At 38.3% G+C, this 115,343-nt stretch carries 111 protein-coding genes, 7 tRNA genes, 2 pseudogenes and 1 riboswitch (2 of these 121 cut by a window edge); of the genes and pseudogenes, 60 read left to right on the top strand and 60 right to left on the bottom strand.

What is annotated here, in order from left to right; genetic code table 11:
* The 5 genes from dauA to dusC all read left to right on the top strand — a co-directional run.
* Window positions 1-1,678, top strand: partial view of a C4-dicarboxylic acid transporter DauA gene (gene dauA / locus KKW16_RS06210; RefSeq protein ID WP_140524073.1) — the 3' portion only. 65 nt of this gene lie to the left of the window's left edge; 1,678 of the gene's 1,743 nt are visible here — the last part of the coding sequence; the start codon falls outside the window, past its left edge; its stop codon occupies window positions 1,676-1,678.
* Window positions 1,679-1,748: 70 nt separating this feature from the next.
* A complete protein-coding gene (rph, locus tag KKW16_RS06205; protein WP_048953425.1) occupies window positions 1,749-2,465 on the top strand; it encodes a ribonuclease PH in 717 nt (238 codons plus the stop codon).
* Window positions 2,466-2,489: 24 nt separating this feature from the next.
* Entirely contained in the window at window positions 2,490-3,131 is a 642-nt protein-coding gene (pyrE, locus tag KKW16_RS06200) for an orotate phosphoribosyltransferase (RefSeq protein ID WP_048953426.1), read from the top strand.
* Window positions 3,132-3,209: 78 nt separating this feature from the next.
* Window positions 3,210-4,076: a co-chaperone DjlA gene (djlA, locus tag KKW16_RS06195; protein ID WP_111696037.1), complete on the top strand. Its 867-nt coding sequence runs from the start codon at window positions 3,210-3,212 to the stop codon at window positions 4,074-4,076.
* Window positions 4,076-5,008: a tRNA dihydrouridine(16) synthase DusC gene (gene dusC / locus KKW16_RS06190; protein WP_048953431.1), complete on the top strand. Its 933-nt coding sequence runs from the start codon at window positions 4,076-4,078 to the stop codon at window positions 5,006-5,008. The genes djlA and dusC overlap by 1 nt, the downstream gene beginning before the upstream one ends.
* 39 nt (window positions 5,009-5,047) lie before the next feature.
* On the opposite strand, the gene rpoH is transcribed toward dusC, so the two are convergent.
* From rpoH to ureA, 8 genes are all read right to left on the bottom strand, one after another.
* Complete coding sequence (gene rpoH, locus KKW16_RS06185; protein WP_005626842.1) at window positions 5,048-5,893, bottom strand: RNA polymerase sigma factor RpoH; 846 nt, start codon at window positions 5,891-5,893, stop codon at window positions 5,048-5,050.
* Window positions 5,894-6,030: 137 nt separating this feature from the next.
* Window positions 6,031-6,342, bottom strand: coding sequence for a DUF2322 family protein (locus KKW16_RS06180; RefSeq protein ID WP_048953432.1), 312 nt, complete (start codon window positions 6,340-6,342; stop codon window positions 6,031-6,033).
* A gap of 30 nt (window positions 6,343-6,372) precedes the next feature.
* Window positions 6,373-7,080, bottom strand: a complete 708-nt coding sequence (locus tag KKW16_RS06175) for an urease accessory protein UreF (protein WP_048953434.1) — start codon at window positions 7,078-7,080, stop codon at window positions 6,373-6,375.
* Window positions 7,065-7,622, bottom strand: coding sequence for an urease accessory protein UreE (ureE, locus tag KKW16_RS06170; RefSeq protein ID WP_048953435.1), 558 nt, complete (start codon window positions 7,620-7,622; stop codon window positions 7,065-7,067). Before ureE ends, KKW16_RS06175 begins: the two co-directional genes overlap by 16 nt.
* Before the next feature lie 356 nt (window positions 7,623-7,978).
* The gene (locus KKW16_RS06165) at window positions 7,979-8,599 is read right to left on the bottom strand and encodes a glutathione S-transferase (RefSeq protein ID WP_048953437.1); all 621 of its coding nucleotides are present in this window, start codon (window positions 8,597-8,599) and stop codon (window positions 7,979-7,981) included.
* Between the two features lie 37 nt (window positions 8,600-8,636).
* Window positions 8,637-10,355: an urease subunit alpha gene (gene ureC / locus KKW16_RS06160; protein ID WP_048953439.1), complete on the bottom strand. Its 1,719-nt coding sequence runs from the start codon at window positions 10,353-10,355 to the stop codon at window positions 8,637-8,639.
* Between the two features lie 11 nt (window positions 10,356-10,366).
* Entirely contained in the window at window positions 10,367-10,672 is a 306-nt protein-coding gene (ureB, locus tag KKW16_RS06155) for an urease subunit beta (RefSeq protein WP_048953441.1), read from the bottom strand.
* A gap of 21 nt (window positions 10,673-10,693) precedes the next feature.
* A complete protein-coding gene (gene ureA / locus KKW16_RS06150) occupies window positions 10,694-10,996 on the bottom strand; it encodes an urease subunit gamma (RefSeq protein ID WP_005688619.1) in 303 nt (100 codons plus the stop codon).
* Window positions 10,997-11,164: 168 nt separating this feature from the next.
* Between ureA and KKW16_RS06145 the strand changes: the two genes are divergently transcribed.
* The 9 genes from KKW16_RS06145 (at window position 11,165) to argH (ending at window position 21,107) form a co-directional block, all read left to right on the top strand.
* On the top strand, window positions 11,165-11,455 hold the full coding sequence (locus KKW16_RS06145) for a co-chaperone GroES (protein WP_005629492.1): 291 nt from the start codon (window positions 11,165-11,167) through the stop codon (window positions 11,453-11,455).
* 19 nt (window positions 11,456-11,474) lie between these two features.
* Window positions 11,475-13,118: a chaperonin GroEL gene (gene groL, locus KKW16_RS06140; protein ID WP_005635749.1), complete on the top strand. Its 1,644-nt coding sequence runs from the start codon at window positions 11,475-11,477 to the stop codon at window positions 13,116-13,118.
* A gap of 108 nt (window positions 13,119-13,226) precedes the next feature.
* Complete coding sequence (locus KKW16_RS06135) at window positions 13,227-13,775, top strand: YecA/YgfB family protein (protein ID WP_048953442.1); 549 nt, start codon at window positions 13,227-13,229, stop codon at window positions 13,773-13,775.
* 11 nt (window positions 13,776-13,786) lie between these two features.
* A complete protein-coding gene (gene pepP, locus KKW16_RS06130) occupies window positions 13,787-15,082 on the top strand; it encodes a Xaa-Pro aminopeptidase (RefSeq protein ID WP_048953444.1) in 1,296 nt (431 codons plus the stop codon).
* A gap of 99 nt (window positions 15,083-15,181) precedes the next feature.
* The gene (uspA, locus tag KKW16_RS06125) at window positions 15,182-15,607 is read left to right on the top strand and encodes a universal stress protein UspA (protein ID WP_005629483.1); all 426 of its coding nucleotides are present in this window, start codon (window positions 15,182-15,184) and stop codon (window positions 15,605-15,607) included.
* Window positions 15,608-15,794: 187 nt separating this feature from the next.
* On the top strand, window positions 15,795-18,419 hold the full coding sequence (gene alaS, locus KKW16_RS06120) for an alanine--tRNA ligase (RefSeq protein WP_048953446.1): 2,625 nt from the start codon (window positions 15,795-15,797) through the stop codon (window positions 18,417-18,419).
* Window positions 18,420-18,496: 77 nt separating this feature from the next.
* Window positions 18,497-18,688 (top strand): carbon storage regulator CsrA, encoded by a 192-nt coding sequence (csrA, locus tag KKW16_RS06115; protein WP_048953448.1) that lies wholly within the window; start codon window positions 18,497-18,499, stop codon window positions 18,686-18,688.
* 23 nt (window positions 18,689-18,711) lie between these two features.
* Complete coding sequence (gene galU / locus KKW16_RS06110) at window positions 18,712-19,599, top strand: UTP--glucose-1-phosphate uridylyltransferase GalU (RefSeq protein WP_048953452.1); 888 nt, start codon at window positions 18,712-18,714, stop codon at window positions 19,597-19,599.
* 134 nt (window positions 19,600-19,733) lie between these two features.
* Window positions 19,734-21,107 carry an argininosuccinate lyase gene (gene argH / locus KKW16_RS06105; RefSeq protein WP_140450116.1) on the top strand — a complete coding sequence of 458 codons (1,374 nt, stop codon included), beginning with the start codon at window positions 19,734-19,736 and terminating at the stop codon, window positions 21,105-21,107.
* Window positions 21,108-21,173: 66 nt separating this feature from the next.
* Here the strand turns inward: argH and rdgB are convergent, their stop codons facing one another.
* Entirely contained in the window at window positions 21,174-21,767 is a 594-nt protein-coding gene (rdgB, locus tag KKW16_RS06100) for an RdgB/HAM1 family non-canonical purine NTP pyrophosphatase (RefSeq protein WP_048953456.1), read from the bottom strand.
* Window positions 21,768-21,777: 10 nt separating this feature from the next.
* A complete protein-coding gene (locus KKW16_RS06095) occupies window positions 21,778-22,512 on the bottom strand; it encodes a 3-deoxy-D-manno-octulosonic acid kinase (RefSeq protein WP_048953458.1) in 735 nt (244 codons plus the stop codon).
* A gap of 77 nt (window positions 22,513-22,589) precedes the next feature.
* Here KKW16_RS06095 and KKW16_RS06090 point away from each other — a divergent pair, with 77 nt between their 5' ends.
* Window positions 22,590-23,630 carry a glycosyltransferase family 9 protein gene (locus tag KKW16_RS06090; protein ID WP_215768056.1) on the top strand — a complete coding sequence of 347 codons (1,041 nt, stop codon included), beginning with the start codon at window positions 22,590-22,592 and terminating at the stop codon, window positions 23,628-23,630.
* Between the two features lie 154 nt (window positions 23,631-23,784).
* On the opposite strand, the gene trhP is transcribed toward KKW16_RS06090, so the two are convergent.
* The 16 genes from trhP to nhaB all read right to left on the bottom strand — a co-directional run bounded on the left by trhP (window position 23,785) and on the right by nhaB (window position 40,294).
* Window positions 23,785-25,164, bottom strand: a complete 1,380-nt coding sequence (gene trhP, locus KKW16_RS06085; protein ID WP_140524092.1) for a prephenate-dependent tRNA uridine(34) hydroxylase TrhP — start codon at window positions 25,162-25,164, stop codon at window positions 23,785-23,787.
* Window positions 25,165-25,291: 127 nt separating this feature from the next.
* A complete protein-coding gene (gene adk / locus KKW16_RS06080) occupies window positions 25,292-25,936 on the bottom strand; it encodes an adenylate kinase (RefSeq protein ID WP_048953463.1) in 645 nt (214 codons plus the stop codon).
* 84 nt (window positions 25,937-26,020) lie between these two features.
* The gene (locus KKW16_RS06075) at window positions 26,021-27,298 is read right to left on the bottom strand and encodes an MFS transporter (protein ID WP_140524094.1); all 1,278 of its coding nucleotides are present in this window, start codon (window positions 27,296-27,298) and stop codon (window positions 26,021-26,023) included.
* Between the two features lie 142 nt (window positions 27,299-27,440).
* Window positions 27,441-28,457 carry a UDP-glucose 4-epimerase GalE gene (gene galE / locus KKW16_RS06070; RefSeq protein WP_140524097.1) on the bottom strand — a complete coding sequence of 339 codons (1,017 nt, stop codon included), beginning with the start codon at window positions 28,455-28,457 and terminating at the stop codon, window positions 27,441-27,443.
* 43 nt (window positions 28,458-28,500) lie between these two features.
* A complete protein-coding gene (rhlB, locus tag KKW16_RS06065) occupies window positions 28,501-29,748 on the bottom strand; it encodes an ATP-dependent RNA helicase RhlB (protein WP_181153975.1) in 1,248 nt (415 codons plus the stop codon).
* A gap of 116 nt (window positions 29,749-29,864) precedes the next feature.
* On the bottom strand, window positions 29,865-30,071 hold the full coding sequence (gene yacG / locus KKW16_RS06060; RefSeq protein ID WP_005645697.1) for a DNA gyrase inhibitor YacG: 207 nt from the start codon (window positions 30,069-30,071) through the stop codon (window positions 29,865-29,867).
* Complete coding sequence (gene coaE, locus KKW16_RS06055) at window positions 30,064-30,684, bottom strand: dephospho-CoA kinase (protein WP_133498036.1); 621 nt, start codon at window positions 30,682-30,684, stop codon at window positions 30,064-30,066. The genes yacG and coaE overlap by 8 nt, the downstream gene beginning before the upstream one ends.
* Before the next feature lie 108 nt (window positions 30,685-30,792).
* Window positions 30,793-31,089 carry a DUF1294 domain-containing protein gene (locus tag KKW16_RS06050; RefSeq protein ID WP_005627552.1) on the bottom strand — a complete coding sequence of 99 codons (297 nt, stop codon included), beginning with the start codon at window positions 31,087-31,089 and terminating at the stop codon, window positions 30,793-30,795.
* The gene (gene glyA, locus KKW16_RS06045) at window positions 31,086-32,351 is read right to left on the bottom strand and encodes a serine hydroxymethyltransferase (protein WP_133498035.1); all 1,266 of its coding nucleotides are present in this window, start codon (window positions 32,349-32,351) and stop codon (window positions 31,086-31,088) included. The genes KKW16_RS06050 and glyA overlap by 4 nt, the downstream gene beginning before the upstream one ends.
* Window positions 32,352-32,466: 115 nt before the next feature.
* Complete coding sequence (locus tag KKW16_RS06040) at window positions 32,467-33,036, bottom strand: hypothetical protein (protein ID WP_118855339.1); 570 nt, start codon at window positions 33,034-33,036, stop codon at window positions 32,467-32,469.
* A 96-nt stretch (window positions 33,037-33,132) separates the two neighbouring features.
* Window positions 33,133-33,678, bottom strand: a complete 546-nt coding sequence (locus tag KKW16_RS06035) for a hypothetical protein (RefSeq protein ID WP_118855340.1) — start codon at window positions 33,676-33,678, stop codon at window positions 33,133-33,135.
* 63 nt (window positions 33,679-33,741) lie between these two features.
* Window positions 33,742-34,965 (bottom strand): DUF711 family protein, encoded by a 1,224-nt coding sequence (locus KKW16_RS06030; protein ID WP_140524101.1) that lies wholly within the window; start codon window positions 34,963-34,965, stop codon window positions 33,742-33,744.
* Window positions 34,966-34,989: 24 nt separating this feature from the next.
* On the bottom strand, window positions 34,990-36,279 hold the full coding sequence (gene purD, locus KKW16_RS06025; protein WP_140524104.1) for a phosphoribosylamine--glycine ligase: 1,290 nt from the start codon (window positions 36,277-36,279) through the stop codon (window positions 34,990-34,992).
* Between the two features lie 181 nt (window positions 36,280-36,460).
* Window positions 36,461-38,059, bottom strand: coding sequence for a bifunctional phosphoribosylaminoimidazolecarboxamide formyltransferase/IMP cyclohydrolase (gene purH, locus KKW16_RS06020; protein WP_140524107.1), 1,599 nt, complete (start codon window positions 38,057-38,059; stop codon window positions 36,461-36,463).
* 147 nt (window positions 38,060-38,206) lie between these two features.
* Window positions 38,207-38,740 (bottom strand): disulfide bond formation protein DsbB, encoded by a 534-nt coding sequence (dsbB, locus tag KKW16_RS06015; protein WP_140524110.1) that lies wholly within the window; start codon window positions 38,738-38,740, stop codon window positions 38,207-38,209.
* 9 nt (window positions 38,741-38,749) lie between these two features.
* Window positions 38,750-40,294, bottom strand: coding sequence for a Na(+)/H(+) antiporter NhaB (nhaB, locus tag KKW16_RS06010; RefSeq protein WP_140524113.1), 1,545 nt, complete (start codon window positions 40,292-40,294; stop codon window positions 38,750-38,752).
* Window positions 40,295-40,417: 123 nt separating this feature from the next.
* Here nhaB and fadR point away from each other — a divergent pair, with 123 nt between their 5' ends.
* From fadR to ruvX, 4 genes are all read left to right on the top strand, one after another.
* Window positions 40,418-41,143: a fatty acid metabolism transcriptional regulator FadR gene (fadR, locus tag KKW16_RS06005; RefSeq protein WP_140524115.1), complete on the top strand. Its 726-nt coding sequence runs from the start codon at window positions 40,418-40,420 to the stop codon at window positions 41,141-41,143.
* 100 nt (window positions 41,144-41,243) lie between these two features.
* Window positions 41,244-41,981: a 16S rRNA (uracil(1498)-N(3))-methyltransferase gene (gene rsmE / locus KKW16_RS06000; protein ID WP_106013627.1), complete on the top strand. Its 738-nt coding sequence runs from the start codon at window positions 41,244-41,246 to the stop codon at window positions 41,979-41,981.
* Window positions 41,978-42,538, top strand: coding sequence for a YqgE/AlgH family protein (locus KKW16_RS05995; RefSeq protein ID WP_140524118.1), 561 nt, complete (start codon window positions 41,978-41,980; stop codon window positions 42,536-42,538). Before rsmE ends, KKW16_RS05995 begins: the two co-directional genes overlap by 4 nt.
* Window positions 42,538-42,960: a Holliday junction resolvase RuvX gene (ruvX, locus tag KKW16_RS05990; RefSeq protein WP_106013625.1), complete on the top strand. Its 423-nt coding sequence runs from the start codon at window positions 42,538-42,540 to the stop codon at window positions 42,958-42,960. Before KKW16_RS05995 ends, ruvX begins: the two co-directional genes overlap by 1 nt.
* Window positions 42,961-43,002: 42 nt before the next feature.
* Here ruvX and arcA read toward each other — a convergent pair whose 3' ends face one another.
* Window positions 43,003-43,713, bottom strand: a complete 711-nt coding sequence (gene arcA / locus KKW16_RS05985; RefSeq protein ID WP_140524121.1) for a two-component system response regulator ArcA — start codon at window positions 43,711-43,713, stop codon at window positions 43,003-43,005.
* A 193-nt stretch (window positions 43,714-43,906) separates the two neighbouring features.
* On the opposite strand from arcA, the gene KKW16_RS05980 reads away from it, so the two are divergent.
* On the top strand, window positions 43,907-45,640 hold the full coding sequence (locus tag KKW16_RS05980) for a protein-disulfide reductase DsbD (protein ID WP_048953493.1): 1,734 nt from the start codon (window positions 43,907-43,909) through the stop codon (window positions 45,638-45,640).
* A gap of 111 nt (window positions 45,641-45,751) precedes the next feature.
* Window positions 45,752-46,156, top strand: coding sequence for a DoxX family protein (locus KKW16_RS05975; RefSeq protein WP_048953494.1), 405 nt, complete (start codon window positions 45,752-45,754; stop codon window positions 46,154-46,156).
* 110 nt (window positions 46,157-46,266) lie between these two features.
* Here the strand turns inward: KKW16_RS05975 and ndk are convergent, their stop codons facing one another.
* Both ndk and pepB read right to left on the bottom strand, forming a co-directional pair.
* Window positions 46,267-46,689: a nucleoside-diphosphate kinase gene (ndk, locus tag KKW16_RS05970; protein ID WP_048953495.1), complete on the bottom strand. Its 423-nt coding sequence runs from the start codon at window positions 46,687-46,689 to the stop codon at window positions 46,267-46,269.
* A gap of 10 nt (window positions 46,690-46,699) precedes the next feature.
* Window positions 46,700-48,004 carry an aminopeptidase PepB gene (pepB, locus tag KKW16_RS05965; protein WP_048953498.1) on the bottom strand — a complete coding sequence of 435 codons (1,305 nt, stop codon included), beginning with the start codon at window positions 48,002-48,004 and terminating at the stop codon, window positions 46,700-46,702.
* A 143-nt stretch (window positions 48,005-48,147) separates the two neighbouring features.
* On the opposite strand from pepB, the gene KKW16_RS05960 reads away from it, so the two are divergent.
* Window positions 48,148-49,398, top strand: coding sequence for an O-antigen ligase family protein (locus KKW16_RS05960; protein ID WP_048953499.1), 1,251 nt, complete (start codon window positions 48,148-48,150; stop codon window positions 49,396-49,398).
* Between the two features lie 58 nt (window positions 49,399-49,456).
* Here KKW16_RS05960 and degS read toward each other — a convergent pair whose 3' ends face one another.
* The 8 genes from degS to KKW16_RS05920 all read right to left on the bottom strand — a co-directional run bounded on the left by degS (window position 49,457) and on the right by KKW16_RS05920 (window position 57,738).
* Window positions 49,457-50,479: an outer membrane-stress sensor serine endopeptidase DegS gene (gene degS, locus KKW16_RS05955; RefSeq protein WP_048953500.1), complete on the bottom strand. Its 1,023-nt coding sequence runs from the start codon at window positions 50,477-50,479 to the stop codon at window positions 49,457-49,459.
* On the bottom strand, window positions 50,480-51,598 hold the full coding sequence (ribD, locus tag KKW16_RS05950; protein WP_048953503.1) for a bifunctional diaminohydroxyphosphoribosylaminopyrimidine deaminase/5-amino-6-(5-phosphoribosylamino)uracil reductase RibD: 1,119 nt from the start codon (window positions 51,596-51,598) through the stop codon (window positions 50,480-50,482). It lies immediately after the preceding gene.
* Between the two features lie 2 nt (window positions 51,599-51,600).
* The gene (gene nrdR / locus KKW16_RS05945) at window positions 51,601-52,050 is read right to left on the bottom strand and encodes a transcriptional regulator NrdR (RefSeq protein WP_005627362.1); all 450 of its coding nucleotides are present in this window, start codon (window positions 52,048-52,050) and stop codon (window positions 51,601-51,603) included.
* Window positions 52,051-52,133: 83 nt separating this feature from the next.
* Window positions 52,134-55,484 carry an exodeoxyribonuclease V subunit gamma gene (gene recC / locus KKW16_RS05940; protein ID WP_048953505.1) on the bottom strand — a complete coding sequence of 1,117 codons (3,351 nt, stop codon included), beginning with the start codon at window positions 55,482-55,484 and terminating at the stop codon, window positions 52,134-52,136.
* A gap of 47 nt (window positions 55,485-55,531) precedes the next feature.
* Entirely contained in the window at window positions 55,532-55,819 is a 288-nt protein-coding gene (locus KKW16_RS05935) for a DUF5374 domain-containing protein (protein ID WP_048953528.1), read from the bottom strand.
* Window positions 55,812-56,495 (bottom strand): DUF2572 family protein, encoded by a 684-nt coding sequence (locus KKW16_RS05930; RefSeq protein ID WP_048953507.1) that lies wholly within the window; start codon window positions 56,493-56,495, stop codon window positions 55,812-55,814. Before KKW16_RS05930 ends, KKW16_RS05935 begins: the two co-directional genes overlap by 8 nt.
* 14 nt (window positions 56,496-56,509) lie before the next feature.
* Entirely contained in the window at window positions 56,510-57,226 is a 717-nt protein-coding gene (locus KKW16_RS05925; protein ID WP_048953530.1) for a PulJ/GspJ family protein, read from the bottom strand.
* Complete coding sequence (locus KKW16_RS05920; RefSeq protein ID WP_215768055.1) at window positions 57,220-57,738, bottom strand: type II secretion system protein; 519 nt, start codon at window positions 57,736-57,738, stop codon at window positions 57,220-57,222. Before KKW16_RS05920 ends, KKW16_RS05925 begins: the two co-directional genes overlap by 7 nt.
* A 199-nt stretch (window positions 57,739-57,937) precedes the next feature.
* Between KKW16_RS05920 and suhB the strand changes: the two genes are divergently transcribed.
* The 4 genes from suhB (at window position 57,938) to KKW16_RS05900 (ending at window position 61,624) form a co-directional block, all read left to right on the top strand.
* Window positions 57,938-58,741, top strand: coding sequence for an inositol-1-monophosphatase (gene suhB / locus KKW16_RS05915; RefSeq protein ID WP_065265564.1), 804 nt, complete (start codon window positions 57,938-57,940; stop codon window positions 58,739-58,741).
* 640 nt (window positions 58,742-59,381) lie between these two features.
* Window positions 59,382-59,594, top strand: coding sequence for a helix-turn-helix transcriptional regulator (locus KKW16_RS05910; protein ID WP_010129411.1), 213 nt, complete (start codon window positions 59,382-59,384; stop codon window positions 59,592-59,594).
* Window positions 59,587-59,865, top strand: coding sequence for a hypothetical protein (locus tag KKW16_RS05905; protein ID WP_140524352.1), 279 nt, complete (start codon window positions 59,587-59,589; stop codon window positions 59,863-59,865). The genes KKW16_RS05910 and KKW16_RS05905 overlap by 8 nt, the downstream gene beginning before the upstream one ends.
* Window positions 59,866-59,905: 40 nt before the next feature.
* The gene (locus KKW16_RS05900) at window positions 59,906-61,624 is read left to right on the top strand and encodes a hypothetical protein (RefSeq protein WP_005644504.1); all 1,719 of its coding nucleotides are present in this window, start codon (window positions 59,906-59,908) and stop codon (window positions 61,622-61,624) included.
* 42 nt (window positions 61,625-61,666) lie between these two features.
* On the opposite strand, the gene KKW16_RS05895 is transcribed toward KKW16_RS05900, so the two are convergent.
* Window positions 61,667-62,254, bottom strand: a complete 588-nt coding sequence (locus KKW16_RS05895) for a hypothetical protein (protein WP_005644465.1) — start codon at window positions 62,252-62,254, stop codon at window positions 61,667-61,669.
* Between the two features lie 229 nt (window positions 62,255-62,483).
* Here KKW16_RS05895 and KKW16_RS05890 point away from each other — a divergent pair, with 229 nt between their 5' ends.
* From KKW16_RS05890 to KKW16_RS05875, 4 genes are all read left to right on the top strand, one after another.
* Window positions 62,484-62,771, top strand: a complete 288-nt coding sequence (locus tag KKW16_RS05890) for a MerR family transcriptional regulator (protein WP_502793453.1) — start codon at window positions 62,484-62,486, stop codon at window positions 62,769-62,771.
* Between the two features lie 133 nt (window positions 62,772-62,904).
* Complete coding sequence (gene merA / locus KKW16_RS05885) at window positions 62,905-64,545, top strand: mercury(II) reductase (protein ID WP_001031935.1); 1,641 nt, start codon at window positions 62,905-62,907, stop codon at window positions 64,543-64,545.
* A gap of 225 nt (window positions 64,546-64,770) precedes the next feature.
* On the top strand, window positions 64,771-65,694 hold the full coding sequence (locus tag KKW16_RS05880; protein WP_005644441.1) for an ISL3 family transposase: 924 nt from the start codon (window positions 64,771-64,773) through the stop codon (window positions 65,692-65,694).
* Between the two features lie 31 nt (window positions 65,695-65,725).
* Complete coding sequence (locus tag KKW16_RS05875) at window positions 65,726-65,986, top strand: hypothetical protein (protein WP_005644566.1); 261 nt, start codon at window positions 65,726-65,728, stop codon at window positions 65,984-65,986.
* A 522-nt stretch (window positions 65,987-66,508) separates the two neighbouring features.
* On the opposite strand, the gene KKW16_RS05870 is transcribed toward KKW16_RS05875, so the two are convergent.
* The 3 genes from KKW16_RS05870 to gltX form a co-directional block, all read right to left on the bottom strand.
* Window positions 66,509-67,708, bottom strand: a complete 1,200-nt coding sequence (locus KKW16_RS05870; RefSeq protein ID WP_005644386.1) for a tyrosine-type recombinase/integrase — start codon at window positions 67,706-67,708, stop codon at window positions 66,509-66,511.
* Window positions 67,709-67,947: 239 nt separating this feature from the next.
* Window positions 67,948-68,023, bottom strand: a tRNA-Ala gene (locus KKW16_RS05865).
* 80 nt (window positions 68,024-68,103) lie between these two features.
* Window positions 68,104-69,546, bottom strand: a complete 1,443-nt coding sequence (gene gltX, locus KKW16_RS05860) for a glutamate--tRNA ligase (protein ID WP_048953522.1) — start codon at window positions 69,544-69,546, stop codon at window positions 68,104-68,106.
* A 170-nt stretch (window positions 69,547-69,716) separates the two neighbouring features.
* On the opposite strand from gltX, the gene KKW16_RS05855 reads away from it, so the two are divergent.
* The 5 genes from KKW16_RS05855 to lpt6 all read left to right on the top strand — a co-directional run bounded on the left by KKW16_RS05855 (window position 69,717) and on the right by lpt6 (window position 71,950).
* Window positions 69,717-69,792, top strand: a tRNA-Val gene (locus KKW16_RS05855).
* 43 nt (window positions 69,793-69,835) lie between these two features.
* Window positions 69,836-69,911: transfer RNA gene (locus KKW16_RS05850), tRNA-Val, on the top strand.
* Window positions 69,912-69,969: 58 nt separating this feature from the next.
* A tRNA-Val gene (locus KKW16_RS05845) sits at window positions 69,970-70,045 on the top strand.
* A 52-nt stretch (window positions 70,046-70,097) separates the two neighbouring features.
* Window positions 70,098-70,173: transfer RNA gene (locus KKW16_RS05840), tRNA-Val, on the top strand.
* A 121-nt stretch (window positions 70,174-70,294) separates the two neighbouring features.
* Complete coding sequence (lpt6, locus tag KKW16_RS05835; RefSeq protein ID WP_048952647.1) at window positions 70,295-71,950, top strand: phosphoethanolamine transferase Lpt6; 1,656 nt, start codon at window positions 70,295-70,297, stop codon at window positions 71,948-71,950.
* A 40-nt stretch (window positions 71,951-71,990) separates the two neighbouring features.
* On the opposite strand, the gene KKW16_RS05830 is transcribed toward lpt6, so the two are convergent.
* Both KKW16_RS05830 and KKW16_RS05825 read right to left on the bottom strand, forming a co-directional pair.
* Window positions 71,991-72,788, bottom strand: coding sequence for a virulence factor BrkB family protein (locus KKW16_RS05830; RefSeq protein ID WP_005644271.1), 798 nt, complete (start codon window positions 72,786-72,788; stop codon window positions 71,991-71,993).
* Window positions 72,785-73,264, bottom strand: coding sequence for a YchJ family protein (locus tag KKW16_RS05825; RefSeq protein ID WP_106013612.1), 480 nt, complete (start codon window positions 73,262-73,264; stop codon window positions 72,785-72,787). The genes KKW16_RS05830 and KKW16_RS05825 overlap by 4 nt, the downstream gene beginning before the upstream one ends.
* Window positions 73,265-73,393: 129 nt before the next feature.
* Between KKW16_RS05825 and KKW16_RS05820 the strand changes: the two genes are divergently transcribed.
* The 7 genes from KKW16_RS05820 to KKW16_RS05790 all read left to right on the top strand — a co-directional run bounded on the left by KKW16_RS05820 (window position 73,394) and on the right by KKW16_RS05790 (window position 79,509).
* On the top strand, window positions 73,394-74,893 hold the full coding sequence (locus tag KKW16_RS05820; RefSeq protein ID WP_048952645.1) for a helicase HerA-like C-terminal domain-containing protein: 1,500 nt from the start codon (window positions 73,394-73,396) through the stop codon (window positions 74,891-74,893).
* A gap of 274 nt (window positions 74,894-75,167) precedes the next feature.
* Window positions 75,168-75,497 carry a YbaB/EbfC family nucleoid-associated protein gene (locus tag KKW16_RS05815; protein ID WP_005629464.1) on the top strand — a complete coding sequence of 110 codons (330 nt, stop codon included), beginning with the start codon at window positions 75,168-75,170 and terminating at the stop codon, window positions 75,495-75,497.
* A 62-nt stretch (window positions 75,498-75,559) separates the two neighbouring features.
* The gene (recR, locus tag KKW16_RS05810; protein ID WP_048952644.1) at window positions 75,560-76,162 is read left to right on the top strand and encodes a recombination mediator RecR; all 603 of its coding nucleotides are present in this window, start codon (window positions 75,560-75,562) and stop codon (window positions 76,160-76,162) included.
* Between the two features lie 15 nt (window positions 76,163-76,177).
* Window positions 76,178-78,133, top strand: coding sequence for a DNA topoisomerase III (locus KKW16_RS05805; protein WP_140523963.1), 1,956 nt, complete (start codon window positions 76,178-76,180; stop codon window positions 78,131-78,133).
* A 108-nt stretch (window positions 78,134-78,241) separates the two neighbouring features.
* Window positions 78,242-78,583 carry a preprotein translocase subunit SecG gene (secG, locus tag KKW16_RS05800; protein WP_005676206.1) on the top strand — a complete coding sequence of 114 codons (342 nt, stop codon included), beginning with the start codon at window positions 78,242-78,244 and terminating at the stop codon, window positions 78,581-78,583.
* Window positions 78,584-78,607: 24 nt separating this feature from the next.
* A tRNA-Leu gene (locus KKW16_RS05795) sits at window positions 78,608-78,693 on the top strand.
* A gap of 174 nt (window positions 78,694-78,867) precedes the next feature.
* The gene (locus tag KKW16_RS05790; RefSeq protein WP_226385916.1) at window positions 78,868-79,509 is read left to right on the top strand and encodes an integrase arm-type DNA-binding domain-containing protein; all 642 of its coding nucleotides are present in this window, start codon (window positions 78,868-78,870) and stop codon (window positions 79,507-79,509) included.
* Between the two features lie 370 nt (window positions 79,510-79,879).
* Here KKW16_RS05790 and KKW16_RS05785 read toward each other — a convergent pair.
* The 8 genes from KKW16_RS05785 to glyQ form a co-directional block, all read right to left on the bottom strand.
* Window positions 79,880-79,956, bottom strand: a tRNA-Ile gene (locus tag KKW16_RS05785).
* Window positions 79,957-80,042: 86 nt separating this feature from the next.
* Entirely contained in the window at window positions 80,043-82,109 is a 2,067-nt protein-coding gene (gene glyS / locus KKW16_RS05780; RefSeq protein ID WP_215768054.1) for a glycine--tRNA ligase subunit beta, read from the bottom strand.
* An 83-nt stretch (window positions 82,110-82,192) separates the two neighbouring features.
* Window positions 82,193-82,891, bottom strand: a complete 699-nt coding sequence (locus KKW16_RS05775; RefSeq protein ID WP_215768053.1) for a hypothetical protein — start codon at window positions 82,889-82,891, stop codon at window positions 82,193-82,195.
* A gap of 104 nt (window positions 82,892-82,995) precedes the next feature.
* On the bottom strand, window positions 82,996-84,261 hold the full coding sequence (locus tag KKW16_RS05770; protein WP_215768052.1) for a histidine-type phosphatase: 1,266 nt from the start codon (window positions 84,259-84,261) through the stop codon (window positions 82,996-82,998).
* A 9-nt stretch (window positions 84,262-84,270) separates the two neighbouring features.
* Window positions 84,271-84,717 carry a hypothetical protein gene (locus tag KKW16_RS05765; RefSeq protein ID WP_111696019.1) on the bottom strand — a complete coding sequence of 149 codons (447 nt, stop codon included), beginning with the start codon at window positions 84,715-84,717 and terminating at the stop codon, window positions 84,271-84,273.
* A complete protein-coding gene (locus KKW16_RS05760; protein WP_215768051.1) occupies window positions 84,717-85,097 on the bottom strand; it encodes a hypothetical protein in 381 nt (126 codons plus the stop codon). Before KKW16_RS05760 ends, KKW16_RS05765 begins: the two co-directional genes overlap by 1 nt.
* Window position 85,098: 1 nt before the next feature.
* Window positions 85,099-85,359, bottom strand: coding sequence for a hypothetical protein (locus KKW16_RS05755; protein ID WP_215768050.1), 261 nt, complete (start codon window positions 85,357-85,359; stop codon window positions 85,099-85,101).
* 58 nt (window positions 85,360-85,417) lie between these two features.
* The gene (glyQ, locus tag KKW16_RS05750) at window positions 85,418-86,326 is read right to left on the bottom strand and encodes a glycine--tRNA ligase subunit alpha (RefSeq protein ID WP_005628151.1); all 909 of its coding nucleotides are present in this window, start codon (window positions 86,324-86,326) and stop codon (window positions 85,418-85,420) included.
* 200 nt (window positions 86,327-86,526) lie between these two features.
* Here glyQ and KKW16_RS05745 point away from each other — a divergent pair.
* From KKW16_RS05745 to KKW16_RS05730, 4 genes and pseudogenes are all read left to right on the top strand, one after another.
* Window positions 86,527-88,472 (top strand): annotated as a pseudogene (locus tag KKW16_RS05745) (TonB-dependent receptor plug domain-containing protein).
* A 73-nt stretch (window positions 88,473-88,545) separates the two neighbouring features.
* On the top strand, window positions 88,546-89,331 hold the full coding sequence (locus KKW16_RS05740) for a substrate-binding domain-containing protein (protein ID WP_140523978.1): 786 nt from the start codon (window positions 88,546-88,548) through the stop codon (window positions 89,329-89,331).
* A gap of 27 nt (window positions 89,332-89,358) precedes the next feature.
* On the top strand, window positions 89,359-90,336 hold the full coding sequence (locus KKW16_RS05735) for a FecCD family ABC transporter permease (RefSeq protein WP_215768049.1): 978 nt from the start codon (window positions 89,359-89,361) through the stop codon (window positions 90,334-90,336).
* Window positions 90,336-91,073: an ABC transporter ATP-binding protein gene (locus KKW16_RS05730; RefSeq protein WP_215768048.1), complete on the top strand. Its 738-nt coding sequence runs from the start codon at window positions 90,336-90,338 to the stop codon at window positions 91,071-91,073. The genes KKW16_RS05735 and KKW16_RS05730 overlap by 1 nt, the downstream gene beginning before the upstream one ends.
* Before the next feature lie 47 nt (window positions 91,074-91,120).
* On the opposite strand, the gene KKW16_RS05725 is transcribed toward KKW16_RS05730, so the two are convergent.
* Complete coding sequence (locus tag KKW16_RS05725) at window positions 91,121-91,588, bottom strand: hypothetical protein (RefSeq protein WP_215768047.1); 468 nt, start codon at window positions 91,586-91,588, stop codon at window positions 91,121-91,123.
* A 243-nt stretch (window positions 91,589-91,831) separates the two neighbouring features.
* On the opposite strand from KKW16_RS05725, the gene KKW16_RS05720 reads away from it, so the two are divergent.
* Window positions 91,832-92,242, top strand: coding sequence for a hypothetical protein (locus KKW16_RS05720; RefSeq protein WP_111696027.1), 411 nt, complete (start codon window positions 91,832-91,834; stop codon window positions 92,240-92,242).
* 116 nt (window positions 92,243-92,358) lie between these two features.
* On the opposite strand, the gene metH is transcribed toward KKW16_RS05720, so the two are convergent.
* On the bottom strand, window positions 92,359-96,048 hold the full coding sequence (metH, locus tag KKW16_RS05715; RefSeq protein ID WP_502793454.1) for a methionine synthase: 3,690 nt from the start codon (window positions 96,046-96,048) through the stop codon (window positions 92,359-92,361).
* 233 nt (window positions 96,049-96,281) lie between these two features.
* On the opposite strand from metH, the gene KKW16_RS05710 reads away from it, so the two are divergent.
* From KKW16_RS05710 to KKW16_RS05700, 3 genes are read left to right on the top strand one after another with little or no spacing between them, the layout of a single operon-like run.
* A complete protein-coding gene (locus KKW16_RS05710; protein WP_048952968.1) occupies window positions 96,282-97,391 on the top strand; it encodes a transglutaminase-like domain-containing protein in 1,110 nt (369 codons plus the stop codon).
* A complete protein-coding gene (locus KKW16_RS05705) occupies window positions 97,366-97,728 on the top strand; it encodes a mercuric transporter MerT family protein (RefSeq protein WP_048952967.1) in 363 nt (120 codons plus the stop codon). The genes KKW16_RS05710 and KKW16_RS05705 overlap by 26 nt, the downstream gene beginning before the upstream one ends.
* An 8-nt stretch (window positions 97,729-97,736) precedes the next feature.
* Entirely contained in the window at window positions 97,737-98,015 is a 279-nt protein-coding gene (locus KKW16_RS05700) for a heavy-metal-associated domain-containing protein (RefSeq protein ID WP_005651690.1), read from the top strand.
* A 66-nt stretch (window positions 98,016-98,081) separates the two neighbouring features.
* On the opposite strand, the gene sodC is transcribed toward KKW16_RS05700, so the two are convergent.
* The gene (gene sodC / locus KKW16_RS05695; RefSeq protein ID WP_005626862.1) at window positions 98,082-98,654 is read right to left on the bottom strand and encodes a superoxide dismutase family protein; all 573 of its coding nucleotides are present in this window, start codon (window positions 98,652-98,654) and stop codon (window positions 98,082-98,084) included.
* A gap of 87 nt (window positions 98,655-98,741) precedes the next feature.
* The gene (folB, locus tag KKW16_RS05690; protein ID WP_048952966.1) at window positions 98,742-99,098 is read right to left on the bottom strand and encodes a dihydroneopterin aldolase; all 357 of its coding nucleotides are present in this window, start codon (window positions 99,096-99,098) and stop codon (window positions 98,742-98,744) included.
* Between the two features lie 82 nt (window positions 99,099-99,180).
* On the opposite strand from folB, the gene plsY reads away from it, so the two are divergent.
* The 6 genes from plsY (at window position 99,181) to aspA (ending at window position 105,772) form a co-directional block, all read left to right on the top strand.
* Window positions 99,181-99,780, top strand: a complete 600-nt coding sequence (plsY, locus tag KKW16_RS05685; protein WP_048952965.1) for a glycerol-3-phosphate 1-O-acyltransferase PlsY — start codon at window positions 99,181-99,183, stop codon at window positions 99,778-99,780.
* Between the two features lie 52 nt (window positions 99,781-99,832).
* Window positions 99,833-101,536 carry a nitrate/nitrite two-component system sensor histidine kinase NarQ gene (gene narQ, locus KKW16_RS05680; protein WP_048952964.1) on the top strand — a complete coding sequence of 568 codons (1,704 nt, stop codon included), beginning with the start codon at window positions 99,833-99,835 and terminating at the stop codon, window positions 101,534-101,536.
* Between the two features lie 87 nt (window positions 101,537-101,623).
* Window positions 101,624-102,649, top strand: a complete 1,026-nt coding sequence (gene murB, locus KKW16_RS05675; RefSeq protein WP_048952963.1) for a UDP-N-acetylmuramate dehydrogenase — start codon at window positions 101,624-101,626, stop codon at window positions 102,647-102,649.
* Window positions 102,650-102,696: 47 nt separating this feature from the next.
* Window positions 102,697-103,332, top strand: coding sequence for an urease accessory protein UreG (ureG, locus tag KKW16_RS05670; RefSeq protein ID WP_048952962.1), 636 nt, complete (start codon window positions 102,697-102,699; stop codon window positions 103,330-103,332).
* A 53-nt stretch (window positions 103,333-103,385) separates the two neighbouring features.
* A complete protein-coding gene (locus KKW16_RS05665) occupies window positions 103,386-104,198 on the top strand; it encodes an urease accessory protein UreD (protein ID WP_215768045.1) in 813 nt (270 codons plus the stop codon).
* A gap of 155 nt (window positions 104,199-104,353) precedes the next feature.
* A complete protein-coding gene (gene aspA, locus KKW16_RS05660; protein ID WP_009500795.1) occupies window positions 104,354-105,772 on the top strand; it encodes an aspartate ammonia-lyase in 1,419 nt (472 codons plus the stop codon).
* 100 nt (window positions 105,773-105,872) lie between these two features.
* Here aspA and pssA read toward each other — a convergent pair whose 3' ends face one another.
* Window positions 105,873-107,240 carry a CDP-diacylglycerol--serine O-phosphatidyltransferase gene (gene pssA / locus KKW16_RS05655; protein WP_048952959.1) on the bottom strand — a complete coding sequence of 456 codons (1,368 nt, stop codon included), beginning with the start codon at window positions 107,238-107,240 and terminating at the stop codon, window positions 105,873-105,875.
* A gap of 146 nt (window positions 107,241-107,386) precedes the next feature.
* Here pssA and KKW16_RS05650 point away from each other — a divergent pair, with 146 nt between their 5' ends.
* Window positions 107,387-108,442, top strand: coding sequence for a tRNA/rRNA methyltransferase (locus KKW16_RS05650; RefSeq protein ID WP_048952958.1), 1,056 nt, complete (start codon window positions 107,387-107,389; stop codon window positions 108,440-108,442).
* A 31-nt stretch (window positions 108,443-108,473) separates the two neighbouring features.
* Here KKW16_RS05650 and KKW16_RS05645 read toward each other — a convergent pair whose 3' ends face one another.
* Window positions 108,474-109,172 carry a tRNA1(Val) (adenine(37)-N6)-methyltransferase gene (locus KKW16_RS05645; protein ID WP_048952957.1) on the bottom strand — a complete coding sequence of 233 codons (699 nt, stop codon included), beginning with the start codon at window positions 109,170-109,172 and terminating at the stop codon, window positions 108,474-108,476.
* Window positions 109,173-109,370: 198 nt separating this feature from the next.
* On the opposite strand from KKW16_RS05645, the gene srmB reads away from it, so the two are divergent.
* Complete coding sequence (gene srmB / locus KKW16_RS05640) at window positions 109,371-110,696, top strand: ATP-dependent RNA helicase SrmB (RefSeq protein ID WP_048952956.1); 1,326 nt, start codon at window positions 109,371-109,373, stop codon at window positions 110,694-110,696.
* A gap of 62 nt (window positions 110,697-110,758) precedes the next feature.
* On the opposite strand, the gene tehA is transcribed toward srmB, so the two are convergent.
* From tehA to ribB, 3 genes are all read right to left on the bottom strand, one after another.
* A complete protein-coding gene (gene tehA / locus KKW16_RS05635) occupies window positions 110,759-111,703 on the bottom strand; it encodes a dicarboxylate transporter/tellurite-resistance protein TehA (protein ID WP_048952955.1) in 945 nt (314 codons plus the stop codon).
* A 103-nt stretch (window positions 111,704-111,806) separates the two neighbouring features.
* Window positions 111,807-112,514 carry a glycosyltransferase family 25 protein gene (locus tag KKW16_RS05630; RefSeq protein ID WP_239660839.1) on the bottom strand — a complete coding sequence of 236 codons (708 nt, stop codon included), beginning with the start codon at window positions 112,512-112,514 and terminating at the stop codon, window positions 111,807-111,809.
* Window positions 112,515-112,679: 165 nt separating this feature from the next.
* Window positions 112,680-113,327: a 3,4-dihydroxy-2-butanone-4-phosphate synthase gene (gene ribB / locus KKW16_RS05625; protein ID WP_048952953.1), complete on the bottom strand. Its 648-nt coding sequence runs from the start codon at window positions 113,325-113,327 to the stop codon at window positions 112,680-112,682.
* Between the two features lie 88 nt (window positions 113,328-113,415).
* Window positions 113,416-113,593: riboswitch (FMN riboswitch) on the bottom strand.
* Here ribB and nadR point away from each other — a divergent pair.
* Window positions 113,570-114,811, top strand: a pseudogene (gene nadR, locus KKW16_RS05620) (multifunctional transcriptional regulator/nicotinamide-nucleotide adenylyltransferase/ribosylnicotinamide kinase NadR); the annotation flags it as partial. It overlaps the preceding riboswitch by 24 nt.
* Window positions 114,808-115,343, top strand: partial view of a metallophosphoesterase family protein gene (locus KKW16_RS05615; RefSeq protein ID WP_005636223.1) — the 5' portion only. The gene runs 145 nt beyond the window's last position; the window shows 536 of its 681 coding nt (coding positions 1-536); it begins with the start codon at window positions 114,808-114,810; its stop codon lies beyond the right edge, outside the window. The pseudogene nadR and the gene KKW16_RS05615, both read left to right, overlap by 4 nt.

Here is a 115,343-nt window from a genome sequence, read left to right as displayed (position 1 = left end):
AGATTCTTTTCGTTTAGGTTATTCGATAAAATCGCTGATTCGCGACATTATTTCAGGGTTGACCGTGGGGGTGATTGCGATTCCGCTTTCCATGGCTTTGGCTATTGCGAGTGGTGTGCCGCCACAACATGGTCTTTATACGGCAATTATTGCGGGTATCGTTATCGCGCTGACTGGTGGTTCTCGTTTTAATATATCTGGCCCTACAGCCGCTTTTGTTGTGATTCTTTACCCAGTTACTCAACAATTTGGGCTAAGTGGTCTTTTGATGGCAACGTTGCTTTCTGGGCTGATTTTGGTTTTGATGGCGTTATTTCGTCTAGGGCGTTTAATTGAATATATTCCGTTGCCCGTCACCTTAGGTTTTACTTGTGGGATTGGTATTACTATTGGTACTTTGCAGATTAAGGATTTTTTAGGGCTTTCCATAGAAAAAATGCCGGCGTATTATCTTGAAAAAATCCAAACAATTTTTACCGCACTTCCTACGATAAATTGGGCGAATGCAGCAGTTGGTGTGGTAACACTATTAGTCCTGACTCAATGGCATAAATTGCGTTTGGCAGTGCCAGGGCATTTACCTGCCGTGATTATTGGCATGATTTTAGCTCTAGCATTACAGCATTTTGGTTTTGAGGTGGCGACGATTGGATCTGCATTCCAATATACTTTGCCTGATGGTTCCATTGGCCATGGGATTCCTAATGTATTGCCAGATTTTTCTCTGCCGTGGAATATTCCTGATGCGCAAGGTCAATTAATTCATTGGGATTTTAATAGCTTACAAGCATTGTTACCTGCTGCTTTTTCAATGGCGGTATTGGGCGCAATCGAATCACTTCTTTGTGCCGTGATTTTAGATAATATGACAGATACTAAACATCACTCTAATAACGAGTTATTAGCGCAAGGCTTGGGAAATATCATTTCTCCGTTTTTTGGTGGGATTACTGCAACAGCTGCGATTGCTCGTTCTGCGGCTAATGTGAAATCAGGGGCGGTATCGCCAATATCGAGTGTCGTACACGCAATACTTGTTTTATTCGCTTTACTTTTGTTTTCGCAAGCGCTTTCTTATTTGCCTTTGTCATCGATGGCTGCTTTGTTGTTAGTGGTGGCGTGGAATATGGCAAGTGTGCACGACATTATTCACCTTGCTCGCCGTTCAGGCAAAAATGAAATGGCGGTGTTGCTCACTTGTCTTATTTTAACTGTATTATTTGATATGGTGATTGCGATTAGTGTCGGAGTGTTGCTTGCAAGCCTCTTGTTTATTCGGACGATTGCTGAGATGACAAAAGCCATTGAACACAATGCGCCTGAAGATTTAGATGATGTTTTGGTTTACCGAATTAGCGGTCCGCTTTTCTTTGCCGCGGCGGATAAATTATTTGCGGATTTGCATGATAGAACGGTTCATACTGATCATGAAATCCGACATATTGTGCTGCAATGTGATGCCGTTACAGTGCTTGATGCTGGTGGCATTCATGCGCTTACCCGATTTGTTCAACATATGTTGCAGCATCAACAACTTTACTTGTGCAATATGCAGTTTCAGCCGTTGAGAATGTTAGTTAAATCTAATTCTTCGCCAGATATTCAAAAAATTAATTTTGCGGCAGATTTAAACGAAACTTTCCATAAAATTCGTGACTTTGAAAAAACTACCCAATAATGAAAACTAAAGCGTGCTAGAATAGTGCGCTTTTTTATTACATCGTTCGAAACCATATCAAGGAATAATTATGCGTCCAAATAATCGAGAAAATAATCAACCCCGCCAAATTAAAATTACCCGTAACTACACCAAGCATGCTGAAGGTTCTGTGCTTGTTGAATTTGGTGATACCAAAGTGCTTTGTACTGCAACCGTGGAAGATGCTGTACCACGTTTCTTAAAAGGACAAGGGCAAGGCTGGGTCACGGCTGAATATGGAATGTTGCCACGCTCAACACATAGTCGTATGCAACGTGAAGCGGCCAAAGGTAAACAATGCGGACGCACAATGGAAATTCAACGCTTAATTGCCCGCTCTTTGCGCGCAATGGTGGATCTCAAAGCACTTGGTGAACGTGCGATTACTTTAGATTGCGATGTTATTCAAGCAGATGGCGGCACACGTACCGCATCCATTACTGGTGCTGCAGTTGCATTATGTGATGCGATCAATGGTTTAATTGAGAATGGCACGTTAAAAACTAACCCAATTAAAGGGCTAGTTTCGGCAATTTCTGTAGGGATTGTTGATGGTCAAGCTGTTTGTGATTTGGAATACGTGGAAGATTCTGCAGCGGAAACTGATATGAATGTTGTGATGATGGAAGATGGTCGAATGATTGAGGTGCAAGGCACCGCAGAAGGCGAGCCATTTAGCCATGAAGAATTATTAACATTATTAGATTTAGCGAAACAAGGTTGTAATCAAATTTTTGTCGCTCAACGAGAAGCGCTAGGCTTATAAACATAGTTTATAGGGATTAAAAAGATGGAACAATATAAACGCGATTTTATCGAATTTGCTTTAAGCCGAAATGTATTGAAATTCGGAGAGTTTACTTTGAAATCGGGGCGTAAAAGTCCGTATTTTTTCAATGCGGGTTTGTTCAATACGGGGGCAGATTTAGCGAGTTTAGGCGAGTTCTATGCTGCGGCAATTCAGGCAAGTGCGGTAGATTTTGATGTTGTTTTTGGCCCCGCTTACAAAGGTATTCCAATTGGCACTTCAGTTTCGGTGGCGCTATTTAATCGTTATGGTATTGATAAACCCGTGTGTTTTAATCGCAAAGAAGTGAAAGATCACGGAGAGGGCGGTAATTTAATTGGTAGCCCATTACAAGGAAAAATTTTGCTTGTGGATGACGTGATTACGGCTGGTACTGCGATCCGTGAATCTATGGAATTAATCAGTGCAAATAAGGCAGAGCTTGCGGCAGTATTAATCGCCTTAAACCGTAAAGAACGAGGAAAAGGCGAGCTTTCAGCAATTCAAGAAGTAGAACGTGATTATCAATGCCAAGTGCTGTCAATCATTGATTTAGATGATTTGATGCAATTTATCGAACAAGATCCGCGATACAGTAGCCATTTGCCAGAAATGCGTGCTTATCGTGCTGAATTTGGCGTATAAAACTTGAGAAATAAATTTTTGTCATCATTATAAATAACATTATAAAAATAACCGCACTTTGACTTAACAGGGGAAAGAATGGGATTTATTGGAAAAATTATAGGCGTATTTTTAGGTTGGAAAGTTGGTGGATTTTTTGGTGCGATTGCAGGGCTCATTTTAGGTTCCATCGCAGATAAAAAATTGTATGAGCTTGGTTCGGTAAGTTCCAGTTTCTTTAAAAAGAAAACAACGCGTCAAGACTTGTTTATGCAAACCACCTTTGCGGTGCTAGGCCATTTAAGTAAATCGAAAGGGCGTGTAACAGAAGAAGATATTCAATTAGCTAATCAATTAATGATTCAGCTTAAATTGGATGATGCGGGGCGTAAATTAGCGCAGGATGCGTTTCGTCGTGGTAAAGAATCTGATTTCCCGATTCGTCAAGTTATCCGTGAATTTCGCATTGGCTGTGGGCAACGTGCTGATTTATTGCGAATGTTCTTACAAGTGCAGGTTCAAGCGGCTTTTGCCGATTCAGAACTTCACGAAAATGAGAAAGAAGTGCTTTATGTGATCGCTGAAGAACTTGGTCTTTCTCGTATGCAATTTGAACAAATGATTGCGATGGAAATGGCTGCCAGAGCTTTTACTCAAGGCGGTTTCTATCAGCAATATCAACAAGGTGCCTATCAAGGTGGCTACCAATATCAGCAACAAAATAGTGGTGGTTACCAACATGCTTCAGGTCCAACTTTAAATGATGCCTATAAAGTATTGGGTGTGACTGAGTCCGATGAACAACAAGCGGTAAAACGCGCTTATCGCCGTTTAATGAATGAACACCATCCAGATAAACTCGTGGCGAAAGGTTTACCGCCAGAAATGATGGAAATGGCAAAAGAAAAAACTCAACAGATTCAAGCCGCTTACGATTTAATTTGTAAAGCAAAAGGCTGGAAATAGTGCGTGTTATTCTTGCGCCTATGCAAGGGGTTCTAGATCCCTTTGTACGTCAACTCCTCACCGAAGTGAATGACTACGATTTATGTATAACAGAATTTGTCCGCGTAGTTGATCAACTTCTCCCTGAAAAAGTATTTTATCGTTTATGCCCTGAATTAAAAAATAAGGGCTTTACTTCCTCTGGCACACCAGTGCGAGTGCAGTTGCTCGGGCAGCATCCAGAATGCCTTGCTGAAAATGCGATTCGTGCGATCGATCTTGGTTCTCATGGCATTGATTTAAATTGTGGTTGTCCCTCTAAAACTGTGAATGGTAGCAATGGCGGTGCGGCATTATTGAAACAGCCTGAATTGATTTATCGTGCAACTCAAGCCTTACGTCAAGCAGTGCCCAATGAGTTTCCTGTTAGTGTAAAAGTGCGGTTAGGCTGGGATGATATTTCACAAGCTTTTGAAATCGCAGATGCGGTAGAGCAAGGCGGTGCAACCGAAATTACAGTTCATGGACGCACAAAAGCCGATGGTTATCGTGCAGATCGAATTAATTGGAAAAAAATTGGTGAAGTCCGAGAGCGTTTATCCATTCCAGTTATTGCTAACGGAGAAATTTGGCATTGGCAAGATGGGCAAGATTGCCTATCTCAAACAAGTTGTCAGGATTTAATGGTGGGACGAGGCGCGTTGAATATTCCGAATTTAAGCCATGTTCTGAAATCAAATGCAGTAAAAATGCCTTGGTGTGAGATTCAAAAAATCTTGAACAAATATGCTAACGTCGAAAATGAATATGACAGTGGTTTTTACCATGTGGCACGAATTAAACAATGGTTACGTTATTTGAATAAGGAATATGATGAGGCGAACCAAGTGTTTGATAAGATTAAGACTTGCCAAACTGCTGAAGATTTGAAATTACGTTTAAATGATAAATAAAAAACCTGCTAATCAGCAGGTTTTCTTTTTTTAAATTATTTAAAAACTCACCGCACTTTTTAATTTTTTCAGTGCATTGGTTTCTAATTGACGGATACGTTCCGCTGAGACATTATATTTTGCCGCTAAGTCGTGTAATGTTGCTTTGTTATCATCTAGCCAACGAGCTTTGATAATATCCTGACTACGCGCATCTAGACTTTGTAGCGCCGCACCTAATTGCTCGGTTGCTTGGCTTTCAAAGTTTTCATTTTCAAGCTCTGCTGCGAAATTGGAACTTTTATCTTCCAAATAAAGGGCGGGAGAATAAGTCTCTGTTTCTGCATCATCAGTGGGTAAATCAAAACCTACATCCGCACCGCTCATACGCGATTCCATTTCGATCACATCTTCTTTGGAAACACCCAATTCATTTGCCACGATATCAACTTCATTTTCGTTAAACCAACCTAAACGTTGTTTAGTTTTTCGTAGGTTGAAAAATAATTTACGTTGAGCTTTCGTGGTTGCGACTTTTACGATACGCCAGTTACGAAGAACATATTCGTGGATCTCAGCTTTAATCCAATGCACAGCGAATGACACCAAACGTACACCAACTTCAGGGTTAAAACGTTTAACCGCTTTCATTAAGCCGATATTGCCTTCTTGGATTAGGTCAGCTTGTGGCAAACCATAGCCAGAATAGCCACGTGCAACATGGATCACGAAACGAAGATGCGACAAAATGAGTTTTTTCGCGGCATCTAAATCCTCGTGATAATACAAACGTTCTGCCAATTCCTTTTCTTCCTCTGCAGTCAGCATCGGATATTCATTTGCCGCACGAATATAACCTTCGATACTGCCTTGAGGAACTAACATCATTTGTGTTTCTTTATCCATCGTTTCCCTTCTTTATTTTGGCTTTTGCCAATCAATGAACCTAGTTATAGCACAATAAGCTATCTTATTGAACCAATTTGTTAATAAGACAGGTTTTATCAATCAAAAGTTCAATTATTCTAAATAATTCTGATTAATTAGCAAAGTGGAATCAGGGTTAAATTAAGATTTTCATTAATGACTTTAAATAGTAAATCAATGTTCGGATGCTTGCCTGGATTCGCTTTAGCATCTTCTACGTGTTCTGCAAACCATTCAACACCTTGTTGTGCGGAAGTGCGGTTTAATTTCCCGTTAAATTTTTCAGCCAATGCATTATAAAGGCGAAGAGAACCTAATTTACCGGGTATGGCTGGAATGTTGTGGATAATCGTTTTACCATCTGTCACATTTAAACCAGTTAAATGATCGATTGTGGGTAAGGTTTCTAAAATTTCTTTAAAGCTCATTTTGCTTTTCCTTAACTGTTTTCAATATTATTACGACATATAGAGTCGGGTATAAAGCGTTTCATGCTGGATAGCTCGAATATCATTCGCCAGCGTTGCCGCACCAAGCCACTCTTCGTCGGGTTCAAGGCTTAATTCTACCGCTTGTACGAGCGAGCCACGCAAGTCAAACAGAATATCTTGCCCATTCATTTGGCTGAGAGGAATCAATTTCACTCCATTAGTAATTGCCCCCACTGCGGCATTGTAATAAAAAGCGTAGAGCGTATCGGCTTTGCTTAACCCCATTGCTTGAGCAACCATTGCAAACACGATAGGGAAGTAGCCTTGCACGCGTTTTTCGACAATCGCTTGTTGGTAAGCGGTGAGCAGCGTATGTGTTTCGTAGCGAATAAAAATTTTCAGCAAGCGTACACCGAGTTTAAAGCTCCCTTCACGGCTTTCGCGTGCCACTTTAGTGGCGGAAAGTTGCCAATCCAGCTCACACAAGCTGTCAAAATTACCTTCGTTCATTGCATCGAATGCAAGGGAAAGATACGCACCGTCGTTGTAAATCCAGTTCTGCAACAGCTGGGTTTGCACATACTCTTCGAGAGTTGCTTTAGTCGAAACAACGCCTTGCTGGACGAAGGTTTCTAAGCCATTGGAGTGGTTAAAGCCCCCAATAGGTAAAGTGGGATCGACTAAGTGAAGCAACGCACCTAAATCTGCCAAGCTTCGGTTTAATGTTGATGCCAATTGTCGTCTCCGTGATGATGATAACCGTGATGAGCGTGCGAATGGCTATGTGAATGCACGTGTCCTTGTGCCGAATTGGCACGTAAGGCTTGGCTTAAACGGCGTTCCGCTTTTTGAGGATGAAATCCCGCCGCTTGCAGCCACTCGAACATCGGTTTATCGTAAGGCAACGTGACTTCATCACCATCTAAAAAGAGCGGTGAATGTTTGTTGCCGATTTCATAACAGGCTCGAGCCATTTCAGGCAGGGTTTTCGGCGAAAGCACAATCACTTCGCTTGGCAAGATTTCGATCACAATCGCCAACTCATCACTGATAAACACCACATCATTGTGTTTTAAACGTTGCCCTTCTTTTAGCAAACGAAAGGCAACTTCGCGCCCCGTATTTGTGGTTTTACGCAAAATATTCCGTTCGCTTTCATACCACTGCAATGCCACGCGTTCAATGGTTTGATGTGTAATTTTGCCTTCAGTTTGGAGGCTAACTAAGTCGCCTAAAATAGTATCCATAATAGGCAAAATGGGGTTGAGGATTTTCATTTTTGTATTACTTATTTTCTTCGCTAATTAAGGCTGCCAAATCTCCCCTTCCCCTCTTTGCTAAAGAGGGGGGCTTTATAAATTTGCTGTCACCTGACTAATTTATATTTGCTATATTAAAGTAGAACAATGATATAAAACCTCGCTCATTCCTTCCCCCCTTTGCTAAAGAGGGGATTTTCTTTATAAATTTGCTGTCATCTGACTAATTTATATTTGCCATATCAAAGTAGAACAATGATATAAAATCTCGCCCGTTCTTTCCCCTCTTTAGCAAAGAGGGGGTGGGGAGATTTAGCAGAAGAAAATACGGAGAAATTAGATTATTTAGACCTATTTCATGACGCAAAAAATGGTTACAAAGTAGGTATTGTCTCGCTTAAAACCTCATATTTTTCATTCATCTCTGCCGCCCAAGCGGTTAAATTTGGAAATTCTTTTGCAAGATCTAATCCAATTTTTTCTGCTCTAAACAAGAACCAATCAATGACTGCAACCGCCGTTAACGTACCAATGTTTAATTCCGTGCCAAACGGTTTTAAATCTTGCTCAAGTCTTGCAAAATTTTGAAGATTACGTTCGGTTAGTTGTTGATGGCGATCTGTCCACCATTCACTTTCAGGGCGAAGCATTTTTTCAGCCATCATTGGCACGGTGTTTTCCATAATGCCATCGGCTAAATTATGCAACGCTAACGCTGCCCAGCGTGGTTTGCCGCTTTCTGGAATGAGTTTAGGTTCTACCTTGCCTTTTTGATCAAGATATTCACAAATCAGCAAACTGCCATAAAGCCAATTACCACAATTACGTTCTAACGCTGGCACTCTGCCCAGAGGATTTGCCTGATTATGCGGAGAGCTTGCATCAAATGATGAACCAATTTTAATCAGTTCTGTTTTGTCTAAGAGTTGTTGATATTTCAATGTTACCAGCACTTTACGCACATACGGGCTGGTGGTGGAGTACCAAAGTTTCATTGTAAATTCTCCTTAAAATTTGACCGCTCTTTTCTGCTTAGAACATAAAATATCGTTGTCCCAATGGCACCGTATCCACTGGTTCGCAAGTAATGAGTTCGCCATCCACTCGCACTTCATAGCGTTCTGGATCTACCGTAATTTCAGGTGTCGCGTTATTGTGAACGAGATCTTTTTTACCCACGCTACGGCAGCCTTTCACGGCAATGGTTTCTTTGTTTAAACCAAATTTTGCACGAATATCTGCTTTTTCAGCGGCTTGTGAAACAAAGAATACCGCAGTTTGTGCTGTTGCTAAACCTTGTGCACCGTACATCGGACGATAGAATACAGGTTGCGGTGTTGGAATAGAGGCATTTGGATCGCCCATTTTGGCGTAGCTAATAAAACCTTTTTTAATTACCACTTCCGGTTTTACCCCAAAGAACATCGGTTTCCATAATACGATATCTGCAATTTTGCCCACTTCTAATGAACCAATATGATCCGCAATACCGTGTGCAATCGCTGGGTTGATAGTGTATTTTGCAATATAGCGTTTAATACGGAAGTTATCGTTTCCTTCATTGCCTAACTCACCACGTTGCATTTTCATTTTATCTGCAGTTTGCCATGTACGAATAACGACTTCGCCAATACGTCCCATTGCTTGAGAGTCAGAACTCATAATCGAGAAAACGCCTATATCATGCAAAATATCTTCTGCTGCAATAGTTTCAGGACGGATACGGCTATCGGCAAAAGCTACGTCTTCCGGCACGCGTTTATCTAAGTGATGGCAAACCATCAACATATCCAAATGTTCATCAATGGTGTTTTTTGTAAACGGACGAGTCGGGTTGGTTGAAGCGGGTAATACGTTTGGATACATCGCTGCTTTAATAATATCGGGCGCATGTCCGCCGCCCGCACCTTCCGTGTGGAAGGTGTGAATCACACGTCCATCAATCGCTTTCATGGTATCTTCTAAGAAGCCACTTTCATTTAGTGTGTCGGTGTGAATCGCTACTTGAATATCCATTTCATCTGCCACTTTTAATGCAGAATCAATTACTGCAGGCGTTGCGCCCCAGTCTTCGTGGATTTTTAAACCTAATGCACCCGCTTTAATTTGTTCGCGTAGCGGATCTAGGGTTGAACAGTTACCTTTACCAAAAAAGCCTACGTTGACAGGCAAAGCTTCTGCCGCTTGGAACATACGCTCCATATACCAAGCGCCTGGCGTACAAGTGGTCGCGTGTGTGCCATCAGCTGGGCCTGTTCCTCCACCAATTAACGTGGTAACACCGCTTTCAATCGCATGTTGTGCTTGTTGCGGACAAATAAAGTGAATGTGGGTATCAATACCGCCAGCGGTTGCAATTAAATGTGCACCGTTATGCACTTCCGTGCTAGCACCGATAATCATGTTTGGCGTGACGTTATCCATAGTGTCAGGGTTACCAGCTTGTCCAATACCGACAATACGCCCATCGCGAATACCAATATCAGCTTTGATAATGCCTAATTTAGCATCAATGATCATCACATTGGTAATCACAAAATCCAATACATTCGGATTGTCGCGAGTTGCGGTGCCGCTTTGCGCCATGCCATCGCGCACACTTTTACCGCCACCAAATTTACACTCATCGCCTTTGGTCAATAAATCTTGTTCAATAGTTGCCCATAAATTGGTATCGCCTAAACGGACTTTATCGCCAACGGTTGGGCCGTAAGTTGCTACATATTGTGCTCTTGAAATTGTTAATGCCATTTTGCCCTACCTTATAATTTGCCATCAATTTGATTATGGAAGCCGTAAATAGTTTGCGATCCTCCAAAAGCCACTAACTCGACTGATTTCACTTCACCTGGTTCAAAACGTACTGCATTGCCAGATGGAACATTTAAGCGCATTCCACGCGCTAAAGTGCGGTCAAATTTAAGGGCATTATTGGTCTCAAAAAAATGGTAATGCGAGCCAACTTGAATTGGACGGTCGCCTGAATTGGTTACTTCGATTGTGACGGTTTTTCTGCCGACATTGGCAATAATATCGCCTTCAGCTAATTGGTATTCACCTGGGAGCATTTTATTTAAATCCTTCTACTTTTATCTAATCGGATTATGCACGGTAACAAGTTTTGTACCATCTGGGAAAGTCGCTTCAATCTGGACTTCATGAACCATTTCTGCCACACCTTCCATGACATCATCAACGGTTAAAAGTGTTGAGCCATATTGCATCACTTCCGCTACACTCATTCCGTCTCTTGCTGCCTCTTGTAAATGGCTCGCAATATAAGCAATGGTTTCTGGATAATTTAATTTAACGCCTCTCGCTTTACGTTTTGCTGCCAGTTCACCGGCCAAAAAGAGCATTAGCTTTTCTTGTTCTCTTGATGTTAAGTGCATATCTTCATTCCTTCATTTATTTATCGCACAAAGAGCGGCGAATTTTACGTAAAAAATCCAAATAGGAGAAACATTTTGTCAGAATTTTTTTATGAATAGCCCTTGAAAGCGAAAAAATGTTCCTTATATAAAAACCGCACTTACAAATTCTTAAGAAGGAAATTAATCATGAATATTCGTCCTTTACACGATCGTGTAATTATTAAACGTGAAGAAGTCGAAACCCGTTCAGCTGGCGGTATCGTATTAACCGGTTCAGCAGCGACCAAATCAACCCGTGCTAAAGTATTAGCGGTGGGTAAAGGTCGTATTTTAGAAAATGGCACCGTTCAACCATTAGATGTAAAAGTTGGCGATACCGTAATTTTCAACGACGGTTACGGCGTGAAAAGCGAAAAAATCGATGGTGAAGAAGTATTAATCATTTCTGAAAACGACATCTTAGCAATTGTAGAATAATTAGATAAGGGAAAAGAAAATGGCAGCAAAAGACGTAAAATTTGGTAATGACGCACGCGTAAAAATGCTTAAAGGCGTGAATGTATTAGCCGACGCAGTAAAAGTAACCCTTGGCCCGAAAGGTCGTAATGTAATTTTAGATAAATCATTTGGCGCACCAACTATCACTAAAGACGGTGTATCTGTTGCTCGTGAAATCGAATTAGAAGATAAATTCGAAAACATGGGTGCACAAATGGTGAAAGAAGTAGCATCTAAAGCAAATGACGCTGCAGGTGATGGTACAACCACGGCAACTGTACTTGCGCAAGCTATCGTAAATGAAGGCTTGAAAGCAGTAGCGGCAGGCATGAATCCAATGGATTTAAAACGTGGTATCGATAAAGCAGTAAGTGCGGTTGTTTCTGAGCTTAAAAATTTATCTAAACCTTGTGAAACAGCGAAAGAAATTGAACAAGTAGGTACCATTTCTGCAAACTCTGACAGCATTGTGGGTCAATTAATCTCACAAGCGATGGAAAAAGTGGGTAAAGAAGGCGTGATTACCGTTGAAGATGGTACAGGTCTTGAAGATGAATTAGATGTGGTTGAAGGGATGCAATTTGACCGTGGTTACCTTTCTCCATACTTCATCAACAAACCAGAAACTGCAACGGTTGAATTAGATAATCCATATCTTCTTCTTGTTGATAAAAAAATCTCTAATATCCGTGAATTACTTCCAGTGTTAGAAGGTGTTGCGAAAGCAGGTAAACCGTTATTAATCATCGCTGAAGATGTGGAAGGTGAAGCGCTTGCAACCTTAGTGGTGAACACTATGCGCGGTATCGTGAAAGTTGCAGCCGTGAAAGCGCCTGGTTTTGGTGATCGTCGTAAAGCGATGTTACAAGATATTGCGATCTTAACTGCGGGTACTGTGATTTCTGAAGAAATCGGTATGGAGCTTGAAAAAGCGACATTAGAAGATTTAGGTCAAGCAAAACGTGTTGTTATCAATAAAGATAACACAACCATTATTGATGGTATTGGTGATGAATCTCAAATCAAAGGTCGTGTGGCTCAAATTCGCCAACAAATTGAAGAATCAACTTCTGACTACGATAAAGAAAAACTTCAAGAACGCGTGGCTAAATTAGCTGGCGGAGTGGCAGTAATCAAAGTCGGCGCAGCAACTGAAGTTGAAATGAAAGAGAAAAAAGACCGTGTGGATGATGCATTACATGCAACTCGTGCAGCGGTTGAAGAAGGTATCGTTGCAGGTGGTGGTGTTGCATTAGTTCGCGCAGCAGCGAAAGTTGCAGCAAGTCTAAAAGGTGACAACGAAGAACAAAATGTGGGTATCAAACTTGCATTACGTGCGATGGAAGCACCTTTACGTCAAATCGTTACTAACGCAGGTGAAGAAGCATCTGTTGTGGCAAGTGCGGTTAAAAATGGCGAAGGAAACTTTGGTTATAACGCAGGTACAGAACAATACGGCGATATGATCGAAATGGGTATCTTAGATCCAACTAAAGTAACTCGTTCTGCATTGCAATTTGCGGCATCTGTAGCAGGCTTAATGATTACCACTGAATGTATGGTAACTGAGCTTCCAAAAGATGAAAAAGCTGACCTAGGCGCAGGCATGGGCGGTATGGGTGGCATGGGCGGAATGATGTAATTCGCTCATCATCAGATAAAAGTGCGGTCGTTTTTCCACAAGGAAAAGCGATCGCTTTTTTATTTACAAAGGTTTACACTAATTTCAAATTTACTCAGGAAATCTATTATGCTCATTTCTCATTCTGACCTTAACCAACAACTTAAATCTGCTGGAATCGGCTTTAATGCAACAGAACTACACGGTTTTTTAAGCGGTTTACTTTGTGGCGGATTAAAAGATCAAAGTTGGCTACCGCTCTTATATCAATTCAGCAATGATAATCACGCTTACCCAACAGCATTAGTTCAACCCGTTACAGAACTTTATGAACAAATTAGTCAAACCTTATCAGATGTTGAAGGATTTACCTTTGAACTTGGTTTAACCGAAGATGAAAATGTCTTTGCGCAAGCGGATAGCTTATCTGACTGGGCAAACCAATTCTTACTTGGTCTTGGCTTAGCTCAACCTGAATTAGCAAAAGAAAAAGGCGAGATTGGCGAAGCCGTAGATGATTTACAAGATATTTGCCAACTTGGTTATGATGAAGACGATAACGAAGAAGAACTAGTGGAAGCACTAGAAGAAATCATTGAATATGTTCGCACCATTGCTATGTTATTCTATTCTCATTTCAACGAAGGAGAAATTGAGAGCAAACCTGTATTACATTAAGGAGATCTCGAATGGAATTGGCTTATATGGCTGAATTGCCTAAAGAAGAATTTGAGGAACGTCGCACACGAGTATTCACTCAAATGCAACCTAATTCAGCATTATTGCTTTTTTCTGAAATCGAAAAACGCCGTAATAATGATTGTACCTATCCTTTCCGTCAAGATAGCTATTTTTGGTATTTAACGGGCTTTAATGAACCTAATGCAGCGTTGTTATTACTGAAAACAGAACAAGCAGAAAAAGCTATTATTTTTCTTCGTCCACGCGATCCGTTACTTGAAACGTGGAATGGTCGCCGATTAGGTGTTGAGCGAGCACCACAACAACTTAATGTAAATGAAGCCTATTCTATTGAAGAATTCGTTACCGTACTCCCCAAAATACTGAAAAATTTGACCGCACTTTACTATGTGCCAGAAATTCATACTTGGGGTGATAAATTAGTGACAGAAAGTGCGGTGAATTTTAACGAGATTTTAGATTGGCGACCAATGCTCAGCGAAATGCGCCTTATAAAATCGCCTAATGAAATCCGCTTAATGCAACAAGCAGGACAAATTACGGCACTTGGGCATATTAAAGCAATGCAAACGACACGTCCAAATCGCTTTGAATATGAAATTGAAAGCGATATTTTGCATGAATTTAATCGTCATTGCGCCAGATTTCCTTCTTACAATTCCATTGTTGCTGGGGGAAACAACGCCTGTATTTTGCACTACACAGAAAATGATCGCCCATTAAATGATGGGGATTTGGTGCTTATAGACGCCGGCTGTGAGTTTGCCATGTATGCAGGCGATATTACCCGCACTTTTCCTGTAAATGGAAAATTTAGCCAGCCTCAACGTGAAATTTACGAGTTAGTTTTAAAAGCACAAAAACGTGCGATTGAATTACTTGTACCAGGCAATTCCATTAAGCAAGCCAATGATGAAGTCATTCGTATTAAAACCCAAGGATTAGTGGATTTAGGTATCTTAAACGGTGATGTCGATACACTCATTGAACAACAAGCTTATCGCCAATTTTATATGCATGGATTAGGACACTGGCTAGGTTTAGATGTACATGATGTGGGTAGCTATGGTCAGGATAAACAGCGGATACTCGAAATCGGCATGGTGATTACCGTTGAACCTGGTATTTATATTTCAAAAGATGCTGATGTGCCAGAGCAATACAAAGGCATTGGCGTGCGTATTGAGGACAATTTACTCATGACTGAATATGGTAATAAAATCCTAACCGTAGCTGCCCCTAAAGAAATTGCAGACATTGAAAATTTAATGAATTTTGAATAAAAATGTTTAAATTGTGATCTAGTACACAGTTTTTTATTGCTCAAAATGTTAGCATTAGAACCAGTTAAAAAACCGAACCAATCAGTTAAGGAGTCGATTATGTACAAACACGTTTTAGTGGCAGTAGATCTTTCTGAAGAGAGTCCTGTTTTACTTAAAAAAGCGGTTGGGGTTGCAAAACGTCACGAAGCAAAACTTTCTATCATCCACGTTGATGTGAACTTCTCGGATCTTTACACTGGATTGATTGATGTGAATATGTCTTCAATGCAAGACAGAATTTCCACGGAAACACAAAAAGCCTTGTTAGATTTAGCTGAAAGTGCGGATTATCCAATTTCAGAAAAATTGAGTGGCAGTGGTGATTTAGGACAAGTTCTAAGTGATGCCATCGAACAATATGATGTAGATTTATTAGTGACGGGACATCACCAAGACTTTTGGAGTAAGTTAATGTCTTCAACACGTCAAGTGATGAATACGATTAAAATTGATATGTTGGTTGTTCCGCTTAGAGATGAATAATTAACAAGAAATTGTTTTTTGAATAATCTGAAATAACTTAAATTTTAACCGCACTTCTCAAATAGCGTCGTGGAGTGCGGTTTTATTTTTGGGTTTTGGCAAAAAGCCTTTTTATAAATTTCAAAAATATGCAAAAATAGAGCGATTTAGTTTTTATTTTTATTATGGGTAACAAGGATTCTTTTTAATGAAAACAACAGCAGAAATAAGACAATCATTCCTTGATTTTTTCCATAGCAAAGGTCACCAAGTAGTTGAGAGTAGCTCACTTGTGCCGGAAAATGATCCGACTTTGCTTTTCACGAACGCTGGGATGAACCAATTTAAGGATGTATTCCTTGGAATGGATAAACGCCCTTATTCTAGAGCCACCACAGCGCAACGTTGCGTACGTGCTGGTGGTAAACATAACGACTTAGAAAATGTTGGTTATACCGCGCGTCATCATACTTTCTTTGAAATGCTCGGTAACTTCAGTTTTGGTGATTACTTTAAACACGATGCGATTAATTTTGCTTGGGAATATTTAACTTCCCCACAATGGCTTGGTTTACCTAAAGAAAAACTATGGGTAACCGTGTATGAAACGGATGACGAAGCCTACAACATCTGGAATAAAGAGGTCGGTGTACCTGCTGAACGCATTATTCGCATTGGTGACAATAAAGGCGCACCTTACGCATCAGACAACTTCTGGGCAATGGGCGATACAGGTCCTTGTGGTCCTTGTACTGAAATTTTCTACGATCACGGTGATCATATTTGGGGCGGACCTCCAGGCTCACCAGAAGAAGATGGCGACCGTTATATCGAAATCTGGAACGTTGTGTTCATGCAATTCAACCGTTTAGCTGATGGCACAATGGAAAAATTACCACGCCCATCAGTTGACACAGGTATGGGCTTAGAGCGTATTTCTGCTGTATTGCAACATGTGAACTCAAACTACGAGATTGATATTTTCAAAACATTAATCGCAAAGACGGCTGAAGTTGTTGGCACAACAGATTTAAGTAATAAATCATTACGTGTTATTGCTGACCATATTCGTTCTTGTGCATATTTAATCGCAGATGGCGTTATTCCATCAAACGAAGGCCGTGGTTATGTCTTGCGTCGTATTATTCGCCGCGCAGTTCGTCACGGTCACTTATTAGGTGCCAAAGAAGCCTTTTTCTATAAACTCGTACCAACTCTAATTGAAGTAATGGCTGAAGCGGGCAAAGACGTAAAAGCAAAACAAGCAAATGTTGAAAAACTATTACGTTTAGAAGAAGAACAATTTGCTCGCACTCTAGAACGTGGTTTGAGCTTATTAGATGAAGCCCTTGCTCAAGTGAAAGATGGCATTCTTTCAGGTGAAGTTGCATTCAAACTTTATGACACCTATGGTTTCCCATTGGATTTAACGGCTGATGTATGTCGTGAGCGCAATATCACTATTGATGAACAAGCCTTTGACCGTGAAATGGAAGTGCAACGTACTCGTGCTCAAGCCGCAAGTCAGTTTGGTGTGGACTACAACAGCATTATTCGTGTAGATGGTGAAACCAAGTTTGAAGGCTATACTGAAGTCGAATCTCAAGCAAAAATCACCGCACTTTTCTATGATGGTAAATCAGTGGAAAGTATCGAAGCAGGTCAAAGTGCAGTCGTTATTCTAGAAAATACACCGTTTTACGCAGAATCAGGCGGTCAGATTGGCGATAGCGGATATTTAAACGCGCAAGGCGTGACCTTTAATGTTAAAGATACCCAAAAATATGGGCAAGTATTTGGACACATTGGAGAATTAACGCAAGGAAGTTTGAAAGTTGGGCAAACAGTGAATGCTATTGTGGATGCGGAACGTCGCCACAGTACATCACTTAATCACTCAGCAACACACTTATTGCACGCGGCTTTACGTCAAGTTTTAGGTCAACATGTTGTGCAAAAAGGATCACTTGTTTCAGATAAAGCCTTGCGTTTTGACTTTGCACAGCCAGAAGCAATTACAAAAGAACAATTAACTCAAATTGAAACACTAGTAAACCAAAAAATCCGTGCTAACTTCCCTGTTCAAACGGATATTATGGACATTGATTCAGCAAAAGCTAAAGGGGCAATGGCACTCTTTGGCGAGAAATATGGTGATAACGTTCGCGTATTGACCATGGGCGACTTCTCAATTGAGCTTTGTGGTGGTATTCACGCAAAACGCACTGGGGATATCGGTCTATTTAAAATTATTACTGAAAGTGCAGTGGCTGCAGGCGTTCGTCGTATTGAAGCTGTAACTGGTGAAAATGCGATTGAATGGTTACATAATCAACAACGCATTCTGCTCCAAAGCGCAGACTTATTCAAATCAGATGTAAATACCTTAGTAGAAAAAATCCAACAACTTCAAGACAAAGCGAAGAAAGTGGAAAAAGAATTGCAAGGTCTAAAAGAAAAAGCCGCAATGCAGGCGGGTTCTGATTTTGTGAAAAGTGCGGTGAAAATCAACGGTGTTTCTGTTATCGCACAACAATTAGATGGCATAGAAACAAAGTCATTACGTGTGATGGTCGATGATTTAAAAAATCAACTCGGCTCAGGCGTAATCGCATTCGCATCGATCTTAGATGAAAAAGTCAACCTTGTCGTTGGTGTAACAAACGATTTAACTACCAAAGTAAAAGCTGGAGAGCTCGTTAATTTAATGGCTCAACAGGTCGGGGGTAAAGGCGGTGGTCGTCCGGATATGGCAATGGCAGGAGGCTCCCAACCAGAAAATGTAGCACAAGCAGTTAAAGTGGCGCAGGACTGGTTAAACAAAAATCTGTAGTACAAGCCGGTTGGTGGGATGCCAACCTTCCTTGATTGATGGGGATATCTAATAAATGCAAACTAAGGAGATAAAAGATGTTAATCTTGACTCGTAAAGTTGGCGAAAGTGTACTTATTGGAAATGATATTTCTATCACGATTTTGAGTGTACGTGGAAACCAAGTTAAACTCGGTGTAGAAGCGCCTAAAGAAGTATCCGTTCACCGAGAAGAAATTTACCAACGAATTAAACAGATGAAAGATGAACAATTAGACGGTTCATCATAATCGTAAATAATGGATTTAATATTATGAAAGCAATTATTCCTGTAGCAGGGTTAGGGACCCGCATGTTACCTGCAACAAAAGCAATTCCAAAAGAAATGCTTACATTAGTTGATAAACCATTAATTCAGTATGTTGTAAATGAATGTGTTGCAGCTGGCATAAAAGAAATTGTACTTGTCACGCATTCATCAAAAAATGCTATCGAAAACCATTTTGATACCTCTTTTGAACTAGAAACGATGCTAGAAAAACGAGTTAAACGTCAACTTCTAGAAGAAGTGCGTTCTATCTGTCCAAAAGATGTAACGATTATGCACGTTCGCCAAGGTAATGCTAAGGGCTTAGGTCATGCTGTTCTTTGTGGTCGTCCAGTAGTTGGTAATGAGCCTTTTGCTGTAGTATTACCCGATGTATTATTGGCTGATTTTAGCGCAAATCAGAAAAAAGAAAATCTTTCTGCAATGATTAAACGTTTTAAAGAAACAGGAGCTAGTCAGATAATGGTTGCACCGGTACCACAAGAAAATGTGAGTAGCTATGGTGTTGCAGACTGTGGCGGTGTAGCTCTTAATGGTGGTGAAAGTGCAAAAATTAATAACATTGTTGAAAAACCAGCCGTTGAAGAGGCACCATCGAACCTTGCTGTAGTGGGTCGTTATGTATTCTCTGCTGAAATCTGGGATTTATTGGAAAAAACTCCGGTAGGTGTTGGTGATGAAATCCAATTGACCGATGCTATTGATATGCTCATTGAAAAAGAAACTGTCGAAGCATTCCATATGACAGGTGAAACATTCGACTGTGGTGATAAAATTGGCTATATGGAAGCTTTCGTAGAATACGGTATTCGTCATGAAAAATTAGGTAAAGAATTCAAAACCTTTATCAAAAATTTAGCAAAAACGCTATAAATAGCACTAATACAGATAAAATGGACAAAATGAAAGATTTTGTCCATTTTTGTTTTATTATTAATATAGAATGTTGATTTATGCATAAATATGCACAATAATAGAATAATTAATTAAAATAAAAAGGAAAGATTATGGCACTTTGGGGGGGGCGTTTTACGCAGGCAGCGGATAAACGTTTTAAAGATTTTAATGACTCGTTACGTTTTGATTATCGTTTGGTAGAACAGGATATTCAAGGCTCGATTGGTTGGTCCAAAGCCTTGGTGAAAGTCAATGTATTAACTATCGAAGAACAGCATCAACTTGAGCAAGCACTCAATGAATTACTTATTGAAGTGCGGTCAAATCCGCAAGCAATTTTACAAGATGATGCTGAAGATATTCATAGTTGGGTTGAAAGTAAGCTAATCGATAAAGTAGGCAACCTTGGTAAAAAATTACATACTGGCCGTAGCCGCAACGATCAAGTGGCAGTAGATATAAAACTATGGTGCAAACAACGTGTGGTTGAATTACAAGAATCAGTACGTAATTTGCAACGCCACTTAGTTCAAACCGCAGAAAACACACAACAAGCAGTAATGCCTGGCTATACCCATTTACAACGAGCTCAACCAATCACTTTTGCTCATTGGTGTATGGCATATGTGGAAATGTTCGACCGCGACTATTCACGTTTAACAGATGCGTATAATCGTATGAATACCTGTCCACTTGGTAGTGGTGCGCTGGCTGGTACGGCTTATGCCGTAGATCGTGATTCACTTGCGCACGATCTTGGTTTTGTTTTCGCAACTAGAAATAGCTTAGATAGCGTCTCTGATCGCGATCATATTGTAGAGTTGCTTTCCATCGCATCCCTCAGTATGGCGCATCTTTCCCGCTTTGCTGAAGATATGATTATCTTTAATAGCGGAGAGGCAAATTTCGTCGAGCTATCTGATCGCGTGACTTCGGGATCATCATTAATGCCACAAAAGAAAAATCCTGATGCATGTGAGTTAATTCGGGGTAAAGTAGGCAGAGTGATTGGCTCATTAACAGGCATGCTAGTCACCTTAAAAGGCTTGCCACTTGCGTATAATAAAGATATGCAAGAAGACAAAGAAGGTATTTTTGATGCCTTAGATACTTGGCAAAACTGTGTGGATATGGCAACGTTCGTATTAGATGAATTGAAAGTAAATGTTGAACGTACTCGAGAAGCTGCGTTAAAAGGCTATTCAAACGCAACTGAATTAGCGGATTATTTAGTTTCTAAGGGTGTACCTTTCCGAGATTCTCATCATATTGTGGGTGAAACGGTTGTTTATGCGATTGATAAAGGGAAGGGATTAGAAGATCTCAGTATTCCTGAATTCCGCCAATTTAGTGAAGTAGTGGGAGATGATGTTTACGAGATTCTTTCGCTCCAATCTTGCTTAGACAAACGTTGTGCAAAAGGTGGGGTATCTCCATTGCGTGTTGCCGAAGCTATTGCAGAAGCGAAAATACGTTTAGCTTAATTATAACGTTAAAGTGCGGTCAGAAATTATTTTATATTTCTGACCGTTTTTGAGTGCCTATAAATATTAATTTTCTAATTTATTTTTTAAGATATTAAGTGCGCGTGCTCTATGTGAGATTCTTTTTTTCTCGATTGTATCCAGTTCACCGAACGTGCAATTTTTTTCTGGGCTGAAAAATAAACTATCGTAACCAAAACCATTTTTACCTTTTTCTTCAAACTCAATGAGACCATGGCATTCACCTTCAGCGATGATTGGTGACGGATCATTTGGGTGTTTTAGATAAACGATACAGCTCACAAATTTTGCTTGTCGATTTTCTTTTGTGACATGAGAGAGTTCGGTTAATAATTTTTTGCGATTCTTTTCATCGTTACTATCCTCTCCAGCGTATCGCGCAGAATATAACCCTGGAGCCCCATTGAGCGCATAAACAACTAAACCAGAATCATCTGCTATAGCGGGTAACCCCGATTTTTCTGACGCATAGCGTGCTTTTAATAGTGCATTTTCTACAAAGGTTAAGCCTGTTTCTTCGGGGCTATTAATGCCTAAATCGCTTTGTGCGATCACTTCAAATCCAAGATTAGCTAATACATCAGACATTTCCTTCACTTTACCTTGGTTACCTGTAGCAAGTACGATTTTTTGTTTCATGGCTTATCCTTTATTCTTGAGGTTGATTATAGGCTTCGATTAAATCTGCCCAATTTTGTTTTGTAAATTGAATCTTCATTCTTTTAATTTCTTTTGTAAAAGAGCGGTGTAATCGATTCAAGTTATCTGTTTTCCAACTATCTCCCGATCTTATAGTGCACTTATCGAAATCTAATAACCAACATTGTTTTCTATTTTTTATTTGTTGAACTAGAATGTTATGTACATTTAAATCTGTATGGCAAACCTGCTGATCATGTAATTGACGAATTAATTTTCCTATTTGAGTCCAGATTTCTTTTGGTAAAGGGGTTGCCTGTAATAGTAGGGATAAATCCTGAGCATTTTCAATTTTTTCTGTCAAAATATCCGCTTGATAGCAGATCCCAAATTTTCCCTTTTGAACTCGTGCAGCAATAGGTTTAGGAACCGGGAGCCCTGATTCATATAAGCGTTGTAGTAAATAAAATTCAGCAAAACTACGGGTCTTCTTGAGAGAGGAGAAATAATAACGATCTTTGTTGAATTTTCCCCATAATCCACCGCGATAATAATGTCTCAGTGCGCAGTTTACGCCTAGATAATCTTCTGTTTGTAGAAAATAAGTTGTGCCTCGGCCTTTTGCAGTCCCAATAATTCTTTTTTGAGTTTGCCAGAATTTAGGTTTAAAGAAGTTACTTTTATCGTTAAAAGTGCGGTCAAAACTGAAGATAAAATATTCATTACCCTGTTGGAATGAGTGCATATTAGTGGAATTGGATGATAGAAAATGTCCTTATTCTACTTTAAAATACATCCAAATTAAATGAGAAAGGATTGCAAATGTCACTTTTCACTCGTGCTCCCAAATCACTTTGTATTCTCCGCCTTTCTGCTGTAGGAGATGTTTGTCATGCCCTTGCTGTCATACAACATATTCAGGCTTATTATCCTCAAACCCAAATTACTTGGGTTGTAGGTAAAACAGAATTCGGTTTATTAGAGGGGATTCCTAATATTACTCTGATTCCTTATGATAAGAAAACCGGTTGGAAAGGTCTTTTCTCATTATGGAAAACGTTAAAGAATCAACACTTTGATGCCTTGTTAAATATGCAAACTGCATTTCGTGCTTCTATTATTTCCTTAGGAATTAAAGCTAAATATAAAATTGGGTTTGGTAAAAAACGATCACGAGAGGGACAATGGCTATTTGTTAATCGTCAAGTAAATGATCCTGATTCACCTCATGTCTTAGACGGTTTTATGGCTTTTGCAGAATATATTGGTGTGCCAAAAGCTAAATTAACCTGGAAACTTGAAATCTCTCCCCAGGAAAGTGAATATGCATATCAATTTATCGATCCTTCACGTAAAAATTTACTGATCTCTCCTTGCTCTAGTAAAGTAGAAAAAGATTGGCTCATTGAACGTTATGCTGAGGTTGCAAATCTTGCAAATAAACGTAATATTCATGTTATTTTTTGTAGTTCCCCCTCAAAGCGTGAATTAGAAATGGTTGAAAGAATCATAGCACTTTGTGACTTTAAACCAACTAATGCCTCAGGTAAAACCAGCTTGAAGCAACTTGCAGCCTTAATTTCTCAAGTAGATTTAGTTTTATCGCCCGATTCTGGCCCAGCACATATTGCAACGGCTCAAAATACGCCTGTTATTGGTTTATATGCTTATCACAACCCATTACGTACGGGCCCTTATCATAATTTGTCTAATGTCGTCTCTGTTTATGAAGAGAATGCACAAAAAGAATTTGGAAAAACATCTTCTCTATTACCTTGGGTAACAAAACTAAAAGGAAAAGATTTAATGGCACAGATCCAAGTGGACTCTGTAATTGAAGAAATGAATAAGTTAGGGCTTTAAATTCAGGGATAAAAAAAGCCCTTTCAAAAGCTGAAAGGGCAAAAATATTTGGAGTCATACTATGAGTTGTTGAATTAACAAATCAGGTATGTAACGTATTATAATAACAAAATACAAAAATACAACATTTTTTTAACAAATAATTTTTTGTCATTTAATTATGTGGATTTCTTGTATTGCTATTGACTAAATTACGCATTAATAAGGCGTAGTCTAAGTTGATATCTTGTGGTACGTTTAAGAACACAAAATGCCCATCACCTAGTGCTGCATCAACCGCTTCATTTTTACGATTTATCATTTTTTCAATTTTGAAATTGATATTACCCTGAGGGGTCATCATTTCTACATCATCACCAAGTAGGAATTTGTTCTTCACCGCCACTTCAGCCATACCTTGTTCATTACGTTTACCCGTAAATTCACCGACAAACTGTTGACGATCAGAAATAGAATAACCGTATTCGTAATTTTGGTATTCATCGTGTGTATGGCGACGTAAGAAACCTTCGGTATAACCACGATGGGCAAGGGATTCCAAGGTATCCATTAAGCTTTCATCAAATGGCTTACCTGCAGCTGCATCATCGATGGCTTTGCGGTAAACTTGAGCGGTTCTTGCGCAATAATAGAATGATTTAGTACGACCCTCGATTTTTAACGAATGCACACCAAGTGCGGTCAATTTTTCAACGTGTTGTACGGCCCGCAGATCTTTTGAGTTCATAAAGTAGGTGCCGTGCTCATCTTCAAACGCGGTCATTTGCTCATCTGGCTTTTGTGATTCGGTGTAAAGGAAGACTTTATCCGTTACCGCACCTTCACCCAAGGTTGGCGCCACATTTTTCACTTCGATTTGTTGGGCAGGATCGATTTTCGGCACGATATTGCCCACTTCATCCGTGGTGCCTTCTTCCATTTTGTATTCCCAACGGCAAGCATTCGTGCAAGTGCCTTGGTTTGGATCGCGTTTATTGATATATCCAGAAAGCAAGCAGCGGCCAGAATATGCCATGCACAACGCACCGTGTACGAAAATTTCGAGTTCGATATCTGGCACGTGTTGGCGAATTTCAGCGATCTCTTCAATGGATAATTCGCGCGATAAAATCACACGAGTTAATCCCATTTGTTTCCAGAATTTCACAGTCGCCCAGTTTACCGCATTCGCTTGTACAGAAAGGTGAATATCAATATCTGGGAAGTTTTCACGCACCAACATGATTAAGCCGGGGTCAGACATAATTAAGGCATCAGGGCCCATGTCGATCACAGGTTGTAAATCTTTGATAAAGGTTTTGAGTTTGGAGTTATGCGGTGCAATGTTTACGACCACATAGAATTTTTTGCCAAGCGCATGAGCCTCATCGATCCCGATTTTTAAATTGGCGTGATTAAATTCATTGTTACGTACACGCAAGCTATAACGAGGTTGGCCAGCATAAACGGCATCTGCACCATAGGCAAAAGCATAGCGCATATTTTTGAGGGAGCCAGCAGGGGAAAGTAATTCTGGTTTGAATGAGGATGTCATGATATGTTCTCTATCTGATTTCAAGTCAGGAATTTACACGAGGTAAATCATTAAAAGATAAAACTAGGGATTTTAGACATGTTAAGGAATATTCCGCACTTCTCGATATCAAAAAGTGCGGTTAATTTTAGCTTAGAATTTTATTTAACTCTTGGCTAACTTCTTCCACTTTTTGTGTACCATCTAAACGGAAATATTGAGTATTCCCCGCTTTCGCTTCTGCTTGGTAATAATCAATTAATGGGCTGGTTTGTTTATGATATACGGCTAAACGATCTAATACAGTTTCTGGTTTATCATCTGCACGAATAATTAAATCTTCACCCGTTACATCATCTTTACCTTCCACTTTTGGTGGATTATAAACAATGTGGTAAGAACGACCAGATGCTTGATGTACACGACGACCACTCATACGTTCAACAATCACTTCGTCTGGCACATCGAATTCTAAAACAAAGTCAATTTTAACGCCTGAATCTTTCAATGCATCCGCTTGTGGAATAGTACGAGGGAAACCATCTAACAAGAAACCATTTGCGCAGTCAGGTTGAGCAATACGATCTTTTACAAGGGCAACGGTTAATTCATCTGGTACTAATTTACCTTCATCCATTAATGCTTTAGCTTGTTTGCCAAGTTCAGTCCCTGCTTTGATTGCAGCGCGGAACATATCGCCAGTTGAAATTTGCGGGATACCAAATTTATTCATAATAAATTGTGCTTGAGTGCCTTTACCTGCGCCCGGTGCACCTAAAAGAATAATTTTCATAAAAAATCTCCATTAATAAAAAACGTGATTAAGATACTGATAAAGCATAGTGCGGTCAAATTTTTTATAATTTTTACCGTACTTTTATAGTGAATTGGCCGTATTATTTTCTTGATTCCAAGGCGCTACCCAAAATAAACAAAGCATGCCAGGAATCGCTAAAAATAAACAAAACCAAAAATACTGATAATACCCTACCGCTCCCACAACATAACCAGAAAGCATACCTAAAACTTTACTTGGCAAAGCTGAAAGGCTTGTAAAAAGTGCAAGCTGTGTTGCGGTATAAAGCGGATTACTCTCACGCGCCATAAAAGCCACAAAAGCCGCGGTGCCAAGCCCAACACCGATATATTCTGCTGCAATCACAACACCTAGTTTCCATAACTCGGCTGATGTAATAACATCAAAATGTCCGAAAGCTGCCAACCAAATAAACCCACCAATTGTCACCATCTGTACAAGCCCAAATAGCCACAATGCACGGTTAATACCCTGTTTTAGCATTATCACACCACCAGCAAGTCCAGATAAAATGCTTGACCAAAGTGCGGTACTTTTTACAACAATCGCTATATCCTCTTTGCTAAATCCCATATCATAAATAAATTTGGTTTGTAGCGTTGTGGCAAAAGAATCCCCGAACTTATACAAAAACAAAAACAGTAAAAAACCGATAGCCTGAATGATGCCCTTACGCTGAAAAAATTCTTGTAATGGAATCCAAAATGCTTGATAGAACGGCTGATTAGTTTGCTGCACGTCTATTTTGGGCTCTTTTGCTAAAAATAATGTCATGAAGATGCCCGCTAACATACAAAGTGCGGTCCATAAAAAGACTGTTTCCCAAGGATAAATCGCCGCCAAATATAGCGATAATCCACCGGGAATTAATCCCGCAATTCGATAAGCATTAATATGAATAGTGTTTCCCAAACCTAATTCATAATCACTCAAAATCTCACGACGATAAGCGTCTAACACGATATCTTGTGTGGCTGAAAAAAAGGCGATAAGCAACGCAATATTTGCAACCGTACTCAGTTGTGTGAGCGGATCAAACAGGCTAATTATGTAAAGTAAAATCAATAATGCCACTTGTGAAAGCAGCATCCAGCTACGACGACGCCCTAAAAAACTTGGGAAATAACGATCCAATAAAGGAGCCCACAAAAATTTCAATCCATAAGGCAACATCACACCAGTTACCGCACCAATAAGCTCAATTGAAAGATGTTTATCTGTTAGCCAAACAGGCAACATCTGCAATAACACAAATAATGGCAAACCAGAATTAAAACCTGTGAATACGCAAATCAACATCTTGCGTGTAAAAATTTGGGAAGAAAGGGAATTTGACATAAAGTGCGGTTAATTTTGGTTGTATTTTAGAAACTTTGCCTTTCAATTAAAGGATAAGTGCAAAAATTAGGGGGATTTTTAATCACATCCCCCAATGTTTAGCTTCTTCTTCCTAAAAAAGAAAAACAAATATTAGAGAATATTAATCTCTGTACCCTTTTGGATTATTTTTCTGCCAGTTCCATGTATCTTGCATCATTTTTTCAAGACCACGTTCAGCTACCCAACCAAGCTCTTTTGCAGCTAAACTAGGATCAGAATAGCATGTCGCAATATCACCAGGACGGCGCTCTACAAGTTTATATGCAATTGTAATATCGTTGGCTTTTTCAAAAGCTTTTACCATATCTAATACGGAATAACCATGGCCTGTACCAAGGTTATAAATATGTAAACCAGCATCATTTTCATGACGTTGAAGCGCTTTTAAATGCCCCACTGCCAAATCAACCACATGAATATAATCACGGACGCCTGTTCCATCATGAGTGTCGTAATCACTACCAAATACAGAAAGTTGTGCTAATTTACCGATGGCAACTTGACTAATATAAGGTAATAAATTATTTGGAATACCATTTGGATCTTCACCAATTAAGCCACTTTCATGCGCCCCAACTGGATTAAAATAACGCAAGATGGTCATGCTAAATTTTGGTTCCGCTTTTACTGTATCGCGTAAAATCTGCTCAACCATATATTTAGATGTACCATAAGGGTTGGTTGTACCGCCGACTTCACAATCCTCTGTAATTGGAATAATTTTTGGATCACCGTAAACCGTTGCAGATGAACTAAATACAAAGTTCCAAACACCTGCTTTTTTCATTTCTTGAATTAATACAAGGGTGCCAGAGACATTGTTCATGTAATATTCTGTCGGCTTTTGAACACTTTCCCCTACGGCTTTTAACCCTGCAAAGTGAATAACAGAGCTAATCTTATTTTCAGTAAAGATTTTTTGTAACAAAGCACGATCTAAAATATCACCTTCATAAAACTTTGCTTCTTTGCCTGTAATTTGTTTTACGCGCTCAAGGGATTTTGGCGATGAATTGCAAAGATTATCTAATACTACCACCTCTTTGCCAGCATTTAATAATTCCACAACTGTGTGAGAACCGATATAACCGGCGCCACCTGTCACTAAAATGGCCATAATGATTTCCTTATTAATTATTGAGACTAAAAAAATTATATCACTATTTTGTATGATAAGAACGATGTCTTGTATGCCTTTGCGGTGGCACCGCACGTTTTAACCGATATGGTTTCGGCAGTTCAAGCAAGGCTTCTGTTTCATATTGGCTCACTGGGATAGAATGGCCAATATATTCTTCAATTGATGGTAAATTCATCGCATATTCTTCGCAAGCAAAACTAATCGAAACGCCACTTTCCCCCGCTCGTCCAGTACGGCCGATTCGGTGAACGTAATCTTCTCTATCATCGGGTAAATCATAATTAAAAACATGCGTCACATCAGAAATATGCAAGCCACGAGCAGCCACATCTGTTGCTACTAAAATATCTAAATCACCGTCGGTAAATTGTTTTAATAAGGACAAACGTTTTTTCTGTGCTACATCGCCAGTCAGTAAACCAACACGATGTCCATCAGCCGCCAAATAACCCCAAATTTCTTCACAACGATGTTTCGTATTCGCAAATACAATACAGCGCTCAGGCCATTCATCTTCCATTAAGGTTAAGAGAAGTGCCATTTTATCCTGATTAGATGGATAAAAAAGTTCTTCTTTGATTCGGTGCCCTGTTTTTTGTTCCGGTTCAATTTCAATATATTCAGGGTCATTCATATCTTCAAATGCTAATTCACGCACTTTATAAGAAAGTGTCGCTGAAAATAACATCGTTAAACGAGATTGCGGAGCGGGGCCTTTACGCAATAAATAACGAATATCACGGATAAACCCAAGATCGAACATTCGATCCGCTTCATCTAGAACGACAACTTGAATTTCATCTAAACTAATTACGCCTTGCTTCACATAATCAATGACTCGCCCAGTCGTACCAATCAAAATATCGACGCCACGCTCAATCGCTTGTAGTTGTTTATCATAACCATCGCCTCCATAGGCAAGTGCGGTCTTTAATCCACTCGCTTTTGCAAGAAATTCTGCGTCATTACTAATCTGCACCGCTAATTCTCGTGTAGGTGCTAGAATCAAAGCTCTTGGGTGACGATATTCAAGATTAGGATCTTGGAGAGTTAAAAGATGGTGAAAAGTAGCCGTTAAAAAAGCCATTGTCTTGCCTGTACCAGTTTGAGCTTGTCCTGCGACATCTCGTCCATTTAAACTGATAGGCAAAGATAAAGCCTGAATTGGGGTACAAAAATCAAAGCCTTTTTTTGCCAAAGCATCTCGTACAATCGGATGTAGAGGAAGATCAGAGAATCGTTGTTGGCTTAAATAATCTTGTTGCATAAAAATCACATTTTAGAATAATAAAATTAGGTTTAGCATAGCATGCTTAGGGAAAATCCTCAAAAAAGGACCGCACTTATAAAAATTAACCGATAGGGTTTCCTATCGGTTAATTTCTATTTAATGCTCCATTCGTCACTCACATTTGGATCCATTGCAAAATCAGCAGTATCACTTGGAATCGCTTTTTCTTCTGCCGCCCATTCGCCAAGATCGATTAACTGGCAACGTTTACTACAAAAAGGTCGAAAAGTACTTTCATTTGTCCAAGGCACAGATTTTTGGCAAATCGGACAAGGTACTTCAATAATTTCGTCAGACATTTTTATGTTCCGCTTGTTGTAAATAAAACTGGTGTAATTCTAGCACCTTTTGCTGCAAGTGCGGTAAGTTTTGAGCCAGTTCAGCATCATTATTAATCACATCATCCGCCCATTTTAAACGCTCTTGTTGAGAAACTTGAGAATTCATAATTCGTTGAATTTGTTCAAAATTATTGTTATCTCGTTGCGATGAACGAGCAAGTTGAGTTTGTGGACTCACATCCACCACCAAAATACGATCACAAAGTGCGGTCAATTTATTTTCTATTAATAAAGGGACGACAAATAATGTGTAAGGTGCAGTTTGTTCTGCTAATTGTTGTTTCATTCGTTCACGAATAGCGGGATGTAAAAGATTATTTAACCACAATTTATCTTCATCATTGCTAAACACTCGTTCTCGTAAACCCGATCGATTAAGTTCACCTTGTTCCGTTAAAACTTGAGCACCAAAATATTCAATAATTTTAGACAATAAAGGGGAATCTTTCGCGACGACTTCTCTAGCAACCACATCCGCATCCACTAGAGGTACGCCAAGATCGGCAAATAAATTAGCAATCGTTGTTTTACCACTACCAATGCCACCCGTTAAGCCAACAATATAAGTCATATGATTTCCCATAAAAAAATTTCCAATATTATACAAAATAACGCTAGTAAAAATCAGCTATCCAAACCAATGGTTAGTGAACCATAACAAATTAATTTATCTACATTATCATGCTTTTATATATTGAAAAATAAAAGAAAAATATAACCATGGAAAAACAACAACCCAAAGAAATGCACTAATAACAACAATAAATTTAAAACTAAAATGCAGCGTTTTATGACGAAAATGTTTCATGGCTAAATGTATTCCCATAAAACCACCTAAAAGGCTTAGAAGAAAAAATGTTTTTTCAGGAATTCTCCACTCGTTACGCACGGCCCGAATTTTATCTCTCCACATAAAAAAATAAGCGGCGATATTGATCGCCGCTAACCATATAATCAACGAAAGAAAATAAATCATTTCGGATAAACTGGAAGACGTTTACAAATTGCTAAGACTTTTTCTTTAGTTTCAGCAATCACTTGTTCTTCATTTTCTTTACCTAAAGCATCTAAAACATCACACATCCAGCCAGCTAATTCACGCACATCATTTTCATTGAAACCACGGCGAGTCACAGATGGTGTACCTACACGGATACCTGAAGTAACAAATGGTTTTTGCGGATCGTTTGGTACAGCATTTTTATTCACGGTAATATTTGCTTTGCCTAAAGCTGCATCTGCTGCTTTACCAGTTAATCCTTGTTTAATGAAACTTACTAAGAACAAGTGGTTTTCAGTACCATTTGACACCACGTCATAACCACGTTGTTTAAATACTTCAACCATTGCTTTTGCATTTCTCAACACATTTGCTTGGTATTCTTTATATTGAGGCTCTAATGCTTCTTTAAAGCAAACTGCTTTTGCCGCAATAATATGAACTAATGGACCACCTTGATTTGCAGGGAATACGGATGATTGTAATTTTTTGTAGATTTCTTCATCGCCACAAGATGAAAGAATTAAACCACCACGCGGACCGCCCAATGTTTTATGGGTTGTTGTTGTCACAACATGTGCATGAGGCAGTGGATTTGGATATAAACCCGCTGCAATTAATCCTGCTACATGCGCCATATCAACAAATAGATACGCACCCACTTCATCGGCGATTTCACGCATTTTTTTCCAATCCACCACTTGAGAATAAGCAGAGAAACCCGCCACAATCATTTTTGGTTTGTGTTCTAATGCTTTTTGACGGACATCTTCATAGTCGATTAAACCATCGGCAGTAATACCATAAAGTACAGAATTATAGATTTTACCAGAGAAACTGACTTTTGCACCGTGAGTTAAGTGCCCACCGTGAGCCAAATCCATACCTAAAATAGTATCGCCTGCATTAATCAATGCACCATACACTGCAGCGTTTGCTTGTGATCCAGAGTGTGGTTGAACATTCACGTAATCTGCACCAAATAATTCTTTCGCACGGTCAATTGCTAACTGTTCCACAATGTCTGCATACTCACAACCACCGTAATAACGTTTACCTGGATAGCCTTCAGCATATTTATTAGTGAATTGTGAACCTTGAGCTTCCATCACGCGCGGACTAGCATAGTTTTCAGATGCAATTAGTTCGATATGCTCTTCTTGACGACGATTTTCATCTTGAATCGCTTGCCACAATACTGGATCGTAATCAGCGATGTTCATACTTTTTTTAAACATTGTGTATTCCTCGTTGTTTGAATTATTTGTGTATAGTTTACCTGTTTCCAAGTAAAAACTTAATCAGAAATTTCGATCATATTTTTCATTATTACAATGAAAAACATTCATTTATCTAAATCGAGCCTTTTTCTTTCACTAATTTCTCAATTAGTTTAACTTCTTTTGTTTTCTCGCCTGCACCCAGTTTACGGCATTGGCTGGTCTCTTTCGTATAAGTATTAAAATTAGTCATACTGGTTGGGCTTTTCATTTTAATCTTCATATCCAAATGATTACCGCAACTATTACAAGGTGAAACAAATTCCTTATCATACTCTTTAAATTCTGGAGATTGTTCAATAATTTTCGCGACTTGTGGTGAATGCGCGGTTTTAAATAGACGATCCGTAAAGTCATAACTTAACTTGTCATCATTCGCCTGCCATTTAGCTTTAGCTTGCAATAAATAACGCATCCAGCCTTCTTTTGTATCAATCTGAGAGATACCACGCATCAGCACAGTTTGATCTGCTCGATAAGTGACATAATCAAAATGCTCGACTGGTAAAGGGGCTTTTGCCGCAGGCTTAACATGGCAAATCCAATCGCCCAGCAACGCTTTTTCCTGTTCAGTTTGCTGGTGTGCCATTGCGCATCCCGAGAGCAATACAGCGACAAGACTACCTAATACTAATTTTCTCATAGTAATACTCCTTTTATTTAGTTGATTTCCTCACTATCAAAAATAAAGTGCGGTTAAAATCACGCTTGTTTTTTATCAAGTTTAAAATAATTGTATTTATTTCTTTACAAACCACTGATTCAATAACTGAATATCTTTGTCATTCTCGGTGACTCGTCGGCAAGTCGCAAAATCCTTATCTAAAATAAGTTGATTGCCATTCTGTTTAAGCTCAATTGACATATTCACGTGATCGCCTGATTTGCTATAAAACGTAGCTAGTTTCTCTTTTTCTTGTTTTTGTAATTTCTTATCTTGCTTAATGGCTTTAGCCACATTGTTACTGTGTGCAGGCACCATCGCGCGATTAACAAAATCAAAACTCAAGACATTATTTTGGCTCTGCCATTTCACCTTACCTTTTGTTAAATAACGAATAGTCGTCTCTTTATCCAATTCAATGTAGGAAATGCCTCGCAAGGCGCCTGTTCCATCAGATTTTAAGACGAAGTGTTCTAAACGATCGTAAGTTTGTCTATCTTTTGTCGGTATAGTACGACAAATCCACTCGCCATCTAATGTTGCACTTTGTGAGACATTTGATGCTCCCGCACAACCTGTTAATAATGCAGCAACAAGGCTACCCAATATTAATTTTCTCATGAGATACTCCTTTTATTGACAGTAGGGATAACATTGATCACAACAAAATAGGGAAATTTTCGTTTAATCAGGAATGTGTAAAAGGCAGCAGTTACATAAATCATCACTCTCAAATTCTGATATTTCACCTGCAACCTTATTCGGAATGGGAAATAAACGCACAGTTAGTGGTTTATTTAAGCGAAATGCCATCGTCCCAGTGTCGCGCATAATAGCGGCTATGCTTTCTGCCTTAACATTTCCCGCCACGGGAACCGTGTCTAAACCGATACCACATACGGCGCTATACGTCAGTAAAGCGCGAATATCAAAATATTGTTTTTGTGTCCCTTCGGCTAAACCTAAATCTTCTGTCACCGCCAACATTAACCCAGAAAAACCAACCAATGGCACATGTTGGATTGATTTAAACACTTTTGTCAGTAGCGCAGAAACCTCTACTGAACCAGCCGCACCAAAATAGGGCAATCCCATTAATTCATACACTTTTGTCATAGATGAACAATTTTTTGATGGAGCCGCCGAACTATCAATGCCTGCAAATTCAAATTCACCCGATAATTTGACCGTACTTAACATATCTAATACTTGATCTACATGATATTGCAGAGCTTGCGACATAGCCTGATAACAATCAGCATAAAATTGATTATGAGGCGATTTTGGTACAGATTTTAATACTTCAACTAATAAATCGGGTGTTTCTAAACCAATGACAAAACTATTTGGTAAATGGCTTAGATGATAACCGGCGGGGAAATAAGGAATAAATGGCTTGCAGTTAAAATTCACAGTAAAGTTAAAATTACCTTCACCACGTGGTGTGATATTTGCAATTCGTTGTACGGCATAAACAGATTGCTCAATAAGTTCATTATCTAACACGCCATTTTCATCTAATGGCACATTGACACAAGCATTACACAAGTCGTCATAAGCCGCGATTAGCTCTGGTAATAAAGCAATTTCCTCTTTATTTCTCGCCGCTCCTATTGCAAATCGAAGACGGATTCCACTTTCATTAAATTTATTCAATAATTCCGTTAAATACTGCAAATCTGCTTTTGCCGTCTGCAAATTGGTTAAATCCAAATATTCACCGAAGGGATTGGTAATCACTCGAATCGATTGCAAGGTATAACCTGCTTTCTGCACAGCGGGTAATAACAAATCCACATCACGTTTCACCGAATAAAGGGCGTCTTCCCATTGCGTTTTATCTTTATGTAACGTTAGAAAAAAACTGATTGTGCGAAGACGACATAATTCCTTATTTTTATAATCCATTCAATCCCTTAACATTAAATGTCGTTATTTTTGCTGCTCACGTTCAACAGCACGATAACCAATGTCTCGACGATAAAAACGTCCAGACCATTGAATTTGTTCAGCGAGTTTTAAGGCTTTTTGTTGTGCTTCAAATACACTTTCGCCTAATGCAGTCACACAAAGCACGCGACCGCCGTTCGTGACTAACTTGCCTTCTTGTTCCGCAACGCCCGCTAAGAAAACTTTCTCATTTTCGACCGCACTTTGTGACAAACCGGTGATTTCATCGCCCTTGCGATAATCGCCCGGATAGCCTTCTGCTGCCAATATGATACCTAAAGAAGCTTTCGGATTCCATTGGGATTTCACTTCGTCTAATTTGCCATCACAGGCTTTAAGACAAAGCTCCACCAAATCCGATTCCAAACGTAACATAATCGGTTGGGTTTCCGGATCACCAAAACGGCAGTTAAATTCGATCACTTTCGGCTGGCCATTCGGCATGATCATCAAACCGGCATACAAGAAACCGGTGTAAATATTGCCCTCTGCCGCCATGCCGTTGACCGTTGGATAGATCACTTCACGCATTACCCGCGCATGAATTTCAGGTGTCACCACAGGCGCAGGAGAATAAGCCCCCATACCGCCGGTGTTTAAGCCCGTGTCTTTCTCACCCACACGCTTGTGGTCTTGACTGGTCGCCATAGGTTCGACATTTTTGCCGTCCACCATGACGATAAAGCTCGCCTCTTCGCCATCTAAAAATTCTTCAATGACCACTCGACTACCGGCTTCACCAAAGGCATTGCCGGAAAGCATATCACGCACTGCGTCTTCGGCTTCCTGCAACGTCATAGCCACAATCACGCCTTTGCCTGCCGCCAAGCCATCTGCTTTTACGACAATTGGCGCACCTTTTTCACGCAAGTAAGCCAATGCCGGTTCGACTTCAGTGAAGTTTTGATATTCTGCTGTTGGGATTTTATGACGCGCTAAGAAATCTTTGGTAAAAGCTTTTGAACCTTCTAATTGCGCCGCCGCTTGCGTTGGTCCGAAAATTTTTAAACCCGCTGCACGAAACGCATCCACCACGCCAATCACAAGTGGCGCTTCAGGCCCCACGATCGTTAAACCTACGTGGTTATCTTGGGCAAATTTAACCAATGCAGGAATATCCGTTGCGGCGATATTCACGTTTTCGACCTTTTGTTCTAACGCTGTCCCTGAATTGCCCGGTGCAACGAAAATTTTATTCGCTAATGGAGATTGCGCCACTTTCCAAGCGAGGGCATGTTCACGACCGCCGTTTCCGATGATGAGGATGTTCATAATGCTCCTTGTATCTTTTTGAATTTAATCCCCTCTTTAGCAAAGAGGGGTAAGGGAGATTTGGCCAGAAGTTATTTCAACCTCATAGTACATTTAGCATCGTTTAAATCTCCCTCTCGCCCCCTCTTTACGAAAGAGGGAGGATAAGTAAGTCGCTCATTGAGCGAAGTTGCTGCATAAATTAATGTCTAAAATGACGCATTCCAGTTAATACCATCACCATATTATGTTCATCTGCCGCATCAATCACTTCCTGATCACGCATTGAGCCGCCCGGATGAATCACACATTGAATGCCTACTTTCGCCGCCGCATCAATGCCATCACGGAATGGGAAGAACGCATCAGATGCCATCACACAACCGGCCACTTCCAAGCCTTCATCTTGCGCTTTAATACCGGCGATTTTAGCCGAATACACGCGGCTCATTTGGCCTGCGCCAATACCGATGGTTTGGTTATCTTTGGCATAAACAATGGCATTCGATTTCACGAATTTCGCCACTTTCCAACAGAATAATAAATCTTTCAATTCTTGTTCGGTCGGTTGACGTTTGCTGACCACTTTTAAATCATCCAAGCCCACCATGCCTAAATCCGAATCTTGCACCAACAAGCCGCCATTCACGCGTTTGAAATCTAAACGTTGGGTACGTGCTTGCCATTCTCCACATTCAAGCAAACGGACATTTTTCTTACGTTTCACCACTTCAACGGCTTCTGCCGACACTTTCGGTGCGATAATCACTTCCACAAATTGACGTTCTACAATTTCATTTGCCGTTTTTTCGTCTAATTCACGGTTAAACGCAATGATGCCGCCAAAGGCTGAGGTTGGGTCTGTTTGATAGGCGCGATTGTAGGCCTCTAAAATATCTTTGCCTAAGGCCACCCCACACGGATTGGCGTGTTTCACAATCACACAGGCCGGCTCATCAAATTCTTTCACGCATTCAAGGGCTGCATCGGTGTCTGCAATATTATTGTAAGACAAGGCTTTACCTTGGAGTTGATTAGCGGTAGCCACGCTCGCTTCTTTAACATTCAAATCAACATAGAAGGCCGCATTTTGATGAGAGTTTTCGCCGTAACGCATGGTTTGTTTACGCACGAAGTTAAGGTTTAAAGTCCGTGGGAATTGACCACACTTCGCCTCCGCATCTTCTTCAGAAGCAACATGATAAGGTTTCACCAATTGACCGAAATAGTTGGCGATCATGGAATCGTATTGCGCGGTGTGTTCAAATGCTTTGATGGCAAGATCAAAACGGGTTTCAAGCGTTAAGCTGTTTTGATGTTGCTCCATTTCGGTAAGAATGGCATTAAAATCGTTATTGTTCACGACAATCGCTACATCTTTATGGTTTTTCGCAGCAGAACGCACCATGGTTGGGCCGCCGATATCGATATTTTCCACCGCATCAACCAAGGTGCAATCTGGTTTCGCCACGGTTGCGGCGAAAGGATATAAATTCACCACCACCATATCAATACCTTCAATACCATGTTGCTGCATGATGGCATCATCCGTGCCACGACGACCTAAAATCCCGCCGTGCACTTTGGGGTGTATGGTTTTCACGCGACCGTCCATCATTTCAGGGAACCCCGTATAATCAGACACTTCAGTCACTGGCAAACCATGTTGCTCCAACAATTTTGCGGTACCGCCTGTGGAAAGTAGTTTTACACCATGCTGTACTAAGCCTTGAGCAAATTCTACGATACCGGTTTTATCCGAAACACTGAGTAAAGCCTGACGAATTGGACGATCTGTCATTACATTTTCCTTCATTAAATGGTTAAAAATAAGCGGAGTGAATTATAGCGCAAACGTTTGCGTAAATATAGAAAGATTTTACTGATCATAAAATGAGAATATGTAATAAAGAAAAATGCCATTTGATTTTTTCAAATGGCATTGTTTTTAGTTAAATAGCCGTCTTTGTTTACGACTTTTTTGTATTTGAGAAATAAATAATATTGTGAGTATTGCAATGTATACAACAAAAATAAATACGAGCCACTGAACCATGGTTAAATTTAAGAATGACCATTGGCTTTCATTACAAGAGCCTGTAGGATTAAAAATAGCTGGGAACCATTGATGAAATGGTAAGGTTTCTGGAAAGTTAGGGATAAACTCGCACTGTTTCCAGGGGGCTGGATTCATTTGTAGATCCAAATGGCGCAGTGATACCAAAAGGCCTTTAATACTACTAAATAATCCGAGTATCAAGGCGATTAATCTCACAATAAATGATTTTGGCGCGAGAAGGCCAATAATGCCCGCAATAAATAATCCAATTATCGCTAAACGTTCATATACGCAAAGCACACAAGGCTGTAACCCCATTCCATATTGGAAATAAAGTGCGGTAGATTCCAAAGCTAAACTTGATAAAGCTAGCAAAAACCATACGGAGCGTTTTTCAGAAAATTGTTTTAATAATGTGAGCATTCTGTCTCCTTAAATCGGCAAAATTAAACCTAAGCTTGCCAACCAATCTGTAGTTGCAGGTAAAATAAATTCGATAGCAAATAAACCTACAAGTGACATAACAACGGTATAAGGCAAAGCCATATAAACCATTCTTCCGTAAGAAAGGCGAATTAATGGGGCGAGGGATGAGGTCAATAAGAACAAGAATGCTGCTTGTCCATTTGGTGTTGCGACTGATGGTAAGTTTGTTCCAGTATTGATTGCCACAGAAAGCAATTCAAATTGATGAGGTAAAATTACGCCATTCGCTAATGCAGATTTTGCTTCGTTAATATAAACCGTTGCGACAAATACGTTATCAGAGATAGAAGATAACAATCCATTAAAGATATAGAAGAGAGCAAGCTGAGTATTTTCTTCAGAAGCAAGTACAAAATGAATAATAGGTGCGAATAGTTTTTGATCAATAATTACAGCAACCACAGAAAAGAAGACAACAAGTAGGGCTGTAAATGGCAAAGACTCTTGGAATGCTTTACCGATAGTGTGTTCGTCAGTCACACCTGTGAATGTTGTAGCAAAAATGATGATACTTAAACCAATTAATCCTACCGCCGCAAGATGGAACGCCAATCCAAGAATTAACCAAATCGCGATTAACGTTTGAACACCTAATTTGATTTTGTCTTGTTTAGACATTTTTTCTGAATTAGTGCGGTCTAAATCTGACAAGATTTTCCATACATCTTCAGGTAATTTTTCACCATAACCGAATAATTTGAATTTTTCGACTAAGAAGCAAGTGAGTAATCCGCAAATAAATACTGGAACAGTAACTGGCGCCATGCGGAAGAAAAATTCGATAAAGTTCCATTTGGCTTGTTCTGCAATGATTAAGTTTTGTGGTTCACCCACCATTGTCATTACACCACCAAGTGCAGTTCCGACGCCAGCATGCATCATTAAACTACGTAAGAAAGCCCGAAATTTTTCTAAGGTTTTATGATGTTGCGCATCAATTTTAGCGTCATCAGAAATATCCACCGCATCCATTAAACCATTACCTGATGCGACTTTATGGTATACCCCATAAAATCCCATCGCGACACTAATAATAACTGCAACTACGGTCAATGCGTCAAGAAAAGCGGATAAAAAGGCTGCGCTAAAGCAAAATGCGAGAGAAAGTGCAATTTTAGAGCGAATTTTAACGAGTAATTTAGTAAATACATAAAGCAGTAATTGCTTCATAAAGAAAATACCCGCAACCATAAACATTAATAGTAAAATTACTTCAAAATTAGACATAATTTCAGCTTTTACATGCTCTACGTTTGTCATGCCGATAATAATAGCTTCAATAGCTAATAAACCACCGGGTTGAAGGGGGTAGCATTTCAATGCCATGCCTAACGTGAAAATAAATTCAGCGACTAATAGCCAGCCCGCTAGGAAAGGGCTGATGAAAAAGAAAATAATCGGATTAATAATGAGAAAAGCAACAATGGCAAGTTTATACCAATCCGGACTTGAACCAAGAAAGTTTTTCATAAAAGCTTGAATGTTTGTCATAGGGGACTCCACTATTTTTTATCATGCTGACATTGTAATATATCCGTCTTTAAAGGATAATAAAAACTAGCTATTTTTTCATAAAATTGCATCTTTTTTATTTTTATCTGATTTTTAAGTGTAATGCAAAACGATAATGACATTTTAAAAGCGCAAAGTCCTGCGGCTTTGGCTGAAGAGTATATTGTAAAAAGTATTTGGCAGGATATTTTTCCCGCAGGGAGTAATTTGCCTTCAGAACGAGATCTTGCTGATAAAATAGGGGTAACTCGTACAACATTACGTGAAGTGTTGCAACGTTTGGCGAGAGATGGCTGGTTAACAATTCAGCATGGTAAACCGACGAAAGTGAATAATATTTGGGATACGGCCGGACCAAATATTATCGAAACATTGATTAGTTTGGATATGCGTTCAGCACCAATGATTATTGATAATATGCTATCTTTACGTAGTAAAATGTCTGAATTTTATATTTATGAGGCTGTTAAAAATTCTCCAGAGCAATCTGCCGCACTTTTTGCATCACTAGAGCAATTAGAGAATACTGCTCAAGATTACACGGAATTTGACTATACTTTGTTTCGTCAATTTACTGTGGTAGCTAATAAGCCTTTTTATCGATTAGTATTCAATAGTTTAAAGGGTGTTTATCAACGAATTGGTTTACTCTTCTTTAAAGAGGAAAAGCACAGAGAACTTACTAAACAATTCTACTTAGAAATGCAGCAAATTTGTCAGGTAGGTAACGCTGATGCTGTGGTAGATTGTATTCGTAAACATAATGTTCGCTCTATCACTTACTGGCATGCTATTTTAGAGCGGTTACCTCAAAATCTATCTGATTAATCTATAGGGAATGAGAGGCTTAAAATAGCCCACGTGTAAATTTATTTATTTTTCATGTGAAAGATATTATTCCCGTCTTCTATTAACATTTTAGAATACTATGCGCATACCTAGAATCTATCACCCTGAATCACTAGAATATCAAACGCAATGCCAACTTTCTGAAGATGCCGCCAATCATGTTGGTCGTGTATTGAGAATGGTAGAAGGTGAGCAACTTGAACTTTTTGATGGTTCAAACCATATTTATCCAGCAATAATCACAGAATCCAATAAGAAATCGGTAAAAGTTAATATCTTAGGGAGAGAACTTTCTGATAAAGAATCCAATTTAAAAATCCATTTAGGTCAAGTTATTTCACGAGGTGAACGGATGGAATTCACCATTCAAAAATCTGTGGAATTGGGAGTAAATGTGATTACGCCACTGTGGTCTGAACGTTGTGGCGTGAAGTTAGATGGCGAACGGATGGATAAAAAAATTCAACAGTGGCAAAAAATTGTCATTGCTGCTTGTGAACAATGTGGTCGTAATGTGGTGCCAGAAATTCGTCCTCTAATGAAATTACAGGATTGGTGTGCAGAAGATGATGGGGCGATTAAATTAAATCTACATCCTAGAGCACAACATAGTATAAAAACGTTACCAATGATTCCAAAAGATGGGGTACGTTTGTTAATTGGTTCAGAAGGCGGGTTATCAGAACAAGAAATAGTGCAAACACAACAGAAAGGTTTTACTGAAATTTTATTAGGAAAGCGTGTATTACGTACCGAGACTGCTTCACTAGCAGCGATCAGTGCATTACAAATTTATTTTGGAGATTTAGGAGAATGATGGAACTGCAAGGGAAGTTTCTCATCGCAATGCCTCATTTAGATGATTATTTTAATCGAACTGTGGTGTTTATGTGTGAACATAACGAACAAGGTTCTATGGGATTAGTAATCAATCAGCCTACGGATTTAAGTATTGCAGAACTTTATTTAAAGCTTAATTTTATGATGAAAAATGACCGCGCTTTTGGTAATGAAATGGTCGTTGCTGGCGGTCCGATACATTCAGAACGTGGTTTTATTTTACATAAAAATACACTTAATCATTTTCAACATACTTACAAGGTTACTGATACGCTTTCTATGACGACATCTGCTGATGTTGTAGAAACCTTTGGGTCTACATTCGCTCCAGAAAAATATTTAGTTGCGCTAGGATGTGCGAGTTGGTCTGCAGGACAGTTAGAAAAAGAAATTATTGATAATGCCTGGTTAGTTGCACCAGCTAGTGAACAAATTTTGTTTGATACACCTTATGAAGAACGCTATATAGTGGCCAATCAATCTCTTGGTATTCATCCTCATAATTTTGTGATGACTCAAGTGGGGCATAGTTAATGGGGATCACTGTACTTGCCTTTGATTTTGGTACAAAAAGTATTGGTTGCGCGGTTGGACAAAGTATAACTGGAACGGCTCAAGCACTTCCAGCATTTAAAGCACAGGATGGGATCCCTAATTGGAGCGCTATTGAAAACTGTCTAAAGGAATGGAAGCCTGATGTACTTGTTGTTGGTTTGCCACTTAATATGGATGGTACCATTCAAGACTTAACTCTACGAGCGAAAAAATTTGCTAACCGGTTGCATGGGCGTTTTGGTATTACTGTTGAGTTACAAGATGAACGTCTGACAACAATGGAAGCGCGTAGTGAGATATTTGAACGTGGTGGTTTCAGATCACTTAAAAAGGATAAGGTCGATGGTATTTCTGCTTGCTTGATTTTAGAAAGTTGGTTTGAGGGTTATTCGGTTCGGTAAAGGCTATTATTCATCTTAAGAAATGAATAATAACCTTTGACATTATTCTATATTACCGCAAAATCGATATCCTTCTCCATGCACTGTCATGATGAGCTCATCGGTATTTGAATATTCCTCAAAATGTTTCCGAATTCGGCGAATTGTAACATCTACAGTGCGATCTTGTGGTTTAAATGCTCTACCTGTCATTTTACGCAGAAGTTCTTCTCGAGTTAGCAACTTACCTGGGTTTTCACAGAAATAAAGCATTGCGCGAAATTCACTGCGTGGCAATTTTAGTTCTTGGTTTTCTGGGGTAATGAGATTATGGCTATTTAAATCTAATACCCAACCATTGAAGCGATAAAATTCTTTTCCCGATGTATTTTCCTTTTCTTGGTGAGGCAGAGTACGGTGTAGTAAGTTACGAGCCCTAATAGTAAGTTCGCGGGGATTAAATGGTTTGGTTAAGTAATCGTCCGCACCTATTTCTAATCCTAAAATTTTATCAACTTCATTATCTCGTCCCGTTAAAAATATAAGTGGTAAATTAATATTTTCACGCAATTCACGGGCAAGTAATAAACCATTTTTTCCAGGTAAGTTAATATCCATTACCACAAGATTAATCGTGTAGTGTGCAAGAATATGATGCATTTCTGCGCCATCTTGAGCCTCAAGAACATCATACCCTTCAGCTTCAAAAATCCCTTTAAGCGTATTACGGGTCACGATTTCATCTTCAACAATGAGAATTTTTGGGGTAGCCATTTTCCATCCTTATACTTATTTTGGCGTATGCTATCGTGGTTATCATTCTAACGATGTAACATTGTTGTAACAACAGAAAAATGCTCTGATTTTTTCATTAGGTTTTGTTTTTGTGATCTACATCATAGTTTTATGCTTTCAAATTTCTTTATGTTAAAATTTTAGGCAAGTTTCTCCTTTTCTAGTTTATTTTATGAAAAAATTTATCCTTTTTTTTATATTTATTTTTACCACATTTGTAGCTAATGCAGGATTGTTTGATAAAAAACAATCATTTTTAAATGTAGATGATGCATTTGCATTTTCTGCTACATTATCTCCAGATAAAACTCAACTCCAGATTCATTGGGATATCGTGAAAGGATATTATCTTTATCAAGATAAAATCAGTGGTAGATTTGTTGATAAATCAAAATTGTTGGTAGCTCGTTTTCTACAACAATCAGAACGACATCAGGATCCTTATTTTGGTGAAGTGAGTGTCTTTACCCAACCCATAGATGGCACTTTTATCGGTGATTTTTCCCATGCTGATGATAAAGTGGAAATATCTTATCAAGGTTGTACAGAAGGTTTTTGTTATCCACCAGAAAGTAAAGTTTTACGGCTTGGTGATCTTGTTATTTCTAATGTTAAAGCTATAGAAAATAATACGGAAGAACCAGTGCTTTTATCAGAGCAAGATCGTTTGGCTGATAGCTTATTTCATAGCAAATGGGCAATTTGGGGCTTCTTTTTATTAGGCGTAGGGCTTGCTTTTACACCTTGTGTGTTGCCTATGTTGCCTTTACTTTCAGCAATTGTTATTGGTCAACAACAAAGAAGTATGTCGCGAGCATTTATTTTAACATTCCTTTATGTACAAGGGATGGCGTTGACTTATACTTTATTAGGTCTTGCTGTTGCAGCAATTGGCTTACCGTTCCAAATTGCCTTACAACATCCTTATGTCATGGTAGGGCTTTCTATTTTGTTTGTTGTACTTGCCCTTTCTATGTTTGGGATGTTTACCCTTCAATTGCCGAATAGTTTACAAAATAAACTTAATACATGGAGTCAGAAACAAACGTCAGGGGCTTTTGGTGGCGCCTTCGCTATGGGGATGATAGCCGGCCTTGTTGCTTCACCTTGTACTTCAGCCCCGCTTTCAGGTGCTCTGCTTTATGTTGCTCAAAGTGGAGATTTATTTACTGGAGCGTTCACACTTTATTTACTTGCATTAGGAATGGGTATGCCATTAATGCTCATTACATTATTCGGTAATAAAATTTTGCCAAAATCAGGTGAGTGGATGAACACAGTGAAACAAACATTCGGCTTTGTTATGTTAGCGTTACCTGTGTTTTTACTTTCTCGTATTTTGCCTGAAGCATGGGAGCCACGCTTATGGGCTGGATTAGCGACAGCATTCTTTATTTGGTTTGCGTTGCAGATGCCTAAGAGTGGTTTTGGCTATGCCATTAAAATTATTAGTTTTGCTTTGTCTATGGTTTCCGTACAACCTTTGCAAAATTGGATTTGGCAAACTCAAACTACAACACAAAGTGCGGTAGAAAATAAGCCTGTTTCTCAGGTTAAATTTAAGCAAATTAAAAATATTGAAGAATTTGACCGCACTTTAGCGGAAAATCCGCATTCGATCGCGATGTTGGATTTATACGCGGATTGGTGTGTGGCTTGTAAAGAATTTGAAAAGCTGACTTTTTCAGATCCAAAAGTGCAACAGCAATTTCAAAATATCTTATTGTTACAAGTGAATATGACAAAGAATAGCCCAGAAAATAAAGCATTAATGGAGCGCTTTAATGTGATGGGATTACCCACAATTTTATTTTTTGATGAGCAAAATAATGAGATTCAAGGAAGTAGAGTAACGGGCTTTATGGATGCCGATTCTTTTTCTAATTGGATTGGAAAGCTACTTTAGTTATTTTTTACTTTTGGTAAAAAGTATTTTTCAATTTTAATTATTGTTTAACTATTCGTTAAATATTAATATGGCGCTGTTTTAATTCATCTTTAAACAAAAGGAAAGCAAATGAACAATCTTGAAAAATATCGCCCTTATGTATTAGCGCTATTACGCATCACTGCTGCTTACATGTTTATCTTACATGGCACAGCAAAATTTTGGGAGTTTCCAATTTCTATGACGGGTGGAAATGGCCCGGTCGGTGATTCAATGATGATTGTAGGTGGCGTGATTGAAATTATCGGCTCAATCTTATTAATTTTAGGATTATTTACGCGCCCAGCTGCGTTTGTTTTATCTGGTCAAATGGCTTTTGCGTATTTCTTTATGCATGTGGCTGGAAAAGGGAATTTATTATTCCCAATTGCAAATGGCGGTGAGCTCGCGTTACTTTATTCTGTTATATTTTTGTACTTTGTTTTTTCTGGTGCGGGCGCTTTATCATTAGATAACAGACTTTATAGAAAGTAGTTTAGTTTTATAATTTTAATCCTTATTTTGCCCACATAAAGTGGGCTTTTTTTAATAAAGCACCTAGATATGTATCTAGGTGCTTTGTTGTTAGAGATAATATAAATATGTCAATAGGTATAGATTTCTGAATCAACAAAGAAATAGGCTATTTCACGTTTAGCACTTTCTAGGCTATCAGAACCGTGAACTGAATTTTCGCGTTGACTTAACGCAAAGTCTTTACGAATTGTACCTTCTTCTGCTGTTTCTGGATTCGTATTGCCAATTAAAGTGCGGTAATCTTTAATTGCATTTTCTTTTTCTAATACAGAAACTAAAATTGGTGCTGATATCATATAATTAATAAGTGGTTCAAAAAATACTTTCCCTTGATGTTCTGCATAGAAACCTTCAGCTTGCTCACGTGTTAAATGTAGCATCTTTGTGGCAATGATCTTAAAACCAGCTTGTTCAAAACGTGCCAAAATAGCACCTATAAGATGGCGATTAACTGCATCAGGTTTAATAATAGAAAGTGTTCTTTCCGTCATAAGTAAATCCTTATTCTTCTGATTTTAACAATAATAAATTTGCAAGTGTTTGTATACCAATACCTGTAGCACCCACCCCCCATAAATCGCTACCTGATTTACGATAAGTTGCTGCACAATCAATGTGTAGCCAGTTTTTCTGATAATTTTTTATAAAATAAGAGAGAAAAGCCGTTGCGGTGCTTGCACCTGCTCCAACCGGGACACTACCAATATTAGCAATGTCTGCAAATGATGAGCTGATTTGTGAACGATGGAAATCTTCAAACGGTAAACGCCAGAAGGGTTCATTTTCATCTTGAGCAGACTGGAATAGCGCTGCTACTAAGCTCTCATCCATTGAAAGTGCTGCATGATAATCATTACCTAATGCAACTTTTGCCGCTCCCGTTAATGTTGCACAGTCAACAATAAATTTGGGGTGCTGATTATCAGCTTCAATTAATCCATCTGCTAGGACAAGACGGCCTTCAGCATCTGTATTTAATACTTCAGCGGTAATGCCATTTCTATAAGTGATAATATCTCCTAATTTAAAGGCATGGCTACTCACTAGGTTTTCTGCACAACATAAGTAAAGTTTTACACGTTGATTTAACCCTCGTGTAATTGCTAATCCTAAAGCACCAGTTAATAATGCTGCTCCCCCCATGTCGGTACGCATAGTACTCATTCCATCACTTGGTTTTAGGCTGTAACCACCACTGTCAAAAGTAATCCCTTTCCCAACTAAACAGGCTAATATTGGCGCATTAGGATCATTTGTTGGGTTAAAATCAAGTTGTAACATAGCTGGGGGATTTGCTGACCCCTTACCAACCGTCCAGATACCATGATATCCTTGTTGTTCAAGTTCTTCTCCTGAAACGATCTGGAAACTTACCGCACTTTTTTTATTATAAATATCTGATTGATTTAAGATAAATTCGGCTGCATGCTCGGCCAATTTTACAGGCGTTAAGTTTTGTGCTGGTTCATTAATGATTTCACGTACAAAATCACTGCATTCAATACGTGCTAATAGTTCATCTTGTGGTTCGTCATCAAGATGAGGAAATTCAATTGAATAATCTTGTTTAGCGGTATAAAAGCCTTGGTAAAATGCCCAGCAAGATTCTAATGCCCAATTATCACCTAAAAGCTCAACTTCTTGAATGCCTATGTTACGTAACTTCCGTGCAGCGCGTTGTATTAAAGTACGGTCTGTTTTTTCATTGTTTTGTAAATGAATAGTCGCTTGTTTATCGTTAAAACTGAGAATTGTTTTTTCCCCCCAAACAGCATTAGCTTGTTGGTATGAAAGTATAATTTCCACTTTGTCCTCCAGATAAAAGAAAATGAGGGGGAACACTATACCAGTTTTATTCTTGATTTCATAAAGTAATAGTCTGATTTTAGGAGTATTTATGGATAAATTCAGGTAAAATGACTTATCTTAGTAATTAGGTTGACGTTGCGATGACTTCATTTTTTCATAAAAAATATATTACTTTTTGCATTAATGTATTTGTTGGGCTATTTTTTACAACGGTTTTGATATTCAAGAAGGGATATAGCTATGTTCCCATAACTTTAGGTGCTGTTAGTGTTATTTATGTTATTATTTATTTTATAAAATCAAAGATACATGATGAATTATCTAAAATAGATAAAATTTTCATATTTTCCTTATTATATTATTTTATTAGTTTTTTACTTTCTGTTTTTATTAATCAGGATAGTTTTAGAGAAGTTGACAACCCAAGTCGAGTTTTATTATTCATTCCTTTATTCATTTTATTTCGACATTTCCCATTAAAGATTGATACGATCTTGTATGCTATTCCGATAGGGGCAATTATAACAGGGTGCGTGGCATTATTTCAGAAATTTTATTTGGGATATGATAAGCCTTTTCCTGAAATTATGCATATTCAGGTTGGGGATATAGCTATTTCATTAGCGACATTTAGTTTAGTGATCACAATACATTTTTTCATAAAACAATATTATAAATCTGTATTAATAGGATTAGCTGGAGTTATCCTTGCGATGAGTACAAGCGCATTATCTGGTGCGCGTGGTGGCTGGGTAGGATTTCCAATTATACTGATTATTCTTTTATTACTATATCGTCAATTTCTTAGTAAGAAACTGATAATAGCTTTTTTTGCTATTATGGGTGGATCTTTTATTCTTCTTGTAATGAACCCTAAATTTAATATGACGAAGCGTTATTATGCGGCTGAGTCTGATATTAAGTTATATCTAGAAAAAAATGATAAAAGTACATCGTTGGGGGCTAGATTTGACATGTGGGAGAATGCATTTGTAGCCATTAAAGAATCGCCTATCTTTGGTCATGGGAGCAGAGGTTACGAACTATTCAGAAATAAACAGATAGAATCAGGTAGTATGGCGAAAACGACCTTGCAGTTTAATAGCTTGCATAATCAATTTTTAGAATCTTGGGTTAAACGAGGATTATTAGGTTTTATAGGATTGATAGTTATATTATTTGTGCCTTTTATTTATTTTATGAAAAATTGTCAACAACAAAATTTAGAAATAAAATGTGTCGCAATTTTAGGTGTTATGCATCTATTATCCCATTTATTCTATTTTATGAGCCAGTCATTTCTTGCGCATAATTCGGGATCGTTATTTTATTTCTTCGTTTGTATTATTTTTTATAGTTTAATTAGATCTTCTCGTTCTTCTTCCTATTAAAAAGAGAAAGAGTTAAAAATAGAAAGTCAGTTCTATGATTAAGAACGCTACTTTTTTATTAATTTACTGGAAATTCTTCAATGATAACAGGAAATTGTAAGATTTTGCCTAATCGTAGAATGGTGACGAGAACTTTTGAATTAGGTTTTGTATTTGCGATAATTTGCATCATTTCTCGGGCTGAAATGCCTTCTTGATTATTTAATTTCAAAATGACATCACCTAATTGAATGCCTGCTTTGGCTGCTGGGCTATTCGGACTTACACCAGTGATGACAATGCCTTCTTCACTACTTGAGCTGATGTCGCTTTGTACGCCAAAATAACCTCTGATAACACGTCCATCTCGTATAATTTTCTGTAAAACATCATTTGCAATATCCATTGGAATCGCAAAATTTAGTCCTTCTGCGATTTCATTGGCAGTTTTGCCAATACTAAGTGTACTGATTCCAACTAATTCCCCTGCAGAATTAATTAATGCGCCGCCTGAGTTGCCGCGGTTAATTGAAGCATCGGTTTGGATGAAGTTTTGTCTGCCAACAGAATCACCTACAGCATTTCGTCCTACAGCGCTAATAATACCTTGGGATACGCTTTGTCCTAAGTTGTAGGGATTACCGATTGCTAATACCACATCACCAACGTGAGCTTGACGATTTGAATTTTGTGGTATGGTTGAAAGATTATTTACACGAATTTTGAGAACAGCAAGATCAGTGAGATTATCTGAACCAACAAGACTGGCCTCAAAAATATTTCCATTTTGTAACGCTACTACTATTTGATCGGCATTTTGGATGACGTGTTTATTCGTCAGAATATAGCCATCTTTACTCATAATCACGCCAGAACCTAAGTTATTCACTTGTAGCTGATCATTATCATTAATGCTGGCGGAAGAAAAAGAGCGGTTATAAACATTCACTACCGCAGGTGAGGCAATACGCACCGCATTTTTGAACGATACAATATCGTCTGAAGTGAAAATATTGCTGTTATTCAGTCTTGGAACCGCAAACAAAATCACGCCCGCAGCAGCCAAGCCCCAAAGTGCGGAATGGAAAAGTTTTTTAAGCATTTAGATTCCTTTCGGTGTGTAAGTTAATTTTATATCGTCACCGATTTGTTCTAATTCATTAAGTTGCCATAATGGTGCATCGGCAAGTTTAGTTAAATTCGGTAATTGGCATAGACCACGAGCATTGTCGCCAAGTAATTTAGGCGCAACGTAAATAATCAATTCATCCACTAATTTTGCATCAATTAAACTCCCCGCTAAATTTGCTCCAGCTTCTACCCAAAGCGTATTTATTTGGCGTTTTCCCAGTTCTTGCATTAATTCTTTTAGTAAATTTTCTTTTGGAAGAATAATTTGTTCGCAGAAATCAGGAAAGCCTATTAAATCTCGTGGTTCATGAGAAACTAACCAAACGGGAGAATGCGTTAAAAAAAGTTTATGAGTCGACTGAATGCAATGTTGTGAATCTAAAATGACTCGCACAGGCTGGCGAAGATCTTCTTTTTTATATTCTGTTTTTAGATTTTCAGGAAATTCATCCCAGCGTACGTTCAGGCTTGGATCATCTGCAAGCACTGTCGCAGAGGTAGATAAAAGTGCGGATGATTTTGCTCGCATTTTTTGTACGTCCGAACGAGCATCAGGGCCCGTAATCCATTTACTTTCTCCACTTGCCATTGCTGTTCGTCCATCTAAACTCATTGCAAGTTTAAGTTGAACAAAAGGCATACCTTGACGCATTCGTTTTAAAAAGCCTTTATTTATTTTTTCCGCTTGATCGTTTAATAAATTCACCGTACTTTCGATGCTGGCATCAGACAACATTTTCAAACCTTTTCCTGCGACTTGAGGATTTGGATCTTGCATAGCAGCAATGACTTTCACTACGCCAGCCTCGATTAATCCTAATGCGCAAGGCGGTGTGCGACCATAATGAGAGCAGGGTTCTAAGGTGACGTAAGCGGTTGCACCTTTGGCATTTTCGCCAGCTTGAGCTAAGGCAATGCGTTCAGCATGAGGTTGTCCAGCCTTAAAATGAAAGCCTTCCCCCACAATTTCACCATTTTTTACCAATACGCATCCCACCGATGGATTCGGTGTGGTGGTATATTGACCTTTGGCGGCTAAATCCAAGGCACGTTGCATAAATTTGCGATCTTGTGCGGAAAATTCGATCATGGTTAATCCTTTAAGCTCTCAATTTCTTTGGTAAATTGATTAATGTTATCGAAACTCAAATAGACCGAGGCAAAACGAATATAAGCCACTTTATCGAGTTTTTTTAACTCATTCATTGCGAGTTTTCCAACCAGTTTACTTGGTACTTCACGTTCACCCGTCGCGCGTAATTGAAAAATTATATGGTTAATTGCTTGTTCAACATCATCCGCACTTACAGGGCGTTTTTCTAAGGCGTGCTGAATACCACTGCGTAATTTATCTTCATTGAACGGCTCTCGAGTACCGTCAGTTTTAATAATTTTTGGTACGATTAATTCGGCTGTTTCAAAGGTAGTAAAACGTTCATGACAATGACCGCACTCACGACGGCGGCGAACCTGATAGCCATCCGATACCAAACGGCTATCAATTACCTTGGTTTCTTCTGTAAAACAAAATGGACAGCGCATAGACAATTCTCCGTAAAAAGGGCGGTTATCTTAGCAAAAAATCGGTTCTTTGACGATTAGCTTTATGCTTTTCTTGTCTTCTTTTATACGAATAATAAGCCAAACCAATCTTTTGTTTGTTTTAATAATTTTTCAATATTTTCAGTTTGTTCAAATCTTGAGGTCTGCGCCAATATGCGTGACCAATATGGATCTGCTTGAGCGCCGTAGCTGTCTTCGCCCAGTTCCTGAAGTTTTGTAGAAATGTTGTCAAAATCTACCGCACTTTCATCGTCCACAATAAAATGATTAATATTTCTTATCGTTGGCACCAATTGAATTTCTATTTGGCTTTGTAAATAATCTTTTACGTAAATTTTTAATTGAGCGAGAGCGGCTTCACGATCAATAGGCGGTAATTCGATAACTTGATCTTGCGTAATTAATTTTGGTGGTACCGCATTTTCTTGTGTGACACATTGAATCAAATAATAAATCCAAGGACGGATGCAATAGCGATCTTTGTATTTTGCAAAATGCCACTGAATCACCTGTGAATCATCGCCAAATAAAGGCTCCATATAACCAAATAGACGAATTTCTTGATTTTTATTGTGCCAATTTACGGATAGATTGAAATCGACGGAAGCATGTTTGGCTTCGCCAATATCCGCTATTTTCTTTTTAAATTCCAAAACATTGTCTCGAATATTTTCAGCATAAACTTTTCCAAATTCGGCTCGAGGTAACACGCCTTTTACTTCTGCTTGTCTAAAATAATCAGCAAAATTTTGTTCATCAAGATAGATTAAGTCATTATTGAGCGCGTAATTATCTAATCCACTTAAGGTAAAGTTCTCACTGTCGGCAATACGAGCATCTTCATCACGGAAATAGACACCGAGTTGTTTTTCAAAGAAAAATTTCACTGGGTTTTCAACAAAGCTGACTAAACGATCCAGTTCAATTTCTTCGATTTTTTCTGGGTTTTCAGTCATAGGGACGGCAAATTCTGAATTGTTGGAACTCGCGTCAAATTGTGCTATTGGCAACCATTTTGTCGCAAAAGAGCGGGTGAATTTCTCGTTATATTTGAAATTATCCGGGCTAAATGCTGTCATTGGATGCTCAATCACCGTAAGGGTATTTTCGCTTTGCCCTTGATTAATATAATCCACGAGTTGGCTTACTAATACAGAAGGTTCTTTCGGTTGATTATCTGTGATGGAACGGCCAACATAGCTGATATAGCAATAATCACGTGCTGCCAATAAGGCTTCTAAGAACAAATAGCGATCATCATCACGGCGAACACGGTCGCCTTTTTGATGGTGATATTGCATTAAATCAAAACTGTTTGGTGTTTGTGTTCTAGGGTAATCCGCATCATTCATTCCAAGTAAACAAACTACCTTGAATGGCACTGAACGCATTGGTAATAAGGTGCAGAAGTTTACTTTTCCTGCAAGGAATTTTAGGCTATTTGGAGCATCTTCCAATTTCATTGTGATGACATCGGCAATCACATCTGCTTGTAATTCTTCAGTAAAATGGAGCGCTTTTAGATGCTCAGCTAATTCATTAATTTTCTCTTGAATATAGAAAACCGTGTCGCTTGTGTCTTCATTTTGCACGAAGAAATCTGATAAAAGTGCGGTTAAAATTTCTTGCCATTTTTCGATGGAATGTGCTTGTTGCAGCGTTTCATGCAGCGCGGAAAGTGAGGAAAAAAAGTGAGATAAATTTCCAGCAAATTCACCTTTTAAGCCATAGCTGCTGTTTAACCCCAGACTATCTTGCCAAATACCGTGTTCTTCACGCATCGCATAACCTAAAATCATTCGTTCTAATCCAGCCTGCCAAGAATTGAAATTGATACCATCTTGATTTTTTTGCAAACCGAAACGAATCCCTGAATCCGCTACCCATTCTCTCACTAATGGTAAATCAGCAAGAGAAATATTAAATCGTTCTCGCATCGCAGGAATATCCAACAACGCTAAGACATTCTCTGCACTAAAATTGCTTTCTTTTAAGCGCAATAAAGTTAAGTAACTTGAGACCAACACATCGCTTTCTGAAAGTTTATTATCTGAAAGTGAAAATGGAATTTGTTGCGCATCTCCATTTTTTTGCCCGAAAACTGCCTGAATATAAGGCGTGTATTGGTTTATATCTGCCACCATAACAACCACATCTTTTGGCGTAAGGTTAGGATCTTGATTAAATAAATCTAATAAATAATCGTGCAATACTTCCACTTCACGCATAGCACTGTGGCAAGAATGTAGGGTTAAAGTGCGGTCATTTTTTGTGATATTTAACGGTTTATTTTCTAAATGCAGAATTTGAGATTGTAATTGCCCAAGCAAACCGTTTGATTTAATTTCTTGATAGGCACTGATGGGATAAGTTGGAATATGTTCTTCATCTCGCACCAAGGTGTAAAGAAAATCTCGCCCCATTTTTCCCCAAGCAGCCAGTAACGGATTGCCTACTTGAAGGTTTTCTTTTTGATAAGTGACATCAAACTGAGCGTTTTCTAGTTGAGAAAGTTGATCCTCGGAAAAGAGCGGTTGATTTTCATTTTGTTTATTGAATTGATAACGCTTGCGAGAACGCAAATAATCGAGGCGTAAATCGCTAATATCCCCCCAATACTCTTGGCAGGGATTATTAAAAAATAAATGAATATCTACTTCAGAGGACATGGCTTGCAAAATATTGAGATAAGCAGTTGGAAGCGCAGGAATACCAAAAATAAATATGCGTGAAGGTAATTTTTTCGGCGCTTTTTTATCGGCAAGCAAGGCTAAGAACTGATTATGCAAAGCCACTCGATGTGTGGCATCACCAACATCTGATTTAACATCGACGACCAATGCACGCCATAACTCACCTTGCCATTTTATATTGCCTTGAATTTGCTCAAATAAAGTATCGTTTAGGTTAGGTTGCTGTTTTTGTATTTGAGCAGTAATTTGTGTATCTTCGCCTTTTTCCCAAGCAAAAATCCATTCTGGTCGATAAACTAAATATTGGTCAAATAAATCGGCAATTTTGCTGCTGAGTTGATAAAGTTTGTATTGTTCAGAATGAGGCGATGATGCTAAATAATTGCGTAAAGGTGAAAAACTTTTTTTCTCGAGAAAAGTCGGGATTAATCGCATTAAACGCCATGTCATTGAATCTTTATCAAAAGGGTTTTCTAATGCCGTTGCGGGTAAGTTTTGAGCATAAAGTTGCCATATAAAACTTGCTGGCATAGGAAATTTGAGATTCGCTGAAATGCCTGTTTCTTTCGCTAATTCAATTTGCAGCCATTGCGCCATACCCGGGCTTTGCACCAAGATAATATCTTGCTGAAAAGGATCTTCTGGAGGTAATGATTTGAATAAGGACGAAAGAATTTCTTTTTGTTTTTCGAGTTGATTAGAGTAGTAAACAATGAACACAATGGCGACCTTTTGAGGATTTGATTTAGAAAAAGACAAGCTCAATTTTACTTAGTTTTTATCGAAATTTCACCCATAGGATAACGCACAATGACGCGTTCGTTTTGACATTGAACGCGAAAAGTTAAGCCATTTTGTGGTATCAATTGTTCACAAGCTAACCCTAAAAATTGGCGTTGAGCTTGATTCTCTGCAATCTGTATTGCCTGAAAATCTTGATAAGTTTTCACCGCACTTTTTCTTTGGCTTGCCGTCCATTGATTGAAAGCAATAAATAAAATGCTAAATAAAGCCAAAGAAAATAACAGGGTAGTGAGCGACATGCCTTTATTCATCTGGAACATTAAAATCACTCCAACTTTTTTCTGCCAACTGCCACTGGCTATATTGTTGCACTAAGGTTGTTACGACAGATTTGCCATAGGCCAACGTCACCCCATCTAAAGTTAAATTCCCGTTGGTGATCACCGCGCCACTAATCCTTCCTTTGCCCGTTAGTTTTAAATCTCCCTCCGCAATTAATACGGCAGACACGGTGCCATTAATTTGAACCTCCGCTTGTGAATCTGAAAACCAATATAGTTTAGGTGTTTTATTCGCATTTAAAATCTTGGGCGGGGAAGAAAAGCGCGGTCGAAAATCCGTTAGTTTTTCTGTGTGAATAAAATCTTTCAATGCACCCTGATTATCGCCTCTCGTAGGCGATTTTTTAAATAGGCTTATTCTTTCACACCAAAGAAAATATTGAATGGCATCGGTGGCGCCATCAAGCGTGATGCTGATTTGCTTTACACTTTCGTTATTATTTAACGGTAAATCAAGGCAGGCAGTTTGTTTTTTCTCCTCTGTCATTTTTTGCAGTTGTAATGTTCTTTCCACATAGTGTTTTCGTTGATTTTGTTGCGCACGAAAAAAACTTAAATGGCTCTCATCCAATAATAAAAACGCAGTTAATAAACCTGAAATAAAAATCAGAATAGTCAGCGTGATAATGCCTTTTTGTATTGTCATTATTTTTGATTCCGTTATTTTTGATTCCATAGCGCAACGACAAGGGATGTTTCATAACTGATATTTGAGGTTTGTTTTAAATTTCCTTTTAGCTTGATTTCTAATCCTTTACCTTCAATTAACCAATTAAATTGTAGGGTAGTGACTTCGTATTCATTGTTGTCTAATAAATCCGTCCAGCCGCCCCCAGCGTTGCAAGCCGATTGTTGAAACGCTCGTTTACAAGTTTCTGCTGTGCAATTAGTAGGAATAACACTTTGATAAGTCAGTTTGGTTTTTATCATTTTGTTACTCACTTTATAACCGAATAATTCTTCTGTACTATTTTTGGATGCATTTTTCCCATTTTTCATACAGGTTTTAGGCGAATCTTTGCCAATACACCCATTTTTATTTAAATCATAAAAGAACAACACGCAACTATTAGGTGGGGCGTTATCTTCTTGGCTAATGAAAATAGCTGTGCCTTGTTCATCTAATTCAAATAAAGATAAATTGCTTTCTATTCCTTTTGTATTTAATGCTCTAAATCCCAATCGCCGAAGATCTTTACCGATTAGCTGTAATGTTCGTTGTAATTCTGCTTGTAGTTTTAAATGTAATAACATGTGTTGATTTTGCGTTTGTATTTGCACATAAAAATGTGAAATGCTTAGCAATAATAAAGACGATAGCGCCAGCGAAATCATCAGTGCTAATAGGGTTTGTCCTTTTAATAATCTTTTCATGATTGATTGCATGCACTAGCCGCTTGATTGGTTTTCAAACGAATACTGCCAACATTGAAAAATGAAAATAATGTACGTTCATGTTCCGCTTGCAGAATAAAGCAACGAGTAACACTGGTATTACGAGCACCATAAAACCTCGTGATTTCTTTGGGATAAATATAATGGCTTTGAATCATTGTTTTTTTAGGAAAATAAGGATAGTAAAAATGAGCATAGGCCTCTTTCGGGCAGTTTGTTGGGTTTAAACAATCACAAGTTTGATCATTTTTTACTTGTGCTGTTAAGCACCATTGTTGTGTCGCAAGGTTACGATTGATTAGTAAAAACCACACTTCTGATGAATTTTCTGCTCGAGCCTGAATTTGGCGTAGAAATAAATACAGGCGATGTTGCTCTTTGGTTAAAATCGTTTTAGGTGAATCGGTTTGCCATAATGGGACGGCAAAACTCAGCGCAATGCTGATAATGGCTAATTCAATCAATAATTCTACTAATGTCACACCTTTCTGCATAAAACGCTCCAATTTTCTACCGCACTTTAATGGTAAATAATTAATGGAAAAATCACTTCATGCTATTTTTGCGATCTGTATCGCAAACTTTTCCTGAAAACCTATAAAAACCATTGTTTTATAATTTTCAACTGGTTATTTTGGCAAATCTCGCTATAATGGCGCGGAATTTTTCTGTTCTTTAAAATCTGGTGGAAATATGAATCCAATGTTAAATATCGCAATTCGTGCGGCACGAAAAGCGGGCAATGTGATTGCTAAAAATTATGAACGCCGTGATGCTATCGAAAGCACACAAAAAGGTATTAATGATTATGTGACAAACGTTGATAAAGCGGCAGAAGCAGAAATCATTGAAATTATTCGTAAATCTTATCCTGACCACACCATCATCAGCGAAGAAACGGGTGCGCTTGAAGGCAAAGATAGTGATGTACAATGGGTGATTGATCCACTAGATGGTACCCGTAATTTTATGACGGGCCTTCCTCATTTTGCCGTGTCTATCGCAATTCGTGTAAAAAATCGCACTGAAGTTGGGGTTGTTTATGATCCAATCCGTAATGAATTATTTACCGCTGTGCGTGGTGAAGGCGCAAAATTAAATGAAGTACGTTTGCGTGTAGATAGTAAACGTGAAATTCAAGGTTCAATTTTAGCGACCGGTTTCCCATTCAAACAACCAAAATTAATGCCAACTCAATTTGCAATGATGAATGCCTTAATTGAAGATGCCGCGGATTTCCGTCGTACTGGTTCTGCAGCATTGGATTTATGCTATGTGGCGTCAAACCGTATTGATGGTTATTTTGAAATGGGCTTAAAAGCATGGGATTGTGCTGCTGGCGATTTAATCGTGCGTGAGGCGGGTGGCTTAGTTTGTGATTTTGATGCTGGTAACGGCTACTTACGTAGCGGTAATATTATTGCAGCACCAGCGAGAGTATTAAAAGAAATGTTGAATAAAATTAGACCGTGTTTAGGTGAGAGTTTTAACGGTTAATTGTTTTATAAATAGCGCCATTATTAAATGGCGCTATTTTTACCCTTTAAAGTTTGGAATGTAAAAATTCTGAGATAAAAAAAGCAAGGTGATTTACCTTGCTTTATTAATTTGGTGATAATCTCACCTGAACTAGCAATATAAGACTTTGATTTATAATAACTTTATTTGTTGGGTTTGTGTTCAGTGTTACTATTGGTGTTACTAAAAAATGAAGTGATAGATTATCTATAATAATTAAAGCACTGGTATGCTACCTTGTGAGTTAATGGTAGCACAACAATAGGAAAATATCTAAAAAAGTAAAATAGTATTATTCGACTATTTTTTAGACAGAAATTTTTAAAAATTTTCTTAATGAAAACATTAGTTATATATGAGAATGAATAAGATAAGTTTCCTATGTTGGAAAGCAGAAAATTTGTTCAAAAAATGCTTGCAAGCAATCTGGAGGAAGTATAGGATGGTCTCAAGTTGATTTTAGTTAGACCATACAACAGTAAGGATTTCTTATTAATATATGAAATAGAGGCTATACGCCTTATCAAAAGTGATATTACAGATCATTTTTTTAAACGCAATAATATAAGGGTATTACTAACTAAAGAGTAATACCCTTTTTATATATAGGGGTTTTACCATGGATAGAATAATCAGGGTAAAAGAATTTTTAACGATATTAGGAATATCTAAAAGTACATTCTACACTTGGCAGGATAAAAGTTCTGCTTATTATAAGCCTAATTTTCCCAAAAAAGTTAGCCTAGGAGCTAACTCCGTAGGCTACTTTGAATCTGATGTAAATCGGTACTTAAACAACATTAAAAACCTAAATGAGGTGATCTATGCTTAAAACAGTAGATGATAAGATTTTTTCAATTATTAATAGGAAATTGCCATTAGAGAAACGTTTTAAGAAGTTAACTAGCAATGCTAGAAATGTCTTATACACATTAATCATAAAAAGTAAAAATGAAAATAAAGAAATAACGTTAACTACTTTCAACTCGGAATCTGTTTTTAACTTAAAAAGAGATTTATTCATTAAAGCTATAAATGAATTGATAAAAGTAGATTATTTAAAAAGAATTGAAATAGATAATATCTATATGCTAAAAATTTAAATCCAAGCCACTATTTAGTGGCTTTTTTATGGAGATTATTATGAAGAAAGAAAATGTAAGTTTTCCAGATAAATGGAAGGGATGGAGATTAAAAAATAATGAGATTGATTACAATGTAGATGATAATAACTATCTACTTTCTAGGCGTAACTATTTACTAGATAAAGTAGATGATAGCAGTTACAAACTTAAGAATAGCATAGATAGCTATTCAAATAGGCAAGTCTTAGCTTGGGGTTGCGGCTCAGGGAAAACCACAAATTTAAAGGTTCTTTGTGCTAATACTGATAAGTCTACTTTGATTATTGTAAAAACAAATGAAGAAATTAAAAGGCTTGTATTTGATGTTAAAGCATTAAATCCTAAACAGTCCATTTGTGGAATTTATAAAGGAAGCGATACATTAAAAGAATTAGAATGTAATATTTATGCTTTGTCAAAATATAGAATAGTAGTAACTAATAACTGGAGGGCTTTATATGAATCAAGCAATATATTTATTAACTATGATGATCCCATAAAGAAAGAGATAACAAAGAGAGAATTAGTTATCTTTGATGAATTCCAGACCCCTTATACGGATATAGTAGTAAAACATGAGAAATTATTAGTAGAACTTTATAAGAGAGAGTTGATATACGGAAAAGAGATAAGGCTAAATAAGGAGACAATTAAGAATATAATAAATTTTGACAAAAATATATTTAATGAATTATTTAATGATTTACCTGATATAAAAAATGAAAAACTATATCATGAAAGAGTTAGCTGGCTATTCAATAAACTTATAGTATCTTTAGGAGATCTATCTAATACAGATATATCATCAGATATTATCATACACCAAGATATTAATGACTTTATAGATGAAGATACAAAATTAATTATTTTAGATGCCACAGCAGAATTTTTATTTGAAGGTAGTAATAATTGGAATATAGAAAGATATAATCAAAGTAAAGTAGTTATAAATAATAATATTTATTATGATACATTGTTATCAACACGAAGGACAAGAAAAAGTAATGAGAAACATAAAAAAGATATTGTTGAAGACATAAGAAAACTTGAGAAATATATTTCTATGAATAATGGAAATAAACATCTTGTTATTACATGGAATAATACATTTCATATAGAGAATCTACCTAACTTCATTAAAGAAAATATTAGTAAAGATTTGCGAGATAAATATGAGGTTATTCATTATAATTCAGGAAAGTGTAGAGCTACAAATGAGTATATAAAATATGATTCAATAATATTTTTTGGTGAGTGGTTTAATAATTCATTTCATGCAGAGAGACTTTCTGAAGTATTAAATACTAAAATAGAATCTAAAGATCTAGTAAAATCAGAAATAGTTCAAGCAATTTTTAGAACTCAAGCAAGAATAGGAAAGTCAGTATCTATCGCATTTTTTTACAATTATAATGAGAAATTATTGGATGGATACGATTCATTTGAAGAAAGTATTAATAGTATATTGAATATAGAAGATAATGATTTTAAAAGAATGGTTAAAATGAGAAGGATATTAAATATAATGGAAAATGAATTGAATAAGAATACACTAAAAAAAGTAAAAAACTTCATTCGTAAAATGAATATTTTAGATTTAAAAAATGAAATTATGGAAATTAAAACCAGCCTTAAAGAATTAAATGATATTGTTGATCATAAATTTAAATCTAGGAGAGATGTTATACCACTTCAAAATGCTCTCATGGAATACCTTAATATAAATTTAACTTTATAAAATAAAAGCCTAATAGGGAGTTAATCTATTAGGCTTTATTTTTTATTGAATAGTTACATAAAAATCTTTTCCATTATCACTACTTTCAATTTTATAACGTATAGGTGCTTTTATGCCACTGTTATATTGATTTCTATAAACTTCTATTGCTTGTTCATGTTCTCTAACCATTTTATCTAACTGTTCTTTAGTTTCAGATAAATATTTATCCCTTTCTTGTTGATAATAAATTTTTACTCTATTAATATCTTGAGGATAAGATTCTTCTAAAATCCTAAGATTATCTTCAATATTCTTAACCTTATCATCCCTTTCTTGATTGAATCTATTTTTATGATGATTGTAATTATTAGAAAGTTCCTTTTTGTTACGTTCTAAAGACTCAGACACTTCTTTATCGCTTGCTCCTGCTCTTTTATAGTTTTTAGCATCTAATTCGATTTGGCTAGACATTCTTTTATAATGATTTTCATTTTCTAGTAATTTTTGTTCTGAATCAGAAATAGCTTTATTTTTATCTGAAGAAAGACTGTTCTTTTTACTAGAATATTTATTTTCTAATTCAGATAACTGTTCTTTTTCTCTTTTATCCATTTTTAATGAAAATTCATTAAATGCATTTTTTAGCATTATTTCTTTTTTTGGGTCTTCGGAATATATAATGGAATTACTTTCTTAATAGTTTAAAAACAACTGGTGTTTAAATTGGATTTTCTGGTGGGATGTTAGGATAATCAATAGTATTATATAAAAGTATCAATCACATACGAGTGATACTTTGGGAAAAAAATAAAATAGTCCAATTTACTTGACCGTGTACTATGGTACATGGTTTATAATATTCAGGGGGTGAAATAAGATGATTTATCGCATTAGTGAGTTTGCAGATAAATGTGGAGTTAATAAAGAAACGATCAGATATTACGAGCGAAAAAATTTATTACAAGAACCTCACCGAACGGAAGCTGGTTATCGGATATATTCATATGATGACGTTAAGCGTGTTGGGTTTATTAAACGAATACAGGAACTTGGTTTCTCTTTAAGCGAGATTTATAAATTACTTGCTGTTGTAGATAAAGATGAAGTTCGTTGTCAAGATATGTTCGAATTTGTTTCTAAAAAACAAAAGGAAGTGCAAAAATAAATAGAGGATTTAAAACGAATTGAAACTATGTTAGACGACTTAAAACAACGATGTCCAGCTGAAAAGCAATTACATTCGTGTCCAATAATAGAAACATTAACATGAGAGATTAATTAACGAAAGGAGCTTTTTTATGAATAAATTTAAGGTAAACATTTCAGGAATGACCTGTACGGGTTGTGAAAAACACGTAGAATCAGCACTTGAAAAGATAGGTGCTAAAAATATTGAGTCTAGTTATCGTCGTGGTGAAGCAGTATTTGAACTGCCCGATGATATTGAGGTTGAAAGTGCAATAAAGGCGATTGATGAAGCAAATTACCAAGCCGGAGAAATTGAAGAAGTATCATCACTAGAAAACGTGGCGTTAATTAATGAAGACAATTATGACCTTCTTATTATTGGTTCTGGTGCTGCTGCCTTTTCTTCGGCAATTAAAGCTATAGAATACGGTGCAAAAGTTGGAATGATTGAGCGTGGAACGGTTGGGGGAACCTGTGTGAATATTGGCTGTGTTCCGTCAAAAACTCTTCTTAGGGCAGGGGAAATCAATCATTTATCAAAAGACAATCCGTTTATAGGTTTACAAACATCCGCTGGAGAAGTGGATTTAGCTAGTTTAATCACGCAAAAGGATAAATTGGTGAGCGAACTTCGGAATCAAAAATATATGGATTTAATTGATGAATATAATTTTGATTTAATTAAAGGTGAAGCAAAATTCGTTGATGCTAGTACGGTTGAGGTCAATGGGGCAAAGTTATCTGCAAAACGCTTTTTAATTGCAACAGGTGCATCGCCTTCGTTGCCCCAAATTTCAGGACTTGAAAAAATGGACTATTTAACTAGTACAACACTTCTTGAGTTAAAGAAAATACCAAAACGATTAACTGTAATTGGTTCAGGATACATTGGAATGGAGCTTGGACAACTATTTCATCATTTAGGTTCAGAAATAACGCTTATGCAAAGAAGTGAGCGACTTTTAAAGGAGTATGATCCTGAGATTTCAGAGTCAGTTGAAAAAGCGTTAATTGAACAGGGTATAAACCTTGTCAAAGGGGCAACTTTTGAGCGTGTTGAACAAAGTGGAGAGATAAAAAGGGTTTACGTAACAGTAAATGGCAGTAGAGAAGTCATTGAATCAGATCAGTTACTTGTTGCCACTGGAAGAAAACCAAATACGGATTCTTTAAATTTAAGTGCAGCAGGTGTTGAAACTGGAAAAAATAATGAAATCCTGATCAATGATTTTGGTCAAACAAGTAATGAAAAGATTTATGCAGCAGGAGATGTGACTTTAGGACCACAATTTGTATATGTAGCAGCCTATGAAGGTGGAATTATTACTGATAATGCTATTGGTGGATTAAACAAAAAAATAGATTTATCGGTAGTTCCTGCTGTTACGTTTACGAATCCGACGGTTGCAACGGTTGGTTTAACAGAAGAACAAGCAAAAGAGAAAGGGTATGATGTGAAGACATCTGTATTACCTTTAGATGCTGTTCCAAGAGCAATTGTAAACCGTGAAACAACCGGTGTATTTAAACTAGTAGCAGATGCAGAAACACTAAAAGTATTAGGGGTTCATATTGTATCTGAAAATGCAGGAGATGTCATCTATGCAGCATCATTAGCTGTTAAATTTGGCTTAACGATAGAAGATTTAACAGAAACCCTAGCACCATATTTAACAATGGCTGAAGGGCTAAAATTAGTTGCACTTACGTTCGATAAAGATATTTCGAAATTATCTTGTTGTGCAGGCTAAGGGAACTTTTTTACAACTCCCTATTCAAGTGAACCAGCTAATGCTTTAAGGGATTTTCTAAGTGCATTTGTGGTCACAAAAATAATTTAACACTGATGATTTCGACATCAAATCTATAATTGATACCTTAACACCGCAGAGTAATAAAGGATGAATAATATGTCAGACTTATTATCCCTACCAGACATTAAAACAATAGAACCGCCACAATAAAATGAAACCGATATGATGTTTAAAGTTGAAGCAGTCGGACCACCTGAACGTTGTCCTGAATGTGGTTTTGACAAGTTGTACAAACACAGTTCAAGAAATCAACTAATTATGGATTTGCCCATTCGTTTAAAGCGAGTGGGCTTACAATTGAACCGTAGACGATACAAGTGTCGTGAATGCGGATCTACCTTCTGGGAACGCCTAATATCTGTAGATGAAAAGCGTAGTATGACCAAAAGGCTTTTAAAGTCCATTCAAGAGCAATCCATGTCTAAGACCTTTGTAGAAGTCGCAGAAAGCGTTGGTGTTGACGAGAAAACCATTAGGAACGTTTTTAAGGACTATGTGGCACTCAAAGAACGTGAATACCAGTTTGAAACTCCTAAGTGGCTTGGGATAGACGAGATACATATTATCCGTAGACCTCGGCTTGTATTGACTAATATTGAACGCAGGACTATTTATGACATCAAGCCTAACCGTAACAAGGAAACAGTCATCCAACGTCTTTCAGAAATCAGTGACAGGACTTACATTGAGTACGTCACAATGGATATGTGGAAGCCCTACAAAGACGCAGTGAACACTATCCTTCCACACGCTAAAGTTGTCGTAGATAAGTTTCATGTAGTTAGAATGGCTAATCAAGCCTTAGATAACGTCAGAAAGTCTTTGAAAGCCCATATGAGCCAAAAAGAAAGACGTACCCTTATGCGTGAAAGGTTTATCCTTCTAAAGCGTAAACACGATCTAAATGAACGTGAATCATTCCTCTTAGATACTTGGTTAGGTAATCTTCCTGCTTTAAAAGAAGCCTATGAACTCAAAGAAGAGTTTTACTGGATATGGGATACTCCTGATCCAGATGAAGGTCATCTTCGTTATAGTCAATGGAGACACCGTTGTATGTCCAGCAACTCTATATGCAAAAATTGAACGTGGAGAAACTAAGCTCAATCTTCATAAATTGGAGCAAATTGCCAATATCTTTAATATTGATGTTTTAGAACTAATCAAAAATGATGATAAGAATGTATTGTTCTTTATGAATGATCATAATACTAACTACTACGGTTCAAATGAGAATTTGACATCAGAAATCGATCGATTAAAACTAACTATTTCGCATAAAGATGAGCTATTGAAACAAAGAGATCTAGTGATTGAACAAAAAGATAGCGAGATTTCAGCATTGAAAGAGATTATTTCTTTGCTTAAATCGAAATAGACACTATCTATAATATACTTATTTTATCTAAATTATTTAACTATCAGAAAACGCTGTATAACCTATCTAAATCACTGCTAGCAGCATTATTTAGGGATAGATGAATTGCCCTACGTGTTTTTTTATCTTTCCTGCCATAAGCGTCTCTCGCATTATATTGACTATATATTCTATATCTAAGCGATTTTCTATTTTTAAGATCCCATATTATTAGAATTCTATTAATTAATAAAAATTATAGATCAAGGGCTGATGATTCTCATCATCAGCCTTAGCTCTCTATATAGATCTATAATGATAATCTTCTTCAAAAATAAACGTAGCTAAGAGATCTTAATATATAGTAAAAGCTACAATTTGTATTTGTAGCTTTTACATAGGTAAGTAATCATATCTATCAAGATAGATACTCATTAAGTGTTTTTAACTAATTTATAAATAAATTTAGTTGTTTTTTTTATTATTAATAGAGGCAGGTCAAAAAAAAACAACTCCGTTTAATGGTAATTTCTCCTAAAAAATTTAAGATTGAGAACATTTCTCAATATAATCTCCCCACATTTGCATAATATCCCTTCTTTTCTCCAAATAATTAGCATGATTATAAGCTAGGCTAACTTGGCTTCCTGTTTTATGTGCTAGACAAGCTTCAGCATGCTCATGTTGAACGCCTTGTTCTGCTAAAAAAGTTCTAGCCAATCCCCTTAATCCGTGTGCAGTCTGTTTATCTTTGTAACCCATCCTTTTTAGTGCCATATTAACAGTAGATGAACTCATTGCTTTCTTTAAATCACTTCTATGAGTAAACAAATATTTATTATGACCCGTCATTGGTCTTAGCTGTTCTATCAAAGCCATTACTTGGGATGATAATGGTACTGTATGTAGAAACCTCACTTTCATTCTTTCAGCAGGAATATTCCATTCTTTTTTATCAAAATCAAATTCGCTCCATGAAGCGTTACTTGCTTCACTAGGTCGAACCATTGTTAATAATTGAAATAAGATTAATAATTGAGTTTTCTTTTCAATCTTAGCACTATGTATTGATTTTATAAGGGTAGGAATTTCTTCAATACTTACTCTAGGGTTATTTCTTTGACGAACAGACTTGAATGTAGAGCTAATTTTTAGGCAAGTATTACTTTCAATTAACCCACTATTAACCGCAAAATTTAAGATTTCATTTAGATGACCGCATAGTCTATGAACCATATCTGGAGATCCATTTTCCTCCACTTTCTTTAACATTTGGACTACTAAAGAAGGCTTAATTTCTTTAATAGAATATCGACCTATCAAAGGAAAAAGATGAAGCTCTAAGTTTCGCCAATATTTATTGATCGTTTTCTCTTCAACTTCTGAACTTTTTTTCTCTTTCCAAAGTTCTGCAACTTTCTCAAAGGAACTTTGAGTATCCATAAGCTGCTTTCTTTCTAGTTCTTCTCTATGTTTTTTAGGATCAATTTGTTGAGCTAATAATTTACGACAGTCATCTCTTAACATTCTAGCTTCAGCTAAGCTAACTATCGGATATGTACCTAGCCCTAAATTAGTCCTTGTACCAAGAATAGGTCGTATATAATTAAATAGCCATAATTTAGAGCCGTTAGGCTTAATTCTTAATAAAAGCCCATAACCATCACATAAGCTATACTCTTTTTCTTTTGGCTTAGCTTTTTTTATCTCCGTATCTGTTAAGGGAGTTGTTCTTCTTGCCATTAGATACCTCCAAAATGAAGTAACACTAAAAACTTTATAAATTTATTTTATAAATCATAAAGTTATAATTAATTTAGTAACACTATATGATCCTATCATAGCATGGTGTTACTATTAGTGTTACTAGAATTTGTGGATTTGGTTGGTTTCTATCGGACTTGTTAGAACAACAAAAAAGCCTTGATATGCTATATATCAAGGCTTTATCGGACTATATCATACTATATAAAATTAGAATTTGGTGGAGATAATCGGGATCGAACCGACGACCTCTTGAATGCCATTCAAGCGCTCTCCCAACTGAGCTATATCCCCATAAAAGACAGCAACATGATAAAATTTGACTATGTGGCTGTCAATACGATTTTATTATGAGTTTGTTATCCGATTAAATATTAAGCGTTTTGTGCATGAATAAAATCAATAGCACGCTGAATACGCGCAAGTACGCGATCCCTACCGATACCGACTAGGGTAACATCCATTGATGGAGATTGACCAGAACCTGTCACAGCGACACGTAATGGCATGCCAACTTTACCCATGCCCACTTCTAGTTCAGCAGCCGTTTGCTCAATCGCTTCGTGAGTAGAATGTAAATCCCAGCTAGAAAGTGTGGTTAATTTTTCTTTTACTTTTGCTAGTGCTTCGGCAGCGTTGCCTTTGAAATGTTTTTTTGCTGCTGCTTCATCAAAGGTTTCAAATTCTTCAAAGAAGTAGCGACTTGAACTAGCCATTTCTTTTAAGGTTTTGCAACGTTCCGCAAGCATGGTGACTATTTCCGTTAATGCTGGACCATTGCTTGTATCAATACCTTGATCCTTGTAATGCCATTCAAGGTGTTTAGCCACGTATTCTGGCGGTAATTCACGGATATAATGTTGATTTAACCACTGTAATTTTTCAGTATTAAATGCGCTAGCTGATTTGCTGACGTGATCTAATTCGAAATAGTTGATCATTTCTTCGCGACTGAAAATTTCTTGGTCGCCATGTCCCCAACCTAAACGCACAAGATAGTTGATTAAAGCTTCTGGTAAGTAGCCATCATCACGATATTGCATTACGCTCACTGCACCATGTCGTTTAGATAATTTTTGACCATCATCTCCATTAATCATGGAAACGTGCGCATAGGTTGGAATTGGAGCACCAATCGCTTTTAAAATATTGATTTGACGTGGCGTGTTGTTGATATGATCTTCACCACGTACTACATGAGTGATACCCATGTCCCAGTCATCCACAACTACGCAGAAGTTATAAGTTGGTGAACCGTCTGTACGACGAATAATAAGATCATCAAGCTCACTGTTACTGATTTCAATACGGCCACGCACGGCATCATCAAATACGACTGAGCCTTCAGTTGGATTTTTAAAACGTACAACGTGGGGTTCATCAGGTGAATGGTTGTGATCGTGTAAGCAGTGACGGTCATAACGTGGTTTTTCTTTATTTTGTTCTTGAGTATGACGAAGTTCTTCTAAGCGATCTTTAGTACAATAACAACGATATGCTAAGCCTTGTTCAATCATTTCATCGATCACTTGGTTGTAACGATCAAAGCGTTTAGTTTGGTAATAAGGACCATGTTCCCAAGGAAGATTTAACCATTCCATTCCTTCAATAATTGCAGCAGTTGCTTCTGGTGTTGAACGCTCTAAATCCGTGTCTTCAATTCGTAATACAAATTCGCCGTTATTATGTTTTGCGTATAACCAAGAATAAAGTGCAGTACGTGCGCCACCTACATGTAAATAACCTGTAGGACTAGGAGCAAAACGTGTACGCACTTTTACATTTGGATCTAAATTAAAAGGAGCATCTAGTTTCATTTTTATAACCTATCTTCAATAAAATATTAGTCGTCATTCTACTACGACTTGTTTGACTTCTAAATAAAAAAGCGGATTTTATGCTTATTTTTACGACAATTAAACAAAATTTAGTAAAAAGGTATTGACTGAAAATGCATTCTCCCTATAATGCCAACCCACAACATTAAGGGCGATTAGCTCAGTTGGGAGAGCACCTCCCTTACAAGGAGGGGGTCACTGGTTCGAGACCGGTATCGCCCACCACTTCTCTAAAAAGTGTTCTTAATGTTACTAAGTTTGACCTAGCGGGCGATTAGCTCAGTTGGGAGAGCACCTCCCTTACAAGGAGGGGGTCACTGGTTCGAGACCGGTATCGCCCACCACTTTTCTAAAGTGTCCTTTCCGCTCAAACTTTCCCGTTGTATTTAAACGCTTTCTAGTGGGCGATTAGCTCAGTTGGGAGAGCACCTCCCTTACAAGGAGGGGGTCACTGGTTCGAGACCGGTATCGCCCACCACTTAAAAGTGTTTAAATAAACCGAAAATTTAGGGTTTTACCTTAATATTATCGGGCGATTAGCTCAGTTGGGAGAGCACCTCCCTTACAAGGAGGGGGTCACTGGTTCGAGACCGGTATCGCCCACCACTTTATTTTCAAATTATCTAAATAATTTTCTTTTCCCGTTCAATCTATTACGTTTACGTGATAAAGTGCGCAGACATTGTCATGTCTCATTTTAGTCTGTTATGCATCATAGGGAAAATTCATGATCGCTTATATTTTCTTAGCTTTATTCACGATTGCGGCAGTGATTTTTATTGTAAACTCTCATTATCGTTGGACTTATTTCTTTGCTATTACGCTTTTTACTTTTTTATTTGGCGGGATGCTTATGGTTTCTGGCCAATGGCAACGTGCTTTAAATTTTTCATCCGTGCTTTTTGTGGTACTGATGTTATTTCACCGTTTAAAAATTCATTATTACAAACAGCCTTTGTTAATTTCAGATTTCTTTCTTGTAGTGGATTGGCGAAATTGGGAAACCTTAATTCATTATAAAGGTGCGTTATTTGGCGTTATTGGGCTACTTGCGTTATTAGGTTATGCGATTTTTGGTTTTAATGATGTCGAGTCTTTAGGACTATTAGGTCACAACATTGGAGCGTTATTGTTTATCGTTAGCTTTAGCTTGATGTGGCATTATTCTAAAAAGCCAAGTGCGGTGCAAGTTTGGTTAGATTCTTTGCCCGATGATGGTCGTGATGTGTTTTTAAATTTACCAATGTCTTGCCGCGGTATTTTTTTCAAGGTGCCAAGTTTTGATGGCAATAGCCAAAATTTTATTGAAAAAATGACCGCACTTTCATCTGATACAAACAAGGTATCTGAAACAAAACCCGATATTGTAGTGACATTAATGGAATCCACGCTGAACCCTCATCAATTTGCTTTTAGTCAGCAATCTATTCCACCACTTTCCATGTTTGAACCCCAAAATGATACGGTATTTGCTTCTCCGTTGCGTGTACATACTTTTGCTGGCGCAACGTGGAAATCAGAATTTGCTTTTTTAGCCGGTGTGCCTTCGACTGATTTTGCCGCGTTAGCAAGTGGTGTTTTTTATTCTGTTGTACCGCACTTGCAATCAGGCTTAGTGAAAAATCTAAAAGCACAAGGATATTTTTGTGTTGCCTTGTCGCCTTTTACAAAAGGTAATTACAATGCGAAATCCGCTTATGATCATTTCGGTTTTGATTTGATGTTACAGCCGCAAGATCTTGGTTATCCTGCGCCTATCAGTAAAAATCTTTGGGATATTAGTAGTGAAGAAATGATGAAGTACGCCCGAATGATTTTGGAAAAACAGCATCCTGCGTTAGAAAATGTAGATCAGCCGATGTTTGTTTATGTATTGACTATGCGTGAACATGGTCCATATGAATTGGGCATGGAAAATACATTTAATCTTCAAATGCCTAATTTAGGGGCTAAAAGTATTTCTGCATTGAATGACTATACTCAACGTATTGTCGCCTTGAATGATGCGATTGAAGGAATGAATAACTATTTACATGAACGTAAAAAGCCTTTTGTTCTAGGGTATTTCGGTGATCACCAAGTAGCATTTGATAATGTTATCCCTCCGAAGAAAGGGGATTATGTACAGCCTGATTATGTGACACAATTTGTTGTAAGAAGTAATTGTGCGAGTCAATTTAAGCAAGAACAACATTTTTTAGATCTCGCTTTTGCCGGAGGCGTCTTGATGAATGTAGCTGGATTATCAGCAGAAGATGAATTTATGAAAGCAAATATGGCAATGTGTAAACTAAGTCACGGAAAATTGGAAGATTCTCCTAATCCTGCATTTGTGAATGACTATCGTCATTACCTTTATCAAACCTTAAAGATTGCAAAATAGCTACATAAAAAAGACCGATGTTGATAATCGGTCTTTTATTTTATTCTTTTAACTCACCTAAAACTTCAGATAATTGCGCTCCGACCAACACAACTAGCCAGCTAATCTGAATCCACAATAGCATAATCGGCAATGTTGCCATTGCGCCATAGATTAGTTGATAAGAAGGGAATGTGGTGATGTACCAAGTAAAGGCTTGTTTACCGAGTGTAAAGAAAATAGCGGCAATAAGTGCACCACAAGCAGAATATCTTATATCCACTTTCTTATTTGGCACGATGGTATAAATTAATGTGAAAATAAACCATGTGAAAAAGAACGGGAGTAAACTGAGCAATTTCACACCGAGTGAAAGCGTTTCTGATTGTTCAAACACCACTTTTATATAAGAGCTAATCCCTATACTTGTACCTATAACGAGAGGCCCAAAAGTCAGAATCATCCAGTAAATCGCGAAAGAGGTAAAAATAGGACGAATACTGGTATCATGCCAAATGCTGTTGAGGGTTCGGTCGATGTTATTAATTAGCATCAAGGCAACGGCAATTAAACTTACAATTCCCACCGCACTCATTTTCTTTGAGTTTGATACGAATTGATCGATATATTCGCCCACCATATCACTTGCCGATGGCGCAAAATTGGTGAAAATCATTTCTTTCAATTCCCCAGTGACTTCATTGAATACAGGAAAGGCAGAGAATATAGAAAAAATCACCATCACCATTGGCACGATAGCAAGCATCGTGCTGTAAGTTAGTGCGCCAGCAGCTTGGTTGAGTTTATTTTCTGAAAAACGTTTCCAAAAGAGCTGGCTAAATTGTTTCAATGAAATCATAAAAATTCCCCACAGCAATGTTTAAATTTTTTACCAGAACCACATACACAAGGTTGTTTCATTGTAGGCAAGGATACGGTCGGATCCACAAAATACCAACGGTTTTCAATTTTTACAAAAATTGACCGTTCTTGATGGGCTAGTTCTCCCTCTTCGCCTTGAAAAATCGCTTTAAATTCCACCGCACTTTGAGTTTTTGTGAGGTTTTCTGTTTTTAGGATTTCTAATCCTAGCCATGTAGTATTGTCAGCCCATTCTTGCAATAGATGAGTCTCTAATAAAGTTTGTTGGCTTGGCACAGTTGTTGCAACAATATAAGGTATATTTTTTAAAACGTAAGCTGTATAACGTGAACGCATGAGTTGTTCTGCCGTTTCTGGGACGGCAGTGTGTAAATGAAAGGGCGCACAGCAATGTTTGTACTCTTTGCCAGAACGGCAAAAACACAATGAAGGTGCGGTAAAATTTTCTGACATTTTAGTGTCCTGAAGTGGTATAAAAGAGATTTAATTTGAATTATAACTGAAAAATGTTTAACTTTTTGACCACATTGCATTTTTTACTTATCATTTACATATAATAAAAAATAAAGGGAAAATTCATTTATGCAATACGATCTCTCTCGCACAGAACAAGGTAAAATCCTAGGCATCACGGCCAAAATGGCTAACCGCCATGGCCTTATTGCTGGCGCAACAGGTACGGGTAAAACTGTCACATTACGTAAAATGGCAGAAGCCTTCAGTGATGATGGGGTACCGGTATTTTTAGTAGACGTAAAAGGCGATCTTTCTGGCTTAGTAAAGGGCGGTCAATTTCAGGGCAAAATTGCGGAACGAATTGAGCAGTTCGGGTTAGGCAATGATAGTTATCTCAATGGCTATCCTGTTTCTTTTTGGGATGTTTTTGGCCAAACGGGCATTCCTCTGCGAACAACTATTTCTGAAATGGGCCCGTTGTTGCTTTCTCGTTTATTGAATCTCAATGCTACGCAAGAAGGATTATTAAACCTGGTATTTCGTGTGGCAGATGATAAAGGTTTATTGCTCATTGATTTAAAAGATCTTCGTGCAATGCTGAAATATGTTGCAGAGAATGCGAAAACCTTCCAAGTTGAGTATGGCAACGTTTCGACCGCAAGTGTTGGTGCAATCCAACGAGCACTACTTACACTTGAAAATGAAGGTGCTGCAAATTTATTTGGTGAGCCAGCATTGAACCTAGATGATTGGATGCAAACTCGCGATGGGCGAGGGGTGATTAATGTACTCAATTCTGAAAAATTGATTAATTCCCCAAGAATGTATAGTGCATTTCTATTATGGTTGATGGCGGAACTCTTTGAACAACTGCCAGAAGTGGGTGATCCTGATAAACCTAAATTTATTATGTTTTTTGATGAAGCACACTTATTGTTTGATGGTGCACCGAGCGTATTAGTAGAAAAAGTAGAACAAGTTGTGCGTTTGATTCGTTCTAAAGGTGTGGGAATCTATTTTGTCACGCAGAACCCTCTTGATTTGCCAGATACCGTATTAGGGCAGTTAGGTAATCGTGTTCAACACGCTCTCCGTGCATTTACTCCACGCGATCAAAAAGCTGTAAAATCAGCTGCAGAAACTTTCCGAGCAAACCCTTCAGTGAATGTCGTTGAGACTATTTCAACCCTTGGAGTGGGACAAGCATTGGTATCATTTTTAGATGAAAAAGGCATGCCTACGCCAGTTGAAATTGCCTATATCTATCCGCCAAAAAGTCAGCTTTTACCATTAACGACAGATGAACGTAATGTTTGGGTGAAAGATGATGATCTTTATGCGTATTATAAAGAATATGTAGATAACGAATCAGCCTTTGAAGTATTAACTGCTCAAGCGGATTTAGCTGCGGTACAACAAAAACAAGCAGAGCAAGCCCAAGCGGAAGAAGAAAACGGCTTCTTAGGTAGTTTGAGTCGAATGATTTTTGGTACGCAAAAGCGCGGTGAAAAATTATCGCCAACTGAGCAGATTGTTAACAGTGTAGCAAAATCAGTTGGGCGAAATATTCGAAATCAAATTACTAAGCAAATTATGAGAGGAATAATGGGGGCATTGAAAAAATAGGTTGATGATAAATGAAATGTGAGGGTTTCCGTTTAGAAGATGCATATCTAAATTACTTTAAATAAAAGATAATTGATTAAGTATTTGAAATCCTCGCTTTCTCTCGGTTCTATATTTTATTAGATTTTTTATTACCATCATCTTTATGATTCAATGTGATAAATATTAAAATTTTCACTGATTTCACAAGCGTCATGTATTAATTTCTTTGTTCCCAAGAATTAATTTTTTCGCTAGAATGCAGTCAATTTTTGACTTAATAAAGGATAACATTATGTTTGGAAAAGGCGGTTTAGGCGGCTTAATGAAACAAGCCCAACAAATGCAAGAAAAAATGCAAAAAATGCAGGAAGAAATCGCGCAACTAGAAGTAACGGGTGAATCTGGTGCAGGTTTAGTGAAAATCACAATTAATGGTGCACATAACTGCCGTCGCATTGACATTGATCCGTCTTTAATGGAAGACGATAAAGAAATGTTAGAAGATTTAATCGCGGCCGCTTTTAACGATGCGGTACGTCGTGCAGAAGAATTACAAAAAGAAAAAATGGCATCGGTTACTGCTGGAATGCCATTGCCTCCAGGGATGAAATTTCCGTTTTAATTATTAGGCGCGTGAATATACGATTCACGCGTCATCTCTCATTTACCTCTCATTAAATCACTATGCAAAGCAGCCCACTTTTGGAACACCTTATTGAGAACTTACGTTGTCTTCCTGGCGTAGGACCTAAATCTGCGCAACGTATGGCTTATCATCTTTTACAACGTAATCGTAGCGGTGGAATGAATTTAGCTCGAGCACTCACAGAAGCCATGTCTAAAATTGGCCATTGTTCACAATGTCGAGACTTTACGGAAGAAGACACTTGCAACATTTGCAATAACTCTCGCCGTCAAAATTCAGGTTTGCTTTGTGTCGTTGAAATGCCCGCAGATATTCAAGCTATTGAGCAAACGGGACAATTTTCGGGACGTTATTTTGTCTTAATGGGGCACTTATCACCACTTGATGGTATTGGTCCTCGTGAAATTGGCTTAGATTTACTGCAAAAACGTTTAGTAGAAGAATCTTTCCACGAGGTGATTCTTGCAACAAACCCAACAGTGGAAGGCGATGCAACAGCAAACTACATCGCTGAAATGTGCCGCCAGCACAATATCAAAGTGAGTCGTATCGCTCATGGAATTCCTGTAGGTGGTGAACTGGAAACTGTGGACGGTACAACACTGACTCACTCTTTTCTAGGTCGTCGTCAAATCGACTAATCTTCTCATACTATTATGCGTTTATTTATCGCCGAAAAACCAAGCTTAGCTCGCGCTATTGCTGATGTGCTCCCCAAACCCCATCAACGTGGGGATGGTTTTATTAAATGTGGCGATAATGATGTGGTAACTTGGTGTGTAGGGCATCTTCTCGAGCAAGCAGAACCCGATGCCTATGATCCTAAATTCAAACAATGGCGTTTAGAACATCTCCCTATCATTCCTGAAAAATGGCAACTTTTACCACGAAAAGAAGTAAAAAAACAGCTTTCTGTGGTGGAAAAACTGATCCATCAAGCGGATACACTTGTAAATGCAGGAGACCCGGATAGAGAAGGACAATTACTTGTCGATGAAGTATTCAGTTATGTCAATTTATCTGCCGAAAAACGCGATAAAATTTTACGCTGCTTGATTAGCGACCTAAATCCAAGTGCGGTAGAAAAAGCAGTAAAAAAATTACAACCCAACCGTAACTTTATTCCTCTTGCCACATCTGCACTCGCACGAGCCCGCGCTGATTGGCTTTATGGCATTAATATGACCAGAGCCTATACCATTCGTGGCAGACAAACTGGCTATGATGGCGTGCTTTCTGTTGGTCGAGTACAAACCCCTGTGCTGGGTTTAATTGTACGTCGAGATTTGGAAATTGAACATTTCCAACCCAAAGACTTTTTTGAAGTACTAGCTTGGGTTAATCCAGAGAGTAAAGAAGAAAAAACTCAGGAGAAATCAACCGCACTTTTCAGTGCCTTATGGCAACCCAGCAAAGCTTGTGAAGATTACCAAGATGATGACGGCAGGGTGCTCTCTAAAGGATTAGCAGAAAACGTTGTAAAACGTATTACAAATCAACCTGCGGAAGTAACCGAATACAAAGACGTTCGTGAAAAAGAAACGGCCCCCTTGCCTTATTCCCTTTCTGCGTTACAAATTGATGCAGCAAAACGATTCGGTATGTCCGCTCAAGCCGTATTAGATACGTGCCAACGCCTATATGAAACTCATCGTTTAATCACTTATCCTCGTTCTGATTGCCGCTATTTGCCCGAAGAACATTTTGCCGAACGACACAATGTACTAAATGCAATTTCAACCCATTGTGAAGCTTATCAAGTCTTACCAAATGTCATTTCAACTGAACAGCGAAATCGCTGTTGGAATGATAAAAAAGTAGAAGCTCACCATGCAATCATTCCAACGGCTAAAAATCGTCCTGTAAATCTAACACAAGAAGAACGTAATATTTACAGCCTTATCGCTCGCCAATATTTAATGCAATTTTGTCCTGACGCAGAATATCGTAAAAGTAAAATTACGCTGAATATTGCCGGCGGTACTTTTATAGCTCAAGCGCGAAATTTACAAACGGCTGGGTGGAAAGAATTATTAGGCAAAGAAGACGACACAGAAAATCAAGAACCCTTATTACCAATAGTAAAGAAAGGACAAATTTTGCATTGTGAACGCGGAGAAGTCATAAGCAAAAAAACTCAGCCGCCAAAGCCTTTCACAGATGCAACCTTGCTTTCAGCAATGACGGGGATTGCTCGATTTGTACAGGATAAAGATCTCAAAAAAATCCTACGAGAAACAGATGGATTGGGTACAGAGGCTACTCGCGCTGGCATCATTGAATTACTTTTTAAACGCGGTTTTTTAACGAAAAAAGGGCGAAATATTCATAGCACTGAAACTGGAAGAATTTTAATTCAGGCATTACCAGATATTGCTACCCAACCAGATATGACCGCCCATTGGGAATCGCAACTCACAGACATTAGTCAAAAACAAGCAACCTATCAGCAATTTATGCATAACTTGAATCAAATGTTGCCAGATCTAGTCCATTTTGTAGATCTTAATGCATTAAGACAATTAAGCCGCATTAAAATGATTAAATCCGATAGAGTGAAACCTAAAAGTGCGGTAAAAAAATCGAGTAAATCAAACGGTCAAACTGATTAAAGTTAAACCAATTAATATTTTTTTTATGCAAAGCACTTGCGAGAAAATTGAATTTTCTATAACATTCACGACCAGTTTTCTTGCAAAATTGCAAATTAGAGAGAAAAAATGTATCAAGTTCTTTTATTTATTTATGTTGTTGTCGCGATTGCCTTGATCGGGTTTATTCTCGTTCAACAAGGTAAAGGAGCGAACGCTGGCGCATCTTTTGGTGGTGGCGCATCAGGTACAATGTTTGGCTCTGCTGGTGCAGGTAACTTTTTAACACGTACCAGTGCAATTTTAGCAACCGCATTTTTTGTTATTGCTCTTGTTTTAGGTAACATGAATTCACATAAAGGCAATATTCAAAAAGGTGCTTTTGACGATTTATCACAAGCTGCAGAGCAAGTTCAGCAACAACAAGCAGCTCCAGCAAAAGAAAATAAAAATAGCGACATCCCACAATAAAATAGGATTAGCATAAAAATTAGCGCTCTGGTGGTGGAATTGGTAGACACGCTATCTTGAGGGGGTAGTGACCACAGGTCGTGCGAGTTCAAGTCTCGCCCAGAGCACCATTTGACTAAACAAAGCCCCGCGAAACTAATCGCGGGGTTTTGTTTTATCCAGGTTTCACAAGGGTTTATGGCACTTCCACCCATCATATCTAATCGTTTCTAATTGTCTTTAATCACAAATTTTAGTAACCAAAATAGTAACCAAAACTTATAATGGTTACTAAAACCTTATCAGTGAAATTACAAGATGGCCAGAATAGTAAAACCTTTATCTCCGAAATAGTAAAACCTTTATCTCCGACTGAAATCAAAAATGCTAAACCAAAAGAGAAAGAATATACCCTATCTGATGGTGAGGGCTTATTGCTGCTAATCTTACCTAGTGGTTCTAAAAGCTGGCGATTTAACTACGCTAGACCGCTCACCGGGAAAAGAACAAAAATGGCCTTAGGCGGTTATCCAGAATTATCGTTAGCAGATGCCCGTGCTAAACGTGAAGAATATCGTGCGTTACTTGCGAAAGGTATCGATCCACAAGAAGAAAAAATACGCATCCAACAAGAATATGAAAACCGTTTAAAAGATACTTTCCATTCTGTTGCAGAAAGTTACTTTAATGGTATCTACAAAGAAAAAGCTAAAAATCCAGAAACACGAGAAAAGAATTGGGAACGATTGAAAAATCATATATTCCCTTATATTGGCGATAAGCATGTATCAGAAATAAAAGTTAAAGAGTTAGTTAGCATTTATGAAAAAATAGCAGATAGAAGTAACACGCTCAAAAAATGCAACCAGCTTGTCGGTGCAATTATGGATCATGCACTAAAAAGACATTATAGAGGGCATCATTTGACTAAACAAATCCAGCGATAACTAATCGTATTTTTTTCCGTTTTTTACAAAGCTTGATCACAGTTTTTACAAGTGTAATTCAACTGCTTCAAGTATTTATAACCATATATTTTATAACTATTTTTTAACCAAGCCTTATAATCTCATCATTGTTTAAATTTCCTAGTTACAAAAATGCCTAAAATTCCTAAATCTATAAGTCTCACGGTGAGCAAAAATATTGAGCTAAAAGTATAAGAATAACTAAGCATATAACTTAAAAATATGGTTGTAAACGTAGAAGTTAACAGGGGAACGCCAGAGTGTAAAAGATAAAAACTTGGTAAGGTGAGTATTTATAAGGTCTTATTGAATGAAGATGAAAGAATAAATAAGACGAGAAAATTTGAGTTGGTCCCCCCTACCGGACTTGAACCAGTGACCAAGCGATTATGAGTCGCCTGCTCTAACCGACTGAGCTAAGGGGGGAAAGTGCGGTGATTATAGAGAAATAATCACTTGAAGTCTATAAAAGAAGGGATGATTGATGAAAAATCAATCATCCCTTTTTATCATTATTGAAGCACGGAAATATCAGCCACTTGTAAGAACAAGCCTTGTAACGTGTTTAAAATCGCTAAGCGGTTTTGGCGTAGTGCTGGGTCTTCAGCATTTACCATCACGTTATCAAAGAAGCTATCTACTGGAGCGCGTAAGTTCGCTAATTTATCTAATACCGCCGTGTAATCGCCTTGTGCGATAAGTGGTTGTACTTCAGTGCGTAATGTAAGTACCGCTTCAGCAAGGGCTTTTTCTGCAGGCTCTACGCAAGCGGTCAAATTGATCTCGCCAATTGCAGCATCCGCTTTGGCTAAGATGTTGCTTACACGTTTGTTTGCTGCTGCTAACGCTTCTGCTGAGTCTAAAGTACGGAAGTGTGAAACCGCACGCACGCGCGCATCAAAATCAGCAGGGCGAGTTGGACGACGCGCTAATACCGCTTGAATCACATCCACCGCAATACCTTCATCTTGATACCATGCACGGAAACGACCGAGCATGAAATCCACCACATCGGTAACCACGTTTTGATTCGTGAGTTTATCACCGAAAAGTGCAGCTGATTTTTTCACTAAATCTTCTAAATCTAGTGGTAAATTTTTCTCTACGATAATACGTAACGCACCTAATGCCGCACGACGCAATGCAAATGGGTCTGCGCTACCTTTTGGTGCTTGGCCGATGCCGAAGATCCCTGTTAAAGTGTCAAATTTATCCGCTAAAGCGACCGCACTTGCAACGAGTGATTTTGGTAATTCATCGCCGGCAAAGCGTGGCATATATTGTTCGTTCAACGCCACTGCCACTTCTTCATCTTCACCGTCATGACGAGCGTAATGCATACCCATTACACCTTGCGTATCGGTGAATTCGAATACCATGTTGGTCATTAAGTCACATTTTGATAGCAAACCTGCACGTTTTGCTTTCGCTTCATCTGCACCGATTTGTTTTGCAATTTCGCCGGCAAGTTGCTCAATACGATCTGTTTTGTCTTTCAATGTACCCAGTTGTTGTTGGAATAACACGGTTTCTAAGCGCGGTAAACGATCAACCAGTTTTTGTTTTAAGTCAGTTTTGAAGAAGAATTCCGCATCAGTTAAACGTGGACGAACCACTTTTTCATTTCCTTCGATAATCGCGGTTGGATCTTCCGGGTTGATGTTCGATACGAAAATAAAGTGCGGTAATAATTTGCCGTCTTTATCATAAATCGGGAAATATTTTTGGTCGCCTTTCATGGTGTAAACCAACGCTTCCGCAGGCACGGCTAAGAAACGTTCTTCAAATTTAGCCGCTAATACGTTTGGATATTCCACCAATGAAGTCACTTCTTCAAGCAAGCTTTCTTCAATGTCAGCCACGCCGCCAAGTGCGGTTGCTTTTGCTTGCGATTTTGCCAAAATTTCCGCTTTACGTTCGTTGAAATCTGCTACTACAGAACCTTTTTCACGCAATAATTGTGGATATTGGTCGGCATGTTGAATTTCAAATTCTTTCTCGCCTAAGAAACGGTGACCGCGAATAGTGCGCGCACTTGCCACACCTAAAATTTCGCCTTCAATTAACTCATCACCTAACAACATAGTCACGGTGTGAACCGGACGGATAAATTGCACGGTTTTATCAGCCCAACGCATTGGTTTTGGAATTGGCAATTTTGCCAACGCATTTGCCACGATGCCGTTAAGCAAGGTTTTAGTCGGTTGACCTTCAATTTTCGCACGGTGAACGAGCCATTCTCCTTTATCAGTCGCAATACGCTCTGCTTGCTCAACGGTAATGCCACAACCACGCGCCCAGCCTTCTGCCGCTTTAGTTGGTTTACCTTCCGGATCAAAAGCTGCAGATACTGCCGGCCCACGTTTTTCGATTTCTTTGCTCGGTTGCTGTGTGGCTAAGTTCAACACTTTCACCGCCAAACGACGTGGCGCCGCAAACCATTCGATTTTATCGAAGGTTAAACCCGCTTGGTTTAATTCCGCCTCAACGTTATCCGCAAAAGAGGTCGCTAATGTTTTGAGAGCTTTTGGTGGCAGCTCTTCCGTGCCGATTTCTACTAGGAAGTTTTGGGTTGTCATTTTGTTTCTCTTGTAAGGTGTGCTTAATTTCACCATTAATTTTAAATTTTGTAATGTATTTACAAACACACTACGAATTACAGTTATTCAGAAAAACCAATCTCGTTAAGTAACATTTTTCCTAAATGAGTTATAAATTTAGAGCCTCTAGGCTTTCCTGATAATTTATCATAGATAGGCATATTCGTATTTCTATCTATGTCGAGTTTAGTTTTTATTAAACCTAATCTTTCTAAATGATCTTTATAGCTATTTTGAATAGCAGATTTATCTATTTGCTCCTCTGGAGCTCCAATATAATTTCTAGCTAAATTTAAGACACTTTGATGCTTACTTCTAAATTCTTCATCACCATCGAGTGTTGGATGTAAATAAAACCTTAACCAAATAATCTCCTCATCATTTAACTCTGACAATAAATTAAGTAAATAGACATATTGAGATATCTGGATTTCTTCTGTATTTAATCCATTTGCTACAACAGAAGCAATATGCTCAAGACGTTTTTCGCTAACTGCTCTAAAAGCGTAAAACAGACCATCTTCAAATAGTGCTATGTATTCAGATAATTTTTTAGCATCTGAATTTATTAAACATTCTAATTTAGATACTCTTTTCTCTAATTCTCTAAGATACTTAACTATTCTATCTTGGCGTTGATTTGGCACTAAGTTATTGATAATTCCGCTAACAATAGAGCCACCAGGAAATTCTCCTAACACAGAGTTAGTAAGCGAAATTAGTTTATCTGTATTATTTTCGTCTAAATTATCATTCTGCATTTTTTATGTTCTCTTTCACATATTACTTCATCTAAATTGCACAGTTGTAAAACCAAGTGAATTTAATTCTGTATCTAGTAATGCATCTTTTTTCTGATAATCAACTAGTTTTTACCGTTCTTAATACCCTCACTTAACACCTGTTGAAAACGCTCGTAATCACAAAAGCCATTTTCATCTTTTTCACAGCCTTTGAGGGTTAATGCTGTTTGGTTTGGTGGTGTCGCTAAACTTAATGGCGTGATATTAATCAGCTGTTCAGTGCTTTGATAAACATAATCCAACTTAAATTTGAGTTTACCACTTGGTTTGTGTTTCCACACTTCAAATAGTAACTTGCCGCCGATTGGAATATTTTCTAATGAATCATTCAATTCATAAGGTTCAACACCCAGTGCCGCAAGCAGAGCGACGATATTAGAATCGTGTCCAACCAATAAGTTAATTTTGTTTTCACTATTTAGCTGTTGCTGAATAAATGCTAACAACGGATATGAGGCATTTTGTGCCAACGCTTCGTTGTTTTTAAATAATGTTCGGTAATATTCGTTTTTAATTTCGTTAATTGCACGCCATTTTTCTTGGCTATCCACGCGGCCGTTTGCAATTTCTGAAGCAGGCTTACCCACATAATGCGCAAGCAATAATGCACTGACAATTTTCTTTCCTTTGCTGATAGAGCCAGTAATTTTGACTGACTTGCCGTCTTTAATACTGTATTCACCGACTTTTCCACCTAAATCACACTCGCCTTTTTGTAAGCAGTTTGGTGAATTTTTATAATCGATGATTTCACTCAATAGCGCATAATTTGGAGCTAATTTTTGCTGTAAAGCGGTTAAATCAACGTTATTTTTTGCAGATTCAATCAAGGCTTTACTTGGATTATGCGCTTGTGTATTAAAAATCGGATCTTTTTCTGAACCAATTTTACCGTGATGTTGCAATTGAACATTACAGCCCGCAAATGCACCAGAAACAATCGCCTGACCTGTTGCAATGGTGCGTTGCACACCATTCGCATAAGCGAAAATGCCTTCACCCGATGCACAACGTTCAGTTGTTAATAACCCTTTATCCGAAAGCCACTGACCTAAATATTGTCCGAAATAGGTTTCTAGCACCGTCCCTTTTGCAGTGAGATAGCCAGATGGTACATTCCATTTTGCCCATTCATAAGGGGAATATTTCGCCATTTCTTGCGGATCTTTTTCCACTGGTGAACGCAATCCGTGTCGGCTGAAAATCAATACTTTTTCTAATTCATAATCAGAAACTGAGGAATTTGAGCCATTTTCTGTTGCAAATACACTACTTGCTAAAGCTGAGCCGAGCAAAAGTGCGGTGAATTTTAGGGTTATTTTTTTCATATTCGAGACCTAATCATTTAATGTTGAAATTGAGCTATAAAAATTCAAGGCATATTTGGTGCCGTAAGCTAACACCATAAATACTGCAACAATATTGACTACCGCAAAAAAGATTAGTTGTTTACTGTTGCTCTCCACCCAGAGCATTTTAAATAATGCGAGCGTACCAATATTTTCATCAAGTTCGCTCTCTCCGCTTAGTGTTCTTAAGGTTTTCAGCATCTCGCGTACAAAAGCGACAGTATTTATTGCCATGACGCTGAGTGCAATAAATCCTGAAGCCAAACTTAAAAACAGCACTAGCACATTACTCCACGCCCAATGTGTCCAATTCAGCTCAGAATACATAAATAACGCGAGTGATAAAAACAACACAGCGGGTGTTAAATTTCGCAAAAACATTAAATAGTCATCACCAATTCTAAATAAAAATTGCAAAAAACTGACTTTCTTCATTACTTACGAATTTTCCAACTTTTCTTGGTTTTCATTAAACGCACTTTGCCATCTTTGGAGACATATCCGCCTTTTACCACATCTAAAACCGTATTTTCTGGCAAATCAGAAGCAAACACTTCAACCTGTTGCTTATCTTCCGAAAGAATGCCATAAACCGCTTGGGTTTTATTCGCAGGATCGTCTAGCTTAATATCCGCCACATCAAACACTTGTACACAGGCTTTTTTCAAATAAGAATAAGACTGTCCCGCACTTGGTAAGCAACCGTGAACATCTGTTTTACCGCCCACAGTTGGCATTTCAGCTTGTGGTTGCGCATTGCTACAAGCGGTCAAAATCATCGCTGAAGTTGCAAAAGCTAACGTTTTTTTTATCACTTTAGAAAATCTCTTTTAATTTGGATTCATCTAAAACAACATCGCCATTTAGTAATAACAACGCAGGAATACCTAAATAGCCATTTGCTTTCGAGTTATCAAATTCTGCATTACTATCGCGTAAACGAATGAATTGTTTGAGATTAGGTAATGAAGTCATAATTTCTACTTCATCGTAATCCACGCCTAAGCGATCCAACTCCGCGACAAATGGCGCAGTATCAGGGCAATCTGCCGCATAATAAAGAATGGGTTTACTCATTTTGCTCTCCTAAAGTGCGGTCAAATTTCACCGCACTTTTTTGAATTATCCTTAAGCGTTATTTTTTACAACCAGGGAAACCTAAGGCCTCACGGCTTGCATAATAGGCTTCCGCCACGCCTTTAGTTAAGGCACGAATGCGTAAAATATAGCGTTGACGTTCGGTGACCGAAATTGCTTTACGTGCATCTAACAAGTTAAAGCTGTGTGCCGCTTTCAAAATACGCTCGTAAGCCGGCAATGGTAACGGTTTTTCTAAGGCTAATAACTCTTGTGCTTCCTTTTCATATTGATCAAAGCAGTAGAATAAGAAATCTGTGTTTGCGTGTTCAAAGTTATAGGTTGATTGTTCAACTTCATTTTGATGGAAAACATCGCCATAAGTGGTTTTGCCAAGCGGGCCATCAGACCAAACTAAGTCATACACAGAATCTACGCCTTGAATGTACATGGCTAAACGCTCTAAACCGTAAGTTACTTCGCCAGTTACTGGTTTACATTCTAAGCCGCCCACTTGTTGGAAATAGGTAAATTGGGTCACTTCCATACCGTTTAGCCATACTTCCCAGCCCAAGCCCCATGCACCCAAGGTTGGGTTTTCCCAGTTATCTTCTACGAAACGAATATCGTTTTTGGTCGGGTCGAAACCGAGCATTTCAAGCGAGCCTAAATAAAGTTCTTGAATATTATCTGGAGACGGTTTAATCACCACTTGGAATTGGTAGTAATGCTGTAAACGGTTTGGGTTTTCGCCATAACGACCATCGGTCGGGCGACGTGAAGGTTGCACATAAGCAAATGCCATTGGCTCTGGGCCTAATGCGCGCAATGCGGTCATTGGGTGAGAAGTACCTGCGCCCACTTCCATATCAAAAGGTTGCACAATGGTGCAGCCTTGGTTTGCCCAATATTCTTGCAGGGCTAAAATCATACCTTGGAATGTTTTTACGTTAAATTTTGTGCTCATAATCGTTGATCTAATGTGATTAAAAATGCTCGCATTATACTTGAAAGCGTAAGGCGGATAAAGGCGAAAAAGTGCGGTTAAAAAACGAATTTTTTTACAAAATGAACAGAATTTGTAAAGGAAATGAAAATTCTCAACTAGGAAATGAATTTCTATTATGCCAAAATAGCGCACTTTTTTTTAAAAGAGGAACCAACATGATGAAAACTAACTTAATTACTACCGCACTTTTATTGAGTGCGTCAGCTTTTGTACAAGCTGAAACCAAAACCGAGCTTGAACCGATCAATGTGTATTCAGCTTACGCAACGCCTGTAAACCAAGATCAAACTGCATCATCAGTCACCGTATTAACAGAAAAAGATTTTGCAGAACGTAATGCGACTTATGTGAGTGATGTGTTGAAGACTGTGCCAGGTGTGGCGATGGGAGCTAATGGGGGCGTGGTGCTGTAACTAGTTTATTCTTACGTGGTGCAAATTCAAACCAAACAGCAATTATTATTGATGGTGTGAAAATGAATCCTGCAGACACCAATTTTAGCTTTGGAGGTTTATCCCTAAGTAACATCGAACGCATTGAAGTTTTACGCGGCGAACAATCAGCACTTTGGGGTGCTGATGCAATGGGTGGTGTGGTTTATATCACAACTAAAAGTGGACTATATAAAGATAAACCTTTCAATGTAGATTTTGATTTCGGTACTGGTTCGCATCGCACCCGTGATGGCTCAATCACCGCTTCAGGGCAACAAAACAATTTCTACTATGCTCTTCATGGCGATAGTCACCGCACAAACGGCATTTCTGTTGCAAGCAAAAACACTTTCCGTTATACCTCAACTCAAGGTGATGAAATTCGTACTGGTGGTGCTGTTGAAAAAGATAAATTCCATCGCGATAGTGCCTCAATTCGTTTTGGTTATGATGATAACCAAAAAGGGATTGATTTCTTAGCATCTCATTCCTCACAAACGTTTCATAACGATGGCATTATTTCAGGACAGGATACCCAAGGCTACACTGCATTTGAAAATTTAACGCCTACTTATATTCGTACTCGTGAAACCTTGTTTAAATTAGGAGGATACCTAGGGAGTGATGAGGAACTATTTAAACATAAAGCTAGCGTGAGCCACTTGAAGGGAGATAGTGATACTTTTGGTTTAAATGCAACCAATAAAGATTGGAAAAAACTGAATGCCAATTATCAACTTGATGTAAATTTTGACCGTGAAGGTAGCGTGACTCAAGCGGTAAGTTTATTAACAGATTACCAGCGTACTAGCTTTACTTCAAAAAATTATAATGGTGTAGAAAAACGCTTAACGGAGAAAAGTGTTGCGGCAGAATATCGTTTATTCACTGAATCTGATCATAGCTTATCGTTGAGTGGTCGTTTCACAGACAATTCGCAATACAAAAATGCATGGACAGGACGTGTAGCAGGTGCGTATCGTTTATCTTCGAACTTCAAAACGCACGCGGGAATTGGTTCGGCAATTCAAAATCCAAGTCTTACCGATTATTTTGGTTGGAATAGCAAAAACATCGGCAATCCGGCTCTTAAACCAGCGAAAAGCATCGGTGGTGAAATCGGTTTATTGATGGAAACGACGAATAAAGCTCATAGCTTAGATGTCACTTACTTTGCTCGTAACGTAAAAGACTATATTGATACTAAATATGGCGTAGTTAATCAAGCTTACAATCGCGATGATAAAACACGTATTAAAGGCGTTGAAATCGTTTATAACGGCAAATTCACCGATACATTAACAGCTTATGCAAACTACACTTACACCAATATTCACAGTGATAAGCAATATGGAGCAAACTACTTACGTCGCCCAATGCACACAGCCAACGCTGGCTTAGCATACCAAATCACTGAAAAATTAGGTACAGATGTAAATGTATCTTACACAGGCAAACGCATGGATATCTACTATTCAAAAACTAACAGTGCACATAAAGTGAAATTGCCATCTTACACCTTGGCAAACTTAGGCTTGAACTACAAAGTGGTAGATAACTTGACGATTTATGCGAACTTAAACAACGTATTCAACAAAAAATACGAAAACGTACTTGGCTACGGCCAAGACGGTCGCAACGTTTACGTTGGGTTGAAAGGATCGTTCTAATTATTATCCACATATAAGGGCGTGCTAAGCACGCCTTTTTACATTCTTGATGGCGTAGCGTATTATTATCTATATGCAAAAAACTCGTTTAATTTTAACCGCACTTTTCTTGCCCTTGACTTCGCATGCGTCGGAGCAATTTGTCTCGCTTACGCTTTGTAGTGATCGTCTTTTATCGGAAATTGCGCGTCCAGAGCAAATTGCCGCACAATCTCCTTATTCTAAAAATCCCTTGATGATGTTGGATAAACTCAATATGGATAAGCCAACACTTGAGCCACAACTCACCGCATTATTGCCCTATCTCGATAAAACGTTTCTTATCAATGAAACCTTTTATCCACAACTTGTGGCAGATTTGAAAAAACTTGGGGCAAAAATTGAGCCAATTAATGACACGCCACAAACGGCAGAAGAATTATTTGGGCTAATATTGCACTTGGGTAAACTCACAGGTAACGAAATGCAGGCAGAATCTTTGGTTGAAAAACTTAAATTACAAGATTCTCGCCTCAATCTATCACTCACTGACACATTAATACTTTCAGATACAGGCATTGTAGAAACTTATACGCCACAGTATCCCACTTTACTTAATTTATTAGGCTTAACCCCGCTAAAAACACCGCTTACGGCACAAAATTTTTCTCTTGAAAAAGTGTTACGAGCAGAGCCAAACGTATTGATTGAAATCAGCGACCAGCAAAGTTATAACGAACAAGCGGAATTGCTTAAACATCCGCTTTTGCAAAATCTTTTTAAAAATCGACCGCACTTTCGTATTCCAATGAAATATACTTATTGCTTTGATCACGGCGTGTGGCAAGGGGCGGAGAAGATTTATCAACAGTTAAAATGATATTTGGATTACATAGGAAATTGTTCATTGACCAAAACACTAAAATTAAATACCGCACTTTTCTTAGCATTGCTGTTTATTAGCGGGTTTGCAATTTATCATCAGCTCGGCGATTTTGCTCATCTCAAAAATGCCGATGGTGTGCTCACGGATATGCGCTCGCTCGTATTGCTTGATATTCGCCTGCCGCGCCTCGGACTAGCCATTTTAACTGGTGCAAGCCTTGCCTTAGCGGGCAATGCAATGCAAGGGATATTTCAAAATCCACTGGCGAGTCCCGGCTTATTGGGAAGTAGTGCCGGTGCAACCACCACTAGTGTCTTTTTGCTTTACTATTTTTCCGTACCCTTAAGTCTGTTGTTAATTGGCGGTGTGACTGGTGCGTTATCTAGTTTTTTATTGGTTTATTTAATCGCCAAAAATCATGGCACAACAGCGATGATTTTAAGTGGTTTAGCCGTCAATATGTTGCTCTCTGCTGCTATTGCATTGCTACTTTCGAATGCAGAAAGCCCGTGGGCGTTAGCTGAACTCTACCGCTGGCTACAAGGCTCTCTTGTGTGGGCAAAACTTGATACGCTACTCATTTCACTTCCAATCGTATTATTGGGATTGTTCTGTTTATATCGTGAACGCCGCTATATTGACTTGCTCACCTTCGGTGAAGAAACCGCGAGCACAATGGGCGTAAATCCTAAACGTAGCTTTTTCATCACGACCTTTGGCGTGGCATTATTAGTGGGTGCAACGATTCCGCAAACAGGCACTATCGGTTTTATTGGCTTAATCGCACCACACTTTGCTCGCCTATTGCTAAAAAAACGCCCTTCACAACTTTACATCACTAGTGCATTACTTGGCGCATTATTGCTACTTATTGCGGATCTTTGCGTGCAATATATTCCAATCTTCTCACATATTTATATTGGCACACTCATCGCAATCATTGGCGCACCTTGCTTAATTTGGATTTTAATTACGGAGCAACGCAAGTTGGCAAGATAATGATTAGAATCGAAAACCTTTCTCAGCCTTATGGCTTAAACAACATCAGCTGCGCACTTCCTAAAGGAAAACTTATCGGCATTATGGGCGCAAATGGTGCGGGCAAATCAACTTTGCTCAAAACAATTGCAGGAATTTTACCTATTACAAAAGGTGAAATTTATTTTGGAAACAGCCCGTTAAGCAAAATGAGTACAGCTGAAAAAAGCCTGCAACTCGCTTATCTGGCGCAAGATACCAATATCCATTGGGATTTATCGGTTTATGATGTCATTGCTCTTGGCTTAAATTCACCATTATCATCGGCAAAAGAGCGGTCAAAAATCACGGAGATTTCACAAAAATTTTCGATAGAACATTTGCTTAATAAATCCTTTCAGAAACTATCAGGCGGAGAAAAAGCACGAGTGCAACTCGCTCGTTGTTGTATCAAAAATGCCCCGCTATTGATTGCTGATGAACCTATCGCGCCACTCGATCCCTATTACCAAATAGACATGATGGAACAATTAAAATCGCTGACACCACAGCATACTTGCGTTGTAGCGATCCATCATTTATCCCTTGCATATAAATACTGTGATGAAGTGATCTTGCTCGACAAAGGCAAAATCATTGCGACTGGCAGCACACAAGCGGTGCTAAATTCAGCGAATCTTGCACAAACCTTTGATATAAGCGTGAAATTTGATGTAGAAAGAAGAGAGATTTATGGGATAGAGAAATTGGAAACCTAATTCCAATTTCTCATTTTGCAGAAAGTAAAAGTTATTTTCGAGAAAAATCAACCGCCCTTACAAATCAACCAAGGAACTTGGTTGCCTTGTTGATTCTTGTAGTAAATTGAACTTTGAGATCGCGCGATTAAATCCACATAACTTCCTTGAATCGGATCATACGAACGATAAACCACTTCAAATTTTGTACCGCGTGCATTCAGTGTCAGCGTGTATGAATGATCAAAAGGCACCGCCTTGCCATTATCTAACTGGAAATAAAACCCGAAGTTATCTTTCATGCGGCTTTCACGCGAAAGAGGGAAATAAGTCGTTAAATGAGAAATCCCCCCAGTTTCTTTATTATTACAACGATAATGATATGGCTTGTAATTAACCGAATTATTTAACTCAACTTGACTAATATTATTCTTTAAAAATCGAGATTTAACCGTCTTCTTGGGCTGATGTGTTGTGGTACAAGCAAATAAACTCACAAGGACACCCACAAACAACGCCATCTTTAATCTATTCATAAATACAAAATTCCGAGAAATAAGAAAGCGCGTATGATAGCGGAAATTGGGGATTGTGCAAGTTACCCTTGAAATCTTTACTATTACGAGCAAATGGAGATTGATGAGTTTATAGCTTATCTATTTTAGGCACATATGTAGAGAGTTATTTTCATTCAAAATAAATTTATCCATGCCTATAGAATTACATAGAGATGATGTAATATATTAAAACATTTTTTATTTTATCTAAGGAAACTTATTATGCGAAATCTATTAATTACTTGCTTATCCTTTAGTTTTTTAGTTGGATGTCAGCAATCTACAATTGATGATAAACAAGATGCATTGATGAAACAAGTTGTTGCAGGTATGCAATCAAAAGAACAACTAATGTCAATGGGAATGACAGAACAGATGGCAGAAAACTCAATTAAAGCCGGTTGTGAATCAAGTGCTAGAATACTTTCTACATCTAATATAACAACAGTTTCAACTAATAAGCTATCTTATGATACGAAGGTTTCTACTGAAGATACCATGTATAGAGCGCTACAATGTATGAAAGCACTTGGTGTAAATTTAACAGATAATCAAATTAATCAGATTAAAAATCAGGCTTTAAAACAGAAAGAAAGACTTGATGGATTTGAGATAAGAAATCATACCTATTAAGTAAAAAATATAATTCCTGTCATATAAAAAATGCAGTCAAAATTATATGTGTTTTGACTGCATTTATTCGTAATTCTATTTTATAGTTTGAATAGACATCTCAGAATCATAATTTTTTACTTCATCGCCACGCCCAACCATTTCATCATCTCTCTCTCATCCCAACCTTTACGGTTAGCATAATCTTGAGCTTGGTCTTCATCAATGCGACCTAAAGTGAAATAGTTACTTGCAGGGTGGGTGAAGTACCAGCCGCAGACGGAAGCCGCAGGCCACATGGCATAGCTTTCGGTGAGTTTCATACCGATGCGCTGTTCCACTTCCAATAAATCCCAAATCAAGGCTTTTTCGGTATGCTCTGGGCAGCTTGGATAACCCGGTGCAGGGCGGATGCCGACGTAGTTTTCGTTGATTAAACCTTGGTTGTCGAATTCTTCTTGCGTGTAGCCCCAAATGCGGGTGCGAAGTTCGAAGTGTAGGTATTCTGCCATTGCTTCCGCTAAGCGGTCGCCCACAGCTTGTAGTAAGATAGCGTTGTAGTCGTCGCCTGCCGCTTTATAGCCTTCCACTAATTCCATTTCTTCAACACCCGCACAGACGGCGAACATGCCGAACCAGTCTTTTTTACCGCTTTCGCGATCGGCGATAAAGTCGCTTAAGCAGAAGTTAAATGGGCTTTTGCTGTTTTTGCCGCGTTCCGTTTGTTGGCGTAAGCCGTAAGCGGTGCCAATGGTTTGTGTGCGTTCTTCATCAGAGAAAAGCACCACATCATCGCCCACACGTTCCGCAGGGAAGATGCCTAAAATACCGCTTGGGTTTAGTTTGTGGTTTTGCTCTAATTCATCTAATACCACTTGTGCATCATTCCATACTTTACGTGCTTCTTCACCGCCTTCTGGATAATCAAAGGCATCAGGATAGCCACCCATCAATCCCCAAATACGGAAGAATGGCGACCAATCGATGAATTTGCGCAGCTTGGCAATCGGCACGTTTTTAAATTCCACAATGCCCGTTTGTTTTGGTGTTGGTGGCATGTAATCTGCCCATTCGCCACTAAAGCCGTCAAAACGGTTAGCGCGCGCTTCTTCAATGCTCAGTTGTTTACGCAAAGGTTTGCGATTGGCAAAAGATTGTTGGATTTTTTCGTAATCTTTCTTGAATTGTTCCCATAATGCCGCGCGACCTTCCGGATTCATCAAGGTCGCACAAACTGTGACCGCACGGGAGGCATTTGAGGTATAGAACACACCATGTTGCTTGTATTTGGGATAAAGTTTAATCGCAGTATGCTCTTTCGATGTAGTTGCCCCGCCAATCAACACTGGCAAGTTCAAACCTAAGCGAGTCATTTCACCGAGGAAGTATTCCATTTCGTCTAAAGATGGCGTAATTAAACCGCTCAAGCCGATAAGATCCGCTTTTTCATCAATCGCCGTTTGAATGATTTTATCCGCCGGCACCATAACGCCCAAGTCAATGACTTCAAAGTTATTACATTGCAACACCACGCTCACGATGTTTTTACCGATGTCATGCACATCGCCTTTCACTGTGGCGATCACCACTTTACCGTTACTGGATCCTTTTTGTTTCGTCGCGTTGATAAACGGCTCTAAATACGCCACTGATTGTTTCATCACGCGCGCGGATTTCACCACTTGCGGCAGGAACATTTTGCCGTCGCCAAACAAATCGCCCACCACATCCATGCCCGCCATGAGTGGGCCTTCGATCACCTCTAACGGTGTTGGCAATTTTTGGCGGGCTTCTTCGGTGTCCTCGATGATGTGCATGGTAATGCCTTTCACGAGGGCATGTTTTAAACGTTCTTCCACCGGCCACGTACGCCATTCGGCGACAGAATCCACCGCACTTTCATCGTTGCCTTGATTGCGATATTTTTCCGCAATATCCAGTAAACGTTCTGTGCCATCTGGTGTACGGTTTAATACGGCATCTTCAATCACATTACGTAATTCCGGATCCAGATCATCGTAAATTGCAAGCTGTCCTGCGTTCACGATCCCCATGTCCATCCCTTGTTTGATGGCATGATAGAGGAAGACCGCGTGAATGGCTTCACGCATCACGTTGTTGCCGCGGAAGGAGAAGGACACGTTTGACACCCCGCCCGAAATTTTCGCATGCGGTAAAGAGCGTTTAATACGACCTGTTGCGTTAATGAAATCCACGCCGTAGTTATTGTGTTCTTCAATCCCCGTGCCAATGGCGAAAATATTCGGGTCAAAAATAATGTCTTCTGGCGGGAAGCCTACTTGGTTAACTAAGATGTTATAAGCACGGGTACAGATTTCCACTTTACGCTCTTCGGTATCAGCCTGCCCCACTTCATCAAATGCCATTACCACAACGGCCGAACCGTATTTACGCACCAATTTAGCCTGATGAATAAATTTTTCCTCTCCCTCTTTTAAAGAAATAGAGTTAACGATTGGTTTACCTTGTACTGATTGCAAACCTGCCTCAATCACTTCCCATTTGGAGGAGTCGATCATCACCGGCACTTTGGCTGCATCGGGTTCGGTTGCCATAATGTTGAGGAAACGGGTCATGCATTTTTTGCCATCGAGTAAGGCTTCGTCCATGTTCACATCAATCACTTGTGCGCCGTTTTCCACTTGGTCGATGGCAATTTCAATAGCTTCGGCAAATTTGTCTTCTTTAATTAAGCGCTTAAATTTCGCCGAACCCGTCACGTTATTACGCTCGCCTACGTTCACAAACAGGCTTTCATCGTCAATATTGAGTGGTTCTAAACCGGATAAACGCATGGCGGTTTTGATTTGTGGCAATTTGCGGGGCGGGATATTTTCTACCGCCTCAGCAAAGGCCTTGATGTGTTCCGGTGTGGTACCACAACAACCGCCGATAATGTTCACAAAACCACTTTCTGCCCACTCTTTTAAGTGAGCGGCCATCTCTTCTGCCCCTAAATCATAACCACCAAAAGCATTTGGCAAGCCCGCATTCGGATGCACAGAAACATAGGTTTCACTGATTTTTGAAAGCTGTTCTACATATTGGCGTAATTCTTTTGGACCTAAAGCACAGTTCAAACCGAAAGTGAGCGGTTTTGCGTGACGAAGGGAGTTATAGAAAGCCTCGGTAGTTTGCCCAGAAAGGGTACGCCCTGAAGCATCAGTAATGGTGCCGGAAATCATGATTGGCAATTCCACGCCTAATTCTTCGAATACACTTTCAATGGCGAAAACTGCTGCTTTAGCGTTAAGCGTGTCGAAAATGGTTTCGATCATAATTAAATCCGCGCCACCTTCGATTAAGCCTTTTGTTGCTTGGGCATAAGCATCCACCAACTCCATAAAAGTCACATTACGGAAACCTGGGTCGTTTACATCGGGTGAAATAGAGGCTGTGCGGTTTGTTGGCCCTAACACGCCCGCGACAAAGCGAGGTTTTTCTGGCGTGCTATATTTATCTGCTGCCAAACGCGCTAATTTTGCGCCAACAAAATTGAGTTCATAAGCGATAGATTGCAAATCGTAATCCGCTTGAGCAATCGTAGTTGAACTAAAAGTATTGGTTTCAATAATATCGGCACCTGCTGCCAAATATTTTTCGTGAATCGATGAAATCAACAACGGTTGTGTAAGCGTGAGCAAGTCATTATTGCCGCGCAAATCGACCGCACTTTCCTTAAACCGCTCGCCGCGAAAATCCGCTTCGGTGAGTTTATATTTTTGTATCATCGTCCCCATCGCACCGTCTAAAATGAGAATACGATTTTCTAGAGCTTGTTTAAGTTGAGCGGTTTTATTCACCATCATTATTTTGTTCCGTAAATCTTAATAAATAACGAGGGAATAATAGGTGTAAGGGCTAGGGGTGTCAAATGTTAGAAGGAAAGTGCGGTTGGAAAATAAAATATTTTTCATATAAGAAAGATAAAAATTTTATGTAAAACGGTTGAATTATTGCTCAAAAATCCGTTAGCATAGTGGCGTATTAGTTTATCTAATATGTTAAGTTTAACTATTATTAACTAGAGGATCTCTTCATGAAGAAACTTATCGCAGTTGCGGTGCTTTCTGCATGTAGCTCGTTAGCTCATGCAAACACCAACATTCCAAACTACAATACAGACACCCATCTTTACGAATTCACGCAAACCTACGATTTAGTTGCGCCAAAAGGCTCGCAAGGACAAACTAATTTATGGGTTCCATTGCCATTTAATGGAGAATACCAACAAGTGAAATCGATTCACTTTGAAGGTAATTACATGAATGCCTATGTGACAGAAAACAATAAATATGGTGCGAAAACCTTATTTGCCACTTGGGATAAAGATGCACAAAAACGTGATTTAAAAGTCACTATGGTCATTGAAACAAAAGACCGTGAGCCAATGGTGAAAGGTGCCTTAGAGAATTATACTCCGCCAAAAGATATTCAGTATTCCGTGGATGTACAAGAGTACTTAAAAGCTACTCCACATATTAAAACTGATGGTATTGTGAAAGAATTTGCAGACAAAATCGTAGGTAAAGAAAGTAATCCATTGAAGAAAGCAGAACTTATTCACCATTGGATCGTAAAAAATATGGAACGTGATAATTCTGTATTAGGTTGTGGCGACGGCGATGTAGAAAAAATTCTTACCACTGGCGTATTAAAAGGTAAATGTACCGATATTAACTCTGTATTTGTGGCACTAGCTCGTGCGGCAGGCATCCCAGCCCGTGAAATTTTTGGTATTCGCTTAGGTGCGGCAGAGAAAATGGGCAAATATTCCAAAGGTGCTTTCGGTAGTGCGAATGAACAAGGCATCGCAAACGTAAGTGGTGGTCAACACTGCCGTGCTGAATTCTACCTTGCAGGGTTTGGATGGGTACCAGTTGATTCCGCAGACGTTGCCAAAATGCGTTTAGCAGAGAAAAAATCTGTTGAAGATAAAGATACACAAGCCGTAGCAAAATATTTGTTTGGTAACTGGGAAGCAAACTGGGTCGGATTTAATCATGCCCGTGACTTCGATTTATATCCACAACCAGAACTAGCTCCGATCAATAACTTCGGCTATCCGTATGCTGAAGTGGGTGGCGATCCGTTAAATTCCTTTGATCCAAAAGAATTTAAATATGACTACGTCTCTAAAAAACTCTAATAAATCCTTTTGGGTTGCCATAGCCACCGCACTTAGTGCCGCGGTGGCGTCAACTTTATGCTGCATCGCACCATTAATCTATTTAGTGTTCGGCGTATCATCTACTTGGTTGATTGGCTTAGGCGAATATGATTATTTGCGTATTCCAATGCTCATTATTTCATTATGCGCCTTTGCCTATGGATTTTGGCTGCTGATGTTTTCCCAAAAAATTATTTGCAGCAAATATATTTCCCGTAAAAAACTCATCGTTTTATATTGGATTGTATTTATCGTGATGATTTTTTTCTTAACCTATCCAACAATTTTGCCTTGGATTTTAGAATTAGCTAATTAGGAATAAAAATGAAGAAATTATGTACCGCACTTTTGCTTTCGCTGTTTGCCATTTCTTTCGCTCATGCGAATGAAACCAAACAAATTGTGCTAAAAGTAAAAGAAATGAATTGCCAGCTTTGTGCTTACTTAGTCAATAAAGAATTACGTAATATCGATGGTGTCATTTCAACAAAAGCATCTATTAAAGATGGTTTAGTGACGGTTGTGGAAGATCCAAAAGTCACAAACCAACAATTATTCGATGCGATTCATAAGCTAAAATATACTGCTGAAGTCGTGAATTAAACGCGAAATATTTAGCAAAAAAAGTGCGGTGAAAATTCACCGCACTTTTCGTTTCGAACAATCGAATTATTTAATCACACCACATGCCATACGTGGGCCGCCACCGCCAAGTGGAGCTGGATGATCGGAGTGATTATCGCCACCTGCGTGGATCATAATAGAGTGACCGCGAACATCATCTAAATGTTTAAGACGTGGTGCTAAAACAGGATTAGTTGCAGTGCCATCATGTAATACAGTTAATGCAGGTAAATCACCTAAGTGTGCGTCATCTTGCCATGGATAACCATGTTGTTTTGCACCTTTAGGATCCCAGTGACCACCAGCACCTAAACCAGCTGTCAATTTACCCTCTTTTTCTTTTGGCTCACAGCTTGGGTTTTCATGGATGTGGAAACCATGTAAGCCTTCGCTTAATCCTTGTAAATTAGGGGTAAACACAAGACCATAGTTAGATTCAGTAATAGTCACTGTACCCACATCTTTGTTACCGTTTACTGGATCAAGTTGTTGCACTTTCACTTCAATAGAAGCACCTTTGGGTGCCATATTGTGATCATGATTATGCTCATGTGCTTGCGCCACACCAACTGAACATACCGCACTAACCGCTAGTGCTAATAAGGTTTTCATATTCATTGCAATCTCCTTTATTGCAGTAAAAACTCATGACTATTTTAGTCAATTTCGTTTAAAAAGCCGACAAGTTTTTACTAAAATTTCACATTATTTTAAACATCCACGTACAATCAATACGCCAACATTTCGAGCTTGTGCGACAGCTTTCGGTTTACTCAGTTTAATTTTTAATCCTTGAAGTTGATAACATGATTCAAGCAAATCCGCCACTTCATAAGCCACTCGTTCAATCAACAAAAAAGGTTTACTTTCCACATAATCAATTATCACTTGGCTCACCTCAGCATAATTCAAACAATATGCAACATCATCCGTTTCCGCCGCTTGTTTACAATCCCAAGCCATTTCTAAATCAAACACAAGTTTTTGCTTAATTTGCTGTTCCCAATCATATACACCGATTTGTGCAAAAACAGTCAATTCTTCAATAAAAACACGATCCATAAGATTTCCTCTAAAATTATTGTAGGCGTATGCTATCAACTTTGGGTAGAATAACGAATAATTTTTCTTGCTGGAGTACAAAATGAGCCTTTTCGCCCTTTTTTATATGCTTTGTGCCTATCTTTTAGGCTCTATTTCCAGCGCTATTCTAATTTGTCGCATTGCAGGCTTGCCTGATCCTCGTCAAAATGGCTCATGTACCCCAGATGTAACAAATGTATTTCGTATTGGTAATTATTGGGCTGCATTAATTGTATTAATCCTTGATCTTTTAAAGGGGATGCTCCCCGTATGGGCTGGTTATTATTTAGGTTTAACTCAATTTGAATTAGGTATGGTTGCTTTAGCTGCATGTTTAGGCCATATTTTCCCACTGTTCTTTCAATTTAAGGGAGGAAAAGGTGTACCGACTGCATTTGGTGCGATAGCACCTATTTCATGGGCTGTTGCGGGTTCAATGTTTGGAACGTGGATATTGATCTTTCTTGTTAGTCGTTATGCATCATTAAGTGCCGTACTTGCGGCATTGCTTGTGCCTTTTTATGTATGGTGGTTTAAACCTGAATTTACTTTCCCTGTTGCTTTAGTTTGTTGTTTATTGATTTATCGTCATCACGATAATATTCAACGTTTATGGCGAGGTCAGGAAGATAAAGTTTGGAGTCAACTAAAAAAGAAGTAAGAAAATAACCGCACTTTTATCTATAAATTGATGTTATTTCATTGGAGTTTCTGTGCATACTAAACATTCTGTTTCTACACGTATTGCTAAATATTTATTTATTATCCTTATTGTTTCTGGTGTTATTAGCTCACTAAGTTTAGCAATTATGAGTAGCAATAAGTATGATGCTGAAGCGATCAATATTTCAGGTTCATTGCGCATGCAAAGCTATCGGTTGCTCTATGAAATGCAATCTCAACCCTCAACAGTCGAGGCTAATTTACGGCATTATAATATTAGTCTCCATTCATCTGCATTATTAGAAATTCAACGTCAATTTTTTACTCCAGATGCAGTCAAACAATCCTACCATACTATTTTACAGCGTTGGGCATTAATGGAAAAATATGCCCAACAGAAAAATGTAAAAAGTTATAGCGAACAATTAACGGATTATGTCGCAGATGTTGATCGTTTTGTGTTTGAATTACAGCGTTTTAGTGAGCAAAAATGGATCCTTGGCGTATTTGTACTTTGTTTAGCTATGTTATTAATTTTGGTCATGGTTTCCTATTTGATTTGGTACACTCATCGTGAGGTAGTGAAACCTTTAGAGCTAATGACAAAAGCAAGTATGCAAGTGCAGATGCGTCAGTTTAATCATATTTCATTAGATACAACAAAACAGAATGAATTGGGCACATTGGCACATGTTTTTACACAAATGTCGATGGAATTAGGTCAACTCTATTCTCGTTTAGAAGATGCCGTAAATGAAAAAACACAAAAATTACGCCAAACCAACCGCTCTTTGACAAACCTTTATCAAAGTTCACAGATTCTTAATGCGAATTCTATTAATGATAAAATTTTAAGCCAAGTATTAGATCTCATACGTGTGAGTGAGCATTTGCAATATATTAAAATAGAAGTTATGGGGGCGGAGCATTGGAATATTGCTTTTGGAGAGCAGGATGCTCATCGTACTTTACAACTCGAAGTGCTATCGGTAGATAATGAAGATTTAGGCGTACTTTCTTGGCAATCAGGATTACCTTGTCCCGACCCTAGAATGATGCAGAATTTAGCACAAATGCTTGCACGAGCTTTGTATTTCCATAAAAGTTTGCGTCAGCAAGAACAGCTTTTGTTGATGGAAGAACGTTCTATTATTGCAAGAGAACTGCATGATTCTTTAGCTCAAGTATTATCATTCCTGCAAATTCAACTTACGTTGCTTAAACATAATTTAAGGAAAGAAGAACCACACGCAAGAGAAAAAAGCTTGGGGATTATTGCTGATTTTGAACAAGCACTTTCAGGTGGTTATGCACAATTGCGTGAACTTTTAGCAACATTCCGATTAACGATTCAAGAAGCTAACTTACAACTGGCTTTGGAGCAAGTGATTGATTCTTTACGTGCTCAAACTAGTATGAAAATGAGTGTGAATAGTCATTTGCCTTCACAAAGTTTAAATCCTCAGCAGTTAGTACATGTGTTGCAAATCGTACGTGAAGCAACAACAAATGCGATAAAACATTCTAAAGGTTCTGCCATTGAAATTCATGCCCTGATTAACCCTGAGGGAGAGTATGAAATTTCTGTGCTAGATAATGGCATCGGTATTCTTAATCTTGAAGAGCCCGAAGGACATTATGGTTTGAATATTATGACAGAACGTTGTCGTCAATTGAATGCAGAATTAGATATTCGACGTCGAGAAGAGGGGGGGACTCAGGTAAAAATTACTTTACCTCATACCCTAGTTTAAACGTAGAGTGAATTTAAAAATTCATACACTTTTGATAATTCATGCACGAGTAGCAAAGCATAAGTGCATCCTAAAATGGTATTTTAAATGCAAAATTTACAACCTTTTCATACTTTTCATATTTCTGTTCAAGCCCATGAAATTATTGATGCGCATAGTGTGGTACAATTGCAAGAAGCTTGGGATCATGCAAAAACAATGAATCTTCCCATACTTTTTCTTGGTCAAGGAAGCAATATGCTATTTTTAGCAGACTTCAGTGGTATTGTTGTGCTTAATCGATTAATGGGGATTACACATACACAAGATACTGAATTTCATTATCTTCATGTAAATGGTGGCGAAAACTGGCATCATTTGGTGGAATGGAGTGTAAATGAAGGTATCTATGGTTTGGAAAATCTTGCACTCATTCCAGGTTGTGCAGGCTCGGCACCGATCCAAAATATTGGTGCTTATGGCGTAGAATTTAAAGATATATGCCATTATGTAGAGGTGTTAAATTTAAGTACTCATGAAATATTTCGATTAACAGCTGAAGAATGTAAATTCGGTTATCGAGACAGTATCTTTAAACACCATTATCAGTCTGGCTATGTGATCACTGCGATAGGATTGAAATTAAACAAAAACTGGCAGCCAGTGCTAAAATATGGCTCTTTAACTGAGTTTGATTCTCTGAAAGTTACGGCAAAACAAATTTTTGATGAAATATGTCAAATTCGTCAAAGTAAATTGCCTAACCCAGATGAATTTGGTAATGCAGGAAGTTTCTTTAAAAATCCCGTAGTGAGTGCAGAGCATTTTGCGGAAATCAAAAAATATCACGAAAATTTACCGCACTTTCCACAACCTGATGGCTCAGTCAAACTTGCTGCTGGATGGTTAATCGATCAATGTCAATTCAAAGGTTATCAAATTGGTGGAGCAGCAGTACATGAAAAACAAGCACTGGTGTTGATTAATAAGGGCGGAGCTACTGGTGAAGATGTGGCAAATCTAGCTCGTCATGTGCGTCATACTGTGGAAATTAAATTTGGTGTATGTTTACAGCCAGAAGTCCGTTTTATAGGTGCTGAAGGGGAGGTTGATTCTGTTTCAGTAATTCGTTAACAATCATTAATTTTATTTCAAGACATATTAATCAAATCAGGAACATTATGCGTAACTACATTAAAATTGGCGTGGCAGGCCCTGTTGGCGCGGGCAAAACTGCCTTAATTGAAAAACTCACTCGTGAAATGGCGAGTAAATATAGCGTGGCAGTAATTACTAACGATATTTACACCCAAGAAGATGCGGAATTTTTAACGAAAAATAGTTTACTTCCGCCAGAGCGAATTATGGGGGTAGAAACAGGCGGTTGCCCACATACGGCAATTCGTGAAGATGCCTCAATGAATTTAGAAGCGGTCGATGAAATGGTGGCACGTTTCCCTGATGTAGAAATTGTTTTTATCGAATCAGGCGGTGATAACTTATCGGCAACTTTTAGCCCTGATTTAGCAGACGTGACAATTTTCGTGATTGACGTCGCACAAGGCGAGAAAATCCCACGCAAAGGTGGGCCAGGTATCACTCGTTCAGATTTGTTAGTGATTAACAAAACAGACCTTGCACCATTTGTTGGCGCGGATTTAAGTATTATGGAACGAGATGCGCGTCGTATGCGTAATGGTCAGCCGTTTATTTTCACTAATTTGATGAAAAAAGAAAATCTCGATGGCGTGATTGGTTGGATTGAAAAATATGCGTTGTTGAAGAATATAGAAGAACCTGAGGCATTAGTGAGATAAAGAATCATCCCCACTCCTTTAAAGAGGGGAGTTTTTTACAAATTAAAAAGATTATGAATAGTACCCTCAAACTTTCAACCAAACTTTCCTCAAACGGCAAAACCCAGCTTGCCGAATACTTTGTGACGCCACCTTTTAAAGTAATGACGTTATCTGCTTATGCCGATTATTGGAAAAATGGACTTAGTGCAATGCAGATGTCTTCTTCGCCAGGTTTATTAGCTGGGGATCGTGTTGATATTCAAATAACGCTCGAAAAATCTACCGCGCTTTCTTTAAATACGCAGGCATTTACTCGAGTTCAGGCAATGAATGAGGGAGATTTTGCCGAGCAAAATACATTGATTCAACTTGCTGAGAAAAGTCGTTTATTTTACTTACCTCATCCATTGGTTTTGCATAAGAATTCAGCTCTTAATCAAAAAACGTTAATCAATATGCAACCTGAGAGTACGCTAATTTATGGTGAAATTGTAGCTATTGGGCGAGTGGCAAATGATGAACGTTTTGAATTTCGCCAATTTTCTTCTCATTTAAAAGTTCAGCTTGTGCAAGAAAATGGGAAAGTTAAACCGCTGATGTTGGATTGTATTCAGTGGTTGCCGGCTAAAATGAATTTAACTGCTTTAAGCCAAATGGAAGGTTTTTCACATCAGGGATCCTTGGTTTACATTAACTTACAAAAAACATCTGCAGAAATTAAGCAGACAGATCAACAGCTTCAACAGCAAGAAACAGATAAATCTTTACTCCTTGGTATATCTCAGTTGAATGAAGGCGGGTTGATTGTGCGAGTGTTAGGGCATAGAGCAGAGCAAATTCAGAAACTGTTTGAGAAAATTGGTGAGCAGTTAAAAGCTTCGTAAGATTGATAGAAAACTTATTTTCCCCTAAAAAAACTAATCCGAAAAATGAAAATATGTCTTGAAAGCATTTCTTGAAAATGTGATCTTGGTCAAGTTTTTTCTCCTTAAAATTTCTATAATGGCGTCAAATTAACTAACCAGAAAAGGTGATTCAAATGACTCAATTTAGAAAAGAAGTAGATTTACTCGGCGAACGTGATGTACCAGCAGATGCATACTGGGGGATTCATACATTAAGAGCGGTAGAAAATTTCAATATTTCTAATGTAACCATTTCTGACGTGCCTGAGTTTGTACGTGGTATGGTGATGGTGAAAAAAGCAACGGCTTTAGCCAATGGTGAATTAGGTGCAATTCCAAGTGATATTGCAAAAGCGATTGTAGCAGCTTGTGATGAAATCCTTACTACTGGAAAATGCTTAGATCAATTCCCATCAGACGTATATCAAGGTGGTGCAGGTACGTCTGTCAATATGAATACCAATGAAGTGGTTGCTAACCTTGCGCTTGAAAAAATTGGCCATAAAAAAGGCGAATATAACGTGATTAACCCGATGGATCACGTTAATGCAAGCCAATCAACCAATGATGCGTATCCTACCGGTTTCCGTATTGCAGTGTATAACAGTATCTTAAAATTGATCGATAAAATTCAATATTTACACGACGGTTTTGATAATAAAGCAAAAGAGTTTGCGAACATCTTAAAAATGGGTCGTACTCAATTGCAAGATGCAGTGCCAATGACTGTAGGCCAAGAATTCAAAGCTTTCGCCGTATTACTTGAAGAAGAAGTACGTAACTTAAAACGTACTGCAGATTTACTCCTTGAAGTAAACCTTGGTGCGACTGCAATCGGTACTGGTTTAAATACGCCACAAGGCTATACAGAATTAGTTGTAAAACACCTTGCTGAAGTAACTGGGTTAGCTTGCGTACCGGCAGAAAACTTAATTGAAGCAACATCTGACTGTGGTGCTTATGTCATGGTTCACGGTGCATTAAAACGTACTGCTGTGAAACTTTCTAAAGTATGTAATGACTTACGTTTACTTTCTTCTGGTCCACGTGCTGGTATTAAAGAAATTAACTTACCTGAATTACAAGCTGGCTCTTCTATCATGCCCGCAAAAGTAAACCCAGTTGTTCCTGAAGTAGTGAACCAAGTATGCTTTAAAGTAATTGGTAACGATACCACTGTGACCTTCGCATCTGAAGCCGGTCAATTACAATTAAACGTAATGGAACCCGTGATTGGTCAAGCAATGTTCGAATCTATCGACATCTTAACGAATGCTTGTGTGAACTTACGTGATAAATGCGTGGATGGCATCACTGTAAACAAAGAAATTTGTGAAAACTACGTGTTTAATTCAATCGGTATCGTGACTTACTTGAATCCATTTATCGGTCACCACAACGGCGACTTAGTGGGTAAAATCTGTGCGCAAACAGGTAAAGGCGTACGTGAAGTTGTGTTAGAAAAAGGTTTATTAACAGAAGAACAATTAGATGACATTCTTTCTGTAGAAAACTTAATGAATCCAACTTATAAAGCGAAATTAAATAAATAATCTTGATCTAAATCATCGGGCATTTAAGTCATTAAAGCTCGGTGATTAAGCAAATATGATAAAGGGAACTTAACGTTCCCTTATTTTTTACAAAAAGAACCTAAAGAATCATTTTCACCAATTTATCCGCTTTAATTCGTGCAAATTTTTTCAAAAGTTTTTGCACTGGTTCTGGGTATTGATTCAATTCTTCTAATTCAGTGTAATGTTTTAATACTCTTGTATGTTGACGAATTTGGTTTTGCTCTTTTTCCACTTGGGCTAAAAGTTGTTGTTGAGGATCGTAAATTAATAAGCCATTTTCAGCATCCAAACGCCATGCTCGAGGGTTAAGATTATTGCCCGTAAGTAAAATATAACGGTCATCTACCCACACACCTTTTAAGTGGTAACTATTATCTCCATCACGCCATAAACGCACCACAAGCTGGCCATTTTCAATTTGAGTCTCAAATTTTTCACAGAAACGGCGAAGATTACTTTCATAAAGATAAGGTAACGCCCCTGCCATTTTGAATGGTTGTTCTGGTGGAATATAAAAATCGTTTGCGACTTTATCGCCAACAATAATTTCTACTCGTTTACCGTTTTCCAATAACGTTGCTATTTTATGTTGCAATGTGCGTGGGAAATTAAAGTATGGCGTACAAATCACCAATTTTTCTTGTACTTGCAAGAATAAATCTTCAATCACTTGATTTAATTCATTGCCTGATGCCCCTAAGCCAAACAGTGGTGATACGCTTAAAACATCAGGTAATTTCACCGCACTTTTTAATGAATATTCACCATTTTGCGCAAGGTCTTTACGATAAGCGCGAATATTGCCACGGATCTCTTTGGTGAGAGGGCGGTTGGTGATATCAAGTGGATAAACTGCACTGAAATCTAACAAGTAATCATTGATGAAATTCACCATCGAATCAGCTAATTCGGCATGAGTGATTTTTTGATAGCGGTCGTAACGATATTTTTCAAATTGATGAAGATAGACATTATTAATGCTTGCACCGCTATAAAGCACCGTATCATCAAATACAAAGCCTTTAACGTGCAATACACCAAAAACTTCTCGCGTGTTAATTGGCACACCAAAGAACATATTCGGATCATCAGGTAACTGATAAGTTTGGCGTTGCTCGCAATACCAATCTGCATTGGTGGCCGATTTTTCCGCGCCTAATAAATTGCGTTGTGCGCGATGCCAATCTATGAGAATTTTTACATCCAAGTGTGGATTTTCTTGCTTCACGCGATAAATTTCATCGAGGATTTCCTGCCCCGCTTCATCTTTTTGCCAATAAAGTGCGGTGACATAAATACGTTTTTTTGCGTTTCTGATTAATTCAATAATTTGAGTTTTAAATTCAGCCGGGCTACCCAAAAATTCAATTTGCTCAGCTTGCAAAGCAAGGAATGGCAAATTATTTAAATTTTGTTCAGCTCGTTTGGTTTTATTGATTAACATAATCCATCTCGTGATTAAAGACTAGTGCGTTAGTTTACAATATTTCACGCGCTTATTAATAGAAAAAAGGCTTTTTTTCGTTATAATGCTCACAAATTTTAGCATTTTTTGGCTAAAAAATATTCATTTTTATTCAGGGAAACCCTATGAACGATAAAAGCAAACCGTCTTTTCAAGCCGCCGGCAGATCCTTTCAAGAACGCTCAGTAGGTGAAAAATACAGAGAAAAACCAACTCAAAATCGACCGCACTCTAATGATAAATTTAATGGAAAGAGAAACGAAAAATCTCGTTTTTCTCGTGATAAACAAGAAGTGAAAGAAACTAAAATTACGCAACTCTCTTTATCTCGTGCGCCATCAAATAAAAATGCAGAACAACCTAAGGTTCAAGTGACGATAAAAAGTACGGGTACGGTTTATAAAACAAAAGAAAAGAAAACTGGCGCGCTTTCTCCTCGTGCACCTGAAAAAATTAAGAAAAACCGTGCGGAAGAAATGAAAGTTTATGGTGAAAATGCCTGTTTAGCTTTATTTGCCGAGCGTCCTGAAAGTATTGTGCGCTTATGGGCAACCGTACAAATGTCACACAAAATTGGCGAGGCATTGAGTTATTTAGCCGAAAACAAGAAGGCTTATCATGTTGTAGATAGCGAAGAATTAGCTCGAGTGAGTGGAACAGAACATCATGGTGGCATTTGCTTATTGGTGAAGAAACCGCGTGCTTTCACGTTGCAAGGGTATTTAGATATTCCTCGTGAAGAGGATTGTTTAGTGCTATTAGACAACGTGAATAATGCACAAAATATTGGTGGGGTATTACGTACTTGTGCTTATTTTGGCGTGAAAAATATTGTCGCTGATAATGTGGAAAATCTGTATTCGGCAGCCTCAATGCGCGTAGCAGAAGGTGGTGCGGAATATATTCGTGTGTTAGAAACGGATTATATTGATTCTGCTGTGATGCAATTGCGTAAATCAGGCTATCAAATTATACACGTGTCGCATAATAAGCAAGGTGAGCCGTTGGATAAAGTGCGGTTAAAAAATAAAGTGGTTTTTGTGCTAAGTGAAAGTTCTACGGAAGGTTTAGCAACTTCAGAAGACACACGAGTACGTTTAACGCTTGCAAGTCCAATTAAATCAGGCTTAAACATTGCAGTGAATGCTGGGGTGTTGTTGGCGAAGTGGTATTTTAGATAGTGTATGATTAAAGGGGAAAATGATTTCCCCTTTAAAATTTCAAATAAAAGTCTTTAGTCAATTCAATAAACGCTTCAGTGTATTGATTATCCTCATCATAAATTACCAATTGATCTTGTATTGAAACTTGGGGTTGTTTAGAAAACGTGAGTAGCATTCTTTGGGGCGTTTTTCCCACTTTAGTAATGACATTCGTCTGTTTTATGCAAAAAAGTGCGGTGGATTTTATGAGTATTTTGCCTGCATCATAAGGCAAAACAAAACTTATTCTCCCATTTTCCGATAAGCGCATTGCAGCCCATTCTAACCAATTTAAGTGGCTTTGCTTGGTATAACGAGCTAATTCTCTTTCCTCGTTTTTGCAGGCAATACCTTGTTCAAAATAAGGTGGATTTGCCACAATTAAATCAAAGGTTTGTTCAGTGGTTTGTAAAAAATGCTGTATATCCGTTTGAATAAGTTGAATGCGATTTTTCCATACTGAATCATTGATGTTTTCTTGCGCTTGTTTTGCTGCAATGGGATCCAACTCAACCGCTTTAATTTGGCAGCTTTCTTCTGTTCGTTGTGCTAACATTAAAGCCAACAATCCTGTGCCACTGCCCATATCTAAAATATTTTTACAATGTTTTACATCAGCCCAAGCACCTAACAAAATGCCATCAGTGCCGACTTTCATCGCACAAGAATCTTGCTTGATATGGAATTGTTTAAAGGTAAATCCGCTCATAAATTTTTCGTAAATTGACCGCACTTGGGGCTGTTGATAACTCATTTCCCGTTTGAGCTGGAGACTATTTTTGGTGAGAACAAGGCGAAAGCGGCAAAGTTTAGCATTTTAAACGATAACTCAAGCGTGAAATGAGTTATCAACAGCCCCTAATTTCAGGTATAATCCGCGCCAATTTTAACAAAGAACCGCACAATAATGAATTTATCCCAATTTGAACAATTTGATCTTTCTCCCGAACTTTTAAAGGCGCTTGAGAAAAAAGGTTATTCCCGCCCAACAGCAATTCAAATGGAAGCCATTCCTGCAGCAATGGAAGAGCGTGATGTATTAGGCTCTGCACCAACGGGAACAGGGAAAACGGCTGCTTTTTTATTACCTGCGCTACAACATTTATTGGATTATCCGCGTCGTAAGCCAGGCCCACCGCGTATTTTGGTATTAACACCAACCCGTGAACTGGCAATGCAAGTGGCAGAGCAAGCGGAAGAATTAGCGCAGTTCACTCATTTAAATATTGCGACAATTACAGGCGGTGTGGCATATCAAAATCATGGCGATGTGTTTAATACCAATCAAGATTTGGTGGTGGCTACGCCTGGTCGTTTATTGCAATACATTAAGGAAGAAAATTTTGATTGCCGTTCAGTTGAAATGCTGATTTTTGACGAAGCCGATAGAATGTTACAAATGGGATTTGGACAAGATGCGGAAAAAATTGCGGCTGAAACCCGTTGGCGGAAACAAACCTTGTTATTTTCTGCAACGTTAGAAGGTGAGCTATTGGTCGATTTCGCGGAGCGTTTGTTGAATGATCCTGTTAAAGTGGATGCTGAACCAAGCCGTCGAGAAAGAAAAAAAATCAACCAATGGTATTACCACGCAGACAGCAATGAACACAAAATCAAATTGCTTGCGCGTTTTATTGAAACTGAAGAAGTGACGCGTGGAATTGTGTTTGTTCGCCGTCGTGAAGATGCGCGTGAACTTTCTGAAACATTGCGTAAACGAGGCATTCGTTCCGCGTATTTAGAAGGCGAAATGGCACAAACTCAACGTAATAATGCAATTGATAAGTTGAAATCAGGTATTGTGACGGTATTGGTTGCAACGGATGTGGCTGCGCGTGGTATTGATATTGACGATGTAAGCCATGTTATGAATTTTGATTTGCCCTATAGTGCGGATACTTATTTGCATCGAATTGGACGTACAGCGCGAGCAGGTAAAAAGGGCACGGCGGTCTCTTTTGTCGAAGCCCATGATTACAAGTTACTAGGTAAAATCAAACGTTATACTGAGGAAATTTTAAAGGCGCGCATTTTAGAAGGTTTAGAACCTCGCACTAAGCCACCAAAAGACGGTGAAGTGAAATCTGTAAGTAAAAAACAAAAGGCACGTATTAAAGAAAAACGTGAAGAAAAGAAAAAAACAGAGGCAAAGAAAAAAGTGAAATTACGTCATAAGGATACGAAAAATATCGGCAAACGACGTAAGCCGAGTAATTCTATATTTTATCAATGATGTTTTTATTAAAATGGCGTATGTTTATTCACATCACATACGCCTTATTTTTTAATTGTGTTTTATTTTAAGAAAAATTGTCCTTTGGCTAATTTGTAGATGGTCATTAATACGAGTAAGCCAATCATAAGGTTAGAGAATACAAAGGCAAAAATTGAGATACCTTGTAATACGTCGCCGTGAAAAAAGGCAATTGAGCTATTTGCCATAGACGCTAATCCGAATGAGAATCCCCATAATCCAATATTCAAGCCTTTTTCCATAATCCAAGGTAATAACCGTAATAAGAAAAAGAGTTGTAGAAAGCCATATCCCCAAAGAATTTTGACGAATGTATCAATTTCCCCTTTATTTAGAGATAAATATGCCGCAGCCCCTACAAACGCTGGAGCAAGAATGATTCCCATCGTAGCTCGAAATGGTGGTTCAAGTGATGAAATTCGTAGGTGTTGAAGCAATACGGGTTCAAAAATGATCCATGCTATTAGACCTGCACCAAAAAATAAATACCCTAAATCGTGATAGCCAAGTAAGGCAAGAGAGCTTGCACTCGTGAAGTTGGCTGCAACTGCAGGTAAATAAAAAGGCGGGCGAGTAGATTTTTGTTCAAATACACCACCTTGCCATAGTTCACTAATGCGTAAGGACGAGAAAAGTAATTGACCAATAGTACCAAGCCAAATCATTACTTCCGCAAGCCATGGAGTCCAGCGATAAGTAATATCGCCTATAAGCATTGTGGTGATAGGAATGAGTGCAATGAAAGAAAAACGTACTGGGCAATGATATTCTGAGCGAACCTCATCACTGTAATAACGAAGTTTATAGGCATACATTAGAATAAATAGAATCCAAATTGCACTTGCTATGATACCAATTACATCACTTATAGTGCGAGCTACAGGAAAGTGATTTTCTAAGTGCAACCAAGCTAGAGATAATGCTGCCAGTCCAAGAGGAATACCGAAATAACCCGTAGGAAGCGGGAATGTTTTTGTTGAATTCATAACATAGTCCTTGTATTAATAAATTTCCTATTATATTACTGCGTATCTTAAGTAATCACTTTGCTTAGAATCTCAAATTATTGTATTTTTGATTAAATAAGTATTATTTAAATGGTACTGGTTTACCGAATATTCGTCTTTTAATTCGCCCCAATTCATTGATCACTTTTTCTAATGGGGTTGTTTTGGTTTGATTAGCATGAACGGTTTCTCTACCATCTTGTAAGCTACTCTTAAATTTACTTTCACCATTTATAATTAAATCTTGGATACAGACAGCGGGATAGAGTTGCATAACTTTATATTCTCTTTGGTTTAAGAGTTTATCAAAAATAAGCGTGTCTATTGCTAGAACAAGTTGTCTATTTTGGATTTTATTCAATAAATATCGAGCACCTTTGGCTGTGATGGTATACCCTCCCATACCAGTATGTTTATACTTTAATTGAAATATATTTCGTTGACATTTTATTTTATACATACTGCCGAGCATAATTTTACCGTACAATGTTTCTAGTTTAAGAATATCGGTATCTTTGGGGATGTAATCGATTTCAAGTAATTCTTTTGCATTTTCCCCCAAATAAATATCATCTTCAAAAATATTAATATAATCTAAATTATTTTCTAAAACGAAATTCCATAAAACGATATGGCTTAGTGCACAGGCTATCTCACCGTCACACAAAGTTGCTTTTGATGAACGATCAAAGGTGATATTGAATTTTTTAGCTGTTTCTTCAATAAGTTCAGGCGTGATAGCATCAAAAAATTCGAAAGGAATATTCTGCTTACCGAATTCTTCGGTGATATGTTTTCGACGTTTTTGTTCAGTAGTTAAACTAATGACATAATTGTGCTGTGCTGTGCTGTGCTGTGCTGTGCATAAAAGTTACCCAAATAAATAAAATGTGGAATGGTATAAGATAAAAAGTGTGGTGAAAAATCATAGAAATTTTCACCGCACTTCTTCATTTTAAATATTATGCGCTAAACGATATTCAACCAAATCTTCAATGGTAAGCACAGAATAACCAAATTTTTTCGCAAATTCTACAATCTCGGGAGCGCGAGCCATTGTGCCATCATCGTTAGTAATTTCACAAATCACACCTGCATGTTTAAATCCTGCCAGACGCGCTAAATCAACGGAAGCTTCAGTGTGTCCGCGGCGAGTAAGTACGCCACCATTTGCTGCACGAAGTGGAAAGACATGACCGGGACGATGTAAATCTGTTGGAACTGCATCATCAGCAATCGCCGTTTGAATCGTGGTTACTCGGTCTGCGGCAGATACGCCTGTAGACACACCTTTCGCGGCTTCAATCGTCACCGTAAAAGCTGTTTTGTTTACGCTATTATTGTGTTCTACCATTGGCGGTAAATCGAGTTGTTGGCAAAGTTCATCGGTAATGCACAAACAAACGATACCACTTCCATAACGAATTAATTTTGCCATTTGTTCTGGCGTGATTGTTTCTGCTGGGAAAATTAAATCGCCTTCATTTTCACGATCTTCATCATCTAAAACCAATACGCCATTTCCATTTTTGAAGGCATTAATTGCGTTAAGTACGCGTTCTTCAGCGGTATTGCCGAATGGAGATAAAATTGACTGATTCATAGTAATTTCCTAATTTGAGATTTCAATTAAATACCAGAATCAGGGCTGAGAAATGCAAATAAAATGAACGATTTGGGAACCCAATTCGTTTTATTCTCTTTCATCCAGACTTTACTGTCGGCTTTGGAATTTCACCAAATCTGCTGACTTTAAAAGTGAAAATCAGGACAATTTAGCAGGGAAAATTTGCCAAAAATTGACCGCACTTTTAAACGCTCGTGGGCTTTACCACCGGTAGGGAATTTCACCCTGCCCTGAGAATGCACGCTAAGTATAGCGCAAAATACTTAGGCACTAAATCAGAACGTGAAAAATATTTTCATTTAGCCTACAATAAACGCACTCAATTCTTACGCTATCAAGAGCGGATTATGTCAAAAGCAAAAGAGAAAAAAGTCGGTGTTATTTTTGGGAAATTTTATCCCGTACACACAGGCCATATAAATATGATTTATGAAGCGTTCAGTAAAGTAGATGAACTGCACGTTATCGTGTGTAGTGATACAGAGCGCGATTTGAAATTGTTTTACGATAGTAAAATGAAACGCATGCCAACTGTGCAAGATCGTTTGCGTTGGATGCAGCAAATTTTCAAATATCAAAAAAATCAGATTTTTATTCATCATTTGGTTGAAGACGGTATTCCGAGTTATCCAAATGGCTGGCAATCTTGGAGTGAAGCGGTTAAAACCCTATTTAATGAAAAACATTTTGAACCTTCAATCGTATTTAGTAGCGAACCTCAAGATAAAGCACCTTACGAAAAATACTTAGGTTTAGAAGTTTCGTTAGTCGATCCCGACCGCACTTTCTTTAATGTGTCCGCAACCAAAATTCGCACCACACCATTTCAATATTGGAAATTTATTCCGAAAGAAGTTCGACCTTTCTTTGCCAAAACTGTGGCGATTTTAGGTGGAGAAAGCAGTGGTAAAAGTGTGCTTGTGAATAAGTTAGCTGCCGTATTTAATACCACTTCTGCATGGGAATACGGACGTGAATTTGTATTTGAAAAGCTAGGTGGCAATGAGCAAGCGATGCAATATTCTGACTATCCGCAAATGGCACTTGGTCATCAACGATACATTGATTATGCTGTGCGCCATGCACATAAAATTGCATTTATAGATACGGATTTCATCACTACGCAAGCGTTCTGCATTCAATATGAAGGAAAAGCTCACCCATTTTTAGATTCGATGATTAAAGAATATCCTTTCGATGTCACTATTTTGCTGAAAAATAATACTGAATGGGTGGATGATGGCTTACGTAGCTTAGGCTCACAAAAGCAGCGCCAACAATTTCAACAACTGCTCAAAAAACTGTTAGATAAATATAAAGTTCCTTATATAGAGATTGAATCGCCAAGTTATCTTGATCGCTATAACCAAGTTAAAGCAGTCATTGAGAAAGTGTTAAATGAAGAAGAAATCAGTGAATTACAAAATAGTCCATTTGTTATAAAAGGAAAACATCAATGATCTTATTTGCCGGTGATCCACACGGAAGCTACGATCATATTTACCCTTTTGTGAGAGAGCAGGAAAATGTCGCACTCATAATTTTAGGCGATTTACAGCTCACTACAACAGATGAGTTGGATAAACTCGCACAACATTGTGATATTTGGTTTATTCATGGAAATCATGATAGCAAAACAATTAGTGCTTTTGATGCGATTTGGGGCTCTGAATGGCAATCACGGAATTTACACAATCGCGTAGTTGATATTCAAGGAACCCGCATTGCAGGATTAGGCGGTGTATTCCGCGGGCAAATTTGGATGCCGCCCAATCGCCCCATGTTTTTTGATCCTATTCATTATTGTCAATATAGCCCACAAGAGAAAATCTGGCGAGGCGGTGTGCCTTTGCGTCATCGCACGTCAATTTTTCCATCAGATATTGAAATCTTAGAAAACCAACAAGCGGATGTGTTGGTTTGTCACGAAGCCCCTAAACCACATCCGATGGGTTTCCAAGTAATCAATGATTTGGCCATGAAGATGGGAGT

The organism is Haemophilus sp. SZY H8, from assembly GCF_018829755.1.
GTDB lineage: Bacteria > Pseudomonadota > Gammaproteobacteria > Enterobacterales > Pasteurellaceae > Haemophilus > Haemophilus haemolyticus_K.
The sequence above is the reverse complement of the archived record's forward strand: the minus strand, read 5'-3'. Positions and strand labels throughout refer to the sequence as shown.

Excerpts from the sequence above, each read along its gene's own strand:
- KKW16_RS05740 (WP_140523978.1), top strand. The coding sequence starts at position 88,546 with ATGCAAAAAACTCGTTTAATTTTAACCGCACTTTTCTTGCCCTTGACT.
- KKW16_RS05710 (WP_048952968.1), top strand. The coding sequence starts at position 96,282 with ATGAAGAAACTTATCGCAGTTGCGGTGCTTTCTGCATGTAGCTCGTTA.
- uspA (WP_005629483.1), top strand. The coding sequence starts at position 15,182 with ATGTACAAACACGTTTTAGTGGCAGTAGATCTTTCTGAAGAGAGTCCT.
- pyrE (WP_048953426.1), top strand. The coding sequence starts at position 2,490 with ATGGAACAATATAAACGCGATTTTATCGAATTTGCTTTAAGCCGAAAT.
- plsY (WP_048952965.1), top strand. The coding sequence starts at position 99,181 with ATGAGCCTTTTCGCCCTTTTTTATATGCTTTGTGCCTATCTTTTAGGC.
- ruvX (WP_106013625.1), top strand. The coding sequence starts at position 42,538 with ATGGGGATCACTGTACTTGCCTTTGATTTTGGTACAAAAAGTATTGGT.
- KKW16_RS06090 (WP_215768056.1), top strand. The coding sequence starts at position 22,590 with ATGTCACTTTTCACTCGTGCTCCCAAATCACTTTGTATTCTCCGCCTT.
- ndk (WP_048953495.1), bottom strand. The coding sequence starts at position 46,689 with ATGACGGAAAGAACACTTTCTATTATTAAACCTGATGCAGTTAATCGC.
- argH (WP_140450116.1), top strand. The coding sequence starts at position 19,734 with ATGGCACTTTGGGGGGGGCGTTTTACGCAGGCAGCGGATAAACGTTTT.
- KKW16_RS06145 (WP_005629492.1), top strand. The coding sequence starts at position 11,165 with ATGAATATTCGTCCTTTACACGATCGTGTAATTATTAAACGTGAAGAA.
- djlA (WP_111696037.1), top strand. The coding sequence starts at position 3,210 with ATGGGATTTATTGGAAAAATTATAGGCGTATTTTTAGGTTGGAAAGTT.
- dsbB (WP_140524110.1), bottom strand. The coding sequence starts at position 38,740 with ATGCTCACATTATTAAAACAATTTTCTGAAAAACGCTCCGTATGGTTT.
- KKW16_RS05890 (WP_502793453.1), top strand. The coding sequence starts at position 62,484 with ATGATTTATCGCATTAGTGAGTTTGCAGATAAATGTGGAGTTAATAAA.
- purH (WP_140524107.1), bottom strand. The coding sequence starts at position 38,059 with ATGACAGATCGTCCAATTCGTCAGGCTTTACTCAGTGTTTCGGATAAA.
- KKW16_RS05665 (WP_215768045.1), top strand. The coding sequence starts at position 103,386 with ATGAATAGTACCCTCAAACTTTCAACCAAACTTTCCTCAAACGGCAAA.
- ureA (WP_005688619.1), bottom strand. The coding sequence starts at position 10,996 with ATGCACTTAACATCAAGAGAACAAGAAAAGCTAATGCTCTTTTTGGCC.
- KKW16_RS05775 (WP_215768053.1), bottom strand. The coding sequence starts at position 82,891 with ATGCAGAATGATAATTTAGACGAAAATAATACAGATAAACTAATTTCG.
- pssA (WP_048952959.1), bottom strand. The coding sequence starts at position 107,240 with ATGTTAATCAATAAAACCAAACGAGCTGAACAAAATTTAAATAATTTG.
- sodC (WP_005626862.1), bottom strand. The coding sequence starts at position 98,654 with ATGAATATGAAAACCTTATTAGCACTAGCGGTTAGTGCGGTATGTTCA.
- purD (WP_140524104.1), bottom strand. The coding sequence starts at position 36,279 with ATGAACATCCTCATCATCGGAAACGGCGGTCGTGAACATGCCCTCGCT.
- galU (WP_048953452.1), top strand. The coding sequence starts at position 18,712 with ATGAAAGCAATTATTCCTGTAGCAGGGTTAGGGACCCGCATGTTACCT.
- KKW16_RS05645 (WP_048952957.1), bottom strand. The coding sequence starts at position 109,172 with ATGAGCGGATTTACCTTTAAACAATTCCATATCAAGCAAGATTCTTGT.
- metH (WP_502793454.1), bottom strand. The coding sequence starts at position 96,048 with ATGGTGAATAAAACCGCTCAACTTAAACAAGCTCTAGAAAATCGTATT.
- pepP (WP_048953444.1), top strand. The coding sequence starts at position 13,787 with ATGGAATTGGCTTATATGGCTGAATTGCCTAAAGAAGAATTTGAGGAA.
- coaE (WP_133498036.1), bottom strand. The coding sequence starts at position 30,684 with ATGACTTATATTGTTGGCTTAACGGGTGGCATTGGTAGTGGTAAAACA.
- alaS (WP_048953446.1), top strand. The coding sequence starts at position 15,795 with ATGAAAACAACAGCAGAAATAAGACAATCATTCCTTGATTTTTTCCAT.
- KKW16_RS05880 (WP_005644441.1), top strand. The coding sequence starts at position 64,771 with ATGATGTTTAAAGTTGAAGCAGTCGGACCACCTGAACGTTGTCCTGAA.
- ribD (WP_048953503.1), bottom strand. The coding sequence starts at position 51,598 with ATGATCGAATTTTCCGCACAAGATCGCAAATTTATGCAACGTGCCTTG.
- KKW16_RS05705 (WP_048952967.1), top strand. The coding sequence starts at position 97,366 with ATGACTACGTCTCTAAAAAACTCTAATAAATCCTTTTGGGTTGCCATA.
- arcA (WP_140524121.1), bottom strand. The coding sequence starts at position 43,713 with ATGGCTACCCCAAAAATTCTCATTGTTGAAGATGAAATCGTGACCCGT.
- csrA (WP_048953448.1), top strand. The coding sequence starts at position 18,497 with ATGTTAATCTTGACTCGTAAAGTTGGCGAAAGTGTACTTATTGGAAAT.
- ureG (WP_048952962.1), top strand. The coding sequence starts at position 102,697 with ATGCGTAACTACATTAAAATTGGCGTGGCAGGCCCTGTTGGCGCGGGC.
- KKW16_RS05725 (WP_215768047.1), bottom strand. The coding sequence starts at position 91,588 with ATGAATAGATTAAAGATGGCGTTGTTTGTGGGTGTCCTTGTGAGTTTA.
- recR (WP_048952644.1), top strand. The coding sequence starts at position 75,560 with ATGCAAAGCAGCCCACTTTTGGAACACCTTATTGAGAACTTACGTTGT.
- KKW16_RS05830 (WP_005644271.1), bottom strand. The coding sequence starts at position 72,788 with ATGATTTCATTGAAACAATTTAGCCAGCTCTTTTGGAAACGTTTTTCA.
- KKW16_RS05770 (WP_215768052.1), bottom strand. The coding sequence starts at position 84,261 with ATGAAAAAAATAACCCTAAAATTCACCGCACTTTTGCTCGGCTCAGCT.
- KKW16_RS05650 (WP_048952958.1), top strand. The coding sequence starts at position 107,387 with ATGAACGATAAAAGCAAACCGTCTTTTCAAGCCGCCGGCAGATCCTTT.
- rsmE (WP_106013627.1), top strand. The coding sequence starts at position 41,244 with ATGCGCATACCTAGAATCTATCACCCTGAATCACTAGAATATCAAACG.
- nhaB (WP_140524113.1), bottom strand. The coding sequence starts at position 40,294 with ATGACAAACATTCAAGCTTTTATGAAAAACTTTCTTGGTTCAAGTCCG.
- ureB (WP_048953441.1), bottom strand. The coding sequence starts at position 10,672 with ATGCTCCCAGGTGAATACCAATTAGCTGAAGGCGATATTATTGCCAAT.
- KKW16_RS05960 (WP_048953499.1), top strand. The coding sequence starts at position 48,148 with ATGACTTCATTTTTTCATAAAAAATATATTACTTTTTGCATTAATGTA.
- ribB (WP_048952953.1), bottom strand. The coding sequence starts at position 113,327 with ATGAATCAGTCAATTTTATCTCCATTCGGCAATACCGCTGAAGAACGC.
- KKW16_RS05995 (WP_140524118.1), top strand. The coding sequence starts at position 41,978 with ATGATGGAACTGCAAGGGAAGTTTCTCATCGCAATGCCTCATTTAGAT.
- KKW16_RS05765 (WP_111696019.1), bottom strand. The coding sequence starts at position 84,717 with ATGAAGAAAGTCAGTTTTTTGCAATTTTTATTTAGAATTGGTGATGAC.
- KKW16_RS05755 (WP_215768050.1), bottom strand. The coding sequence starts at position 85,359 with ATGAGTAAACCCATTCTTTATTATGCGGCAGATTGCCCTGATACTGCG.
- KKW16_RS05820 (WP_048952645.1), top strand. The coding sequence starts at position 73,394 with ATGCAATACGATCTCTCTCGCACAGAACAAGGTAAAATCCTAGGCATC.
- adk (WP_048953463.1), bottom strand. The coding sequence starts at position 25,936 with ATGAAAATTATTCTTTTAGGTGCACCGGGCGCAGGTAAAGGCACTCAA.
- KKW16_RS06050 (WP_005627552.1), bottom strand. The coding sequence starts at position 31,089 with ATGATTTATTTTCTTTCGTTGATTATATGGTTAGCGGCGATCAATATC.
- glyS (WP_215768054.1), bottom strand. The coding sequence starts at position 82,109 with ATGACAACCCAAAACTTCCTAGTAGAAATCGGCACGGAAGAGCTGCCA.
- srmB (WP_048952956.1), top strand. The coding sequence starts at position 109,371 with ATGAATTTATCCCAATTTGAACAATTTGATCTTTCTCCCGAACTTTTA.
- KKW16_RS05900 (WP_005644504.1), top strand. The coding sequence starts at position 59,906 with ATGAAGAAAGAAAATGTAAGTTTTCCAGATAAATGGAAGGGATGGAGA.
- trhP (WP_140524092.1), bottom strand. The coding sequence starts at position 25,164 with ATGACATCCTCATTCAAACCAGAATTACTTTCCCCTGCTGGCTCCCTC.
- folB (WP_048952966.1), bottom strand. The coding sequence starts at position 99,098 with ATGGATCGTGTTTTTATTGAAGAATTGACTGTTTTTGCACAAATCGGT.
- yacG (WP_005645697.1), bottom strand. The coding sequence starts at position 30,071 with ATGTCTGACGAAATTATTGAAGTACCTTGTCCGATTTGCCAAAAATCT.
- nrdR (WP_005627362.1), bottom strand. The coding sequence starts at position 52,050 with ATGCGCTGTCCATTTTGTTTTACAGAAGAAACCAAGGTAATTGATAGC.
- KKW16_RS05895 (WP_005644465.1), bottom strand. The coding sequence starts at position 62,254 with ATGCTAAAAAATGCATTTAATGAATTTTCATTAAAAATGGATAAAAGA.
- galE (WP_140524097.1), bottom strand. The coding sequence starts at position 28,457 with ATGGCCATTTTAGTGACAGGTGGCGCCGGTTATATCGGTTCTCACACA.
- KKW16_RS05910 (WP_010129411.1), top strand. The coding sequence starts at position 59,382 with ATGGATAGAATAATCAGGGTAAAAGAATTTTTAACGATATTAGGAATA.
- KKW16_RS06095 (WP_048953458.1), bottom strand. The coding sequence starts at position 22,512 with ATGCACTCATTCCAACAGGGTAATGAATATTTTATCTTCAGTTTTGAC.
- KKW16_RS06035 (WP_118855340.1), bottom strand. The coding sequence starts at position 33,678 with ATGAGAAAATTAATATTGGGTAGCCTTGTTGCTGCATTATTAACAGGT.
- KKW16_RS06135 (WP_048953442.1), top strand. The coding sequence starts at position 13,227 with ATGCTCATTTCTCATTCTGACCTTAACCAACAACTTAAATCTGCTGGA.
- ureE (WP_048953435.1), bottom strand. The coding sequence starts at position 7,622 with ATGAAAATCCTCAACCCCATTTTGCCTATTATGGATACTATTTTAGGC.
- murB (WP_048952963.1), top strand. The coding sequence starts at position 101,624 with ATGCAAAATTTACAACCTTTTCATACTTTTCATATTTCTGTTCAAGCC.
- merA (WP_001031935.1), top strand. The coding sequence starts at position 62,905 with ATGAATAAATTTAAGGTAAACATTTCAGGAATGACCTGTACGGGTTGT.
- KKW16_RS06030 (WP_140524101.1), bottom strand. The coding sequence starts at position 34,965 with ATGGATTATAAAAATAAGGAATTATGTCGTCTTCGCACAATCAGTTTT.
- KKW16_RS05815 (WP_005629464.1), top strand. The coding sequence starts at position 75,168 with ATGTTTGGAAAAGGCGGTTTAGGCGGCTTAATGAAACAAGCCCAACAA.
- KKW16_RS06075 (WP_140524094.1), bottom strand. The coding sequence starts at position 27,298 with ATGTCAAATTCCCTTTCTTCCCAAATTTTTACACGCAAGATGTTGATT.
- KKW16_RS06040 (WP_118855339.1), bottom strand. The coding sequence starts at position 33,036 with ATGAGAAAATTAGTATTAGGTAGTCTTGTCGCTGTATTGCTCTCGGGA.
- KKW16_RS05905 (WP_140524352.1), top strand. The coding sequence starts at position 59,587 with ATGCTTAAAACAGTAGATGATAAGATTTTTTCAATTATTAATAGGAAA.
- KKW16_RS05870 (WP_005644386.1), bottom strand. The coding sequence starts at position 67,708 with ATGGCAAGAAGAACAACTCCCTTAACAGATACGGAGATAAAAAAAGCT.
- KKW16_RS05920 (WP_215768055.1), bottom strand. The coding sequence starts at position 57,738 with ATGCAGAAAGGTGTGACATTAGTAGAATTATTGATTGAATTAGCCATT.
- KKW16_RS06180 (WP_048953432.1), bottom strand. The coding sequence starts at position 6,342 with ATGAGCTTTAAAGAAATTTTAGAAACCTTACCCACAATCGATCATTTA.
- suhB (WP_065265564.1), top strand. The coding sequence starts at position 57,938 with ATGAATCCAATGTTAAATATCGCAATTCGTGCGGCACGAAAAGCGGGC.
- KKW16_RS06165 (WP_048953437.1), bottom strand. The coding sequence starts at position 8,599 with ATGAAACTTTGGTACTCCACCACCAGCCCGTATGTGCGTAAAGTGCTG.
- gltX (WP_048953522.1), bottom strand. The coding sequence starts at position 69,546 with ATGAAACTAGATGCTCCTTTTAATTTAGATCCAAATGTAAAAGTGCGT.
- KKW16_RS05930 (WP_048953507.1), bottom strand. The coding sequence starts at position 56,495 with ATGACAATACAAAAAGGCATTATCACGCTGACTATTCTGATTTTTATT.
- aspA (WP_009500795.1), top strand. The coding sequence starts at position 104,354 with ATGACTCAATTTAGAAAAGAAGTAGATTTACTCGGCGAACGTGATGTA.
- KKW16_RS05805 (WP_140523963.1), top strand. The coding sequence starts at position 76,178 with ATGCGTTTATTTATCGCCGAAAAACCAAGCTTAGCTCGCGCTATTGCT.
- ureC (WP_048953439.1), bottom strand. The coding sequence starts at position 10,355 with ATGGCATTAACAATTTCAAGAGCACAATATGTAGCAACTTACGGCCCA.
- rhlB (WP_181153975.1), bottom strand. The coding sequence starts at position 29,748 with ATGCAACAAGATTATTTAAGCCAACAACGATTCTCTGATCTTCCTCTA.
- fadR (WP_140524115.1), top strand. The coding sequence starts at position 40,418 with ATGCAAAACGATAATGACATTTTAAAAGCGCAAAGTCCTGCGGCTTTG.
- degS (WP_048953500.1), bottom strand. The coding sequence starts at position 50,479 with ATGCTTAAAAAACTTTTCCATTCCGCACTTTGGGGCTTGGCTGCTGCG.
- secG (WP_005676206.1), top strand. The coding sequence starts at position 78,242 with ATGTATCAAGTTCTTTTATTTATTTATGTTGTTGTCGCGATTGCCTTG.
- rdgB (WP_048953456.1), bottom strand. The coding sequence starts at position 21,767 with ATGAAACAAAAAATCGTACTTGCTACAGGTAACCAAGGTAAAGTGAAG.
- KKW16_RS05700 (WP_005651690.1), top strand. The coding sequence starts at position 97,737 with ATGAAGAAATTATGTACCGCACTTTTGCTTTCGCTGTTTGCCATTTCT.
- rpoH (WP_005626842.1), bottom strand. The coding sequence starts at position 5,893 with ATGGATAAAGAAACACAAATGATGTTAGTTCCTCAAGGCAGTATCGAA.
- KKW16_RS05980 (WP_048953493.1), top strand. The coding sequence starts at position 43,907 with ATGAAAAAATTTATCCTTTTTTTTATATTTATTTTTACCACATTTGTA.
- KKW16_RS05730 (WP_215768048.1), top strand. The coding sequence starts at position 90,336 with ATGATTAGAATCGAAAACCTTTCTCAGCCTTATGGCTTAAACAACATC.
- KKW16_RS05975 (WP_048953494.1), top strand. The coding sequence starts at position 45,752 with ATGAACAATCTTGAAAAATATCGCCCTTATGTATTAGCGCTATTACGC.
- glyQ (WP_005628151.1), bottom strand. The coding sequence starts at position 86,326 with ATGAGCACAAAATTTAACGTAAAAACATTCCAAGGTATGATTTTAGCC.
- KKW16_RS05825 (WP_106013612.1), bottom strand. The coding sequence starts at position 73,264 with ATGTCAGAAAATTTTACCGCACCTTCATTGTGTTTTTGCCGTTCTGGC.
- tehA (WP_048952955.1), bottom strand. The coding sequence starts at position 111,703 with ATGAATTCAACAAAAACATTCCCGCTTCCTACGGGTTATTTCGGTATT.
- groL (WP_005635749.1), top strand. The coding sequence starts at position 11,475 with ATGGCAGCAAAAGACGTAAAATTTGGTAATGACGCACGCGTAAAAATG.
- KKW16_RS05935 (WP_048953528.1), bottom strand. The coding sequence starts at position 55,819 with ATGAATAAAGGCATGTCGCTCACTACCCTGTTATTTTCTTTGGCTTTA.
- rph (WP_048953425.1), top strand. The coding sequence starts at position 1,749 with ATGCGTCCAAATAATCGAGAAAATAATCAACCCCGCCAAATTAAAATT.
- KKW16_RS05720 (WP_111696027.1), top strand. The coding sequence starts at position 91,832 with ATGCGAAATCTATTAATTACTTGCTTATCCTTTAGTTTTTTAGTTGGA.
- glyA (WP_133498035.1), bottom strand. The coding sequence starts at position 32,351 with ATGTTTAAAAAAAGTATGAACATCGCTGATTACGATCCAGTATTGTGG.
- lpt6 (WP_048952647.1), top strand. The coding sequence starts at position 70,295 with ATGATCGCTTATATTTTCTTAGCTTTATTCACGATTGCGGCAGTGATT.